Origin of the sequence: Brachybacterium sp. UMB0905 (genome assembly GCF_002871795.1) — a bacterium.
Lineage (GTDB): Bacteria > Actinomycetota > Actinomycetes > Actinomycetales > Dermabacteraceae > Brachybacterium.
In genome coordinates, this window is the sequence record NZ_PNHL01000002.1 from 1 (window position 1) to 101,891 (window position 101,891).

General features: G+C 70.4%; 88 protein-coding genes, 3 tRNA genes and 2 pseudogenes. 58 read left to right on the plus strand and 35 right to left on the minus strand.

All coding sequences use genetic code 11. The annotated features are described in order from the left end of the window. The first annotated feature begins 497 nt into the window (after positions 1-497). Together CJ197_RS01500 and CJ197_RS01505 are read left to right on the plus strand one after the other, a co-directional pair. Positions 498-758, plus strand: coding sequence for a hypothetical protein (locus tag CJ197_RS01500; RefSeq protein ID WP_102235015.1), 261 nt, complete (start codon positions 498-500; stop codon positions 756-758). Between the two features lie 76 nt (positions 759-834). After that, positions 835-1,104 carry a hypothetical protein gene (locus CJ197_RS01505; RefSeq protein WP_102235016.1) on the plus strand — a complete coding sequence of 90 codons (270 nt, stop codon included), beginning with the start codon at positions 835-837 and terminating at the stop codon, positions 1,102-1,104. Positions 1,105-1,218: 114 nt separating this feature from the next. Here the strand turns inward: CJ197_RS01505 and CJ197_RS01510 are convergent, their stop codons facing one another. Beyond that, positions 1,219-1,707, minus strand: a complete 489-nt coding sequence (locus tag CJ197_RS01510) for a YajQ family cyclic di-GMP-binding protein (protein ID WP_102235017.1) — start codon at positions 1,705-1,707, stop codon at positions 1,219-1,221. Between the two features lie 225 nt (positions 1,708-1,932). Between CJ197_RS01510 and CJ197_RS01515 the strand changes: the two genes are divergently transcribed. From CJ197_RS01515 to CJ197_RS01565, 11 genes are all read left to right on the plus strand, one after another. Then, positions 1,933-2,014 (plus strand) — tRNA-Tyr (locus CJ197_RS01515). Positions 2,015-2,098: 84 nt separating this feature from the next. After that, a tRNA-Thr gene (locus CJ197_RS01520) sits at positions 2,099-2,171 on the plus strand. Between the two features lie 53 nt (positions 2,172-2,224). Further along, positions 2,225-2,301: transfer RNA gene (locus CJ197_RS01525), tRNA-Met, on the plus strand. 98 nt (positions 2,302-2,399) lie between these two features. Beyond that, positions 2,400-2,570: a 50S ribosomal protein L33 gene (gene rpmG / locus CJ197_RS01530; protein ID WP_102235018.1), complete on the plus strand. Its 171-nt coding sequence runs from the start codon at positions 2,400-2,402 to the stop codon at positions 2,568-2,570. A gap of 190 nt (positions 2,571-2,760) precedes the next feature. Next, on the plus strand, positions 2,761-3,210 hold the full coding sequence (locus CJ197_RS01535) for a MaoC family dehydratase N-terminal domain-containing protein (RefSeq protein WP_102235019.1): 450 nt from the start codon (positions 2,761-2,763) through the stop codon (positions 3,208-3,210). A 59-nt stretch (positions 3,211-3,269) separates the two neighbouring features. After that, the gene (locus CJ197_RS01540; RefSeq protein WP_102235020.1) at positions 3,270-3,734 is read left to right on the plus strand and encodes a MaoC/PaaZ C-terminal domain-containing protein; all 465 of its coding nucleotides are present in this window, start codon (positions 3,270-3,272) and stop codon (positions 3,732-3,734) included. 5 nt (positions 3,735-3,739) lie between these two features. Then, positions 3,740-4,867 (plus strand): UDP-N-acetylmuramate dehydrogenase, encoded by a 1,128-nt coding sequence (locus tag CJ197_RS01545; RefSeq protein ID WP_102235021.1) that lies wholly within the window; start codon positions 3,740-3,742, stop codon positions 4,865-4,867. Between the two features lie 126 nt (positions 4,868-4,993). Then, positions 4,994-6,262, plus strand: coding sequence for a serine hydroxymethyltransferase (gene glyA, locus CJ197_RS01550; protein ID WP_102235022.1), 1,269 nt, complete (start codon positions 4,994-4,996; stop codon positions 6,260-6,262). Positions 6,263-6,438: 176 nt separating this feature from the next. After that, positions 6,439-7,338, plus strand: a complete 900-nt coding sequence (locus CJ197_RS01555) for a bifunctional methylenetetrahydrofolate dehydrogenase/methenyltetrahydrofolate cyclohydrolase (protein WP_102235023.1) — start codon at positions 6,439-6,441, stop codon at positions 7,336-7,338. Between the two features lie 116 nt (positions 7,339-7,454). Next, entirely contained in the window at positions 7,455-8,705 is a 1,251-nt protein-coding gene (locus CJ197_RS01560; protein WP_102235024.1) for a hypothetical protein, read from the plus strand. Positions 8,706-8,767: 62 nt separating this feature from the next. Further along, the gene (locus CJ197_RS01565; protein ID WP_102235025.1) at positions 8,768-9,589 is read left to right on the plus strand and encodes an exodeoxyribonuclease III; all 822 of its coding nucleotides are present in this window, start codon (positions 8,768-8,770) and stop codon (positions 9,587-9,589) included. 72 nt (positions 9,590-9,661) lie between these two features. On the opposite strand, the gene CJ197_RS01570 is transcribed toward CJ197_RS01565, so the two are convergent. From CJ197_RS01570 to sdhC, 4 genes are all read right to left on the minus strand, one after another. Next, positions 9,662-10,423 carry a succinate dehydrogenase iron-sulfur subunit gene (locus CJ197_RS01570; RefSeq protein WP_102235026.1) on the minus strand — a complete coding sequence of 254 codons (762 nt, stop codon included), beginning with the start codon at positions 10,421-10,423 and terminating at the stop codon, positions 9,662-9,664. After that, positions 10,423-12,198: a succinate dehydrogenase flavoprotein subunit gene (gene sdhA, locus CJ197_RS01575; RefSeq protein ID WP_102235027.1), complete on the minus strand. Its 1,776-nt coding sequence runs from the start codon at positions 12,196-12,198 to the stop codon at positions 10,423-10,425. The genes CJ197_RS01570 and sdhA overlap by 1 nt, the downstream gene beginning before the upstream one ends. Positions 12,199-12,274: 76 nt before the next feature. Further along, entirely contained in the window at positions 12,275-12,745 is a 471-nt protein-coding gene (gene sdhD / locus CJ197_RS01580) for a succinate dehydrogenase, hydrophobic membrane anchor protein (RefSeq protein WP_102235028.1), read from the minus strand. A 2-nt stretch (positions 12,746-12,747) separates the two neighbouring features. Next, the gene (sdhC, locus tag CJ197_RS01585) at positions 12,748-13,125 is read right to left on the minus strand and encodes a succinate dehydrogenase, cytochrome b556 subunit (protein WP_102235247.1); all 378 of its coding nucleotides are present in this window, start codon (positions 13,123-13,125) and stop codon (positions 12,748-12,750) included. A gap of 237 nt (positions 13,126-13,362) precedes the next feature. Here sdhC and CJ197_RS01590 point away from each other — a divergent pair, with 237 nt between their 5' ends. The 8 genes from CJ197_RS01590 (at position 13,363) to CJ197_RS01625 (ending at position 23,834) form a co-directional block, all read left to right on the plus strand. Continuing rightward, positions 13,363-14,616, plus strand: a complete 1,254-nt coding sequence (locus tag CJ197_RS01590; RefSeq protein WP_102235029.1) for a mannose-1-phosphate guanylyltransferase — start codon at positions 13,363-13,365, stop codon at positions 14,614-14,616. 142 nt (positions 14,617-14,758) lie between these two features. Then, entirely contained in the window at positions 14,759-15,952 is a 1,194-nt protein-coding gene (locus CJ197_RS01595; RefSeq protein WP_102235248.1) for a M20 family metallopeptidase, read from the plus strand. A gap of 239 nt (positions 15,953-16,191) precedes the next feature. Continuing rightward, positions 16,192-17,316 (plus strand): BMP family protein, encoded by a 1,125-nt coding sequence (locus CJ197_RS01600; protein ID WP_102235030.1) that lies wholly within the window; start codon positions 16,192-16,194, stop codon positions 17,314-17,316. A 103-nt stretch (positions 17,317-17,419) separates the two neighbouring features. After that, complete coding sequence (locus tag CJ197_RS01605) at positions 17,420-18,991, plus strand: ABC transporter ATP-binding protein (RefSeq protein ID WP_102235031.1); 1,572 nt, start codon at positions 17,420-17,422, stop codon at positions 18,989-18,991. Then, positions 18,988-20,529, plus strand: a complete 1,542-nt coding sequence (locus CJ197_RS01610; RefSeq protein WP_233190589.1) for an ABC transporter permease — start codon at positions 18,988-18,990, stop codon at positions 20,527-20,529. Before CJ197_RS01605 ends, CJ197_RS01610 begins: the two co-directional genes overlap by 4 nt. Beyond that, positions 20,526-21,863, plus strand: coding sequence for an ABC transporter permease (locus tag CJ197_RS01615; RefSeq protein ID WP_102235032.1), 1,338 nt, complete (start codon positions 20,526-20,528; stop codon positions 21,861-21,863). The genes CJ197_RS01610 and CJ197_RS01615 overlap by 4 nt, the downstream gene beginning before the upstream one ends. A gap of 55 nt (positions 21,864-21,918) precedes the next feature. Beyond that, entirely contained in the window at positions 21,919-22,377 is a 459-nt protein-coding gene (locus CJ197_RS01620) for a cytidine deaminase (protein WP_102235033.1), read from the plus strand. Positions 22,378-22,517: 140 nt separating this feature from the next. Beyond that, the gene (locus tag CJ197_RS01625) at positions 22,518-23,834 is read left to right on the plus strand and encodes a thymidine phosphorylase (protein ID WP_102235034.1); all 1,317 of its coding nucleotides are present in this window, start codon (positions 22,518-22,520) and stop codon (positions 23,832-23,834) included. A gap of 21 nt (positions 23,835-23,855) precedes the next feature. Here the strand turns inward: CJ197_RS01625 and CJ197_RS01630 are convergent, their stop codons facing one another. After that, positions 23,856-24,545 carry a uridine kinase gene (locus tag CJ197_RS01630; protein WP_199173849.1) on the minus strand — a complete coding sequence of 230 codons (690 nt, stop codon included), beginning with the start codon at positions 24,543-24,545 and terminating at the stop codon, positions 23,856-23,858. A 172-nt stretch (positions 24,546-24,717) separates the two neighbouring features. On the opposite strand from CJ197_RS01630, the gene deoC reads away from it, so the two are divergent. After that, positions 24,718-25,383: a deoxyribose-phosphate aldolase gene (gene deoC, locus CJ197_RS01635; protein WP_102235035.1), complete on the plus strand. Its 666-nt coding sequence runs from the start codon at positions 24,718-24,720 to the stop codon at positions 25,381-25,383. A gap of 97 nt (positions 25,384-25,480) precedes the next feature. Here deoC and CJ197_RS01640 read toward each other — a convergent pair whose 3' ends face one another. Beyond that, on the minus strand, positions 25,481-27,211 hold the full coding sequence (locus CJ197_RS01640) for a phospho-sugar mutase (RefSeq protein ID WP_102235036.1): 1,731 nt from the start codon (positions 27,209-27,211) through the stop codon (positions 25,481-25,483). Continuing rightward, entirely contained in the window at positions 27,208-28,077 is an 870-nt protein-coding gene (locus CJ197_RS01645) for a purine-nucleoside phosphorylase (protein WP_102235250.1), read from the minus strand. The genes CJ197_RS01640 and CJ197_RS01645 overlap by 4 nt, the downstream gene beginning before the upstream one ends. A gap of 83 nt (positions 28,078-28,160) precedes the next feature. Here CJ197_RS01645 and CJ197_RS01650 point away from each other — a divergent pair, with 83 nt between their 5' ends. Further along, positions 28,161-29,636 (plus strand): NAD(P)H-quinone dehydrogenase, encoded by a 1,476-nt coding sequence (locus CJ197_RS01650; RefSeq protein ID WP_102235037.1) that lies wholly within the window; start codon positions 28,161-28,163, stop codon positions 29,634-29,636. Between the two features lie 39 nt (positions 29,637-29,675). On the opposite strand, the gene CJ197_RS01655 is transcribed toward CJ197_RS01650, so the two are convergent. The 11 genes and pseudogenes from CJ197_RS01655 to CJ197_RS01695 form a co-directional block, all read right to left on the minus strand. Then, positions 29,676-31,454 carry a biotin carboxylase N-terminal domain-containing protein gene (locus CJ197_RS01655; RefSeq protein WP_102235038.1) on the minus strand — a complete coding sequence of 593 codons (1,779 nt, stop codon included), beginning with the start codon at positions 31,452-31,454 and terminating at the stop codon, positions 29,676-29,678. Positions 31,455-31,533: 79 nt separating this feature from the next. Next, positions 31,534-32,241, minus strand: a complete 708-nt coding sequence (locus tag CJ197_RS01660) for a nucleoside triphosphate pyrophosphatase (RefSeq protein WP_102235039.1) — start codon at positions 32,239-32,241, stop codon at positions 31,534-31,536. After that, positions 32,238-33,932 (minus strand): DUF885 domain-containing protein, encoded by a 1,695-nt coding sequence (locus CJ197_RS01665; protein WP_102235040.1) that lies wholly within the window; start codon positions 33,930-33,932, stop codon positions 32,238-32,240. The genes CJ197_RS01660 and CJ197_RS01665 overlap by 4 nt, the downstream gene beginning before the upstream one ends. A gap of 113 nt (positions 33,933-34,045) precedes the next feature. Further along, positions 34,046-34,486 (minus strand): ABC transporter permease, encoded by a 441-nt coding sequence (locus tag CJ197_RS15820; RefSeq protein ID WP_369801466.1) that lies wholly within the window; start codon positions 34,484-34,486, stop codon positions 34,046-34,048. Beyond that, a pseudogene (locus CJ197_RS15825) lies at positions 34,375-34,626 on the minus strand (hypothetical protein); the annotation flags it as partial. The pseudogene CJ197_RS15825 and the gene CJ197_RS15820, both read right to left, overlap by 112 nt. Next, positions 34,538-35,245 (minus strand): annotated as a pseudogene (locus CJ197_RS15830) (ABC transporter permease); the annotation flags it as partial. The pseudogenes CJ197_RS15830 and CJ197_RS15825, both read right to left, overlap by 89 nt. After that, the gene (locus tag CJ197_RS01675) at positions 35,242-35,931 is read right to left on the minus strand and encodes an ABC transporter ATP-binding protein (protein WP_102235042.1); all 690 of its coding nucleotides are present in this window, start codon (positions 35,929-35,931) and stop codon (positions 35,242-35,244) included. The pseudogene CJ197_RS15830 and the gene CJ197_RS01675, both read right to left, overlap by 4 nt. Beyond that, positions 35,928-37,154: an HlyD family efflux transporter periplasmic adaptor subunit gene (locus CJ197_RS01680; protein WP_158239341.1), complete on the minus strand. Its 1,227-nt coding sequence runs from the start codon at positions 37,152-37,154 to the stop codon at positions 35,928-35,930. Before CJ197_RS01680 ends, CJ197_RS01675 begins: the two co-directional genes overlap by 4 nt. A 25-nt stretch (positions 37,155-37,179) precedes the next feature. Continuing rightward, a complete protein-coding gene (locus tag CJ197_RS01685; RefSeq protein WP_102235044.1) occupies positions 37,180-37,953 on the minus strand; it encodes a hypothetical protein in 774 nt (257 codons plus the stop codon). A gap of 731 nt (positions 37,954-38,684) precedes the next feature. Then, positions 38,685-39,038, minus strand: a complete 354-nt coding sequence (locus CJ197_RS01690) for a hypothetical protein (protein ID WP_102235045.1) — start codon at positions 39,036-39,038, stop codon at positions 38,685-38,687. Beyond that, a complete protein-coding gene (locus tag CJ197_RS01695; protein ID WP_102235046.1) occupies positions 39,035-40,624 on the minus strand; it encodes an acyl-CoA carboxylase subunit beta in 1,590 nt (529 codons plus the stop codon). The genes CJ197_RS01690 and CJ197_RS01695 overlap by 4 nt, the downstream gene beginning before the upstream one ends. A 149-nt stretch (positions 40,625-40,773) precedes the next feature. Between CJ197_RS01695 and CJ197_RS01700 the strand changes: the two genes are divergently transcribed. From CJ197_RS01700 to CJ197_RS01765, 14 genes are all read left to right on the plus strand, one after another. Next, a complete protein-coding gene (locus tag CJ197_RS01700) occupies positions 40,774-41,829 on the plus strand; it encodes a biotin--[acetyl-CoA-carboxylase] ligase (protein ID WP_102235047.1) in 1,056 nt (351 codons plus the stop codon). Further along, positions 41,826-43,061, plus strand: a complete 1,236-nt coding sequence (locus CJ197_RS01705; RefSeq protein ID WP_233190590.1) for an adenylate/guanylate cyclase domain-containing protein — start codon at positions 41,826-41,828, stop codon at positions 43,059-43,061. Before CJ197_RS01700 ends, CJ197_RS01705 begins: the two co-directional genes overlap by 4 nt. Positions 43,062-43,103: 42 nt before the next feature. Next, entirely contained in the window at positions 43,104-43,802 is a 699-nt protein-coding gene (locus CJ197_RS01710) for a response regulator transcription factor (RefSeq protein WP_102235048.1), read from the plus strand. A 3-nt stretch (positions 43,803-43,805) separates the two neighbouring features. Then, positions 43,806-45,242, plus strand: a complete 1,437-nt coding sequence (locus tag CJ197_RS01715) for an ATP-binding protein (RefSeq protein WP_102235049.1) — start codon at positions 43,806-43,808, stop codon at positions 45,240-45,242. Between the two features lie 246 nt (positions 45,243-45,488). After that, positions 45,489-46,664 carry a 5-(carboxyamino)imidazole ribonucleotide synthase gene (locus CJ197_RS01720; protein ID WP_233190617.1) on the plus strand — a complete coding sequence of 392 codons (1,176 nt, stop codon included), beginning with the start codon at positions 45,489-45,491 and terminating at the stop codon, positions 46,662-46,664. Positions 46,665-46,670: 6 nt separating this feature from the next. Continuing rightward, a complete protein-coding gene (gene purE / locus CJ197_RS01725) occupies positions 46,671-47,213 on the plus strand; it encodes a 5-(carboxyamino)imidazole ribonucleotide mutase (RefSeq protein ID WP_102235051.1) in 543 nt (180 codons plus the stop codon). After that, positions 47,210-48,292 carry an acyltransferase gene (locus CJ197_RS01730; protein ID WP_102235052.1) on the plus strand — a complete coding sequence of 361 codons (1,083 nt, stop codon included), beginning with the start codon at positions 47,210-47,212 and terminating at the stop codon, positions 48,290-48,292. Before purE ends, CJ197_RS01730 begins: the two co-directional genes overlap by 4 nt. 96 nt (positions 48,293-48,388) lie before the next feature. Beyond that, positions 48,389-49,084 (plus strand): acyltransferase, encoded by a 696-nt coding sequence (locus CJ197_RS01735; RefSeq protein WP_102235053.1) that lies wholly within the window; start codon positions 48,389-48,391, stop codon positions 49,082-49,084. Next, entirely contained in the window at positions 49,081-50,190 is a 1,110-nt protein-coding gene (locus CJ197_RS01740) for a DegT/DnrJ/EryC1/StrS aminotransferase family protein (protein WP_102235054.1), read from the plus strand. The genes CJ197_RS01735 and CJ197_RS01740 overlap by 4 nt, the downstream gene beginning before the upstream one ends. Before the next feature lie 2 nt (positions 50,191-50,192). Next, on the plus strand, positions 50,193-51,215 hold the full coding sequence (locus tag CJ197_RS01745) for a Gfo/Idh/MocA family protein (protein WP_102235055.1): 1,023 nt from the start codon (positions 50,193-50,195) through the stop codon (positions 51,213-51,215). After that, complete coding sequence (locus tag CJ197_RS01750) at positions 51,208-52,683, plus strand: glycosyltransferase (RefSeq protein WP_102235056.1); 1,476 nt, start codon at positions 51,208-51,210, stop codon at positions 52,681-52,683. The genes CJ197_RS01745 and CJ197_RS01750 overlap by 8 nt, the downstream gene beginning before the upstream one ends. 34 nt (positions 52,684-52,717) lie before the next feature. After that, entirely contained in the window at positions 52,718-54,658 is a 1,941-nt protein-coding gene (locus tag CJ197_RS01755; RefSeq protein ID WP_102235057.1) for a DUF6541 family protein, read from the plus strand. 25 nt (positions 54,659-54,683) lie between these two features. After that, entirely contained in the window at positions 54,684-56,510 is a 1,827-nt protein-coding gene (locus CJ197_RS01760; RefSeq protein ID WP_102235058.1) for an ABC transporter ATP-binding protein, read from the plus strand. Continuing rightward, entirely contained in the window at positions 56,507-57,610 is a 1,104-nt protein-coding gene (locus CJ197_RS01765; RefSeq protein WP_102235059.1) for a glycosyltransferase, read from the plus strand. Before CJ197_RS01760 ends, CJ197_RS01765 begins: the two co-directional genes overlap by 4 nt. 58 nt (positions 57,611-57,668) lie before the next feature. Here the strand turns inward: CJ197_RS01765 and CJ197_RS15310 are convergent, their stop codons facing one another. Together CJ197_RS15310 and CJ197_RS01780 are read right to left on the minus strand one after the other, a co-directional pair. After that, the gene (locus CJ197_RS15310) at positions 57,669-59,975 is read right to left on the minus strand and encodes a glycosyltransferase (RefSeq protein WP_199173850.1); all 2,307 of its coding nucleotides are present in this window, start codon (positions 59,973-59,975) and stop codon (positions 57,669-57,671) included. Then, positions 59,972-61,348, minus strand: a complete 1,377-nt coding sequence (locus CJ197_RS01780) for a glycosyltransferase (protein ID WP_102235060.1) — start codon at positions 61,346-61,348, stop codon at positions 59,972-59,974. Before CJ197_RS01780 ends, CJ197_RS15310 begins: the two co-directional genes overlap by 4 nt. 146 nt (positions 61,349-61,494) lie before the next feature. On the opposite strand from CJ197_RS01780, the gene wecB reads away from it, so the two are divergent. Together wecB and CJ197_RS01790 are read left to right on the plus strand one after the other, a co-directional pair. Beyond that, positions 61,495-62,559, plus strand: a complete 1,065-nt coding sequence (gene wecB, locus CJ197_RS01785; protein ID WP_102235061.1) for a non-hydrolyzing UDP-N-acetylglucosamine 2-epimerase — start codon at positions 61,495-61,497, stop codon at positions 62,557-62,559. After that, positions 62,556-63,815, plus strand: coding sequence for a glycosyltransferase (locus CJ197_RS01790; protein WP_102235062.1), 1,260 nt, complete (start codon positions 62,556-62,558; stop codon positions 63,813-63,815). The genes wecB and CJ197_RS01790 overlap by 4 nt, the downstream gene beginning before the upstream one ends. On the opposite strand, the gene CJ197_RS01795 is transcribed toward CJ197_RS01790, so the two are convergent. The 4 genes from CJ197_RS01795 to CJ197_RS01810 are packed head-to-tail and all read right to left on the minus strand — an operon-like array spanning position 63,769 to position 68,551. Next, complete coding sequence (locus CJ197_RS01795) at positions 63,769-64,827, minus strand: acyltransferase (protein ID WP_102235063.1); 1,059 nt, start codon at positions 64,825-64,827, stop codon at positions 63,769-63,771. The genes CJ197_RS01790 and CJ197_RS01795 overlap by 47 nt on opposite strands. Next, complete coding sequence (locus CJ197_RS01800) at positions 64,817-66,733, minus strand: DUF6541 family protein (protein ID WP_102235064.1); 1,917 nt, start codon at positions 66,731-66,733, stop codon at positions 64,817-64,819. The genes CJ197_RS01795 and CJ197_RS01800 overlap by 11 nt, the downstream gene beginning before the upstream one ends. A gap of 4 nt (positions 66,734-66,737) precedes the next feature. Then, the gene (locus tag CJ197_RS01805; protein WP_233190591.1) at positions 66,738-67,211 is read right to left on the minus strand and encodes a DUF2304 domain-containing protein; all 474 of its coding nucleotides are present in this window, start codon (positions 67,209-67,211) and stop codon (positions 66,738-66,740) included. A gap of 14 nt (positions 67,212-67,225) precedes the next feature. Further along, positions 67,226-68,551 carry a nucleotide sugar dehydrogenase gene (locus tag CJ197_RS01810; RefSeq protein ID WP_102235065.1) on the minus strand — a complete coding sequence of 442 codons (1,326 nt, stop codon included), beginning with the start codon at positions 68,549-68,551 and terminating at the stop codon, positions 67,226-67,228. A gap of 128 nt (positions 68,552-68,679) precedes the next feature. Between CJ197_RS01810 and CJ197_RS01815 the strand changes: the two genes are divergently transcribed. Beyond that, positions 68,680-69,399: a glycosyltransferase family 2 protein gene (locus tag CJ197_RS01815; protein ID WP_233190592.1), complete on the plus strand. Its 720-nt coding sequence runs from the start codon at positions 68,680-68,682 to the stop codon at positions 69,397-69,399. Positions 69,400-69,516: 117 nt separating this feature from the next. Here the strand turns inward: CJ197_RS01815 and CJ197_RS01820 are convergent, their stop codons facing one another. Beyond that, entirely contained in the window at positions 69,517-70,752 is a 1,236-nt protein-coding gene (locus CJ197_RS01820; protein ID WP_233190593.1) for an LCP family protein, read from the minus strand. Between the two features lie 253 nt (positions 70,753-71,005). Between CJ197_RS01820 and CJ197_RS01825 the strand changes: the two genes are divergently transcribed. The 6 genes from CJ197_RS01825 (at position 71,006) to CJ197_RS01850 (ending at position 77,944) form a co-directional block, all read left to right on the plus strand. Then, positions 71,006-72,007, plus strand: coding sequence for a glycosyltransferase (locus tag CJ197_RS01825; RefSeq protein WP_102235068.1), 1,002 nt, complete (start codon positions 71,006-71,008; stop codon positions 72,005-72,007). Next, on the plus strand, positions 72,004-72,891 hold the full coding sequence (locus CJ197_RS01830) for a glycosyltransferase (RefSeq protein ID WP_233190594.1): 888 nt from the start codon (positions 72,004-72,006) through the stop codon (positions 72,889-72,891). The genes CJ197_RS01825 and CJ197_RS01830 overlap by 4 nt, the downstream gene beginning before the upstream one ends. Positions 72,892-73,002: 111 nt before the next feature. Further along, the gene (glf, locus tag CJ197_RS01835; protein ID WP_102235069.1) at positions 73,003-74,160 is read left to right on the plus strand and encodes a UDP-galactopyranose mutase; all 1,158 of its coding nucleotides are present in this window, start codon (positions 73,003-73,005) and stop codon (positions 74,158-74,160) included. 8 nt (positions 74,161-74,168) lie between these two features. After that, complete coding sequence (locus tag CJ197_RS01840; RefSeq protein WP_102235070.1) at positions 74,169-76,241, plus strand: glycosyltransferase; 2,073 nt, start codon at positions 74,169-74,171, stop codon at positions 76,239-76,241. Then, entirely contained in the window at positions 76,238-77,164 is a 927-nt protein-coding gene (locus CJ197_RS01845) for an ABC transporter permease (RefSeq protein WP_102235071.1), read from the plus strand. Before CJ197_RS01840 ends, CJ197_RS01845 begins: the two co-directional genes overlap by 4 nt. A 9-nt stretch (positions 77,165-77,173) precedes the next feature. Continuing rightward, positions 77,174-77,944 carry an ABC transporter ATP-binding protein gene (locus CJ197_RS01850; RefSeq protein ID WP_102235072.1) on the plus strand — a complete coding sequence of 257 codons (771 nt, stop codon included), beginning with the start codon at positions 77,174-77,176 and terminating at the stop codon, positions 77,942-77,944. Positions 77,945-78,034: 90 nt separating this feature from the next. Here the strand turns inward: CJ197_RS01850 and CJ197_RS01855 are convergent, their stop codons facing one another. Beyond that, on the minus strand, positions 78,035-78,727 hold the full coding sequence (locus CJ197_RS01855; protein ID WP_102235073.1) for a TIGR03089 family protein: 693 nt from the start codon (positions 78,725-78,727) through the stop codon (positions 78,035-78,037). Beyond that, a complete protein-coding gene (cofE, locus tag CJ197_RS01860; RefSeq protein WP_102235074.1) occupies positions 78,724-79,839 on the minus strand; it encodes a coenzyme F420-0:L-glutamate ligase in 1,116 nt (371 codons plus the stop codon). Before cofE ends, CJ197_RS01855 begins: the two co-directional genes overlap by 4 nt. A gap of 166 nt (positions 79,840-80,005) precedes the next feature. On the opposite strand from cofE, the gene CJ197_RS01865 reads away from it, so the two are divergent. From CJ197_RS01865 to CJ197_RS01875, 3 genes are read left to right on the plus strand one after another with little or no spacing between them, the layout of a single operon-like run. Further along, positions 80,006-80,302, plus strand: a complete 297-nt coding sequence (locus CJ197_RS01865; protein WP_102235075.1) for a WhiB family transcriptional regulator — start codon at positions 80,006-80,008, stop codon at positions 80,300-80,302. Positions 80,303-80,314: 12 nt separating this feature from the next. Beyond that, positions 80,315-83,674 (plus strand): glycosyltransferase family 2 protein, encoded by a 3,360-nt coding sequence (locus CJ197_RS01870; protein ID WP_102235255.1) that lies wholly within the window; start codon positions 80,315-80,317, stop codon positions 83,672-83,674. After that, positions 83,667-85,271, plus strand: coding sequence for a DUF5719 family protein (locus CJ197_RS01875; protein WP_102235076.1), 1,605 nt, complete (start codon positions 83,667-83,669; stop codon positions 85,269-85,271). The genes CJ197_RS01870 and CJ197_RS01875 overlap by 8 nt, the downstream gene beginning before the upstream one ends. Positions 85,272-85,328: 57 nt before the next feature. On the opposite strand, the gene CJ197_RS01880 is transcribed toward CJ197_RS01875, so the two are convergent. After that, the gene (locus CJ197_RS01880) at positions 85,329-85,784 is read right to left on the minus strand and encodes a metallopeptidase family protein (RefSeq protein WP_102235077.1); all 456 of its coding nucleotides are present in this window, start codon (positions 85,782-85,784) and stop codon (positions 85,329-85,331) included. Positions 85,785-85,863: 79 nt separating this feature from the next. Between CJ197_RS01880 and CJ197_RS01885 the strand changes: the two genes are divergently transcribed. Beyond that, entirely contained in the window at positions 85,864-86,205 is a 342-nt protein-coding gene (locus tag CJ197_RS01885) for a DUF3499 domain-containing protein (protein WP_255407864.1), read from the plus strand. Then, positions 86,198-87,913 (plus strand): phosphomannomutase/phosphoglucomutase, encoded by a 1,716-nt coding sequence (locus CJ197_RS01890; protein ID WP_102235079.1) that lies wholly within the window; start codon positions 86,198-86,200, stop codon positions 87,911-87,913. The genes CJ197_RS01885 and CJ197_RS01890 overlap by 8 nt, the downstream gene beginning before the upstream one ends. A 15-nt stretch (positions 87,914-87,928) precedes the next feature. Here the strand turns inward: CJ197_RS01890 and CJ197_RS01895 are convergent, their stop codons facing one another. Next, positions 87,929-88,774 (minus strand): RDD family protein, encoded by an 846-nt coding sequence (locus CJ197_RS01895; RefSeq protein WP_102235080.1) that lies wholly within the window; start codon positions 88,772-88,774, stop codon positions 87,929-87,931. A gap of 117 nt (positions 88,775-88,891) precedes the next feature. On the opposite strand from CJ197_RS01895, the gene CJ197_RS01900 reads away from it, so the two are divergent. Together CJ197_RS01900 and CJ197_RS01905 are read left to right on the plus strand one after the other, a co-directional pair. Beyond that, positions 88,892-89,887: a stage II sporulation protein M gene (locus CJ197_RS01900; protein WP_102235081.1), complete on the plus strand. Its 996-nt coding sequence runs from the start codon at positions 88,892-88,894 to the stop codon at positions 89,885-89,887. A 128-nt stretch (positions 89,888-90,015) separates the two neighbouring features. Beyond that, positions 90,016-90,312 (plus strand): hypothetical protein, encoded by a 297-nt coding sequence (locus CJ197_RS01905; protein ID WP_199173851.1) that lies wholly within the window; start codon positions 90,016-90,018, stop codon positions 90,310-90,312. Here the strand turns inward: CJ197_RS01905 and CJ197_RS01910 are convergent. From CJ197_RS01910 to CJ197_RS01930, 5 genes are read right to left on the minus strand one after another with little or no spacing between them, the layout of a single operon-like run. Next, positions 90,279-91,577 carry a DUF58 domain-containing protein gene (locus CJ197_RS01910; protein WP_102235256.1) on the minus strand — a complete coding sequence of 433 codons (1,299 nt, stop codon included), beginning with the start codon at positions 91,575-91,577 and terminating at the stop codon, positions 90,279-90,281. The genes CJ197_RS01905 and CJ197_RS01910 overlap by 34 nt on opposite strands. 57 nt (positions 91,578-91,634) lie before the next feature. Next, a complete protein-coding gene (locus tag CJ197_RS01915) occupies positions 91,635-92,657 on the minus strand; it encodes a MoxR family ATPase (RefSeq protein ID WP_102235082.1) in 1,023 nt (340 codons plus the stop codon). Then, positions 92,654-93,892, minus strand: a complete 1,239-nt coding sequence (locus CJ197_RS01920; protein WP_102235083.1) for a DUF4350 domain-containing protein — start codon at positions 93,890-93,892, stop codon at positions 92,654-92,656. Before CJ197_RS01920 ends, CJ197_RS01915 begins: the two co-directional genes overlap by 4 nt. Continuing rightward, on the minus strand, positions 93,889-94,572 hold the full coding sequence (locus CJ197_RS01925; protein WP_102235084.1) for a DUF4129 domain-containing protein: 684 nt from the start codon (positions 94,570-94,572) through the stop codon (positions 93,889-93,891). Before CJ197_RS01925 ends, CJ197_RS01920 begins: the two co-directional genes overlap by 4 nt. Beyond that, positions 94,569-95,762 (minus strand): glycerophosphodiester phosphodiesterase, encoded by a 1,194-nt coding sequence (locus tag CJ197_RS01930; RefSeq protein ID WP_102235085.1) that lies wholly within the window; start codon positions 95,760-95,762, stop codon positions 94,569-94,571. The genes CJ197_RS01925 and CJ197_RS01930 overlap by 4 nt, the downstream gene beginning before the upstream one ends. 207 nt (positions 95,763-95,969) lie before the next feature. Between CJ197_RS01930 and mtrA the strand changes: the two genes are divergently transcribed. The 5 genes from mtrA to hpf form a co-directional block, all read left to right on the plus strand. After that, positions 95,970-96,656, plus strand: a complete 687-nt coding sequence (gene mtrA / locus CJ197_RS01935) for an MtrAB system response regulator MtrA (protein WP_102235086.1) — start codon at positions 95,970-95,972, stop codon at positions 96,654-96,656. Between the two features lie 16 nt (positions 96,657-96,672). Further along, positions 96,673-98,388 carry an MtrAB system histidine kinase MtrB gene (gene mtrB / locus CJ197_RS01940; protein WP_233190597.1) on the plus strand — a complete coding sequence of 572 codons (1,716 nt, stop codon included), beginning with the start codon at positions 96,673-96,675 and terminating at the stop codon, positions 98,386-98,388. After that, positions 98,385-100,100 (plus strand): LpqB family beta-propeller domain-containing protein, encoded by a 1,716-nt coding sequence (locus CJ197_RS01945; RefSeq protein WP_102235087.1) that lies wholly within the window; start codon positions 98,385-98,387, stop codon positions 100,098-100,100. Before mtrB ends, CJ197_RS01945 begins: the two co-directional genes overlap by 4 nt. 109 nt (positions 100,101-100,209) lie before the next feature. Then, a complete protein-coding gene (locus CJ197_RS01950; protein ID WP_102235088.1) occupies positions 100,210-101,073 on the plus strand; it encodes a ComF family protein in 864 nt (287 codons plus the stop codon). 171 nt (positions 101,074-101,244) lie between these two features. Then, positions 101,245-101,891, plus strand: a 647-nt coding sequence (gene hpf / locus CJ197_RS01955; RefSeq protein ID WP_102235258.1) for a ribosome hibernation-promoting factor, HPF/YfiA family, incomplete at its 3' end; no start/stop codon positions are given.

Genomic DNA, 101,891 nt, shown 5'->3' on the forward strand with positions numbered 1-101,891 from the left:
AAGGCCCCATTCCCGGGATCCCGGGGATGGGGCCTTTCCGTATGGAACTCTCCGTGGGGAAGGTGTGGAACTCTCCGTGCGGAAGGGGGGCTCGGCGGCCGTTCAGGACCTGCAGCGGTGCATCGAGGTGCTCGCGCATCACGCGGGACTCTCAGGTGAGTGCGCATCGCGCGGGTCTCTCGGGTGCGCGCGTGCAGCACACCCGTCTCTCAGGGGATCGCGCGGCCCACATCAGACAGCCCAACTATCGGTGCTCGCAGACGGTGCTGAGACGACTCATCCACAGCCTCTATCTCGCTCATAGTGCCTCTGACCAGTATGTTCATGAAGAATTGGGGTTGGGGAGGGGGATGGGGAGTACTCCCCATCGCATTGTCGGCCGGTGCGTTCTAGGGTGAAGACATCACCTGGGGGACAGGGATCGCGGCCGGGAGGTCGCGGTGTCCGGTCCGGTGGGTGGACCGGATGGATCGATTGAGTGTTCTGAGGAGGACAGCATGAAGAAGGGCATGGTTCCGGAGGCCGTTGAGCAGATGGCTCAGCAGATCACGGAGGCTGCGGAGCAGGTGCAGCAGGCCTACACCCAGGCGGCGCAGCGTGTGGGTGAGTTCGACTGGACCGGTGAGGACCGCGACCGTTACGTGACGGAGTTCGAGAGCACTGTGGGTCAGGCTGTGCAGCAGGTTGTGCAGCAGGCCGGTGATTTCGCGGAGCGTGCGGGCAAGAACGCTGCGGAGCAGCGTGAGGCGTCGGCCTGATCGGGCTGGCTTTCATCCAGAGTTTTCTTTTCTTTCTTTTCTCAGGTTTTGCCCGCAGGGGCGGAAGGGGTAGGTCATGGCTTTCAAGGGTATGAATCCCGAAGAGGGACGCGAGGTCGCTCAGTTCATCATGGAGACCGGCCAGCAGATGCTCGAGCACATCGATGCGGCGACGCAGCTGGTGACGTCCGTGGAGTGGATCGGTCCGGACTACGATGCGTACGAGGGTGACTGGAACGGCTTCATCGGCGGTGCCGTGAGCCAGCTGATCGAGCTCATGGAGGCGAAGTCCAAGGAGCTGAACCAGCACGCCGAGGAGCAGGACACCACCTCGAACAACGGCTGACCATCGCGCCTCGCGCGCTATGGCGAAGGCCCCATTCCCGGGATCCCGGGGATGGGGCCTTTCCGTATGGAACTCTCCGTGGGGAAGGTGTGGAACTCTCCGTTCCGAGGAGCCTCAGCGGTAGTTGACGAATTGCAGCGCCACATCCAGGTCCTTGCCCTTGAGCAGCGCGATCACCGCCTGCAGGTGGTCACGGCTCTTCGAGGACACCCGCAGCTCATCCCCCTGGATAAGCGGCTTCACGCCCTTGGGGCCCTCATCGCGGATGATCTTCGCGATCTTCTTCGCGTCCTCCGAGGAGATCCCCTCCTTCAGCGCCGCAGACAGCCGCACCTCCTTGCCGGACTCCTTCGGCTCACCCACATCCAGCGACTTCAGGGAGATCCCGCGGCGGATCAGCTTGGACTGCAGAACATCCAGCACCGCCAGCACACGCTCCTCCGCATTCGCGGACATGAGGATCGCATCCCCGCTGAGCGTGACCGACGCACCGGTGTTGCGGAAGTCGTAACGCTGCGCCACCTCCTTGGCGGCCTGGTTGACGGCGTTGTCGACCTCCTGCCGGTCCAGCTTGCTGACGATGTCGAACGACGAATCGGCCATGCCCTGCTCCTTCCTCCCGGGGGTGCGTGAGGCGGCCCGGGCAGGCCGCTGCTCCCCATCTGCTGTGCTCCAGTGTCCCTGCTCCCCGGCCCCTGCGCACCCTGTGACGATCTTCATGGGCACTGAAGGCCCCCTGGGTTCGCGCCGCCGCCATGTCCCCGGTATGCTGGACCAGGTCCGCTTCCCGCGGCACCGTCCTCGCGGATGGGGCAGGGGAGCAGTCACGGCAGATTACCCGAGCGGCCAAAGGGAGCTGACTGTAAATCAGCTGGCATTGCCTACGGGGGTTCGAATCCCTCATCTGCCACGCAGTGGATCCCTGTGATCCGCCGCACGGGAACAGCCTCCCGAATTGCCTCCGGGCAGCTCGGCAAGTACTGTTCACCGGGTTGCCCTGATAGCTCAGTCGGCAGAGCATCTCCATGGTAAGGAGAAGGTCAAGGGTTCGATTCCCTTTCAGGGCTCTGATGGATGAGTGGCCCGATCTCGTTCGAGGTCGGGCCGCTTCATCGGTCAGGCCGGGGTAGCTCAGACGGTCAGAGCGCACGACTCATAATCGTGAGGTCGCGGGTTCGATCCCCGCCCTCGGTACCACGCCGGTCATCGACCGGAGTGCAGACAACCAGAACCCCCGAGCACGGGGACCTACGAGGTGCGCCGCCGGGCGTGCCACCCGGAGAAAGAGGCGAACCGTGGCGAGCAAGAGCTCTGACGTGCGTCCCAAGATCACCATGGCGTGCGTGGACTGCAAGTCCCGTAACTACATCACCAAGAAGAACCGTCGCAACACGCCGGACCGGCTGGAGCTGTCCAAGTTCTGCCCCACCTGCGGCAAGCAGACGGCGCACCGCGAGACCCGCTGACGGTCCGCACCAGCATCCCGAAGGCCATCCGGAACCGTCCGGATGGCCTTCGGCGTCTCCGCACGGCGCCGCGCTGGCCCCCTCTGCCCGCTTCGGCACAGACCCGCGCCTGCGCCGTATTCGCCGCCGGACCTGAGAAGATCGGCCGCAGCACCCCCGTCGGCCCCATACACCTGACCCGGGAGAATCCATGACCAGCACACCGGACCCCTCCTTCGCCGGCCGCACATACCCGCCCGGCCCCGCGCACGACATCTCCGCCGCGAAGATCGCCGAGTTCGCCCGCGCCACCAGCGCCCCCTCGCCCCTGCACACGGACCCCGCAGCAGCCCGCGAGGCGGGCTATGCGGACGTCATCTCTCCGCCCACCTTCCTGGTCTCCCTCGCCCAGGCCACCGAGGCGCAGTACATCCAGGACCCCGCGGCCGGCATCGACTTCACCCGCGTGGTGCACGGCGAGGAGGGCTTCACGCTGCATCGGCCCGTGGTCGCGGGGGACCGGCTGATCCCCACCCTCACCGTCGAGTCCGTGCGCGCTGCCGGCGGTCACGCCATGGTCACCACCCGCGTGGATATGGCCGACGAGGACGGTGCTGCGGTGGCGAGCGTGAAGAGCATGCTCGTCATCCGCGGCGAGTGACACGCCGCCACGCGACCGCAGCACCCCCGGCCATGCCCATCCCGGACCAAGGAGCTTTCGTGACCACCACCCCCGCCTCGCACTCTGGCGCGGACCTCGCCGCCCTCACCGTGGGCCAGGAGCTCGCGCGCACGCAGCACACCATCACCCGCGACACCCTCGTGCGCTACGCCGGCGCCTCCGGAGACTTCAACCCCATCCACTACAACGACACCGCCGCCCAGGACGCAGGCCTGCCCGGAGTGATCGCCCACGGCATGCTCACCATGGGCACCGCGATCAGCGGCCTGCTCGAGGTCATCGGCGATCCCAGCCTGGTCCGGTCCTACAGCACCCGCTTCACGAGCCCCATCGAGGTGCCCGCCACCGGCGCCGTGCGGCTGGAGGTCACCGCCGTGGTCGGCGCGATCGACGAGGATGCCCGCACCGCCCGCGTGGACATCACCGCCCAGGTGGATGGCACGAAGGTCCTGGGTCGGGCCCGTGCCGAGATCGCCCTGCACACAGTGGCAAAGACGGCATGAGCGGCGTGTCCCTCGCTGACCTCACCACCCTGCGGGTGGGCGGCCCCATCCGCGACCTGGTCCGCGCCCGCACCGCGGAGGACGTCATCGAAGCGGTCTCCGCCGCCGATGCCGCCGGGACCCCGCTGCTCGTCCTCGGCGGCGGCTCGAACCTGCTGGCCGCCGATGACCCCTTCGAGGGCACCGTCGTGCTGCTCGAGGACGCCGACCAAGTCCCGCAGCTGGATGCCACCTGCGAGGTGGGCGCCAGCGGAGAGCCCGACGGCATCGACGTGGATCCTGCCGAGCTCACCCCCCTGGATCCCACCTGCGGCGGGGCGATCGTCGAGCACTTCGCAGGCGTCACCTGGGATCGGGCGGTGCAGTACGCGATCGCCCGCGAGATGGTCGGCATCGAGGCGCTCTCCGGCATCCCCGGCACCGTCGGCGCCACCCCCATCCAGAACGTCGGCGCCTACGGCCAGGAGGTCGCCAGCACCATCACGCGCGTGCGCACCTGGGACCGCCACGAGCGCGCCGTGCGCACCATCTTCGCTGCCGACTGCGACTTCGCCTACCGCGACAGCCTCTTCAAGCGCACCCGGTACACGGGCGGCGCCCCCTCACCCACCGGCCGCTACGTCGTGCTGTCGGTGACCTTCCAGCACACCATCGGCTCTCTCAGCGCCCCCATCCGCTATCAGCAGCTCGCCGACGCCCTCGGCGTCCAGGTGGGCGAGCGCGCCCCCATGGCCGCGGTGCGCGAGGCCGTGCTGCGCATCCGTGCCAGCAAGGGCATGGTCCTGGACCCTGCCGACCACGACACCTGGAGCGCCGGCTCCTTCTTCACCAACCCCATCCTGAGCGCCGAGCAGGCCGCCGCGCTGCCTCAGCAGGCGCCGCGCTACCCCGCCGGGGACGATCGGGTGAAGACGAGCGCCGCGTGGCTCATCAGCCACTCCGGTGTCGAGCTCGGGCACGCCCTGGCGGAGCGCGCGGCGGTCTCCAGCAAGCACTCCCTGGCCCTAACCAACCGTGGAGGTGCGAGCGCCGCGGACATCGTCGAGCTGGCGCGTGACGTGCAGCACCGGGTGCAGCAGAGCTACGGCATCCACCTCGAGCCCGAGCCGGTGCGCTGGGGCGTGGACCTGTGAGCGCACGGCCCCACGGCGGCGTCGCGGGGGCCGGACGCGGATCTGAGCGGTCCGGGGCGCGCTGGCCTGCCCCGGCCTAAGATGACGGGACACCGCGAAGCAGCGACCCCCACCGCAGGAGGCCCCGTGAACATCCTCGACCAGTCCCTGGAGCACCTCGATCCGGAGATCGCGCAGGTCCTTGACCGCGAGCTGGCGCGCCAGCAGCGCACCCTCGAGATGATCGCCAGCGAGAACTTCGTCCCGCGCGCCGTGCTGCAGGCCCAGGGCTCCGTGCTCACCAACAAGTACGCCGAGGGCTACCCCGGTAAGCGCTACTACGGCGGGTGTGAAGAGGTCGACGTCGCGGAGAACCTGGCGATCCAGCGCGCCAAGGACCTGTTCGGTGCGGAGCACGCGAACGTTCAGCCCCACTCTGGCGCCACCGCCAACGCCGCGGTGATGCACGCCCTGGCCCGCCCCGGGGACAAGCTCATGGGCCTCTCGCTCGCCCACGGTGGCCACCTCACCCACGGCATGAAGATCAACTTCTCCGGCCGCCTCTACGACATCGTCGCCTACGAGACCGAGCCCGGCACCGGCCTGATCGACATGGACAAGGTGCGCGACCTCGCCCTGGCGGAGAAGCCGCAGGTGATCTGCGCCGGCTGGTCCGCGTACACCCGCCAACTCGACTTCGCCGCCTTCCGCGCGATCGCCGATGAGGTGGGCGCGAAGCTCTGGGTGGACATGGCGCACTTCGCCGGTCTCGTCGCCGCAGACCTGCACCCCAGCCCCATCCCGCACGCCGACGTCGTCTCCACCACGATCCACAAGACCATCGGTGGCCCCCGCTCGGGGATGATCCTGTCCACCGCCGAGTGGGCCAAGAAGATCGACTCCGCCGTGTTCCCCGGCCAGCAGGGCGGACCCCTCATGCACGTCATCGCGGCGAAGGCCGTGGCGCTCGGCATCGCCGCGACCGACGAGTTCCGCGACCGGCAGGCCCGCACCCTGGAGGGCGCTCGCCTCCTCGCCGAGCGCCTGGGCCGCGAGGACGCCGTCGGCAGCGGCATCAAGGTCATCTCCGGCGGCACCGACGTGCACCTGGTGCTCGTGGACCTGGTGGACAGCGAACTCGATGGCCAGCAGGCAGAGGACCGCCTGCACGAGGTGGGCATCACCGTCAACCGCAACGCCGTGCCCAACGATCCGCGTCCCCCGCGGGTCACCTCGGGCCTGCGCATCGGCACCCCGGCCCTGGCCACGCGAGGCTTCGGCGCTGAGGAGTTCACCGAGGTGGCCGACATCATCGCGCTCGCGCTGACCGACGGCGCAGACCTCACTACCCTGCGCCGCCGCGCCGAGGAGCTCTCCCGCCGCGTCCCGCTGTACACGAACCTCGCCCAGTACTGAGAGGGCGGCGGCCCCGCGCCTGCACGGCGCGGGGCCGTGCCGTGCTCATCTGGCCTGCCTCGATCATCGGCGCTCTTCACCCCCTCGACGCCGAGCACCTGGGCCGGCCGCCGGACCACTGCAGTGCCCTGTCACTGACTCCACTGACCCGTCACCGACTCCATGGAGGAGACCCCATGACCGCACAGATCCTGGATGGAAAGGCCACCGCGAAGGCCATCAAGAACGAGCTCGCCGAGCGGGTCACCGCCCTGGTGGAGGCTGGGCATCGACGCCCGGGCCTGGCGACCGTGCTGGTGGGGGAGGACCCGGGATCGGCGGCGTATGTCCGCGGCAAGCATCGTGACAGCGCCCAGATCGGCCTGGAGTCCATCCAGGAGCACCTGCCGGAGAACACCACGCAGGAGCAGCTCGAGCAGGTCATCGACAAGCTCAACGCGGACCCGGCCTGCACCGGGTACATCGTCCAGCTGCCGCTGCCCAAGCACATCGACACCGACGCGATCCTCGAGCGCATCGACCCGGCCAAGGACGCCGACGGCCTGCACCCCATGAACCTCGGGCGTCTGGTCCTGAACGCGAACCGGCCCATCGAGACCCCGCTGCCGTGCACCCCGCGCGCCGTGATCGAGCTGATGAGCCGCCACGGCCTGGACCTGAAGGGCAAGGACGTCGTGGTGGTGGGGCGCGGCGTGACCGTCGGCCGCTCCATCGGCGCGCTCATGACCCGCCGCGAGCACAACGCCACCGTGACCCTCACCCACACCGGCACCACGGACCTGCCCGTGCATCTGCGCCGCGCCGACGTCATCGTCGCCGCCGCAGGCGTGGCCCACCTGGTGCGGCCCGAGGATGTCAAGCCCGGCGCGATCGTCCTGGACGTGGGCGTCTCCCGCCAGGAGGACCCCGAGACCGGCAAGGCCAAGCTCGTGGGCGATGTGGACCCGGGCGTGGCCGAGGTGGCCTCCTGGATCTCCCCGAACCCCGGCGGTGTGGGCCCCATGACCCGCGCCCTGCTGGTGCAGAACGTCGTGGAGATGGCCGAGCACGCGGCGGGGATCCACGCCGCGGACTGACCTCGTCCGGACGCTCACGGGGCGCCATGGGGAGCTCTCCCCATGGCGCCCCGCTGTGGTGCGACCTACCGTTAGGTCGGCAGGTGTGGATTGACGGAAATGGGAAGAGAACGGGGATGGCTGGCGCATTCTGGGGGATGGTCACAAACGAGGCCGAGGCGCATGTCGCAACGATCGGGCAGCGCGCCCGAGAGCTGGAGCGGATCGCCCTGCAGCTCGCCGACGCGGTGGGCAGTGCACACTGGGAGGGTCCCGATGCGCAGGACTTTCGGGACCGTGCCCAGCAGGTGGATGCCGATCTCGCCCGGGCGGTCGAAGACCTCGTCGGCCGCGGTCGGCAGCTCGAAGAACACATCGATGAGCAGGAGCAGGCGTCGGACCCGCTCGGCTACTTCGCTGAGCAGATATTCGACATGTTCGGCTTCGGCGGTCCGGACCCTCTGCAGTCCCTGAGCACCCTGGGTGCACCGGAGAGCCCGTATGACATCGATGGTGATGACATCGCTCCGATCGGCGAGGACCGCATCAGTCGGCCTGATAACGCGGTGGATCCCGAAACTCCCGCCGATCTCATGACGAATCTGCAGCAGAGTGCGAACGCGAGCACCGAGGACGCTCAGAACATCCGAATCCAGCAGGTCGTGGGGCCCGATGGGAAGAGCACCTACGTGGTCTATGTGCCGGGATCCTACGGGCCGGAGTTCTCGAGAGTGGCCCCCGGAACGCCGGACCGTGGAGCGAACCCCTTCGACTGGAATCAGAATTACGGAGCGATCAACGGCCAGTCCACGGACTCCTCGCGAGCGGTCGCCGCCGCGATGGAGGCCGCAGGTGTGCCGCACGGATCCGACGTCGTGTTCGTCGCCCATTCGCAGGGTGGCGCGGTCGCGAACAATCTCGCGGGGGACCCCTCGTTCAATGCGCCGAACCGCTACAACGTCACCGATGTGATCTCCGTGGGCGCACCGGTGGATGGCAGCGGGCCGCTGGACGGCACCACCGCGATGAACTTCAACCACCAGACCGCTATGGATGAACACGGCAACGTCTTCCTGGGCGACCCCGTGCCCGAGACGGATGGGCTGCGCGCTGTTGATCCGATCATCCCGAAGGGGTACCAGGAGTCCCAGGAGCGTTACGAGATCGGACTTGATGCCTCCAGACCAGGCGGCAATTTCGGTATGGACAACCACAATATCGATCGCTACTCCGAGTCGATCACGCGCGAGGTCGCCGAGAATCCGCACGGCAGGACTGCGGAGTACTTCCAGTCCGACCGCATGCAGGACATCCTGGGACCTGACGCGCACGTGGTCGACTCAGTGGACGTCCGCGTCAGCCGTGAGGACGGTACGTACGAGGAGTGAGCGGTCCTGCGGTGGCGAGGTCACCAGTCGTCCACGCAGCGTTCCCTGCGATAATCAAGGCCATGACCTTCACTCTCGCGACCGTCAATGTCAATGGCCTGCGGGCCGCCGCACGCAAGGGGATGGGGGAGTGGCTCGCCTCGACCGCCGCGGATGTCATCACCCTCCAGGAGGTGCGTGCCCCCGAGGAGCTGCTCGCGGACCTCATGGGCGAGGAGTGGACCATCGTCGGTGAGGCCTCGCAGCTCAAGGGGCGCGCAGGCGTGGCGATCGCGGCCCGCACCGCCCTGGAGCGGATCGACCTCGAGGGGGTGCGCCGCGGCCTCCCCGGACTCACGGCGGATTCCCACACCGGCCGCTGGCTCGAGGCCGATCTCGAGGATCCGCTGGGCGATGGCACCGACCTGACCGTCATCTCCTGCTACATGCACTCGGGCAACACCGAGAAGCCGCAGACCATGACCGACAAATACGAATTCCTCGACGTCATGCTCGAGCGCCTCGCGCAGCTGCGGGCCGATGGCCGCCACGTCGCGCTCACCGGGGACATCAACATCGCCCACACCGAATGGGACATCAAGAACTGGAAGGGCAACCTGAAGTCCGCGGGCTTCCTGCCCGAGGAGCGGGCCTACCTGGACCGCCTGACCACTGAGCTGGACTGGGTGGATGTGCACCGCACCGTGCACGGCGACGGCCCGGGCCCGTACACCTGGTGGTCGCAGCGCGGCAAGGCCTTCGACAATGACGCCGGCTGGCGCATCGACTACCAGCTGACCACCCCGCAGCTGGCCGCACGCGCCACCGCCGCGCAGGTGGACCGCGCCCCGAGCTACGACACCCGCTGGTCCGACCATGCACCGCTGGTGATCACCTACGCCTGAGAAGCAGCACATGCACGGAAGCGCCCGGCCTCCCTGCGGAGACCGGGCGCTTCGGCGTCAAGAGGACGCGGCTCAGATGCGGCCGCGGATCACCGCCTGCTTCACCTCGGCGATCGCCTTGGTCACCTCGATGCCGCGCGGGCACGCCTCGGAGCAGTTGAAGGTGGTGCGGCAGCGCCACACACCCTCCTTGGAGTTCAGGATCTCCAGACGCTGCTCACCGGCGTCGTCACGCGAGTCAAAGATGAAGCGATGGGCGTTCACGATCGCGGCGGGCCCGAAGTACTGCCCGTCGGTCCAGAACACCGGGCACGAGGAGGTGCAGGCCGCGCACAGGATGCACTTGGTGGTGTCATCGAAGCGCTCCCGCTGCTCCGCGGACTGCAGACGCTCGCGGCTGGGCTCCTGACCGCTGGCCACCAAGAACGGCATCACCTCGCGGTAGGAGTCGAAGAACGGCTCCATATCCACGATGAGGTCCTTCTCCACCGGCAGGCCCTTGATCGGCTCGATGGTGATGGGCTTCTTGAGATCCAGGTCCTTCAGCAGGGTCTTGCAGGCCAGACGGTTGCGGCCGTTGATCCGCATCGCGTCCGAACCGCAGATCCCGTGCGCGCAGGAGCGGCGGAAGCTCAGCGAGCCATCCAGATGCCACTTGACCTCGTGCAGCGCATCGAGCACCCGGTCGGTGCCGTGCATGGTGACGGTGAAGTCCTCCCAGCGCGAGCCCTGGGAGTCCTCGGGGTTGAACCGTGCGATGCGCAGGGTCACCTCGAAGGAGGGAACCTGCTCCGCAGCGGAGTCGGCCTGGGGCTTCTCGGCGACAGCAGTCATCAGAAGGTGCGCTCCTTCGGCTCGTAACGGGTGATCACCACGGGCTTGGTGCCCAGACGGATCGGGGTGCCCTCGTCACCCTCCTCATCCGGCAGGGTCTTGTACGCCATGGTGTGCGCGAGGAAGTTCACGTCATCACGCGCCGTGTAGTCCTCACGGAAGTGACCGCCGCGGGACTCGCGACGGTTCAGCGCGCCCAGCGCCACGATCTGCGCCAGATCCAGCAGGAAGCCCAGCTCCACGGCCTCCATGAGGTCCAGGTTGTAGCGCTTGCCCTTGTCCTGGATCGCGACCGAGGCGTACCGCTCCTTGAGGGTGACGATGTCCGCCAGAGCCTTGCGGCAGGTCTCATCGGTGCGGAACACCTGGACGTTCGCGTCCATGGTCTCCTGCAGGTCACGGCGGATATCGGCGATGCGGTCATCGGTCGCGGGCCGGTCGCGCAGGCGCTCCAGCAGCTCCACGGTGGGGGTCTCCACGCCCTCCGGCAGGTCCGCCAGCGAAACCTCCGCGGCGTGCGCCGCCGCGGCGATGCCCGCACGGCGACCGAACACGTTGATGTCCAGCAGCGAGTTGGTGCCCAGGCGGTTGCCGCCGTGCACCGACACGCAGGCCGTCTCCCCGGCGGCGTACAGGCCGGGGATCGAATCGGTCGCATTGCGCAGCACCTCGCCGCGCACGGTGGTGGGGATGCCACCCATCGCGTAGTGCGCGGTGGGGTAGACCGGGATCGGCTCCGTGTACGGCTCCACGCCCAGGTAGGTGCGGGCGAACTCGGTGATGTCCGGGAGCTTCGCGTCGATGTGCGCGGGCTCCAGGTGCGTCAGGTCCAGGTACACGTAGTCCTTGTTCGGGCCGGCGCCGCGGCCCTCACGCACCTCATTGGCCATCGCCCGGGCCACCACGTCGCGCGGGGCGAGGTCCTTCAGGGTGGGGGCGTAGCGCTCCATGAAGCGCTCCATATCGACGTTGCGCAGGATGCCGCCCTCGCCGCGCGCCGCCTCCGAGAGCAGGATGCCCAGGCCCGCCAGGCCCGTCGGATGGAACTGGAAGAACTCCATATCCTCCAGCGGCACGCCGCGGCGGAACACCATCGCGGGGCCGTCACCGGTGAGGGTGTGGGCGTTCGAGGTGGTCTTGAACATCTTGCCGAAACCGCCGGAGGCGAACACCACGGACTTCGCGCGGAACACGTGGATCTCACCGGTGGCCAGCTCGTAGGTGACCACGCCCGCGGCGCGCACGTCCCGGTCGGTGCGTGGATCGCCGGTCAGCAGCACGTCCAGCACGTAGAACTCGTTGAAGAACTCCACGTCCTGCTTCACGCAGTTCTGGAACAGGGTCTGCAGGATCATGTGGCCGGTACGGTCCGCGGCGTAGCAGGCGCGACGCACCGGCGCCTCACCGTGCTCACGGGTGTGCCCGCCGAAGCGCCGCTGGTCGATACGGCCTTCCGGGGTGCGGTTGAAGGGCAGGCCCATCTTCTCCAGGTCCAGGACCGCGTCGATGGCCTCCTTGGCCATGACCTCCGCGGCGTCCTGGTCCACCAGGTAGTCACCGCCCTTGACGGTGTCGTAGGTGTGCCACTCCCAGTTGTCCTCCTCGACGTTGGCGAGGGCCGCGCACATGCCGCCCTGGGCTGCGCCGGTGTGGGAGCGAGTGGGGTAGAGCTTGGTGATGACCGCGGTGCGGGCGCGCTGGGAGGATTCCAGGGCAGCGCGCATCCCGGCGCCGCCGGCGCCGACGATCACCACGTCGTAGGTATGGGTCTGCATGTCGAGTGACTGCTCCGTTTCAGGATGGACCGGGAAGAGAGGATCAGGTGCTGCCCAGAAAGCCGTGCAGAGGCGCTCAGCCTTCGCAGATGCTGGGCAGCAGGCTCGGGTCGGCGCCGACGGGGCACGGGGAGAAGGTGAAGATCACCAGGGTGCCCAGGACGATCGTGACGATCGTGGCGAAGTACAGCAGCGCCTTGAGCACCAGGCGCAGACGATCGCCGCGCGCGTAGTCGTTGATGATCGTGCGCACGCCGTTGCCGCCGTGGATCAGGCCCAGCCACAGCATCAGCAGGTCCCAGACCTGCCAGAAGGGGGAGGTCCACTTGCCGGCCACGAAGGCGAAGTCGATGCCCTTGACGCCTTCGCCCAGCCACAGGTTCACGAACAGGTGGCCGAACACGAGGATCACCAGCAGCACGCCGGAGGCGCGCATGAAGATCCACGACAGCATCTCGGTGTTGATCCCGCGCTGACCGGTGCGGCGGTAGCGCGTGGTGGGATCCGGCAGGGAGGGGGAGGCGGTCTGCGAGGTCGCGGAAGTCATCGTCACGCTCCGAACATGTGCATCAGGTGGCGGGGGACGAAGCCGAGCATCAGCACGACCCATCCGATGACCACGGCCCAGAACAGGCCGCGCTGGTGCTTGGTGCCCTGGGACCAGAAGTCCACCAGGATCACGCGCAGGCCGTTGAGGGCGTGGAAGACGACCGCGCCCACCAGGCCGATCTCGCCCAGGCCGAACACCCACAGCTTGTAGTGGCCGATGACCTCGTTGTAGGCCTCAGGGGAGACGCGCACAAGAGCGGTGTCCAGGACGTGCACAAGCAGGAACAGGAAGATGAGCATTCCCGAAATGCGGTGCGCGACCCAGGACCACATGCCCTCGCGTCCGCGATAGAGCGTTCCGGTGTGGGCTGATGCCACGGAGATCCTCCGATGATGAGTCGGGATGGGGGCGGGAGCGGCGATGGTCCGCACCTCGTGGCGGGCGGGCCCGAAGGGGGGCATCCGCTTCACGACACGGCGACATCATCATCGCCCCCGACAGGGGCCTTGCCAGCGTAGCACCAGGCAGGGGCGCACTCGGGACACGCAGCACGTGTCTTGGCCGACGGGGGCCGATGCCCCGGCACCACGGCGGGCGACGGATATGCTGGGACGATGGTCCCCGCCCCGTTCGTGCCCATCATCCCCGCCGGCGGCTCCGGCACTCGACTATGGCCCCTCTCACGCCGTACGCATCCCAAGTTCCTGCTGGACCTGACGGGATCGGGGCGTTCTCTGCTGCAGCAGACCCTGGACCGCCTGGCGCCGCTGGCCGATGCGCCACCGCTCGTGGTCACCGGCATCGCCCACGCCGATGCGGTCCGCACCCAGCTCGCGGAGGCCAGCCACAGCAGCGCCCGCGTGGTCGCCGAGCCCTCGCCACGCAACTCCATGCCCGCGATCGCACTGGCCGCTGCGCTCGTGGAGCGAGAGTTTCCCGACGCTGTGATCGGCTCGTTCGCCGCCGACCACCTCATCGAGGACGTCGATGCCCTCGCCGCCGCCGTCACCGCCGCCCGAGCTGCCGCGGAGGAGGGCCAGTTGGTCACGCTCGGCATTCGGCCCACTGGCCCCTCCACCGCCTTCGGGTACATCGAGATGGCCGGTGACTCGGGGAACGTGCAGGGGGAGGAGATGCAGGGGGATGAGCTAGGGGCCAGCGCGGCGCAGAGCCCAGCTGATACCCCGAATGCCACGATGCGACCGGGCGGCGGTGCGGGCCCCGTGGTGCTGCCGGTCACCCGCTTCGTCGAGAAGCCCGACCGTGCACGCGCCCAGGCCTTCCTGGACACCGGGCGCTTCCTGTGGAATGCGGGCATGTTCGTCGTGCGCGCCACCGTGCTGCTGGATGAGCTCTCCGCACAGATCCCGCCGCTCGCCCACGGGGCCCGCGAGCTCGCCGCTGCCCACGGCACCGAGGCCTGGACCGAGCGCCTCGAGCAGATCTGGCCCACCCTCACCGCGATCGCGATCGACTACGCCCTGGCCGAACCGCTCGCCGCCGCTGGCCGAGTCTCCGTGGTCCCCGCGGACCTGGGCTGGGATGACGTCGGCGACTTCGCGGCGCTCGCTCGCCAGCTGCGCGCAGGAACCGGGACGCAGGGCTCCACGCAGCGGACGGACACCGGGGTGCAGACCGGGGATGCGCACAGCGATGTCCACGTGCTGGGAAATGCCGTGGTCGATGCGGTCTCCTCACGCGCCACGGTGTACGGTTCCCCGGATCGTCCCCTGGCCCTGGTGGGCCTGGAGGGCATCAGCATCGTCGACACCGAGGACGCCCTGCTGGTGCTCGCCGACGACCGGGCCCAGGAGCTGGCTGCCCTCGTCGCGCGCCTCGAGGAGCGGGGACGTGGCCACCTGCGCTGATGACGGCGCGGCGGTCACCGCCGTGACGGTGCACGGCCAGCGGGTGCCGTCAGAGGGCCCCGATGCCGCGAGAACAGGAAGCACCGCAGTGGAGACCGTGGAACAGGTACCGAGTGTGAAGCCCGACGGAGCGCAGCAGGCCATGCTGGGCCCGGAGGGGCTGATCGCCCGCACCATCGCCGAGCAGCGCGAGCACCTCATCGACCTGCGCCGCCACCTGCACCGCCACCCCGAGCTGTCTCACCAGGAGCACGCCACCACGGACTTCATCGTCGAGCAGCTGCACCTGCTCGGCCTCACCCCGCGTCGCATGCGCTCCACCGGGCTGACGTGCGATATCGAAGGCCAAGACCCCACGCTGCCCAAGCTTGCGCTGCGCGCGGACATGGACGCGCTCGGCATCCCCGAGCTGACCACCGTGCCCTACCGCTCTGAGGTGGAGGGCGTCTCCCACTCCTGCGGGCATGACGTCCACATGAGCGCCGTGCTCGGGGCGGCCATCGCCCTGGTCCGCGCCGCAGACGCCGGGGCGCTGCGACGCGGGGTGCGGCTGATCTTCCAGCCCGCGGAGGAGATGCACCCCTGCGGTGCGCTGGACCTCATCGGCCAGAACGTCCTGGACGGCGTGGATTCGATTCTCGCCCTGCACTGCGACCCCGGCGTGGATGTCGGCCACATCGGCCTCAAATCCGGGCCCATCACCTCCGCCACCGACCCGGTGCGCATCCAGGTGCGCGGCGCCGGCGGCCACACCTCCCGCCCCCACCTCACGCAGGATCTCGTCTACGCGGTCGGCTCGATTGCCACCCAGCTGCCGGCCGCGCTGTCACGCCGCATGGACCCGCGCTCGGGCGTGAACCTCACCTGGGGCAGCATCCACGCCGGCAGTGCCTTCAACGCCATCCCCTCCCAGGGGGTGCTCGACGGCACGCTGCGCTGCCTGGACCACGACGCCTGGGACCAGGCTGAGGAGCTGCTCGAGAGCGTGCTGGCGGACCTCGTGCGCCCCTGGGGCGTGGAAGCCCGTGTCAGCCACGACCGCGGGGTGCCGCCGGTGTCCAACGACGCCGCCAGCGTCGAGGTGCTCTCCGAAGCGGTCCGCGACGTACTGGGACGCGGGAACCTCGACCCAGCCGCCCAGTCCCTCGGCGGCGAGGATTTCGCTTGGTACCTCGAGAAGGTGCCCGGAGCTCTTGCACGGCTGGGCACCCGCACCCCTGGGGGACGCACCTATGACCTCCATATGGGGGACCTCATGATCGACGAGCGTGCGATCGGGATCGGGGCGATGGTGCTTGCGAGCGGCTGCATTCGCCGGGACCTGCCCGCCGCCTGATCCACGAGCCATCTCGAGTCCTCAGCGGCTCAGCACCCGGCGCCGCCATGGTTCGACCGGCGTTCACGGCCACGTCACGTCCGCGTCGATTTCATAACGGTTACGGCGCCGGGGCCGAGGGTCCGAGCAGGTTCTGCTGCGCCTCGCTATGGTTCCTCACGCACAGCGACAGCGCAGTCGCTGCCGAACCCCCCCGATGGCGGCGGTCCCGGCCCCGCAGACGACCAGAAGGAAACCCCATGAAGAGCATCACTCGCGGTCTCGCCCTCGTCGGCGCGGGCCTCCTCACCCTCGCCGCCTGCGGCACCCCGCCCGAGGAGGGCGGCTCGGCCGGCGGTGGCGGCGGCAGCGACGCCGGCGGCGCCGGCAGCGACTACAAGGCCTGCATGGTCTCCGATGCCGGCGGCTGGGACGACAAGTCCTTCAACGAGTCCTCCTACAACGGCCTCATGTCCGCGAAGGAGAAGCTCAAGATCGACTCCCAGACGGCGGAGTCCACCACCAACTCCGACTTCGCCCCCAACATCAACAACATGGTCAACGAAGGCTGTGACCTCGTGATCACGGTCGGTTTCCTGCTGGCCACCGACACCGGCAACGCCGCGACCGCCAACACTGACGTCGACTTCGCGATCGTGGACTCCACCGCGCAGGACGCCGATGGCAACCCCATCGAGCTCGACAACGTCAAGCCCCTCGAGTTCGACACCGCCCAGGCCGCGTTCCTGGCCGGCTACCTCGCCGCGGGCATGACCGAAACCGGCACCGTGGCCACCTACGGCGGCGTGAACATCCCGACCGTCACCATCTTCATGGACGGCTACGTCGACGGCGTCAAGCACTACAACGAGGTGCACGACGAAGACGTGAAGGTCCTGGGCTGGAACAAGGAGACCAAGGACGGCTCCTTTGCCGGCACCTTCGAGGACGTCTCCAAGGGCAAGGCGCTCTCCGACGAGTTCTACAGCCAGGGCGCGGACATCATCATGCCCGTGGCCGGTCCCGTGGGCTCCGGCACCCTCGCCTCCGCCAAGGAGGGCGATGGCCGCTACGTGATCTGGGTGGACGCCGATGGCTACGAGACCAACTCCTCCGATGAGGAGGCGCAGAAGCTCATCATCACCTCGGTGATGAAGGAGATGGCCGTGGGCGTCGAGGACGTCATCACCTCCGGCGTGGAGGGCAACTACAGTGCCGAGCCGTACGTGGGCACCCTCGAAAACGGCGGCGTGGGCCTGGCCCCGTACCACGAGTTCGAGGACGACGTCCCCGCGGAGCTCGCCCAGGAGGTCGAGGATCTCAAGCAGCAGATCATCGACGGCGAGGTCACGGTCGAGTCCGACGCCTCCCCCCAGAAGGGCTGATATCTGACGCATACGCGGTCCCCGCCCCTGAGGCGGGGGCCGCGTATCGTATCCCCGCACCGGTCGGCACTGGGCCCGGCCGCTCCCGACGGAAGCGAGTGCTGTGAAGCTCGAACTGCGCGGCATCACGAAGACCTTCGGCTCCTTCGTGGCCAACGACGCGATCGATCTCGTCATCGAACCCGGTGAGATCCACTCCCTGCTGGGCGAGAACGGCGCCGGCAAGTCCACCCTCATGAACGTGCTGTACGGGCTGTACCGCCCCGACGGCGGACAGATCGTCATCGACGGGAAGCCGGTCACCTTCTCTGATCCCGGAGAGGCGATGGCCGCGGGCATCGGCATGGTCCACCAGCACTTCATGCTCGTGCCGGTGTTCACCGTCGCCGAGAACATGATCCTCGGGCATGAGCCCACTAGCGGCGGTCTGCTGGACCTCGCCGCTGCCCGCGCCCTGGTGCGCGAGACCTCCGCCCGCTTCGGCTTCGACCTTGACCCCGATGCGCTGGTCGAGGACCTGCCGGTGGGTGCCCAGCAGCGCGTGGAGATCATCAAGGCCCTGAGCCGTCGGGCCGAAGTGCTCGTGCTCGATGAGCCCACCGCTGTGCTCACCCCGCACGAGACCGATGAGCTGATGGACATCATGCGCCAGCTGCGCGACGAGGGCACCTCGATCGTGTTCATCACCCACAAGCTGCGCGAGGTCAAAGCTGTCTCCGACCGGATCACGGTGATCCGCCGCGGCAAGGTCGTCGCCCAGGCGGACCCCAGCGCTGATCAGGCGGAGCTCGCGAGCCTCATGGTGGGCCGCCAGGTCTCCCTCTCGCAGGACAAGGCGGCGGCCGATCCGGGGGAGGTCGCCCTCGAGGTGACGGATCTGCGCGTGACCGATGCGGCTGGCAACCGCACTCTGGACGGTGTCTCCTTCGACGTGCGCCACGGTGAGGTGCTCGCCATCGCCGGGGTGCAGGGCAATGGGCAGACCGAGCTGACCGAGGCGCTGCTGGGCCTGCAGGACGACGTGCACGGCTCCGCCCGCCTGGAGGGCACCGAGCTGGTGGGCCGCAGCACCAAGCAGGTGCTGGACCTGGGGGTGGGTTTCGTCCCCGAGGACCGTACCCACGACGCTCTGATCGCCGATTTCTCCGTAGCCGAGAATCTCGTGCTGGACCAGCATGACCGACCCCCCTTCGGCAGCCGCATGGCGATGAAGCTGAAGGAGATCGCCCGCAATGCGGAGCGCCTGATCCCCGAGTTCGATATCCGCACCGGCGACTCCACCGCCGCGGTGTCCACCCTCTCCGGTGGCAACCAGCAGAAGGTCGTCATGGCCCGGGCCCTGAACCGCGACCTATCCCTGCTGCTGGCCTCCCAGCCCACCCGCGGTGTGGACGTCGGCTCCATCGAATTCCTGCACGGCCGGATCATCGCCGAACGGGACAAGGGCACCCCCGTGATCATCGTGTCCACCGAGCTGGATGAGGTGGTCCAGCTCGCCGACCGCATCGCCGTGATGTACCGCGGCAGCATCCTCGGGATCGTCCCCGGGGACGAGGACCGCGATGTGCTGGGCCTGATGATGGCCGGATACACCGCCGACGCGGCCCGCGAGGCCGTGGCCTCCGGGGTGCGCACCACCGACTCGCAGCTCGCCGACGAAGGAGACCTCGTATGAGCACCGTCGCGGCCACCACCGCCGCAGGCAGCGCGCCCGGCGTCGGCTCCGGCGGCGCCGACGGCCCGCCGCCGCCCGAGCACACGGCCGAGACCTCACTGGCCCGCACCCTGCAGCGGATTGCCCGCAGCGATCTGCTGGTCGTGGTGATGAGCTTCGTGTTCGCCTTCCTCATCGGCTCGGTGCTGATCGTCATCGCCAATGAGCAGGTGCGCCAGTCCCTCACGTACTTCTTCGCCCGCCCCGGGGACACCCTGACTGCCATCTGGGAGGCGGTGACCGGCGCCTACGGTGCCCTGCTGCGCGGTGCCCTGTTCGACAACCGGGCCTTTACCCGCACCGCCGAATCCGTGCGCGAGGCCGGCGGCAGCGGTATGTATGTGCTGTTGCCGGCGCTCGGTGCGGGACTGCGTCCGCTGACCGAAACCCTGACCGTCGCCACCCCGCTGATCATCGCCGCCGCCGGTATGGCCGTGAGCTTCCGGGCGGGACTGTTCAACATCGGCGGCACCGGCCAGCTGATCGCCGGAACCATGGCCGCGGCCTTCGTGGGCTTCGCCCTGCCGCTGCCGACGGGGGTTCATCTGCTGGCCGCGCTGATCGCCGGCGTGGTGGCCGGTGGCGTGTGGGGCGGAATCGCCGGTTTCCTCAAGGCCCGCTTCGGCGCCAACGAGGTCATCAGCACCATCATGCTGAACTGGATCGCCACCTACCTGCTGTTCTTCTCGCTCAAGACCGAGCTGTTCACCGGCGCCAGCTCCGGCCAGCCCACCTCCTTCGCGGTGCGCGAGACCGCGCTGCTGCCCAAGCTGCTGGGCGACGGCTTCCGGCTCCACGCCGGCCTGCTGGTAGTCGCGATCGCCGTCGCACTGCTGTGGTGGCTCATGAGCCGCTCCACCCTGGGCTTTCACTTCCGCGCCGTCGGCTCCAACCCGCGAGCCGCGCAGGTGGCCGGCATCTCGCCCACCCGCACCGCCTTCCTCGTCCTCGCCGTCGCGGGGGCCCTCGTGGGCCTCGCCGGGGCAGTGCATGTGCTGGGCACGGAGCGACGCCTGACCGAGGGCATCGCCGGAAACATCGGCTTCGACGCCATCACCGTGGCACTGCTGGGCCGCTCCGGCCCCATCGGCATCGTGCTGGCCGGTCTGCTGTTCGCCGGGCTGTCCACGGGTGGCCGGCTGATGGAGACCAGCCAGGGCGTGCCCCTGGATCTGGTGCAGGTGATCCAGGTGCTCGTGGTGCTGTTCATCGCCGCCCCACCGCTCGTGCGCACCCTGATCGGCCTGCGCCGCGTCGACAATCCGCAGGCGGGAGGGCGCGGACGGCGTCGCCGCGGGGACGAGCCCGCGGCCGCGACGAACGCCGCGGGCGGCTCCGTCGCCATCACCTCCGACGAGACCGACGACACGACCGCGGACGATGACACCGCCCGGGAACATGGCCCGTCGCACCGAGCCGACCCACCGGGTGACCCGGACCCCGCAGACCCGTGCAGCCCGTCCGACCCCGTCGATCCGCAGCAGGAGGAGGGCCGATGAGCGCCGCACCTGTGATCGTCACCGATGACTCCACCGTCACCCGGCGCAAGGAGGACACCCGCCCCGGCAGCTGGTGGCGCATGCCGACCGTACTGACCGTCATGGCGCTGCTGGCACTCGTGTTCTTCGGCCTGCGCGGCATCCCCGGCGCGGACTCCGTGTACGTCCTGGCGCGCGAGGGTGACCTGAACCCGCTGGGCATCATCCCCGAGCGGGTGCAGCTGCCCTCGATGCCCGGCGCCACGATCCTCGCGATCATCGCCCTGCTGGCCGCGGGCGGCGTGTGGTTCCTGCACGCCACCCGGCCCCGTCCCGGCGGGAAGCTCCGTACCAGCCTCATCGCTCTGTTCGCCGTGGCCTGGGTGCTGTCCTTCATGACCTGGGTGATCTCCGAGCGGACTCTCGACGTGACCACCCTGCTGCAGGGCACCATCGTGCTGGCCGTCCCCTTGGCCTTCGGATCCCTGTCCGGGGTGCTGTCCGAGCGGGCCGGGGTCATCAACATCGCGATCGAGGGCCAGCTGCTGTTCGGGGCCTTCGGCGCGGCGCTGGTCGCCTCCCTCACCGGCAGCGTGTGGGTCGGCCTTCTCGCCGCGCCCCTGGTCGCCCTGTTCATGGGTGCGCTGCTGGCACTGTTCGCCGTCGGTTACCAGGTCCAGCAGATCATCGTCGGCGTGGTCCTGAACGTCTTCGCGATCGGCCTGACGTCGTTCTTCTTCGGCACCGTGATGACGCAGGATCCGGGCACCTACAACCGGCCGATGCGCCTGCCCACCCTGCGGATCCCCGTGCTCGCGGACATCCCCGTCATCGGCCGTGTCCTGTTCGAGCAGAACGTCCTGGTGTATCTCATGTGGATCATCGTCGCGGTGCTGACCATCGCGCTGTTCCGCACCCGCTGGGGCCTGCGCGTCCGCGCCGTCGGCGAGCATCCGCGGGCCGCGGACACCGTCGGCATCGCCGTGAACCCCACCCGCTGGAAGAACGTCCTGCTGGGCTCCGCTGTGGCCGGGCTGGGCGGGGCGACCCTGACCATCGGCACCGGCGTGGCCTTCGGTGAGGAGATGTCCGCCGGCAAGGGCTACATCGCGCTCGCCGCCATGATCCTGGGCCGCTACCACCCCATCGGGGCGCTGCTGGCCGCGCTGACCTTCGCCTTCGCCGACTCGCTGCAGCTGCGGCTGGGCACCATGGTCTCCCAGGAGGGCGGCGTGGCGATCCCCGGTGACTTCCTGCTCATGCTCCCGTACGTGGTGGCGCTGTTCGCCGTGGCGGGCGTGGTGGGCCGCGTGCGGGTGCCCGCCGCCGACGGCATCCCTTACACCAAGCAGTGACCCCCGCGGCGCGGATCGAGCCCGCGCCGCGCCCTTCCCGTGGGAGCATCTGGATATGAGCACACCCCTGCCGCCCGACCTCGGTGAGGACTACGACCCCACGGAGGAGCCTGAGTTCATGGTCCTCGTGCAGCTCGCACGGGAGATCGCGGTGATGGCGCACGCCCCCTACTCGCGCTTCCACGTGGGCGCCGCGGGACTGACCGAGAGCGGGCAGGTGGTGCGCGGCTGCAACGTGGAGAACGCCGGGTTCGGCGTCACCCTGTGCGCCGAGTGCGGGATGATCTCCGAGCTCATCGCGAGCGGCGGCGGCCGCCTGCTGCGCGCCGTGTGCGTGGGCGGCCGGGAGGACCTTGAGCCCTGGGAGCGCCCCGTGGTGATGCCCTGCGGTCGCTGCCGCCAGCTGCTGTCCGAACATGCCGCCGATGACTTCACGCTCCTCACCCCGGAAGGCCCGCAGCCGATGAGCGCTGTGCTGCCGCAGGCCTTCGGCCCTGACGACCTCGCCCGCTGACGGCGTACGCTGCGCAGACCCGCTGCGACGGCCAAGGTCGACGCCCCGTGTGCACGCCGGGCCGTCTGTCGCGTTCCAGCCCAATCCAGCCCGTTCCGGCCCAATCCGGCCCGATCTGACCTCGTCACTGGAAGGACCCCATGACTGACACCACCCCCGCCCCGGAGACCGTCGAACCGCACGATGCCGTGGACGTCATCCACGCCAAGCGCGATGGACGGGCGTTGAGCGATGAGCAGATCGACTGGGTGGTCGACGCCTACACCCGCGGCGTGGTTGCCGAGCAGCAGATGGCGGCGCTGGCCATGGCGATCTTCCTCAACGGCATGGAGCGCCGCGAGATCGCCCGCTGGACCGCGGCGATGATCGCCAGTGGCGAGCGCATGGACTTCGGCTCCCTCGCCAAGCCCACCACCGATAAGCACTCCACCGGCGGGGTGGGGGACAAGATCACCCTGCCGCTTGCGCCGCTCGTGGCGAGCTTCGGCGTGGCCGTCCCGCAGCTGTCCGGGCGGGGCCTCGGCCACACCGGCGGCACCCTCGACAAGCTCGAGGCCATCCCCGGCTGGCGCGCGGATCTCTCCAATCCTGAGCTGATGCAGCAGCTGGACGAGGTGGGAGCGGTGATCTGCGCGGCCGGCTCCGGCCTCGCCCCCGCCGACAAGAAGCTCTACGCCCTGCGGGACATCACCGGCACCGTCGAGGCGATCCCGCTGATCGCCTCCTCGATCATGTCCAAGAAGATCGCCGAGGGCACCGCCGCCCTCACCCTGGACGTCAAGACCGGGGCCGGTGCCTTCATGAAGGACGAGCAGGATGCCCGGCAGCTGGCCCGCACCATGGTGGATCTGGGCACCGACGCGGGGGTGCGCACCGTCGCGCTGCTGACGGATATGAGCGCGCCGCTGGGCCGCACCGCCGGCAACGCCCTCGAGGTCCGTGAGTCCCTCGAGGTCCTGGCCGGTGGAGGCCCGGCCGACGTGGTCGAGCTGACCTGCGCCCTGGCCCGCGAGATGCTCGAGGCCGCCGGGGTTCAGGACGCCGACGTGGAGGCCGCGCTCGCCGATGGCCGCGCGATGGACACCTGGCGCGCCATGATCACTGCGCAGGGCGGGGACGTGGATGCCCCGCTGCCGACGGCCCAGCATGTCGAGGAGCTGCGCGCGCGCGAGGACGGCGTGGTCACCGGCCTGGACGCCATGGGCGTGGGGGTCGCCGCTTGGAGGCTCGGCGCCGGGCGCTCCCGCCCCGGGGAGGCTGTGCAGGCCGCCGCCGGCGTGGAGATCGTGAAGCACCTGGGCGAGGAGGTGCGCGCCGGTGAGGTCCTCGCGCGCCTGCACACGGATACGCCCGGACGCATGGAACGCTCCCTCGCCGCGCTCGAGGGCTCCTGGACCCTCGCCCCGCGCGGCACCGCGATGCCCGAGCGACGCATCGTCCTGGATCGCATCGCCTGAGCACCGACCGGCCGACGGGGCTCAGCCCCGTCGGCTACGTCCGATGCTCCCCACCTGCCCCCGGTGCGCCGCCGGGGCGGTGAGCTGGTGTACCCGCCCGTCGGCGGCGGCGATGAGCGCGAGGCGGCGCAGCTCTCGCACCGCCCGATGCAGCCCCAGCGGCCGCAGGCCCGCCCTGACCCAGGCGCGCATATCCGCCCGCTGATCGCCCAGCAGCCCCCAGCCGCGGCGCAGTAGCACCGGCACCGGTTTGCGGGACTGCCGCAGATCTCGCACCAGGCGCATCGCGAAGACGAGCGGACCGGGGCGGTCCAGCACGATCCCATCGGCCAGCAGCCCCGCGGCGGCGAGCGGCCGGATCAGTTCCGCGGCGAAGATCCCTTCGGCGATCACCAGCGGCGCATCCCCGATGTCCAGCCGTGTCTGCCCGGTGCGGGCGGAGAGGGAGATTGAATAGGTGGGGACGGTGACGCGGCCACGGCGGCACAGGGTTTCGAGGGCCGTCAGCGCCGCCTGCGCATCCCAGGAGGCCGGATCATCCCAGTCGGCGATGCCGAAGCGGCGGGGGAGCGCCGGGTCATCACCCTCGCGGTAGAAGTCATCCAGCGCGAGCGCCGGCAGGCCCGAGCGGCGCGTCACTTCACCCTTCCCACTGCCCGACGGGCCGGCCAGCAGCACAACCCGGCGGGCCGGGGGATTCGGGGTGGTCATGGGGGATCAGTCTAGTGTCGACGCGGCGGGTGACGTTCCGTGGCCCGGCCGCGGGCAGACTGCGCACCGCCCCCGACGTGACCGCTGCGATCTGGTGTGAGCGTCAAGGCTGTGTGAGCGTCAAAGTGGTGTGAGCTGGCGGAGCGCCTCCGGGGGTGGGAAGATCAGGCCTATGACATCTCTGGATCGCGCGCAGCTTGCCGCCCTCATCGACCACACCCTGCTCAAGCCCGAATCCACCGCGGAGGACGTCACCGCTCTCCTGCGCGAGGCGGAGGAGCTGGGCACCTACTCGGTGTGCGTCTCACCCTCGATGCTGCCGGTGCAGACCACCGTGAAGGTCGCCACCGTGTGCGGCTTCCCCTCCGGGCAGCATGCCTCGCAGATCAAGGCCGCTGAGGCACAGGATTCTGTGGCCAAGGGCGCTGACGAAGTGGACATGGTCATCAACGTCGGCCTCGCCGTGGCCGGGGACTTCGACGCCGTTGAGGCGGATATCCGCGCGGTGCGCGAGGCCGCCCCGGCCCCGGTGGTGCTGAAGGTCATCATCGAATCCGCGGCGCTCACCGATGAGCAGATCGTGGGCTCGTGCCGGGCCGCGGAGGCCGCGGGTGCTGACTTCGTGAAGACCTCGACCGGTTTCCACCCGGCTGGCGGTGCCTCCGAGCACGCGGTGCGTCTGATGCGCGAGACCGTCGGCGACCGCCTGGGGGTGAAGGCCTCCGGCGGAATCCGCACCCGCGAGGCCGCGGAGGCGATGGTGGCGGCCGGTGCGAACCGGCTGGGGCTCTCCTCCTCGCGGGCGGTCCTCGAGGGGGGCACCGGCAGCGGGTACTGAGCCCCGCACCGCCTGTGCGAGACAGCCCGACGGGCCCGCCCCGGGGGATCCTGCCCCCGGTACGGGCCCGTCGTCCTTTCCTCTGGGACCGTTCGCCTCAGCCCTGCCCGAGCGCGATGCGCAGCTCGTCCTTCAGCGCCGCCAGGCGCTCATCGGCCCGCGCCCGCAGCGCCGTGAGCTCCGCCTCTGCCGCCTCCGCGGGGACGGGCGTGACCAGCTCGAGATAGCACTTGAGCTTGGGCTCTGTCCCGGAGGGCCGCACCACCACACGGGTGTCCTCGGCGCTGCGCAGCAGCATCCCCTCGGTGGGTGGCAGGCCCGTGCTCTCCACCGATCCCGCGGAGAGGTCCTGCACCTCGGTGACCTCACTGCCCAGCAGCTGCTGTGGTGGGGCGGAGCGCAGCGTCGCCATCATCTGTCCGATCAGTGACAGGTCCTCCACCCGGATCGACAGCTGCGCGGTGGAGTGCAGGCCATCGCGGCGCGCCAGCTCATCCAAGCGCCCCACCAGCGTGGTGCCCTCCGCCTTCACCGCCGCCGCCATCTCCGCGACCATCAGCCCCGCCGAGAGCCCATCCTTGTCCCGCACCACCTCAGGCAGCACGCAGTAGCCGATCGCCTCCTCATACCCGAACACGATGCCGGGGGCACGGGCGATCCACTTGAACCCGGTCAGCGTCGTGGTTGCCTCGGCTCCCGCAGCATGCGCCACCTGATCCAGCCAGCGGCTGGAGACCACCGAGCGGGCGAGCGTGCCGGTGAGGCCCCGCGTGCGCGTGAGGTGATCGCCCAGCAGCACTCCCAGCTCATCACCGGTGAGCATGCGCCAGTCGCCCAGGTGCGGGTCCAGCACCGCAGCGGCGCAGCGGTCCGCGTCAGGATCGTTGGCGATCACCACATCGGCCTCGAGTGTGCGGGCGAGCTCAAGGGCAAGGTCGATCGCCCCGGGCTCCTCCGGGTTCGGGAACGCGACGGTGGGGAAGTCCGGGTCCGGATCGGCCTGCTTCGCCACCGGATGCACCTCGGGGAACCCCGCTCGGTGCAGGGCCGCCAGCGCCGTCTCGGTGCCCACCCCGTGCATTGCCGTATGCACGATCCGCACATCCTTCGGCGCTGCCGGGTCCACGAGCGCGCAGATCCGCTCGAGGTAGTGCTCGCGCAGCTGCTCGCCCAGCAGCTCCCAGCCGTCCTCCGCCGCGGGAATCTCCCGGGCGGGGCCCGCCGCGTCGATGCGCGCGGCGATCTGCGCATCCGCGGGCGGGACGATCTGCACGCCCTGTCCCTCGGGCGTCGCGGCCCGGCCACCGAGGTAGACCTTGTAGCCGTTGTCCGCGGGCGGGTTGTGGCTCGCGGTGACCACCACGCCCGCATCGGCCTCCAGATGCCGCACCGCGAACGCCACCAGCGGGGTGGGGCAGAACCGCTCCATGAGCAGCACCTGGCAGCCGGCCGCCGTCATGATCGCGGCTGATGCTCGGGCGAACTGCTCCGAATGATGCCGGGCATCGAAGCCGATCACCACGCGCGGCGCCTCGAGCCCCAGATCACCCGTGAGGTGGTCTGCGAGCCCCTTCGCGGCGCGAGAGACCACGGCGAGGTTCATACGGTTCGGGCCCGGAGCCATACGACCGCGCAGCCCCGCAGTGCCGAAGGTGAGATCACCGGTGAACGCATCGGACAGCTCCGCCCGAGCTTCGGCGTGCCCGGAATCCGCGCGGGAAAGCAACTCGGTCGCAGCGGCCCGGTCAGCGGGGGAGGGGTCCGCGGCGATCCACGCCTCGATGCGCTCACGCAGCGCCGGATCGAAAGACAGCTCCGGGGTGCTCATGCCTGCTCCTCCTCGTGCTTCAGGGACGTCGGGGTCTGGTCTGCTGCGGCGCCGGTGAGGCGCTGCACCGTCTGGGCGAGCAGGCGCGAGATCCGCGGGGCCGCGGCCCGGCCTGCCTCGAGGACCTCCTGGTGGGAGAGCGCCTCCCCACTGATGCCCGCCGCATGGTTGGTGACCAGCGAGATCCCCAGCACATCCAGTCCTGCCTCGCGGGCTGCGATCGCCTCGAGCGCCGTGGACATGCCCACCAGATCCCCACCGATCACCTTCGCCATCTGCACCTCCGCAGGCGTTTCGTAGGCCGGTCCGGAGAACTGCACGTACACGCCCTCGGCAAGCTCGGGATCGACCTCCCGGGCGATCTCACGCAGCGCCGGAGTGTACACGTCGGTGAGATCCACGAAGTTCGCGCCCACCAGCGGTGTCGCCCCGGTGAGGTTGATGTGGTCGCGGATCAGCACCGGGGTGCCGGGCCCCCACGCGGGGTTCACCCCGCCGCAGCCGTTGGTGAGCACCAGTGTGCGGGCACCGGTTGCGGCCGCGGTGCGCACCCCATGGACGACGGCATCCACGCCCGCGCCCTCATAGAAATGGGTGCGGGCGCCGAGCACGAGGGCCCGTGCCCCCGAACCCTCCACGCGCACCGAGCGCAGAGTGCCCACATGCCCGGCCACCGCCGGAGGACGGAAGCCGGGAATAGTCGTCGCATCGGCCTGCCAGACGGTCTCGCCCAGCAGATCCGCCGCCCCCGCCCAGCCGGAGCCGAGCACGAGCGCGACATCATGCGCAGGGGTGCCGCTGGCCTCGGCGATCGCGGCGGCGGCATCGCGCGCGAGCTGGTACGGATCTGGTGTGGTCGCAGTCATGGACGCACGGTAGCGCACCACCAGGGGCCCTGCTCGGGCAGATCCTCCCGCCGCGCGCCCCCGGCCCGTCGGGCTTTGCCACAATGGGGGCCGTGGAAGACCCCAGCATCGCCCTGCCCTCCGATCCGCGCCGCCTCGACGACCTCGGTGACCAGCCCCGGGTGGTGATCATCGGCGGTGGCCCCGGCGGCTACGAAGCAGCCCTGACCGCCGCCCGCCACGGCGCCGACGTGCTGCTCATCGAAGAGCGCGGCCTGGGCGGCGCCGCTGTCCTCACCGACGTCGTGCCGTCCAAGACCCTCATCGCGACCGCCGAAGTGCTCGACCAGGTCTCCACCTCCGAGGACCTCGGGATCCGTGACGCCGATGACCTCTCGCACCCCACCGCCCAGTCCCTCACCGTGGACCTCGCTGCCGTGAACGCCCGGGTGCGCGAGCTCGCCGCCGCCCAGTCCGCGGACATCCACCGCTCCCTCGACGAGGCCGGGGTGCAGGTGATCGACGGGCGAGGGCGCCTGCTGGGACCCGATGAGGTCGAGGTGCTCGATGCGGCGGGTCAGCAGATCGCTCGCTGCCGCGCCGAGGTGGTGCTGCTGGCCGTCGGCGCCCGGCCCCGCGAACTGGAGACCGCCGCGTGCGACGGTGAGCGGATCCTGAACTGGACTCAGCTGTATGGCCTGCCGACTCTGCCCGAGCATCTCATCGTCGTCGGCTCCGGCGTGACCGGCGCCGAGTTCGCGAGCGCCTACCGTGCCCTCGGCAGCGAGGTCACCCTCGTCTCCTCCCGCGACCAGGTGCTGCCGGGCACCGATGCGGACGCCGCCGAGGTGCTCGAGAACGCCTTCACCCGCCGCGGCGTGACGGTGCGCTCCCGCTCCCGCGCCGCGGCGGCCCGTCGGACCGAGGACGGTGTGGTGGTCACCCTGACGGACGGCACCGAGATCGTCGGCTCCCATGCGCTGATGGCCCTTGGCGGTATCCCGCGCACCGTGGACCTGGGACTGGAGGCCGCCGGGGTCCGCGTGAAGGACTCCGGGCACATCGACACCGACCGGGTCTCGCGCACCTCCGTGCGCGGGATCTACGCCGCGGGAGACTGCACCGGCGTGTACCCCCTGGCATCGGTCGCCGCGATGCAGGGGCGGATCGCGATGCACCACGCCCTGGGGGATGCGGTCTCCCCGCTGATCGCCGCGCAGGTGTCCTCCGCGATCTTCACCAGCCCCGAGATCGCCGTGGTGGGTGTGAGCGAGGAGGATGTCCGCTCCGGTGCGGCGCAGGGGGAGGTGATGGTGCTGGGCCTGGAGACGAACCCGCGCGCCAAGATGCAGGGCATGCGCGAGGGTTTCGTGAAGCTCATCGTCCGCCCTGGGTCCCACACCGTGATCGGCGCGGTGGTGGTTGCCGCGCGGGCCAGCGAGCTGATCCTGCCCTACGCCCTGGCCGTCACGCACCGGCTGACGGCCGAACAGGTCGCCGGGACCCTCACCGTCTACCCGTCTATCACCGGGTCCCTCGCGGAGGTGGCGCGCCGCCAGGCCCTCACCCTCGAGGACTGAATGCCCGCGCTGTGAGCGCTCGCTGCGCGGACTGACGGCTCAGTCTTCGATGCTGCAGAGGACAGCGCCGGCGGAGATGGTCGCGCCCACCTCGGCGTTCAGGCCCGTGACCACGCCGGAGCGATGCGCGGTGATGGGCTGCTCCATCTTCATCGCCTCGAGCACCACCAGCAGATCGCCGTCGGAGACGCTCTGCCCCTCCTGCGCCACGACCTTCACGATCGTGCCCTGCATGGGGGTGGTGACGGTGTTGCCGCTGGCCGCACCCTCCGCCGCAGCCCGATGCTGACGCTTGCGACGCTGGCGCACCGCAGCCTGCGGGGCCCGCAGGGAGGCCGGCAGCGAGATCTCCACGCGCCGACCATCCACCTCGACCACCACGGACTCGCGATCCTCCGGCTCCTCCGGCTGCGCGGGCAGCGGGGAGGCCGGTAGATCGCCGTCGAATTCGGTTTCGATCCAGCGGGTGTGCACGGTGAAGCGCTCTGCGGGATCTGCGGGTGCGAACGCCGGGTCATCCACCACCGCCTGATGGAACGGCAGCACCGTGGGCAGCCCGTCGACGCGGAACTCCGTGAGCGCCCGACGGGAGCGCTCAAGTGCCTCCTGCCGGGTGGCGCCGGTGACGATGAGCTTGGCGAGCATGGAATCGAAGGCCCCGGAGACCTCATCCCCGGCCCGCACGCCCGTCTCGATCCGCACTCCCGGACCGGAGGGGACGTCGAAGCGGGTGATCCGCCCCGGGGAGGGCATGAAGTCACGGCCCGGATCCTCGCCGTTGATGCGGAACTCGATCGAATGCCCCCGCACCGGCGGGTCCACCGCGCTGATCTCTTCGCCGGCGGCGATGCGCAGCTGCTCGCGCACCAGGTCCACGCCCGCGACCTCCTCGGTCACCGGATGCTCCACCTGCAGGCGCGTGTTCACCTCGAGGAAGGAGATGGTGCCGTCGGTGCCGATGAGGAACTCGCAGGTCCCGGCGCCGACATACCCGGCTTCGCGCAGGATCGCCTTGGAGCTCGAGACCAGCTGTGCCTCCTGCGCGGCGGTGAGGAACGGCGCCGGCGCCTCCTCCACGAGCTTCTGATGACGGCGCTGCAGGGAGCAGTCTCGGGTGGAGACCACCTGAACGTTGCCGTGCTGATCGGCCAGGCACTGGGTCTCCACATGCCGGGGCGCATCCAGGTAGCGCTCCACGAAGCACTCGCCGCGCCCGAAGGCGGCGGTGGCCTCACGCACCGCGGAGTCGAACAGCTCGCGCACCTCACCCTCATCGCGCGCGACCTTGAGCCCGCGTCCGCCGCCACCGAAGGCCGCCTTGATCGCGATCGGCAGCCCGTGCTCGCGGGCGAAGGCCACGACCTCGTCGCTGTTCTTCACCGGATCCTTGGTGCCCGCGACCAGGGGCGCCCCGGCCTTCTGCGCGATGTGCCGCGCGGAGACCTTGTCACCCAGCTTCTCGATGGCCTCCGGCGGTGGGCCGATCCATGTCAGTCCCGCATCGATCACCGCCTGCGCGAAATCTGCCCGCTCGGCGAGGAACCCGTAGCCGGGGTGGACCGCATCGGCCCCGGACCGGTGGGCGATGTCCAGGATCTTGTCCACCACGAGATAGGAGCTCGCCGCCGTGGTGCCGCCCAGGGCGTAGGCATCATCGGCGATCGTGGTGTGCAAGGCGTCGCGATCCGGATCGGCGTACACCGCCACCGAGCGCAGCCCCGCGTCCCGGCAGGCCCGGGCCACGCGCACCGCGATCTCGCCACGGTTGGCGATGAGCACCGTGCGCAGCGGGCGGGGCTTCGAGGAACGAGGGGGCATCGGGAGAGGTCCTTCCGTCGGTCAGCAGAGGCCGAGTCTAGTACCGAGCCCGGCGCAGGGCGGGCATCAGGGGGCCGTATCAGGGGGCCGATGTGTCTGCGTGTGCCCACAGCTCGTGGATTCCCACGCCGATCTGGGCCAGCAGGCCGCGCAGCAGCGGCAGGGACAGGCCCACCACGGCATGCGGGTCCCCGTCGATCCGTTCGATGAACGGCCCGGCCTGCCCGTCGATCATGAACCCGCCGGCCACGCCGAGCGGCTCACCGGTGGCGACGTAGGCGTCGATCTCCGCGTCGCTGAGGTCTGCGAAGATCACCTCGCAGCTCGCGGTCGCCCCGAGCGTCGCTCCGGTGCCGCCGAGCTCCTCATCGCGGTCATCGACGATCCAGTGCCCGGAGTGCAGCACCCCGGTGCGGCCGCGCATGGCCCGCCACCCCTCGGCGGCCCGCTCCGGCGTGTGCGGCTTGCCGAGCGCCTGCCCGTCGAGCTCGAGCATTGAGTCTCCGCCGAGGACCACGTACCCGCCCTCACTGAGTGCGGTCGCAGCGAGCGCCTTCTCCCGGGCCAGCAGCAGCACCTCGTCCGCGACGCTGAGCTGCTGCCCATCGGACGCCGCCTGCGCGCGAGCGGCCTGAAGGATCGTCTCCTCCTCGAGGTCCACCGGCAGCACCGCATGTTCGATGCGGGCCCCCGTCAGGGTGGCGCGGCGGCCGGCGCTCGCCGAGGCGAGCAGCAGCAGCGGATCCGTGCCCAGGCCGATCACCGGGACTGCGCTGGCGCCGCTCATTTCAGCGCCTCCTGCAGCACATCGAGCGGCAGGCTGCCGAGCTCCAGGGCGCGACGGTGAAAGTCCTTGGCGTCCTCGCCCCGCTCGGCGCTCGCGGCCCGCAGCTGCTCCCACATGCGCTGGCCGATCTTGTAGGACGGCGCCTGCCCAGGCCAGCCCAGGTAGCGGTGCAGCTCGAAGCGCTGCTCCGCCTCCGTCACACCCCAGTGGGCGCTCATGAACTCCCAGGCCCGCTCGTAGGTCCAGGCCTCGCCCGCCTCGGAGCCCGCCAGGTGCTCGGGCATCGGCAGCTGGCAGTGCAGGCCGATGTCCAGCACCACGCGGCCGGCCCGCAGGCGCTGCGCATCGAGCATGCCCAGGCGGTCGCCGTCGTCGGCCAGGTATCCCAGCTGGTCCATGAGGCGTTCCGCGTACAGCCCCCAGCCCTCTCCGTGGCCGGAGATCCAGCACATCAGCGCCCGCCAGCGGTTGAGGTTCGCGGCCTGCAGCGTCTGGGTGCCCACCTGCAGGTGATGGCCCGGCACGCCCTCGTGGTAGACGGTCGTGGTCTCCAACCAGGTGCGGAACTCGGTGGTGCCCTCGGGGACGTCCCACCACATGCGGCCCGGGCGGGTGAGGTCCTCGCTAGGGCCGGTGTAGTAGATGCCGCCCGAGCCGGTGCGGGCGATCATGCATTCCAGGTGCGTGAGCGGTTCGGGGATGTCGAAGTGGGTGCCCGCGAGCTCGGCGATCGCCCGGTCCGAGAGGTCCTGCATCCAGGCCTGCAGTGCATCGGTGCCGTGCAGGATCCGGGCGGGATCGGCATCCAGCGCCTGCTTCGCCGCGGCGACCGAGGTGCCGCCGTCGTTCCCGGCCGCGGCGTTGATGCGGGAGGCGACCTCCTCCTGCTCGGCGACCACCCGCCGCAGCTCCTCGATGCCCCAGGCGTAGGTCTCCTCGATGTCGATCTCGGTGCCCAGGAAGGTGCGCGAGTGGAGCGGGTAGGCGTCACGGCCGATGGCATCGGGCTCGGGCGCCTTGTCGATCAGGCCCTCGAGCGCATCGGCGAGCTCGCGGTAGCCCTGCGCCGCGGTCTGCGCGGCGGTGGTCACGTGCTGCTTCTGGGCGTCGCTGCCCTTCGCCTCGGTGGCGAAGCGCTCGAAGAACCCGCCGGGCGCCGCATAGGAGCGGCACTGCTCGGCGCCGAGGCGCAGCTGACGCTGTGCGGCGATGACCCCGTGCTTGGCGGCCTCGTGCAGGGACTCGACCCAGGAGCTGAGCGAGCGCGGCAGCGCACTCATGCGCGCGGCGATCACCTCCCAGTCCTCCGTGGTGTCGGTGGGCATCTGGTCCAGCACATCGCGGGACTGGATCACACAGGCGAGGTTGTTGACCTGCGCGATGTCCAGGTGCTGCTCGGCCCGCTCGATCTCGAGCCCCAGCCGTTCGGTGAGCGCGGCGCGGGTGACCGCATCGGCCGCATCCTCATCGGGCACCTCGGCGATCGCGGTGAGCATCTCGCGGGCAGCATCGGTCTGCGCGGCGACAGCAGCGGGGGAGTAGTCGGTGACCTCATGGTCATGGCCGGGCACCCCCAGGGAGGTGGCGAGGAACGGGTCCCGGCGGACGCTGTCCTCGACGTACTGATCGGCAAGACGATCCAGGGCGGTGGCTGCCCGCGCGGCGGGTGCGGAATGAGGGGTGCTCGACATGGCCGTGAGTCTAGTGGCGGGTCATGCCGAAAGAGGCGAGGAAACCCAGCCTCCACTCTCTCCAGGGTTCACACGGTTCTCCGGGTGGCGAAGCTCTCCAGGCGGTGCAGCCGCTATTGCCGGAGCGCTTGGGCGGGGTCTATACGGCTGGCGCGTATCGCTGGGACAGTGCCTGCACAGCCGGCGATGAGCATTGCGGAGATCGGCGCGAACAGGAGGAGCTTGAGATCGATGACTGGAACCCAGTGTTGAACAGCGCAGACGATCAGGATCGTGATGATGGCGAGGATGGCGCCGATCAATCCGCCGCCGAGTCCGATATAGGCGCTTTCTGCGATGAACTGGGCGCCGATCTGGGAGCGGCGAGCGCCCAGTGAGCGGCGCAGTCCGATTTCTCCGGTGCGTGTTATGACGTTGCCGGTGGCTTGGGCGGCGACGACGATCATGCCGACGAGGGCTGCGAGAGCACTGGCGCCCCAGCCGAGGCGGACGATGAGGGAGTCGACATCTCCGCGCAGACCGGACCCCGTTCCGATGGTGGAGACCTCGAGCATGCCCGGGTGATACGGGTCCAGGGCCAGGGGCAGGGAGTCGGCGACGGCGGAGGCTGCCCCGTGATCGGCCGCGACGATGAGCGAGACCGGAGACATCGCCGCCAGTGACGTGAGTGGGGCGTTGATCGGGACGAGGATCCCTGCGGTGAGCGCTTCCATACGGGGACTGGCCTCGATGACGCCAATGATCGTCACCGCGTCGCTGCCGATGAACAGGGTGCGACTGCCGAACTCTTCGGGGCGCAGACCGATCTCATCGGCCAGCGCGCGACCGATGACAGCCACCGGAAAGGCGGGGTCTACACCGACAAGAGAACGGCCGCTGACGTCCGCGTCGACGGTGCGGAGAAGATCCGGGTCGGAGGCGAACACGGGGACCCTGTGACCGAGAGCAGATCCGGGAACGCTGGAGGTGGAGACGGGGATTCCGGCTGCGGAGGCATCGATGTACCGCGATGCGCCGCGCACGCCCTCAAGGGCCGCGGCACGGGCGGCATGCTCCTCGGTGAAGGCGCGGTCCGTGCCGCTGATGTCGGGCTGAGCTATGGCGTGCACCGTGGAGGCGGCGTAGGCGTCGAAGTTGTCGGAGACCTGGAAACGCACTGTGCTCACCAGTGAGTTGACGGTGATTACCAGCGTCACGGCCAGGGCGAGGGCGATGGCAGCCACAGCGCTTCGTGTCGGTTCTCCTCGGACGGCGGAGAACGCTTCGGCGAAAGCCGGGTGAGGCTGGCGCGGCGTCGATGCTGTTCTAGTCATGCGGCCTTCGCGGTGATGCTTCGTCCGTCGATGATCTCGATGATGCGGTCCGCTCGCTCAGCGACAGCGGGATCGTGGGTGACGATGACGTGGGAGGAGTCAGCGGTGCGCAGGGAGTCCAGGAGGTCCAGGATCTGGGTGCTGCGGGCGCTGTCGAGGTTCCCGGTAGGTTCATCGGCCAGCAACAGTCTGGGGCGATGCACGACGGCGCGAGCGATCGCCACGCGCTGGGCTTCACCTCCCGACAGGGCGCTGCAGCGCGCATCGCGTCGATCATCGAGCCCGACAGCGCTCACGGCAGCCCGGACGCGATCCGGGGTGATCTCCCGACTCGGGGTGGTGTAGCGTAGCCCGAGCGCGACGTTCTGCATGACCGTGCGGTACGGGATCAGATGGAACGACTGGAAGATGAAGCCGAGCTCTCGACCACGCAGACGGGAGAGCTCTGCTTCTCCCAGCCCGCTGATGTCACGGCCATCAAGTAGAACCCGGCCCCGCGTCGGTGTGTCAAGGAGCCCCAGCATGTTCAAGGCTGTGGACTTGCCTGCGCCACTGGGTCCGATCAGGGCCACCCTCTCCCCGGCATGTACGCACAGGTCCAGCCCACGAAGAGCCTCCACGGGAGGCGGGCCAGGGAACGAGCGGTGAACGTCCTCGAGCGCGATCACCGGTACTGCACCAGTCACGATTCGCCGTCCCCGCCGGGATCTTGCCCCTCAGGTCCGCTGCCCTCTCCCGTCTGGGAGACAATCACCTCCGTGCCCTCCGCGGGGGCCGTGCTCTCCTCGAGCACCGCAGCACCGTCGATGACCTCAACAACAGTGACCGCGTGCCGCTCGGGAGTCGTCTCGTCGCCGATGCCCTCCCTAGGAGCTAGCAGCACGTAGGCGGCATCTGTGGAATCGCTGCGGACAGCACTGATCGGCACGAAGAGCACAGGGCCATCGGAGGAGGCGGTGACAACCGCAGCTCGAGCGTCGGTCCCCACGGACTCTGCAGGCAACGGTGCGTCGGGCGTGATCGTGATCGTGGACAGGTCGGGGTTGTCGGGATCAGGCTCTACCCCGCTGACCGTGCCGGTGAGCTCTTCGTCGTGATCACCGACCGTGAACGTTACGGCTTGATGAGGGGTCACGTCTGCTGCCTGGACTGTCGCGATCGACGCACTGAGCACCAGGGTGCCATCGGCCACAGTGAACAGCGTCGAGGTCTCATCCAGGGAATCGCCGACCTTGCTGCTCACATCGACGACTGCTGCCGGCAGATCACCGAGCACCACAAACAGCCCGCGGGGGATCACCAGTCCCGACTCGCCATCGCCAGCCCCTGTCTCGTCGTAATCGCCGACCCGGGCGGTGGATTGAAGGAGGTCGGTGGAGTATCCGCGGTCTGTCAGCAGACGTTCCAGGGCCCGCTGGGTTGATGGAGTAATCTCTTCGCCCATCTGTTCCGGGGCGTAGCCCGCGGCCTTGAGTCCCTTATGCAGCTGGTCGACGTCTTCCCCCCTGTCGCCCATGGTGAGATCGCGATAGAACGGGAACGCTCCAGGCAACGCGAACACCGGCTGTCCCGAAACCTCTGCCAGGAACATGCCCGGCTGGACGCTTTGACCACGCTTGATGCCCATCTTTACGAGCACGGCCGCAGCATCGTCAGGAGGAAGTGCAGGATGGACCGCCACGGTCCCGGAGTTCTGAACGGCCCCCGCTAGGGTCACCACCTGCTGGCGCTCGTCTCGCTGCACTGGGGCTGTCATCATCGGTGGTTGCAGGGGCGACGCGGCCGCTGCACGCTGCTCAGGAGTCATCATCTGCGAGCGAAGAACCGTATACCCCAGTCCCAGTCCCAACACGATCCCGATGATGAGGACAAGTGCGAGCGCTACCACGCGGCGACGCGGCTCGAACACTCCCCGTCCAGCTTCCGCGGCGTGGTCAGTCCTCGATCGCATCGGCAATGACCGCCAGATCCTCGTGGTGCTGTTCGATGAACTCGGCACGGTCATCAGCGACCAACTCCGCTTGGGCCTTTGTCAGCGGAGCCAGGCAATTCGCAAAGATTTCCCCACCTTCGAGGTTCTTTTCATCGGGCATCACATCTTCCCCGCCATACTGATGTGGCCACCAGTCCAGGAAATCGTAAACTGACGGGGGAGTGCCCGCGTCGGCGCTCCCGCCTGGAAATCCTGTCTTATCGGATAGGCATGCCTCGAATGTCGCAAACTCGTCGGGCAGGCGGGATACGTCAGCGTTCAACTCGACCTTCATCGTCCACTCCGAGTGGAGGGACTCGGACAGAGAAACTGCCTTGTGCCTCTGCCTCTTTGTGACGCTGAAATAGCACTCTAGGGTAGCGTCATTCGCCGACAGTTCAGTATCCGGAATACCATCTATCGTCCCCACGGGCCGGACTCCGCCCCTCCGGTAGCGATCGGGATCCGGAAAGGCGAACTCATTCATCTCCTCATAATAGGCGACGTAGTCGGCTGCCTTCGGGATCGCATCTGCTCGCCCCACATCCTCCAGGCACCCCTCAATCTCAGGCATGACCGTTGCCCGCAGCTGCTCCCGCAGCCACACCGGATCCGCGTAAGCTCCCTCGCCCGGGGCTGTGACCACCGCGTTCACGACGCGGGTGTCAACTTCACCCCTCGCTGAGCTGGCGCCACTGCAGCCCGCCAGAAGGACGGCGGGAAGAGTGATCGCCATCGCGGCAACCCGAACTTGTCGCACAGCAGATCCTTCCAGCAGTAGAGACTGCGCGCGCCCGACTCGGCGCGCTGTCACACGCGAAGATCAAATTTGGTGTTGACATCCGAGTTCATGCGAAACTTGGATCCGGGGGCCAGGTTCTTAATCGCCACCCACTGGGCCTGAGAGAATCCGAAGGTATGCTTCTTTGATCCCATGGTGGAGTTTCGCCACGTGCCTCCGGAGTGGTACTGTCCCCAGCTTGTGACATAGGGTGTGAGGGTGGGGAAGTAGACGCGATTTACGTTAACGTCGAGGCAGTCTGAACCGCTTGGCTTTGTTCGAGTTTCTCTAGTCTTCACACTGTTCATTGAAACGCAATTCGCGGCGGAGCTGGGCGGTGCGGTAGAAATGTCAGACACGCCAATTATTCCAAGCGTGACAAGACCGATGGCCAGAATTCTTGCAACCCGAGTTCTCGTTGGAGCCACGACTCCCCCTCTAATGCTTTGACTTTCGAGCAGCTTCTATGGTGCCCGTCTCAGCAGGAGAATAACGGACTTTGCGAGGTTCCGCGCCGGACCGGTGGACTGTTATGAACTCGTTACCCACCGTTGGCAGGCGCGCCGGAAGGCGGGGGTAGCGGCGGCCCGGGGCGACTCCAGGAAAGCGGTGCACGGTCCTCATCGGCGACAACGGGTCGATCCGCCGATCACCAGGTCGATCCGCGGCGAGGCGGCCGACCGCCCTCAGCGGTCCCCGAACTGCCACGCGGTGGGAGTGGCCTGGGCGCGCAGGCCGTGCGCGCGGGGGTAGCACTGCGCGGGATCGTTCCAGGTCCCGGCGCCGGCTCCGCGGCCCTCGACCAGTGCGCGCTCCTCGGCCTCCAGTCGGCTGGTGACGCTCATGGCGGAGACCACTACGGCGATCGCCGCCAGCTCATCATCGGCCAGGTGCCCCTGCACCAGGCGGACATCGGAGGGAGAGATCGGGGCGGACGGCACCCCATCGGCCGACGACACCCCGGCCGCGACTGCGGCCCCATCGGCTCCGCTCGTGTCGCCCGGGGCTGCGGGGTTCCCACCCTGCGCTGCCGTGCTCACAGCGGGATGTTCCCGTGCTTCTTGGTGGGCTGGGAGTCGCGCTTGGTGCGCAGGGCCCGCAGCGCCTTCGCGATCTGCACCCGGGTCTCGGCCGGGCGGATCACCGCGTCGATCCAGCCGCGCTCGGCCGCCGTGTACGGGGTGGCGAACTGCTCCTCGTACTCCGCTTCGAAGCGCGCCCGCTCAGCGGCGACATCCCCGCCCTCCTCAGCGACTTTCCGCAGATCCGAGCGGTGCAGGATGTTCACCGCGCCCTGTGAACCCATCACCGCGATCTGCGCGGTGGGCCAGGCGAGGTTCACATCCGCCCCCAGCTCCTTGGATCCCATGACGATGTACGCGCCGCCGTAGGCCTTCCTCGTGATCACGGTGATCAGGGGGACGGTGGCCTCCGCGTAGGCATACAGCAGCTTCGCGCCGCGGCGAATGATCCCGCCGTACTCCTGGCCGGTGCCGGGCAGGAACCCGGGCACGTCCACAAAGGTCAGCACCGGGATGTTGTTGGCATCGCACAGCCGCACGAAACGGGCGGCCTTCTCCGAGGCATCGATGTCCAGCGTGCCGGCCAGATGGGAGGGCTGGTTGGCGATGATGCCCACGCTGTTGCCCTCGACGCGGCCGAAGCCCACCAGGACATTGCGCGCGAACATCGGCTGGACCTCGAGGAACTCCTCCTCATCCAGCACTGTGCGCAGCACTGTGAGCATGTCGTAGGGCTGATTGGGGGAGTCCGGCACGAGCGCATCCAGCGCCAGATCCGCCGCGGTCGGATTCTCCTCCAGCCGCGTGGGGAAGCTCGGGGCGGGGCTGAGGGTGTTCGAGGGCAGGTAGCTCAGCAGGTCTTTGACGTATTCGATGGCCTCAGCCTCATCGGGGGCCATGTAGTGGGCCACGCCCGAACGGGTGGAGTGGGTGCGCGCCCCGCCGAGCTCCTCGAAGCCCACATCCTCCCCGGTGACGGTGCGGATCACATCGGGCCCGGTGATGAACATATGGGAGGTCTTCTCGACCATCACGATGATGTCGGTCAGCGCCGGGGAGTACACGGCACCGCCCGCCGCTGGCCCCATGATCAGCGAGATCTGCGGGATCACACCGGAGGCGCGGGTATTGCGCCGGAAGATCCCGGCGAACATCGCCAGCGACGCCACACCCTCCTGGATGCGGGCGCCGCCGCCGTCGAGGATCCCGATGATCGGCACCCCGGTCTTCAGCGCGAGATCCTGGATCTTCTGGATCTTGCGACCGTGGGCCTCGCCGAGCGAGCCGCCGAACACCGTGAAGTCCTGGGAGTACACGCACACCTGACGGCCGTCGATGGTGCCGTAGCCGGTGACGATGCCGTCGCCATCGGGCCGCTTGCGGTCGATCCCGAAGCTGCGAGCCTGATGGCGCACGAACCGGTCGGTCTCCACGAAGGAGCCTTCATCCAGCAGATCGGTGATGCGCTCGCGGGCGGTCTTCTTGCCGCGCGCATGCTGCTTCTGAACCGCCACCGAATCCGCGGCGGACACCGCCTGCGCATCCCGCTCGCGCAGATCCTCGAGGCGCTGGGCGGTAGAGAGGGGCTGCGGGGCGTCGGTCACGGAGCCTCCTGGCGTGCGCCGAAGAGCACGCGGGTCTCGGGGGTGTGGAACATCGGGATACTACGCTACGGGCCGGTCCGGGGCCTGCCACCAGCGCCGTGACCATCAGCAAGTTGACGAGGACGCACACCGCACAGGAGGGATACGCCATGCAGCACCCGGATGGGCCAGATCGCGTGCATGGCCCACTTCGCGCGGACGGCCCGGATCGCGCGGGCGGTCCGGATCGCGCTGCCCTGCGCGCTCACGTGCCGACGATGGTGCGCAGCGATGCGGTGCCCTCCACCCAGGACATCGCGGCGGCGCTGCTCGAGCAGGGGCAGCAGCCGCCCTTCGCGGTGACCGCCGTGGAGCAGACCGCCGGGCGCGGCCGACTGCAGCGCCCCTTCCGCAGCCCGCGCGGCAGCTCGCTGGCCCTCACCCTCGCCTGCCGCACCACACTTTCTCCTGCCACCCGATCCTGGCTGCCGCTGCTGGTGGGCGTCGCCGCCCATGCGGCACTGATCGCCGAGCTGCCCGCCCTCACCGGGCGCGTAGGCCTGAAATGGCCGAACGACCTGCACACCGCCGAGGGAGGCAAGCTCGGCGGCATTCTCGTGGAGGGCCGCGGGGAGGACCTGGTGCTGATGGGCATCGGGGTGAACCTGCGCGGCCCGATCCTGGATTCCGATGGGTTCCCGCTGCCGGGAGCGGCCTGGCTGCTGGGCTCCGGCGGGATGCTGGCCGCCGACGAGGTCACTGCGGGACGGGAGCTCACTGCGGGACTGGAGCCCGCGGCCGGACAAGAGCCCGCGGCCGATGGAAAACCCGAGGTCGCCCTGGAGCTCGCGCAGCTGCGGCGGCGCCTCGAGGAGACGATCGCCGGGGCGATCGTGGAGAGTCTGTGCAGGCTCGAGGCAGCCGACGGGGATGCGGAGGCCTGTGGTCTCGCAGAGCGCTACACTATGATCTGCCTCACAGTGGGGCGGTCTGTTCGGATCGACCCGCTAGGCACCGCGACCGCTGCGGCCCACCACGGCGCCCCGAGCCCCCTGCACGGGATCGCCCGCGGAGTGGACCGCATCGGTCGTCTGCTGGTCGAGGGCGAGGACGGCGTCACCGCCGTTGCGCTGGGCGACATACAGCACCTGCGGGCGCTCCCGCCCCCAGGCACCATCAGCGACCACCCTCACCCATCGCATCATCAGGAGGACCACGGGACGTGACCGGCGGCATGCATGACCTCGAGCCTGCTCGGGCGGCGGAGACCTCGCCGCCCGAGGAGCCGCGCCCGTCCGGGGAGCCGCGCCTGTCTGAGGAGCCGCGCCTGCCTGAAGCTGTCATCCCCACCCGCACCCAGGAGCTGCCGGACCTCTCCCAGACCGATGCGTCCGATGCCGACCTGGGCGACGCGCAGATCCTCGAGATGAATCGGCGCTTCGCCGAGGTGCGTCGCAGCGTCGGCGCGCTCGAGAAAGTGCTGCTGCAGGGCCCACGCCTGTTCTCTCGCCACGACCTCGCCGAGCAGCGGGACATTCCCCCGCGCCTGACCTCTGTGTACTGGCGTTCCCTGGGCTTCACTCCGGTGGACGAGGACACCGTAGTGTTCACCGAAGAGGACTCCTACGCGATCGGGGATCTCGCCGAGATCGTCCAGGACGGTCGGCTGTCCGAGCGCGGCTTCGAATCGATCACCCGGGGACTGGGCTTCCATATGGGTCGCCTGGCCATGTGGATCACCGAGGCTCTCGTGGATGAAGCCAAGTCGCGCGGCGACATGGACGACGGTGAAGCCCGCCAGCGCATGCTCGAGGAGATCCCGGACCTGCTGGACGTCCTCGAGTCGCAGGTCATGTTCGCCTTCCGCCGTCAGTTGGCCGCCTACACCGCGCGTGCCGGCAGCGAGGCTCTGCACCGCGACACCGATGAGCTGTTCCCCCTCCAGCGTGCCGTGGGCTTCGCTGACCTCGTGCAGTTCACGCGCCTGGCCCAGGATCTGCCGGGAGCGGAGCTAGCGGACATGGTGGGCCGGTTCGAGTCGATCTGCCGCGACATCATCTCCGTGGGCGGAGGGCGCGTGGTCAAGACCGTCGGCGATGAGGTGATGTTCCTGGCCGACACCCCTGAGGACGGTGCGCAGATCGCTGTCAGCCTCTCCGAGACCATCACCGACACGCCGAATCTGCCGCCGGTGCGGGTGGGCCTGGCCTGGGGGTCGATGTTCTCGCGCTACGGCGACGTGTTCGGCCCCACCGTCAACCTCGCCGCCCGCATGGAATCGGTGGCCCGGCCCGGCACCGTGGCGGTGGACCGTGAGACCGCGCAGGCCGTGGAGAAAGCCCTGCCGGGCGGCTTCCTGGTCGACGACGGGGAAGACGTGGACCTGCACGGCATCGGCGAGGTGCATGTGGCCGCCCTGCGCCGCGGCAGTTGGGCTCCGCTGGACCTCGGTCTGTGAGGGTCCCCGTCCCGGCGGGCCCGGATGTCTAGGATGGGCCCCGTGACACGCTTACTGCTCGTCGAGGACGACTCGGCCATCGCTGAACCGCTCTCCCGTGCTCTGGACCGCGAGGGGTACACGGTCACCCGCGCGTCCCGCGGTATGGACGCCCTGGCCATCGCCGCCGGAGCCGACCCCGTGGACATGGTGATCTTGGACCTGGGGCTGCCGGACCTGGATGGCCTGGAGGTCGCGCGCCGCCTGCGCAAGGGCGGTCTGGAGGCCCCGATCCTGATCCTCACCGCCCGGGCCGACGAGGTCGATGCCGTGGTGGGCCTGGACGCGGGGGCCGATGACTACGTCACCAAGCCCTTCCGCCTGGGCGAGCTGCAGGCCCGCATCCGCGCCCTGCTGCGCCGCGCCCAGGCCGCCGAAGAATCTGCCGGTGACTCCTTCGACGTCAACGGCGTGAACCTGGACGTCGCAGCGCGCCGTGCTTACGCCGACGGCGAGGAGCTGGCGCTGTCGGCCAAGGAATATGACCTGCTCACCGTCCTGGTGCGCGAGGCCGGCAGCGTCGTGACCCGCGATGACCTCATGCGCGAGGTGTGGGGCGCCGAATGGTGGGGCTCCACCAAGACGCTGGACATGCACATCTCGTGGCTGCGCCGCAAGCTGGGCGACGATGCCACCAACCCCCGGCGCATCACCACGGTGAGGGGAGTGGGCTTCCGCTTCGAGACCGGCGCGGAGAGCTGACGCGTGCGGCAGCGCGTGCTGCAGGCCACGATCATCACGGTGCTGCTGGCCGTCCTGCTGCTGGGCATTCCCCTGGGCTACTCGTGGCTGGGTCTGACCCGGCAGAACCTCGCCTCGCAGGCCAACACCATCCTGGACGAGGTGCGTGTGGACACCGAGGTGCGGCTCAAGGACGGCGGAGAGCTGGACGACGAGCTCCTGCAGCGCCGGGTCGATGAGCAGGCGGATCTGCACATCTCCATCATCGTGGTCTATGACGGGCAGACCTACTCCGCGGGCGAGCCGCCGCGTGAGGGCGGGCTGAACCGGCGCACCAACGGCGCGATGGGTCAGGCCATCACGGTGCACGTGCCCGAATCCGATGTCCGCGCCCACACGGCCGGCGCATGGGTGCTGATCATCGTCGCCGGCCTCTCAGCCCTGTCGATCGGTGTGTCGGTCGCGCTGTGGCAGGCCCAGCGGATCTCGATGCCGCTGGCCCGCCTGTCCCGCCGCGCCGAGGCGATGGGCGCCGGGCGCTCCCGCGGCCCCTGGCAGCCCTCCGGGATTGCGGAGATCGACGAGGTCGCCGAGCAGCTGGCGAACTCCGGTGCACAGCTGAACGAGCGGTTGGAGGCCGAGAGTCGCCTGGCCTCCGATGCCTCCCACCAGCTGCGCACCCCGCTGACGGCACTGTCGATGCGTTTGGACGAGATCCTGGCCACGAGCTCTGAGGAATGGGTGCGCGATGAGGCGCGGATCTCCCTGGAGCAGATCGATCGCCTCACCGAAGTGGTCCACGACCTCATCAACGCCCCCCGCTCCTCCCAGCGCCGCACACCCGGGGTGGTGGAGCTGCGCACCATCCTCACCCAGCAGAGCGAGGAGTGGTCCCCGGCCTATCGTCGGGCCGGTCGTGAGCTGCATATCCAGGTGCCGCGCAGCGCCGCGGTCTGGGGCTCCACCGGTCCGCTCACGCAGGTGATCGCCACCCTGATCGAGAACGCCCTGGTCCACGGCGGCGGCCGCACGTCGGTGAAGGTGCGCCGCAATGAGCACTCCACCGTGGTGGAGGTCACCGATGAGGGCGGCGGCATCGACCCCGAGCTCGGGCAGCGCGTGTTCGAACGCTCCGTCTCCGGGCCGCAGTCCTCCGGCACCGGCGTGGGCCTCGCGCTCGCGCGGACCCTGGTGGAGGACGACGGCGGGCGGCTCGAGCTGCTCACCGACACCCCCGCAACCTTCGGCGTCTTCCTCATCTCCGCCCCCGGGGAGGCGGACGACGGCTCCGATGCGACCGATGGGGCGAGACGGCCTGCCCGGCCGGGCCGCCGCAGCAGGCTGCCCCGGGGCCGCCGCGCAGACCGTATCCCCAGAGGTGAGCAGCCCGGCAACGCGGATGACTTCGAATCCCTCCCGCAGGGCTCGGTGGTGCGCCGCCGCTCCCGTCTGCGCCCCTGAACCTCCCCGGCGCCGCGCAGTATCTGCTCGGACGCCGCGGCGGCCACGCGGCCCAGACCACGAGCGGCCCAGGACGCGAGCAGCTCAGGACCCGAACAGCTCAGTACACTGGCCGCCGTGCCGCACACCCCGCCCCACCCCACCAGTCCTGTCCGCACCACCAGCCCTGACAGCACGAACGTCACCGCGTCGGAGCGACCCGCTGCCCGCCGTCTGGGCGTCGTGGGAGCCGGTCAGCTCGCCCGCATGATGCTCGGCCCCGCGACCGAACTCGACCTCGAGCTCGTGGTCCTCGCCACCGCCGAAACCGAGAGCGCTGCCCGAGTGGCGGCGCAGGTGCAGATCGGACGGCATGACGATGAGCAGGCGGTCGCTGCGCTCGCCGAGCAGGTGGAGGTGCTGACCTTCGACCACGAGCACGTGCCGCCCGCGCATCTGGAGCGCATCGAGGCCTCCGGCGCAGCGGCGGTGCGGCCCGGTCCTGCCGCTCTCGTCCACGCGCAGGACAAGCTGCTGATGCGCGAGCGCCTAACGGCACTGGGCCATCCCTGCCCCCGCTGGTGGCGGATCCGCAAGGAGCAGGACCTCGAGTCTGCGCTCGCCGAGGCCGGCGGACGACTGATCGTGAAGACCCCGCGCGGCGGCTACGACGGGCACGGCGTGCGCGTGGTCACCGGAGCGCAGCAGATCGCCGACTGGAGCCAGCTGCACTCCGAGCTGCTGGCCGAAGAGCTCGTGCCCTTCACCCGGGAGCTGTCCGTCCAGGTGGCCCGTCGGCCCCGCGGCGAGATCGCCACCTACCCCGTCGTGCAATCCGTGCAGCAGGACGGGGTGTGCTACGAGGTGGTGGCACCCGCCCCTGGGCTCGATGCGGCCGCGCAGCAGCGCATCCAGCAGCTCGCCGCCGCGATCGCCGCGGACCTCGAGGTCACCGGAATGCTCGCCGTCGAACTGTTCGAGACCGCTACGGGGCAGGTGCTCGTCAACGAGCTCGCCATGCGCCCCCACAACACCGGGCACTGGTCCATGGACGGGGCGGTGACCGGGCAGTTCGAACAGCATCTGCGGGCGGTGGCGGATCTGCCGCTGGGCTCGACCGCGCCGCTCGCCACCGTGACGGTGATGGTGAATCTCCTGGGCGGCCGCGCCGAGGACCTCGCCCCCGGCGCGGCGGCGGCGCTCGCCGCGGACCCGGAGCTGAAGCTCCACCTGTACGGCAAGGGGGTGCGTCCGGGCCGGAAGCTCGGTCATGTCACCCTCACCGGCGAGGACGCCGACGAGCTGCTCGAACGCGCCCACCGCGCCGAGCGTCTGATCATCGACGGGCCGGACTCTGTCCCGCACCCGGGCGCGGTCCAGCAGCCCGATCCCGATGAGCGCCCTGCCCCCACCCAGCACCCTGACCACCCGGAAGGCGCGTGAGATGCCATGAGCACCCGAACCGACCAGCCCCTGCCCGGCACCGATGAGACGCCCCTGGTGGGCATCGTCATGGGCTCCGATTCCGACTACCCGACCATGCGCGCCGCCGAAGAGGCGCTGGCCGAGTTCGCAATCCCCTGTAGCGTGGAGGTCATTTCCGCTCACCGCATGCCCGAGGACATGGTGGCCTGGGGGCGCGGCGCCGCCGAACGCGGGCTGCGCGTGGTGATCGCCGGCGCCGGCGGCGCCGCCCACCTACCGGGCATGCTCGCCTCCCTCACCGCACTGCCCGTGATCGGGGTGCCGGTGCCGCTGAAGCACCTCGACGGGATGGACTCGCTGCTGTCGATCGTGCAGATGCCCGCGGGGGTGCCGGTCGCCACCGTCTCGATCGGCGGGGCGCGCAACGCCGGGCTGCTGGCCGCGCGGATCCTCGGCGCCGGGGACGATGAGCGCGCCGCCGCGCTGCGCACACGCATGGCGCAGTTCCAGGACGAGCTGCGCGACCTCGCGATCGCCAAGGGGGAGCGGCTGCGAGAGCAGCGGTGAACCAGCAGCAGGGTCCTGCCCGGGCAGAGGGCCGGATCGCCTGGCTGGACCTCGGCCGCGGGATCTCGATCCTGCTGGTCGTGCTCTACCACGTGGCCGTCGGCTCCGGCACGGCCCTCTGGGCACTGCCCGAGGGGCCCGTCGCGCGGATCTGGCGCGAGGCGAACCTCGCCCTCGTGCCGCTGCGGATGCCACTGTTCTTCCTCATCGCCGGGCTGCTCGCGGCCCGGGCGGTGCGCCGCCCGCTGCGGGCGGTGCTGCGCCCCCGGCTGCTCGATCTGCTGTGGCCCTACTTGCTGTGGAGCCTGCTGTTCTGGGCCACCGGATGGCTGCGCTACGCTCCGGGCGAGCCGCTGGGATTCCTGCGTCAGGAGATCCTGGGCCTGCTGCAGCTGGCCTCCCCGTACTGGTTCATCGGCGTGCTGCCGATCTTCTTCCTCTTGGGCCGCTGGGGGCAGGGACGCCCCCGACTGCTGCTGAGCGTGGCCCTGCTGTTCCATCTGCTCGCCCCCGCCGGGCAGCAGCTGCTGCGGGAGGCCGGGCACAGCGACCTCGCCTACGGCATCTTCCAGCTGACGGACAACGCCCTGTGGTACCTGCTGGGGCTCGTGCTGCACCGGCAGATCCGGGCCCTCGCGGAGGGAACACGGCGCCGAGCGGCCCTGCTCGGCGGCACGGGGCTCGTCGGGCTGTTCGTCCTGCTGGCCCTGCTGCTCGTGCTGCCTGGGAAGGTGCCCGCCTGGCCGGTGGTGCGGGGCATCGAGCTGGCCGCGTCGCTGGCGGGTCTGACCGCCGCGGTGCTGCTGCTGCCCCTGCTGGCCCGCTCCCGGGGCCTGCGTGCGTTCGGCGCGCTGCTGGGGCGGCGCACCCTGGTCATCTATCTCGTCCACCCGATCGTGCTGAACCTGGTGGTGCTGCTGTGGCGGCAGGGTGGTCTTGCCGCACAGCTGGCGCACCCGCTGGTAGATCTGCTGCTGGTGCCGACGGTGTCGGCCGTGGCGATCATCACTGCCCTGGGAGTGGAGGCGATGGTGCAGCGCACCGGCCCACGCTGGCTGCTGCAGGCGCCGGGCATCTAAGACGTCTGAGACCCAGGTGGGGAGATCCGGTGCATGCTCCGCGGCGAGGCCCGGTGTCCTCTCGTCCGTCCAGTGCTGCGCGGTAAGGTCCGGGGTATGGAATCCAGTGCAGATCGCGCCGGGGTGCGCATCGTGGAATCAGCGGATGTCGCCGATGACGCCCGGATCGGCAGCGGCAGCTCCATCTGGCACCTGGCCCAGGTCCGAGAGGGAGCCCAACTGGGCACCGACTGCGTGATCGGACGCGGCGCGTACATCGGCACCGGGGTGCAGATGGGCAACGCCTGCAAGGTCCAGAACTACGCCCTCGTCTATGAGCCCGCGCAGATGGCCGACGGGGTGTTCGTCGGCCCCGCCGCGGTGTTCACCAACGACCATTTCCCGCGCGCCGCCAACCCCGACCTCACCGCGAAGTCCGCGAGCGACTGGGAGAGCGTCGGTGTCACCTGCGAGACCGGCGCCTCGATCGGGGCGCGCGCCGTGTGCGTGGCGCCCGTGACCATCGGCGCCTGGGCGATGGTGGCCGCCGGCGCCACCGTCGTGAAGGACGTCCCGCCCCACGCCCTCGTGGCCGGGGTGCCGGCGAAGCGGATCGGCTGGGTGGGCCGCTCCGGCGAGAAACTGGTCCACGCCTCTGACGGCACCGATTCCTGGGTGTGCCCTGCCACCGGCGAGTGGTACATCCCCGATGACTCCACCGGCGGGCTCCTGCTCGCCTCCTCACCCCTGGCCGACGCGCCCCGCCCGGCCTCCCTGACCGATCCCGACGAACAGGACGGCGAGAACGCATGAGCACCGATCAGTCTTTCATCCCGCCGGCGAAGCCGATCATCGGCCAGCAGGAGCGCGACGCGGTGGACCGCGTCCTCGCCTCCGGCATGGTCGCGCAGGGCCCGGAGGTCGCGGCCTTCGAGCAGGAGTTCGCGGACGTGCTGGTGGGCGGCCGCGAGTGCGTGGCAGTGAACTCCGGCACCTCCGGGCAGCATCTGGGCATGCTCGCCCTCGGGCTGAAGCCCGGCGAGGAGGTCATCGTCCCGTCCTTCACCTTCGCCGCGACCGCGAACTCCGTCGCCGTCGTCGGTGCCACCCCGGTCTTCGTGGATGTGGACCGCGAGACGTTCTGTATGGACCCCGCCGCCGTGCGCGCCGCGATCACTGAGCGGACCGTCGGGATCCAGCCGGTGCACCTGTACGGCCACCCCGCCGCGATTGATGAGATCATGCAGATCGCCCGTGAGCACGAGCTGTGGGTGCTCGAGGACGCTGCCCAGGCGCACGGCGCCACCTGGCACGGCACCACCGTGGGTGCCTTCGGCGACGCCGCGATGTTCTCCCTGTACCCCACCAAGAACATGACCTCCGGCGAGGGTGGAATGGTGGCCTGCGCCGATGCGGACACCGCGCGCATGGTGCGCCTGCTGCGCAACCAGGGCATGGAGAAGCAGTACGCCAATGAGGTGGCCGGCTTCAACAACCGCATGACGGACATCCACGCCGCGATCGGCCGGGTGCAGCTGACCAAGGTCCTGGACTGGACCCGTACCCGCCAGGAGAACGCCGCGTTCCTCGATGAGAATCTCGAGGGCGTGGTCACTCCGGTGGTCCGCGAGGGTGCCACCCACGTCTACCACCAGTACACGATCCGTGTGCAGGGAGCCAGCGCCGCCGAGCGCGATGCCTTCGCCACCGCTCTGCGCGAGGAGCACAAGGTGGGCTGCGGCGTGTACTACCCCACGCCCGTGCACCGCCTGGACACCTTCGGGCAGGAGCTGGAGCTGCCGGTCACCGAGATGCTCGCCCGCGAGGTGCTCTCCCTCCCGGTCCACCCGAGCCTGAGCGCCGAAGACCTCGAGCGCATCGTCGCCGCCGTGAACACCGTCGCGAAGGCAGGAGCCTGATCATGAGCCAGAAGAAGACCCTGCGCGCCGGACTGATCGGCCTGGGCATGATGGGCCGCCACCACGCCCGGAACCTCCGCGCCCTGGACGGCGTGGACCTGGTGGCCGTGGCGGATGCGCACGGTGACCCGCACGGGGCCGCTGCCGGCATGGAGGTGCTGCCCGATGTCGACGCCCTGATCGCGGCGGGCATCGACTACGCGGTCGTGGCTGTGCCCACCCAGTTCCACCGCGATGTGGCGATCGCCCTGGCTGACGCTGGGATCCACACGCTGGTGGAGAAGCCGCTGGCCTTCGATATCGCCGAGGCCGAAGAGATCACCGCCGCCTTCGAGAAGGCGGGCCTGGTGGGCGCGGTGGGCTACATCGAGCGCTACAACCCTGCGCTGCAGGAGATGCGCAAGCGCATCGCCGGCGGTCAGCTGGGGGAGATCTACCAGATCGCCACCCGCCGCCAGGGCGGCTTCCCCGCCCGTATCGCCGACGTCGGCGTGGTCAAGGACCTCGCGACCCACGACCTGGACCTCACCGCCTGGGTCGCGCAGTCCTCCTTCGCCTCCGTCGCCGCGACCACCACGCGTCGCTCCGGCCGCGAGGACGAGGACATGGTCTCGATCGCCGGAGAGCTCGCCGACGGCACCATCACCGGGCACCTGGTCAACTGGCTCTCCCCGTTCAAGGAGCGCGTCACCATCGTCACCGGCGAGAAGGGCGCCCTGGTGGGCGACACCCTCAACGCGGACCTCACCTTCCACGCCAACGGCGAGAACCCCACGAACCTGTGGGAGTCCATGGCCTCCTTCCGCGGCGTGAGCGAAGGCGATTCGGTGCGCTACGCCCTGCAGCGCACGGAGCCGCTGGCCACCGAGCACCAGGCATTCCGCGATGCCGTGCTGGGCGTGGACACCACCAACATCGTCACCATGCGCGAAGGCCTGGGCACGGTGCGCGCCATCGAAGCGGTGCTCGTCTCGGCGCGCGAGGGCCGCGTGGTCGCCCCGGAGGGGATCACCGCTCGTGCGTGAGCGTCGTCGCGCTGCCCGGCGGGCGATCCCCCTGATCGCAAGGGGGCTGCGGCATCTGCCGGGCCGCGTCGGCGGCATGGGCACCTACTTCGCCGCCCAGGAGGATCTCGCCCGTCACGGCGCGCAATCCTCCTGGCGTGAGGCGGTGGAGCGCCTGCTGCGCCTGTCCGACCGCGACCATGCGCGCGGCCGGATCTCCTCAGCGCTGACCTGGTTCGACAAAGCGCTGCGCATCACCTACGACGGGGCGCTCCACCAGGCCGGGCAGTCCCCCCTGGCGGCTGATCCCGAGCCGGTTCTGCGCCCGCTGCGCAGCGCGAGCATCGGCACGCTGCTGATCGACGGGACCATCGACCCTGCTGTGCGCCCCACCGCCCCGCCGCCCCGGGACCGGGCGCCGGGAGAGCCGCTGCGTCTGCTCGTCCTCGCCCAGGCGAACTGGACGTTCATCCACCCCGTGATCGAGGCGCTGCGCGCCCGCGGCGGGATCGAGATCCGCGAGATCGACGTCGACGAGCTCGCCGCCCCCGGCATGCCGGACCGCGATCACCTGCTGCGCGCACGCTATGACGCGATCACCCGCGGGGCGCTCCTGCCCACCCCGCCCGAGCTCGCCGCGGCGTTCGACTGGGCCGATACGGTCCTCGTGGAGTGGGCGCACCATGTGCTGACCTGGGTGACCCTGCTGGATCGCGCCCCGCGCCTGCTCACCGCACGGATGCACCGCTTCGAAGTGTTCACCCCCTTCGCTCTGCTGCATGACTATCCGCGGATCGACCGGCTGCTGCACGTCTCCCCGCCCGTGCGGAGGATGCTCGACGCCATCGCGCCGCAGGCCTCCGCGGTCCCTGCCAGCCAGGTGGGGAACCTGCTGCAGCACGGCCTGGGCCCCGAACCTGCCGGTGAGCGGGACCCCGCGCTGCTGGTGCAGGTGGGGTGGCTGCGCCCGGTCAAGGACGTGATGTTCACCCTGGACGTGCTCTCGGCCCTCCGGGAGCACGACCCCGCCTTCCAGCTGCGCCTGATCGGTCCGCAGCTGCCGGATGATCCCGCGGACGACACCCCGTACCAGCAGCAGGTCCGACGGCGCCTGGCCGACTTCCCGCCCGCGGCGATCCAGGTGCTGGGTCCGCGCCAGGACGTCCCCGCGCTGCTGGCCACCTCCGGGATCGTGCTGTCCTCATCCCGGCACGAAGGCACCCATGAAGCGGTCATGGAAGGCCTGGCTGCGGGCTGTCCGGCCGTCGTGCGCGACTGGCCTGACACTGTGCCCTATGGCGGAGCCCGCACCATTTACAGCGATGAGTGGGTGGTCCCCGATGCGGCTGCAGCCGTGCAGCGGATCCTCGCGCTGCAGGATGAGCAGACCTACGCCCGGGCCGCGCAGGCCGCACGCGCCTTCGCCCTCCAGCACCGCGATCCCGAGCAGGTGATCGACGGGTACACCCGCGCTCTCTTCCCGCGGTGATATCTGTGACCGCCCATCCGGACGGACGATACCGATGACCGCCCTGCTGCCGGTGCTGCTCGCCTGGGCTCTGCTCACCGGGCCCGGACTGCTGCTGCTGCTGGCCGCCGGTGCACGGGTGCCGGTGCGCTGGGGGTGGGCGCCGCCGCTGACGGTCCTGGCAGCGGTGCTGCTGGCCGCCGTGCTGCACCTGCTCGCCATCCCCTGGACTCCGCTGAGCACCGGGGTGGGGCTGGTGCTGCTCCTGGCCGCGGTGCGCGCACTGCGCGAGGTGCTGCACCGCCGCACAGACCGCTGCAGCGTCGCCGCCCCGCGGGAGAGCATCGCCCAGCCGGCCCTGCGCATGCAGGCTGAGCTGCTCGTGAGCGGCACGTGCGCGCTCGCGGGGATCGCAACAGCGGCGTCGGCCATGCGGTGGATGGGCGGGATCGACACCCTCAACGGCAGCTACGACTCCTTCTTCCACCTCTCCGCGATCGCGGAGATCCGGCATCGGAGGGATGCGACCCTCACCTCGGCGCTGACCGGGCTGTACGGCGAGCCCACCTTCTACCCCGTCGTCGTGGACGCCCTGTCGGCCCTGCTGCCGCTGGACACCATCCCCGCCGCCAATGCGATGGCGCTGGCGATGCTCGCCGCACAGCCCGCTGCTCTCGCCGCTCTCGTGGCGACCTGCGTGGTCTCCACCCGCCGCCGACCGTGGCTTGCGGTTCTCGCCGCGCTCACCGCCCCGATCTTCCTCAGCGTCCCGGCGATGGCGCTCGTGATGGGCCTGTGGCCCGTGGTGCTCGGAGCTCTCTGCCTGCCCCCAGCGCTCGCTGCTGTCGTGCTGCTCATGGAGGGGCGGCTCGGGGTGCACCCGGTGCCCGGAGCCCTCGGGGTGGGGGCGGTGCTGCTGGGCACGGCTCTGGCCCATCCCACGATCATGTTCTCCGTCGCGGTGTTCGCCGGGCTCATCGTGCTGGTGCATGGAGCTGCGCGCCTGCGGGCCGGGCAGCGGCGCCGGGGCGGCATCCAGGTGGGGCTCGCGCTCGCGGCGGCCCTGCTGTTCGTGATCGGCTCGCGGATCCTGCTGGAGGGGATGGACCTCACGCGGCCCAGCTCGGATCCGCTGCTGAGCGTGCTGTGGCGGGTCCTCGTGGACACCCCGCGGGTCCCCGTGCTCGAGGCACCGCTGTGGCCGGTCGCGGTGCTGTGGGTGCTCGCCGTCGTCGGGGCCGTCGCGGCCCTGCGCCGCCGCGAGACCATCGGGACCACGGCGGTGCTGGGCGTGGTCGTGACGATCGTGCTGGCGGTGGCCACGCAGATCTCCGCACCGCTCGCCGAAGCTCTCGTGAACCCCTGGTACGGGGCCCGCGAGCGGATCGCCCCGCTGATGACGGCCCTGCTCGTGGTGCTCATGGCCCGGGGACTTGCCGCGCTCGATGCCCGGACGCTGCGCTGGGCGCAGCTGCCGCTGGCCCCCGTCGCCGCCGGGGCGCTGGTCCTCACGAGCGTGTTCGCCGTCGCCGTGCCGCAACGGCTGCCGCTGACCGGGTCCCTGGCGTACACCGCCTACGGGCTGCAACTCTCCCCCTACGTCACGCCACGGGAACGGGCGTTCATTGAGCGCACCGCGGCGCAGCTGCCCGATGACGCGGTGGTGCTCGGCGACCCCCGCGACGGCACCCCCCTGTACTGGTCCGTCGGCGGAGTTGAGACGGTCTTTCCCATCATGGGCAGCCCGCAGACGCGCGATGGCGCCCTGATCGCCAAGTACTTCAGCCGCCTGGATGATCGACGCCAGGTGTGCGATGCCCTCGCACGGGTGAGCCCCACCCACCTGTACCGTGACACCTCGGAGTTCAGCGGCCGGCTGATCAGCCCCGCCTCCGCCCCCACCTGGGTGGGGCTGTACGGCATCCCGCCGAAAGATCTGCGCCTGGTGGAGCAGGATGGTCCCTACGCCCTGTACGAGGTGACGCTGCCGTGCTGACCCGATCCGTCGAAGGAGGAGCCGCGTGAAAGAGACGATCCGCATCGTGCTGCGGACCCTGTCCGTGCTGCCCGCGCGCTCGCGGCGCTTCCTGTGGAGCTTCGGGGTCGTCATGAGCCTGCTGGCCCTGCTGGACGTGGTGGCGCTCGGGGCGATCGCGATCGTGATCCCGGGGCTCATGGCCCCCTCCCAGGCGGTGACCGTGCCGCTGCTGGGATGGCAGCTGAAGACCTTCGAGGAGATGATGATCCTGGTCGGCGCGTTCGTCGCGCTGATCATGATCAAGAGCGGGCTGAACCTGCTGACCATCCGCATCGCCACCCAGCGATTCGCCCAGCACGAGGTCGCGATCGGACAGCGCCTGTTCCGCGCCTACATGTCCTCCTCCTGGGTGGACCGCACCTCCCGCTCCACGCAGGAGATCATCCGCATGGTCGACTCCGGGGTCGCCGCGGTGGTGGCCAATGTGCTCATGCCCTCGATGACGGTGCTCGCCGAATTCGCAACCATCACGGTGATCAGCATCGGACTGATCATCATGGACTGGCGGATCGCCCTGGCCACGTTCGTGTACCTGGGGTTGATCGCGCTGATCCTCTCGCGCGTGGTCACCCCGCGGGCGGTCACCAACGGCGCCGTCAACCGGGACAACTCCCTGGCGGTGGTGCGCCTGCTGGGGGAGGTGATCGCCGCGCTCAAGGAGCTGACGCTCAAGGGCAATGAGGCGCAGGTCGCGGAGATCGTCGCGGACCGCCGGGCCGCCGCCGCGACCACCCGCGCCTACGCCCAGTACTACAACCAGATGCCGCGCTTCGTGCTGGACGCCGGAATGGTCGGTGGCTTCGTCGTGGTCGGTGGCGTCGGCTACCTCACCGGGCTGCCGAACGATGGCCCGACCTCCGCGATGACGTCGGTGGCCCTGTTCGCCGTCGCCGGATTCCGCCTCGTCCCCTCGCTGACCCGCTTCCAGTCCACCCAGAACCGGATCCTCACCAACGCCGCCTTCGCCGACTCCATCATCGACGACATCGACTTCGCGCAAGAAGCCGTCGCGCGCACCGAAGAACCGGACAGCGCGACCCTCCCGCCGGGGCTGCATGACATCGAGCTGCAGAACGTCACCTTCACCTACCCGGCCCGCGAGGAGCCCGCCGTCCGCGACGTCTCCCTGCGCATCCCCGCCGGCAGCTCCGTGGCCGTCGTCGGCACCTCCGGCGCCGGCAAATCCACGCTCGTGGATCTGCTGCTGGGCCTGCTCACCCCCAGCAGCGGCTGCATCCTGCTGGGCGGCATCGACATGACCACGGTGCTGCGCCAGTGGCGCGCCTCCGTGGGCTACGTCCCGCAGGAGGTGGCGCTGTTCGACGTCAGTGTGGGGGAGAACGTGGCGCTGACCTGGGACCCTGCAGAGGTCGAGCCCGTACGGGTGCGGCGTGCCCTAAGCCGCGCACAGATGCTCGAGGTGATCGAATCCCGACCCGATGGCCTCGCCGGACGGCTGGGGGAGCGCGGCACCACCCTCTCGGGCGGGCAGCGCCAGCGCATCGGGATCGCCCGCGGCCTGTACACCGATCCGAAGGTCCTGGTGATGGACGAGGCCACGAGCGCCTTGGACACCAAGACCGAAGCCGCGGTCACCGGGTCGATCCGTGAGCTCGGCGGCGAGGTCACCACCATCACGATCGCTCACCGCCTGGCCACCATCCAGCACTGCGACATCGTGTTCTATATGGCCGACGGCCAGGTCGTCGCCGCCGGCACCTTCGACGAGGTGGTCGCCGAGGTCCCGGCCTTCGCCGAGCAGGCCGCGCTCGCCGGGCTCACCGGACGCGCCGAGCAGGAGACGCCATGACCCGCCCCACCATGTTGTTCCACGCCCCCTACCCGATCCACGGCCGAGCTACCGGCTCCGGGGTGCGCCCCGCCAAGATGCGCCAGGCCTTCACCGACGCCGGCTATGACGTCATCGAGATCGCCGGCCACGGGGCGGAGCGCGCCCGCGCCCTGCGCGAGCTGCGGTGGAAGCTGTACCGGGGCCTCCGCCTGGACTTCGCCTACGGCGAGAACTCCACGATGCCGACGCTGCTGACCGAGCCGCACCATCTGCCCACCCACCCGGCCGTGGACCTCAGCCTGCTGCGCCTGCTGCACCGCCACCGCGTGCCCACCGGCATGTTCTACCGCGATGTGTACTGGCGTTTCCCCGCCTATGTGCAGGACGTCGGCCGCCTGATCGCCACCGGCACCACCACCCTCTACCACGCGGAACTGCTGGCGATGCGTCGCTGGCTGAACCGCATCTACCTGCCCTCGCAGAAGATGGCGCCGATGGTGCCGTGGATCCGCCCTGAGCAGACCGCCCCGCTGCCACCCGGTGCCGCCGTGCACGACAGCCGACGGGAGGCCGTTGGCGAGCTGACCGCGCTGTACGTCGGCAATGTCTCCGAGTACTACCGCATGCACGAGCTGTTCCGGGCGGTGGACGCCACCGCGGGGGTGCGCCTGATCTTCTGCACCCCACCCGAATCCTGGGACGCCGTGCGCGAGCAGTACCCGCTGGGCAGCAGCGGCCGTATCGAGGTGGTCCATGCCCGTGGCGAGGAGCTGCTGCCCCTGTTCGCCCGCGCCCACCTCACCCTGCTGACCGTGGAGCCGGCCCGCTACCGCGACTTCGCCGCCCCGGTGAAGCTGTTCGAGTACATCGGCCACGGTAAACCCGTGCTCGCCACCACCGGGACGCACGCCGGAGATCTGGTATCCGAGCTCGGTGCCGGAGCGCAGGTGCCCTACAGCAGCGAGCGCATCGCCGCGGCACTGGCCGCCCTGCGCGATGACCGCACGGAGCTGACGGCTCTGACCGATCGCGTCGAAGCGGTGCGCCATGAGCACACCTGGAGCGCCCGGGCACGCACCGTCGCCGCGGATCTCGCGGCGCTCGATACGCGCGGCTGACTGAGCGCGGCTGACGACGCGCGACTGACTCCGCGCGACGGAGCACCGGGCTCGAGATTCAGGGGCGTTGCGAGGCCGCCGGCTGCTCGGACTGCTGCGCGCGGGCGACGAGGGTGGCGATCGCCCGGATCCATCCGTCGCTCTGCTGCTCGGCGGACAGCTCCCCGGCGTGCGCATCGCTCGCCGCCTTCGCTGCCCGCACCGCCTGGGTATCCAGTTCCCGCAGCGTGCGGGCCAGATCCTGGGCGGTGAAACCGTCTGTCACCGCGCCCAGCTGCCCGCCGTGCACCAGGTCCCGCATCTCCGGGGTGGGGGAGACCACGAGCGCCAGACGCGCCTGCACGAAGTCGAACACCTTGTTCGGCAGGGCGTTGGCGAGGTTGAAGGTGGTGGGCGGGCACACGAACACGCCGACGTCGTAGCTGTTCAGCACCGCGTGCAGATCCGCGTACGGCACCGCATCCAGGACCCGTACCCGCCCCTCAGGCAGTGCCTGGGCCATGTGGCGCAGCTGCTGCACATAACCGGGATCGCTCGGCACGAGATACATGTCCAGCGTCGCCTCGATCGCCGGATCCGCCATCGCCTCGATCATGAGGTCCAGACGCCGCGAGGGCATCGCCCCGCCGGAATGGACGATCCGCAGCGGCTGCTGCACCGCGGTGGGGCGCAGATCCTGGTATGGGGCGGCATTGGTGACCACCTCGGCCCGGATCCCGAACTCGCGCGCATACTCCCGCGCCAGCCCCTGCCCGACGGTTGTCACCGAATCGGCGCGGGTGACATGGGTGCGGCAGATCCAGCGCAGATACGGGGCGACGAACAGCCGCCAGCCCAGACGGTCTTCCTTCTGCCGCGGCGCGTACTCGTGCAGATCCGCATGCACTCCGCCGCGCGGCCGCAGCGCGAGAGCCAGCGGCACGGTGTCGACATCATCGGCGAGCACCACATCGGTGCACGGCAGCTCCTGCGCCCGAACCCATGCCACGACCTCCTGTTCCCAGTAGGCGCGGTGATACCGGCGAGTGAGCACAAGGGACTTGTCCAGCCGCCACTGCTTGAGCTCATCCGGGATCCGCAGATGCTGCGCGGAGCCCTCGGGCGGGGGGCCATAACCGCAGGTCATCACGGTGTGCTGGGCGGCGAGCAGCCGCACCTGCTTCAGCACCCGGGCATCTCGGGAGATGTCGGAGAAGGACAGCACGAGCACCGTGCCGCGCGGATCATCCGCGCCCTGCGCGGGGCGCGGTGATGTGCGCGGCAGGGACCGATCTGCGGCGAGGGCTGCGCGATGCACCCGGGCATAGCCAGCCCCGACCACCGGTGCGGAGAACGCATCCCCTATCGTGTCCGCGATCGCCTGGGCAGACAGGTCCCGGGTGCGTTCATCCACCGCCCGGATCGCGGCGGCGTAGGCCCGAGCATCCTGCTGCGCGACGAGCTGCCCGACCTCCTCACGCGTGTACTCGCCCTGCCCACCCGTTGCACCGAGCACCACGGGTCGGCCCGCCACGATGGCCTCCGCGGCGGAGACGAAGAAGTTGTCCGCCCGCGTCGGCCCGAAGAACAGATCCGCACGGCCCAGCGCATCCTGCACCTCGGCGGCATCCACCGCCCCGCGCAGCAGCACGCGCTCGGCGACCCCGAGCTCGCGGGCCCGCTGCGCCGTGGCCTCCTGCAGGGGGCCAGCGCCCAGCCACTCCAGATGCGCATCGATGTCCTCGTCCACCAGATGGGCCAGCGTTTCGACCGCCAGCAGCGGATCCTTGCGCGGAATCAGACCGCCGGTGGAGACCAGGCGCAGCGTCCCATCGGCCCGGTCCCGCCGCGGCATGACCGGCACCGGATCCACGATGCAGGGCACCACATCGGTGGGGCGCTGCCCGCGCACCGCGCGGATGGGGCGGGCCAGGAACTCGCACACCGCGGTCACCCGGTCCGGCAGGGCCAGCAGACGGCTCAGCACCGGCAGACCCAGTCGGGCGGCCGTCGGCAGCGTTGCCGGGGTGGTCACCGCCGACCAGTGCTCGGTGTGCACCCACGGCACGCGGGGGCGCCGCAGCGCAAACGGCAGCAGCGCGGAGAACGCCATCGAATGCACCAGATCAGCGCCGCGCAGTGCCCGCGGCAGCGCCCTGCTCGCCCGCAGGATCTGATCTGGGCGGCGCGGATCCATCGGGATGCGCAGCACCTCCAGGCCCTCGTGGACCAGGCGCCGGGAGCCGTCATCATCCGCCGGAGGCACCAGATGCACCACCCGCACGCGCGCGGTGCGGGCGATCGCCCGGGCATCGCGCACCACGAACGAGCCGCGTGCGGGCGCGACAGCGGTGGGGAACCAGGTGGTGACGATCGTGACCTTCATCGGCCGCTCGCCGCCCGCACCTCGGCCAGCACCCGGCGGTACATCGCGCGCATACCGCGGATCTCCTGCTCCCAGGTCAGTGTCGGGGCGGCAGCCCGGGCCGCCCGCCGATACCGCTCGGGGGCCTCGAGGATCTCCCGCAGCGCATGCGCGAGGTCCTCCGTGCTCGAACCCTGGAACACCTCCCCGACCTCCAGCTGCTCGACCACCGCACGCATATCCGGCAGATCCGCCGCGGCGATCGGCAGCCCCGCCCGGATGGACTCGAACAGCTTGTTGGGCAGCGCATAGCGGTAGGACAGGCAGATCGGGCGCACATGCACCACCGCCACATCACCATCGGCCAGGGCATGGGCCACCTCATCGGGCGCCACCGCCCCCACCAGGTGCACCCGCTCCGAGACCCCGTGCTCGGCGGCCAGCTCCTCCACCTCGGCCAGGGCAGCGGCCTCCCCGTAGCCCAGCAGCACGAAATGCACATCCGCGCTCAGATGGGGCAGCGCCGCGATGGTCTCCTCGATGCCGCGAGCGGTGGTGATGCGCCCGCCATAGGCGATGACCTTGTCCGTGGCAGACAGGCCCGCCCGCTCTCGCAGCACCCCGGTGGCCCGGTCCGGCGGCCCATCGGCCAGCGGGACGTTCCGCACCAGGGTGGGCATCTGATCCAGGTTGTAGGTGGTGCGCAGCCAATGCGCGATCGACGGGGAGACGGTGATCACCCCATCGGCCTGCCGGATCCCGATCGACTCCACGATGGCCTCCACCAGCGGGGCCAGCAGACGGTCGGAGCGGACATTGCGGTGGCGCCACAGCTCATGGGAGTCGTAGATGATCCCCACCGGGCGGCGCGAGAGCGCGCGGATCGCCATGGCGGGCACCAGGGTGTTCGCGTCATTCGCGTGCACCGCATCAGGGCTGAGGCGCAGCCCGGCGCGCGTGGCGTTGACCCAATAGGTGCCCAGGGCCAGGGTGCGGAAAGCCCGCTCGCCCATGCCGCGCAGCAGCCGCAGCCCCTGCAGGCGCGCGCGATCCAGCCGGGGACGCGGGCGGGCGCGATGGTCGATGCCGCCCTTGGCGTCGGTGTCATCGCCGGCGCCCGTGCCATGGCTGATCAGCCCCCGCCACAGCGGTGCCAGCTGCGGCAGCAGACGTTCACTCGTGAACTCGGGCACCCGCTCGAGCTGCAGCCCCTCCCGCAGCGGGATGAGCTCCGCCATGCGGCCCAGCTCCCGTCGCTCGACTGCGATGATCCGCACCTCATAGCCCTCATCGCGCAGGGAACCGGACTCTTTGAGAACCCGGGAGTCGTTCGCGCAGTCGTTGTAGACGAGGACGGCGATGCGAGCGGCCGACCCGGTGGGCGAAGACGTCATGCAAGGTCCCCTCTGGGTGCGCCCGGTCCGTGAGCGGCGCAGTGCCGGACGGGACCGACCGTTGGCTATCGTGGTGCGTGATCACTGTACCTGGGGGCGGCGCCGTCCACGCGGCGCCGCCGACCTGTGAGGGAGGACCCCGCCCCATGAAGATCCTGTCCGTGGTGGGGGCTCGCCCCCAGTTCGTCAAGCTCGCGGCGATCGCCGATGCGGCCGCCCAGCGTGACGATGTCGAACACATCATCGTGCACACCGGCCAGCACTACGACGCGGCGATGAGCGACGTGTTCTTCGCGGATCTGCGGATCCCGGCCCCGGATGTCAACCTCCAGATCGGCTCCGGCACCCACGGCCGCCAGACCGGTGCGATGCTGGCCGGAATGGACGAGGTCCTCGAGGAGCATCGGCCCGACTGGACCCTCGTGTACGGCGACACCAACTCCACCCTGGCCGGCACCCTCTCCGCGGTGAAGATGCACCTGAAGGTCGCGCACCTCGAAGCGGGACTGCGCTCCTTCAACCGCCGTATGCCCGAAGAGCACAACCGCGTGCTCACCGACCATGCCGCCGATCTGCTGCTGGCCCCCACCGAGGTGGCTCGTGATCACCTCGCCGCCGAGGGCCTGGCCGAGCGCACCATCGTCACCGGCGACGTCATGACCGACGTGTGCCTGCGGGTGGCGGAATCCGTCCAGGACACCACCCCGACCCTGCCCGAGGGCATCGACCCCACGGCCGATTACGCCGTGGCGACCATCCATCGGGCCGACAACACCGACGACCCTGAGCGTCTGCGCAGCATCGTCGAGGCGCTGCAGGCCCTCGACCTGCCGCTGGCGCTGTTCGCACACCCGCGCCTGGTGGCACGCGCCGAAGCTGCCGGCATCCCGCTGGCAGGAGGCGCGGTCCATGTGGGGAACCCGGTGGCCTATCCGGAGCTCATCGGCGCTGTGCAGCGGGCCCGCGCGGTGGTCACCGACTCCGGGGGCCTGCAGAAGGAGGCCTACCTGCTGGGCACTCCCTGTTCGACCGTGCGCACCGAGACCGAGTGGGTGGAGACCCTCGAGGACGGCTGGAACCGCCTGGTCCCTGACCCGGCTGAGCTGACCGACGCCGTGCAGCGACCGCGGCCCACCGGCGAGCGGCCCCCGTACTACGGCGACGGCACCGCCTCGCTGCGCAGCATCGACGCGCTGCGCGAGCGCGCGTGAGACGGGACCGGGCCGCGCGGCGCTCACGCCCTACGCGTCGGCGCCGCACCGGCCGGGCGCCGCACGTGGTGCTCGCCAGTCGTGTCTATGCCCCCGAACCGGTGGCGGCGGCCTTCCGCCTGGAGGCGCTCGTGGATGCCCTCGAACGGGGTGGCGCCGACGTGACCGTGCTGACCTCCATCGCCCCCGGGACCGCGCGGGGGCGCTCTGGGGACCGCCGCATCTCGCGCTGGCCGGTGCGCCGTGATGCACAGGGCCAGGTGCGCGGCTACCTGTCCTACTTGAGCTTCGATGTACCGCTCGCGCTGCGCCTGCTGCGCCAGCGCCCGTTGGACGCCCTCGTGCTGGAGCCGCCGCCCACCACGGGGCTGGTGGGGATGATCGCCGCTGCGCTGCGACGGGTGCCCTTCACGTTCTACGCCGCCGATGTCTGGGCCGATGCCACCGAGTCCGTCGCCGGGGTGCCGCGGATCGTCCGTGCCCTGGTGCGCGGGGCGGAGACCACCGTGTGGCGTCGCGCCGCCCACGTGCTCACCATCTCCCCGGGCGTGCAGCACCGCGTGGAGCAGCTCATCGGCCCGCGCGAGAGCCTCACGATGGTGGGCAACGGCATCGACACCACGACCTTCACCCCGGACGGCCCCGACGCCGCAGAGGCGGGGCCGTACTTCGTCTACGCGGGGACGGTCTCCGAATGGCAGGGGGCCGATATTTTCCTTGACGCCTTCGCCACGGTGCAGGCCCGCCACCCCGCGGCCCGGCTGCTGTTCTTCTCCGAGGGATCGGGGCGCCAGGCCCTGGCCCGACGGGTGCGCGAGCAGGGCCTGACCGGCGTGGAGCTGCGGGAGAAGATTCCGCCGCGCGAGGTCGCCGCCCAGCTGCGCGGCGCGGTCGCGGGACTGTCCTCGATCACCCCGGGCCAGGGCTATGAGTTCGCGCTGCCCACCAAGATCTACGCCGCCACCGCCACCGGCACCCCGGTGATCCACGCGGGGGACGGGGCCGCCCATGAGCGGATCCGCGACCACCAGCTGGGCTGGGCGGTGCCCCATGACGCCGAGGCCGTGGCCGCCGCGATGCTGCAGGCTCTCGCCGGAGAGGGGACACCGTCCGGCGAGCATCTGCGCGCCTGGACGGTGGAGCACGCCTCCCTGGCGGGCTGCGCGGACCGGGCCGCGCAGGCGATCCTCGCGGACCTCCCGAGCTCTCCTACAGCAGCGCCCGCACCCCCGGGATCTGCTTCCCCAGCAGCGTGAGCGCGAAGGACCCCACCGCCACCAGCACGACCAGCGCCAGCACCGCGAGCGCCGAATCCTCGGGGAAGCCGACCCCGCGCAGACCCACCAGCACCACGAAATGCAGCAGGAACACCCCGAAGGTCGCATCCCCGGCTCGCCGCAGCACCGACTCCGTGCGCTCACTGACCTCCCATTCCCGCCCACAGGACAGCACCCCGATCACCAGCGTCAGCGACAGCGCCATCACGAAGGGTGACAGGTAGGTGGGCAGCAGCGCCACCCCGGCGCCGCTCGAGGTGACCGGGCTGAGATACGCCCAGACCGTCGCCGCCGTCAGCAGCGGCAGGCCCACGGACAGCAGCAGCCCAGCGGTCCGTCGCGGTACCGGCGCCGCCCAGGCCGCGCGGCCCAGCACGTAGTACCCGATGTACGGCAGGAAGTACGTGAAGGTGCCCAGCTGCAGCGGTGTCACAGGACGCTCCAGCAGCGCCTCGCTGAGCGGCGGCAGCGCCGCGATGAGCAACGTCCACACCGAGGCCACCGCGCCGACGGTCCAGGCCCGCCGCCCCGATGAGCTGACATAGGCCGCCAGCACCGGAGTGATCACCGTCAGCCCCAGGATCAGCGGGAGGAAGTACAGGTGGGGGTAGGAGTCGGCGAGCACCAGCTCCCGGCCCACATGGGCGGGATCGGCGCTCTGTCCAGCGATGACGATCTGCATGATGCCCGCATAGAACATAGTCCACACGATGGTGGCGGGCAGCAGGCGGCGCAGTCGCCGATCCAGGAACGGGCCCGAGCCGTGCCGCATCGCCACGGGGGAGAGATTCAGCGCTCCGGAGAGCATGACGAAGGCCGGAACCGCGGTGGCCAGCAGCGCCCGCAGCACGGTGAGGGCCACCGGCCCATCGGGGACGTGATCGGCGATCACATGGACCACCACCACGCCGATGACAGCCAGCACCCGGATCACATCCAGGATCGGCGCATACGTCCGGGCGCGGGCAGCGCCCGCGTCCTCAGTCGGCATCGCAGTCCACCTCGATCATCCGGGAGTGCTCGGTCTCGAACAGCACCCGGCCCAGCTCTGGACCGGCCAGATTCACAGAATCGGACGTGCGATGGTGGGCGTAGGGCAGGCGCTCCTGGTATACGTACCGGATGCCGTGGTCCTGCAGCAGCTGGCAGGAGGCGGGGTTGTACGCAGCGTCCTCGGTGGCGTAGATCAGCTCTCGATCCAGATCCGAGTACGCCATCCCCGCCACCGGCAGCCGCACGTCCTGGCCGTACAGCGCGTACAGATGCGCCGCCCCGGAGAAGGGGCTCGCCAGCACCGTCGCCGCAGAGTCCATCTGCGGCACATGCTCCTCGAACAGGGCCCGTTCATCGGGCTGCAGGAACCGCCCGCGTCCGGGATAGTGCGCCGCGAGGTTCTTAGCGGCGTTGTCATCCCGTGCCGGAATGGAGCCGAGCGCGAGCAGCGCCGCGGCGAGCACGAGGCCGATGGTGAGCGGTCGCAGCGCCCGCGGCGGGCCCTGCGGGGTGCGCTCGGGCAGCAGGCGGGACCACACCTGGAGGCCGGGCACCACGAGCACGCAGGACAGCATCGCCAGCGGCATCGACACCCGATCCTGCCCGCGGTAGTAGATCGCCGAGAGGTTCAGCGGCGAGTCCAGGGCCGCATCGAGGTAGATCACCGCGATGACCAGCCACGCGATCCCAACCCAGCGCAGAGGGGCCGTGCGCAGGCAGCGGATCAGACCCGGCCACCACAGCGCCGCGAGGACCACCCCGAGCGTCATCGGCCACACCGTCAGCAGGCCGAGCCCCACCTCCATGAACGCCCGCCACAGGGGGATCCGCAGTCCGCCGTCGAAGCCGGTGACATGCGCTCCGAGCGGGGAGAAGACCACTGCGAGCACGGCGAGGGCGGCGAGCAGAGGAACCGCAGCCAGCAGCGGCGTGGTGCGCAGATGCGGCAGCGCGGTCACCGCGGTGAGCACCACGAGCAGGATCAGGGCGGTCACGGCCACATTGGGATGCAGCAGTCCCAGTCCCAGACCGGCGGCGCCCACCACCAGACCGGCGGCCACCGCCGAGCGCCAGCGGGGCCGGGGCAGCAGGGCCCCCCACAGGGCAGCGGCGGCCGCGAGCGAGCCGGGCAGCGCCGCGAACGCCGAGAGGTTCGGGATCGGCGAGAGATGGATCCACAGGTTCCACGGCGTGGCGGGAATCAGCAGGGCCGCGAGCGCGGCCCCGAACGGGGCCCAGCTGACCTGCGGCAGCACCGTGCGGGCCAGCAGCGCGATCCCGAGCGCCCAGGGCACGATGGCGAGCGCCAGCACGGTGCCGTTCAGCACGACGGGGGTGCTGCCCCAGGGCACGATGCCGGCCAGAGCGTGGAAGGCCGCTGGATAGAACGTGGGCTCGAGCGCTGAGTTCGAGATCGCCCCCAGGTGCAGGCTCGAGGCGTCTGAGGTCTCGCGCACCCGTTGCAGGGCTGAGAGGTGGTAGAGCGTGTCCCAGCGCTCCAGCACGGCATCGGGTCGGGCCGCCTGCCGTGCGATCGGCGCCAGCGCGATGGCCGCAGCCCCCACCAGCCACAGCGGTGCCCAGTGCAGCGCTGCGCCTGACGAGGTGGGGGAGTGCGGAAGGAGCGGCCCGTCGAGCACGGTGGTCGGCAGCCGCAGCCCGAACCGGGCCAGGCCCCATCCCAGGAGGGCGAGGAGGGTCGATGCCGCGAGATACGTCGGCAGGCCCCAGCGGACGCCGAGCAGCGCGGCGAGGATCGCACCGATCCCCGCGATGGCGCCCGCAATCGCGGGGGCGAGTGCGAGGGCGAGCAGCCTCGACCCGCCCAGCAGGCGCACCCCGACGTATCCGGGGACGTACACCGCGGCGAGGACCAGCAGGATCGTCAGCAGCAGGAACAGCACGGGGTCAGGTGCCTCGCGGTCCGCCGTGCTCGCGCAGCGCCTCGGCCCGATACTCGGTCGCGGGACGCGCCTCATCCAGCGCGAGCCGCCGGGCGAGATAGGTGGTGCGCTTCTCCTCGTTCTTCGCGCGCGCCTCCTGCACGGCGATCACCCCCAGCAGCACCACGACGGTGGCGTACAGCAGCAGGTCCGCGCCACGGCCCACGCCCACGAAGTTCGCCACCTGCGTGAGGATGGTCGGGAAGATGACCGTGAACACCGCGAAGATCGCGAAGCAGATGATCAGTAGGCGCCGCACCGCCAGCTGTTTCGCCCCGCGCTTCATGAACAGCCAGGCGGTGATCACCAGGATGCCCAGGATCAGCAACATCTGGATGATGAAGGAACGGTTCGCGAAGGCGCGCTGTCCCATCCCGTCGGCCAGAAGGATGCCGCCGTCGCCCGTCCCCGCAGGGAGGTGGGCGACGGCAGTGAGCACGGAATCGAGCATGATCAGGCGTTGGAGGCGGCCTGGTGGGTGGAGGCGGAGCCGTCACCGAGCACCAGGCGGGGGGTTCCCTGCCATTTCTTCGCCGTCGTGATGTTGCGGCCATCGATGAGCAGCTTCACGCCCGGCACATCCGCGGCGCTCAGCTCGGCGTACTCGGGGTGGTCGGTCTGGACGATCACGAGGTCCGCCGCATCACCGGTGTGCCAGGGCGCCCAGCCGAAGCCCTCGAGCTCCGCGTCGTCGTACATGGTGTCGTGCACCGCGACCGTCGCGCCCCGCGCCCGCAGCGCCTCGACCACGGGGAACACGCCGGAGAACGCGGTCTCCTTCACCCCGGTGCGGTAGGAGGCGCCGAGCACCACGGCCGTCATCCCCTCGAGGGAGCCCAGCAGGGATGCCGCCCGCTCCACCAGGCGCTCCGGGACCGAGGCGTTCAGCTGCCGGGCGGTGCGCACGGTGTTCGCGTCGGGATCGGTGGACAGGTACAGCCGCGGGTACACGGGGATGCAGTGTCCGCCCACCGCGATGCCGGGACGGTGGATGTGGGAGAACGGCTGGGAGTTCGAGGCCTCGATCACCTTGTACACGTCGATGCCGTGATCCTGGGCGAACAGCGCGAACTCGTTCGCCAGGCCGATGTTCACATCCCGGTACGTGGTCTCGGCGAGCTTCGCCAGCTCGCTGGCCTCGGGAGAACCCAGATCCCACACGCCGTTGGGGCGCGGCAGATCCTCCCGCTCATCGAAGGTCAGCGCGGACTCGTAGAACTCGCGGGCGCGGCGCGCCCCCTCCTCGCTGATCGCCCCGATCAGCTTGGGGTAGCGGCGCAGGTCCTGGAACACGCGTCCGGTCAGCACCCGCTCCGGGGAGAACACGGCGAAGAAGTCCTTGGACTCGGTCAGCCCGGAGATCTTCTCGATCATCGGCACGAAACGACCGCGCAGGGTGCCCACCGGCAGGGTGGTCTCGTAGGAGATGAGGGTGCCGGGGGTGAGGTGCTCGGCCAGGGACTCGGTGGCGGAGTCCATCCACGCGAAGTCCGGCTCCCACGTCTCGTCGTTCACGAACAGCGGCACCACGATCACGATGGCGTCCGCGCCCGGGATCGCCTCGGCGTACTCGGTGGTGGCTTTCAGCTTCCCAGCCGGGACCAGTTCGGAGAGCTTCTCCTGCAGATGCGCCTCGCCCGGGAACGGCTCGGTGGCCTGGTTGATCAGCTCCACCTGGCGGGGGTTGACATCCACCCCGATGACCTCATGCCCGGCGTCGGCGAACTGCACCGCCAGGGGCAGTCCGATCTTCCCCAGCGCGACAACTGCGACCTTCACGTTCAGTCCTCCTCCGTGGGCACCCACGTGCCGATATTCGTCGATGACCACAGCTGCGGCCCACCGTGACAGGGTACCCTCAACGGCCGATGGGATCTTCTCGCCCGCCCAGCCCGGAAGGAGGGCCCGTGAGCTCATCCGACGCCGCTGCTGCGCTGCAGATCCCCGACCCCGCCCCCGGAGTCGAGAGCACGTGGTTCGTCGTCCCGCTGTTCAACGAGGGACAGGTCGTCGGCGACGTCATCCGTTCGCTGCGCGAGACCTATCCGCTGGTCGTCTGCGTGGACGACGGGAGCGTGGACGACTCCGCTCGGATCGCCGCCGACGCGGGTGCCGCCGTGGTCCGTCACCCCTACAACATGGGGCAGGGTGCGGCGCTGAAGACCGGCATCGACTACGCCCTGCGCGACCCGGCGATGCGGCAGGTGGTGACCTTCGACTCCGACGGGCAGCATCAGGTGGCCGATGCGGCCGCGATGATCGCCAAGCGCGAGGAGCTGGGCGTGGATCTCGTGCTGGGCTCGCGTTTCCTGGACTCCCGCACCAAGCCCGGGCTGCTCAAGCGCATCGTGCTGCGCGGCGCCGTGTGGTACACGAATCTGACCAGCGGGGTGAAGCTCACCGACGCCCACAACGGGCTGCGGGTGCTCGGCCGCGAGGCATGCGAGAAGATCACCATTGAGCAGAACCGCATGTCGCACGCCTCAGAGATCGTCGAGGAGATCGGGCGGCATAAGCTCAGCGTCGCCGAGCATCCGGTGCACATCCTGTACACCGACTACTCGCGTTCCAAAGGCCAGTCCGTGCTGAACGCGGTGAACATCGTCATCGACATGTTCTTCCGCTGAGCTGAGCCAGGTTTTTCCGCTGAGCCAGGTTCTTCCGCTGAGCCGTCCAGCGGTGCGCGGGCTCCGACGGGAACCCCGCCGGGCGCGCCGCGCAGCGGTGCGGGCGCCCGGTCCGACTCAGCCGTCGGTCGGCTCGGGCTCCGCCGTCCCCTCGGCCACGGCCTCGAAGAACGCTGCGGCCTCCTGCTCATCGACCTTCACCGCCACCCCAGAGTGCTTCGTCTGGTACTGGGGATCGGCGATGGGCAGCGTCACCGGTTCGGCACCCATGGCACGCCGCGCCGTGAGCGCCATGCGACCGACATCGACGATGCCGGTGCCCTCGGAGGTGGTCAGCGCCCCGGACCCGGCTCCCGCCAGACGCACCTGGGTGATCGGGTTCAGCAGCACCGACGGGGATGTCACCCGGTCCATGAATGCGCTGACGAACTGCTGCTGGCGCTGCTGGCGCCCGAGGTCCGCGGCGGGATCGAAGTAGCGCGCGCGCACGAAGGCGAGGGCCTGCTCGCCGCCGACGTCATGGCAGCCCTTGGTCATCTCGAGCCCGGACTTCTCATCGCTCACGTCCTGATCGATGCACAGGTTCACGTGCCCCACCGCATCCACCAGCTGCTGCACGCCGTCGAAGCCGATCTCCACATAGTGATCGATCGTCAGCCCCGTGAAGCCTTCGACCGTCTGCACCAGCAACGGTGCGCCACCGAACGCGTAGGCGGCGTTCAGCTTGTATCCGCCATACCCGGGGATGTCCACGAGGGTGTCCCGCGGCAGCGAGATGAGATAGCTGCGGCCGTTGCGCGCCTTATGCAGCAGCATGATCGTGTCGGTGCGGGCCCCCTCGGTCCCATCGGGACCCACCGCGGCATCCCGCTGGTCCGAACCGGCGATCAGGTACGTGGTGCCGGGGGTATTCGCCGCGCCGGAGAGGGCATCGACGTGCTCGATGCGCGAATTCGCCCACAGCGTGAGGCCGCCCGCCCATCCCACGAGGACCACCAGCACGAGCACCAGCAGCGTCGCCCCCAGACGCAGCGCGCGCGGCGGGCGGCGCCGCCCCCGGGACGGCCGGCAATATGGGGCAGGGGAGCGCTGCGGCGGCGGGACCGGATCGACGGGGGCGCCGTACGGCTGCTGCGTGGGCGGCGGCACCGACCCGCCCGAATGCGGGGTGGGGTCATATCCCGCCTGCTGCTGGCGCGGCAGCGGACGGGTGGGCTGCTCTCCCGGGCGGGAAAGGGGGCGGGCCGACCGCGGCGGCACCGGCCGCGCGCTGCCGCCGGCCCGGGCACGGCTGCCCGCCGGACGGCGCGGCCCGCCGGGACGCGGGGAGCGCGGCGGCTGCTGTTCGCTCACGATCTGGCTCATCCTTCCGGGCCGGGGAAGGCCCGCAGGGAGCGGGCCCGGAGCCCGGACGAAGGGGCCGGGCGCCCGTCAGCGTAACCGTCCCCGTGGCCGACACGCCGTCCACCACAGCCCGTGCCGCCCGGCCTCCCGGGAACCTCCGCGGGACCTTCACAGCCCTGGCGAGCCCCGGTGCGGCCTACCCGGTGGGTCTTCGTAGACTTGGAGGGCCGCAGCGGCGGCATCGACCCACCCAGGAGGCGCCGTGACCGAGCCCGCACCCGTGCCGGAGACCCCCGCATCCGCAGCCCATCCCGATCTCTCGGCCGCGCGCGTGGTCGCCGTGGTGGTCACCTACAACCGTGAGCAGCTGCTGCAGGAATGCCTGGACGGGCTGCTCGCGCAGCATCGCGCCCCCGATGCGGTGGTGATCATCGACAATGCCTCGACCGACCGCAGCGGCGAGGTCGCCGATCAGCACGAGATCGACGCCGATGTGGTGCACCTGCGCCGCAATGTGGGCGGCGCCGGTGGTTTCGCGGCGGGCATCGCCCGGGCCCTGGTGCGGCACGAGGCGGACTGGGTGTGGGTGATGGACGACGACACGGTGCCGCGGCCCGAGGCACTCAGCGCCCTGCTCGACGCCCTCGGGGCCTCCCCGGTGCGCCTGAGCGTGCTGAGCTCCCGCGCGGTGTGGACCGACGGACGCGACCACCCCATGAACACGCAGCGCCAGCGTCTGAACGCGAGCGCGCAGGAGAAGCGCGATGCGGCCCGCGCGGGTGGCACGGCGATCCGCACCGCGAGCTACGTCTCCGCCCTGCTGAATGCGCAGGATGTGCGCCGCCTGGGGCTGCCGTACGCGGATTACTTCCTGTGGTCCGATGACTTCGAGCACACCGGGCGCCTGCTGCGCCACGGCCGCGGCCTGCGTGTGCCCGCCTCCGTCGTGGAGCATCGCACCGTCGCCTTCGCGAGCGCACAGTCGAATCCGGGCAGCCGTTTCTACTTCGATGTGCGCAATCGGATCTGGGCGCTCGCCCGCACCGATTCCTTCACCCTGCTGGAGCGGATCCTGTACGGCGGCCGCACCGCCCTGGGCTGGGTGGGCCTGCTGCTGCGGCATCGCACGGACCTGCTCGGTGTGGGCCTGCGCGGGCTGCTGGCGGCGCTGCGGCGCGGCCCGCGTCCCTCCGCCCGCGTGCTCGAGGCCGATGGGGAGGCCGCCGCGGACATCCGGGCCATCGAGCGGGCGGCCGGGCGGTGACCGCCCCCGCCCCCGCGCCGTTCGCGGTGCTGATGCCGCTGTGGGCGAAGGAGTGTCCGGACCGTCTGCGCGCGGCCCTCGCCTCGGCCACCATCGAGCAGCAGCTGACTCCGGATCTTCTGGTCCTGACCGTGGACGGTCCGCTGCCCACCGAGCTCGAGGAGATCGTGGAGCAGGTTGAGGCGGGGGATTACGGGCCGGCCCGGGTGCTGCGCCACCCCCGGCATCGCGGCGTGGCCGCCGCCCTGCAGGACGGGCTGCGCGAGTGCCCCTTCGACCTGGTGGCCCGGGCCGATGCCGATGACCTGTGCCGGCCCGAGCGCTTCGCCCTGCAGATCCCGCGCATGCACGCTGAGGGCTTGGACCTGCTCGGCGGGGCGATGCGCGAGTTCAGCGACCGCATCCCGCCGGGCCAGGGCCCGCTGCGAGAGCGTCCGCTCACGCATGAGGACATCGTCCGCTACCTGCCTCGCCACAGCCCGTTCCACCACCCCACGATGGTGCTGCGCCGCTCGACGGTGCTGGCCGTCGGCGGCTACCGCGACCTGGTGCTGCTGGAGGACTACTGGCTGTGGGAGCGGATGCTGCTGGGCGGGGCGCAGATGGCGAACCTGCCGGACGTGCTCGTGGACTACCGCGTGGATGAGGACCTCTTCGCCCGCCGCGGGGGAGCGCGCCTGCTGGGCAGTGACCTGCGCCTGCAGCTGATCATGCTGCGCGACCGGGTGGTGACGCCGCTGGGCTTCGCGCGCAATGTCGCCGAGCGGACCGTCTACCGCTGTGCCCCGGGGTGGGTGCGTCGGATCGTCTACCGCACCTTCGTCGAACGGGATTCTCGGCGCGCAGCAGAGCGGGATGCGACGATGTCGGCAGGTGATGCATGAGCACTGCCACACGCCCCGGCGCGCCGACCGCCCTGTGCCGAGGGCCCGCCCGGCTCGGTTACTGTGAACGAGTTCCCGGTGGAACCTCGCCCGTCTCGAAAGGACTCCCTCGTGTCGACTCCTGATCTCCTCATCGTCGGCTCCGGCCTGTTCGGCCTGACCATCGCCGAGCGTGCGGTCGCTGAGCACGGCGTCTCGGTGACGATCATCGACCGCCGTGACCACATCGGGGGCAATGCGTACTCCGCCGCCGACGACGTGACCGGCATCGAGGTGCATCGCTACGGCGCCCACCTGTTCCACACCTCCAATGAGCGGGTATGGGAGTACGTGAACCGCTTCACCGAGTTCACCGGCTACCGGCACCACGTGTACACCACTCACAACGGGATCGTGTACCCCATGCCGATCAACCTCGGCACCATCAACCAGTTCTTCAACGCCGCCTACACCCCCGATGAGGCCCGCGCCCTGGTGGCCGAGCAGGCCGGGGAGTTCGCCGGCAAGGACCCGGAGAACCTCAACGACAAGGGCATCTCGCTCATCGGCCGCCCGCTGTACGAGGCGTTCATCAAGAACTACACGGGCAAGCAGTGGCAGACCGATCCCAAGGATCTGCCAGCCTCGATCATCTCCCGTCTGCCGGTGCGCTACACGTACAACAACCGGTACTTCAACGACACCTATGAGGGCCTGCCGAAGGATGGCTACACCGCCTGGCTGGAGCGGATGGCGGACCACCCGAATATCGAGGTGAAGCTGTCCACCGACTACTTCGACACCTCCCAGCCGCTGCACCGCGACGCCGTGCGCGGGCAGATCCCGGTGGTGTACACCGGCCCGGTGGATCAGTACTTCGACTACTCCCAGGGCCGCCTGGGCTGGCGCACGATCGACCTGGAGACCGAGCACCTGGAGATCGGTGACTTCCAGGGCACCTCGGTCATGAACTACGCCGACGCCGAGGTGCCGTACACCCGCATCATCGAGCCGCGCCACTTCCACCCCGAGCGCGACTACACCAAGGACGCGACCGTCATCCAGCGCGAGTACTCCCGCTTTGCCGAGCCCGGTGACGAGGTGTACTACCCGATCAATACCGCCGAGGACCGCGCAGGCCTGCTGAAGTACCGCGAGCTGGCCGAGGCCGAGCCGCGCACCCTGTTCGGCGGGCGCCTGGGCACCTACCAGTACCTGGACATGCACATGGCCATCGGCTCCGCCCTGTCCATGGCCGACAACAAGCTGCCCGCCCTGCTGGGCCGCTGAGGAGCACCATGACCCACAGCACTGCCACCGAGACGACCGCCGACGACACCGCACGCCGGGTGGTCCAGCGGCTGATCCTCCCGCTCGAGGTCACGCCGGACATCATTCCGCTGTACATCGAGTCCGAGGCCGCGCGGACCGGCCGCACCGACACCGCGGCCGGCGTGGGCGCTGTCGCGGCTGTCCGTGAGAGCACCGCTGACGCCCGCGGCGCAGCGCCGGTCACCCAGGTGGATCCCGATGAGCTGAGCGAGCGGCACAGCGTGGTGGTGCCGGAGCGGTCGATGCGCAGCTTCGGCACCTACTTCAACGCCTTTCCCGCGAGCTATTGGCGGCGCTGGACCCCGGTCCGCTCCGTGCGTCTGACGGTCACCACCGCCGGGCCCGGTCAGCTGATCGTCTACCGCTCCAACGCGCGCGGCAGCATCCAGCGCCACGACGCCGTCCCGCTGAGGAACGGCAGCGCCCCGGAGACCACCGTGCTGGACCTGCCGCTGGATGCCTTCGGTGATGGCGGCTGGTACTGGTTCGACCTGTACTCCGGGCACTCCGAGGTCACCCTGATCGGTGCCGACTGGTCCCTCGAGGCTGCGGCAGCACGTACCGAGGGCACGGTGTCCCTCGCGATGACCACGATGAACAAGGTGTCCTACGCCCTGGACAACGTCGAGCAGATCTCGAAGGACGCGCGCCTGCGCGAGATCCTCGATGTGATGTACGTAGTGGACCAGGGCAGTGACCGCCTCTCGGATCACCCCGAGCGCCTCGATGAGCTGCAGGCCGCCATGGGCGATCAGCTCGAGGTCATCGAGCAGGGCAACATCGGCGGCTCCGGCGGTTTCTCCCGCGGCATGTACGAGGCCTCCACGAACGGCCGCAGCACCTACGTGGTGAACCTCGATGACGACATCGTCATCGAACCCGAGTCGCTCAGCCGTCTCGTGGCCTTCGCCGACTACGCGACCGTGCCCACACTCGTGGGTGCGCATATGTTCGACCTCAACAACCGCTCAGTGCTGCACGCCTACGGCGAGATCGTCAACCCCTGGCGGTTCCTGTGGATGCTCCCCTCCGAGGAGCACGAGTACGGCCATGACCTCGCGGCGGAGCCCCTGCGATCCACCCCGTGGCTGCACCGCCGCGTGGATGTGGACTTCCACGGCTGGTGGACCTGCCTGATCCCCACCGAGGTGGTACGGGAGATCGGGCTGAGCCTTCCGGTGTTCATCAAGTGGGATGACTCCGAGTACGGTCTGCGCGCGAAGGCCGCGGGGTACCCGACAGTCTCACTGCCCGGCGCGGGTGTGTGGCACATCAGCTGGCAGGACAAGGACGACGGCGTGGGCTGGCAGTCCTACTTCCATGAGCGCAACCGGGCGATCGCGGCGCTGCTGCACTCCCCGTACGAGCGCGGTGGACGGCTGATCAAGGAATCCCAGTTCCTGGACATCAAGCACATCATCTCCATGCAGTACTCCACGGTCGCCAACCGGGCCCTGGCCCTGCGGGACCTGCTACGCGGACCGGAGACCCTGCACGCCGAGATCGGCACCAAGCTGCCGCAGATCAAGCAGGTCCTGGCCCAACACGGAGACTCCGAGGCCAAGCCGGACGTGGACGACTACCCGGCGGTGAAGGTGACCAAGCCGCCGCGGAAGGGACGGCCCTTCACGGAGCCGCGCCGTGAGCTGCTGCCGATCTGGGCCGCGAAGACCCTGGTCAAGCAGGTCATCCTGGAGCCCAAAGAAAGCTCCCAGGAGCACCCGCAGGCTCTCGTGGCGCATCAGGACGCGAAGTGGTGGCGCCTGGCCCATCTGGACTCCGCCCTGGTCTCCAACGCCGAGGGGACGAAGGTGTCGTGGTACCGCCGCAGCCCGCGGCAGGTGCGCGGCATGATCGCCCAGGCTGTGAAGGACCACGCGGAGCTGCTGCGGCGCTGGCCCGAGCTGCGCGCACGCTACCGGGACGCCGCCGAGGAGCTCACGTCCTTCGCGGCGTGGGAGAAGACCTTCGCTGCGAATCCCGCGCCGGTGCGCGAGAGTGAGCAGAAGCGATCTGGCACGGGGAACACCACGGCGTGAACGAGGGCAGGACCCCGCGCGCGGCGCAGGTTCCCACCCGGGCCGAGCAGGCGGAGGGCTGGCGCGCCCCGGGAGAGGACGCCGGGTGGCTGAACCCGATCTACGAACGGTTCCTGCTGCGCCTGCTGGTGCGCAAGGAGCTGCGCGTGCGCTATCGCGGCAGCGCACTCGGCATGGTGTGGAGCTATGTCAAGCCCGCAGTGCAGTTCATGGTCTTCTACATCGCGCTGGGCATCTTCCTGCAGCTGTCCAAGAACACACCCGCGTATGCGGTGTACCTGTTCAGCGGCATCGTCGTGATCAACCTCTTCGGTGAGGTGTTCGGCAACGCCACTCGCTCCATCACCGGCAACGCGCCGCTCGTGGCGAAGATCTACCTGCCCAGCCAGCTGTTCCCCTGGGCCAGCATGTTCGTGGCGCTGGTGCACTTCGTGCCGCAGCTGCTCGTGCTCGTGGTCGGCGCGCTGCTGTTCGGTTGGCTGCCGTCTCTCACCGCGGTCGTCGCCTTCGTGCTGGGAATGGTGATCCTGCTGGTGTTCACGATGGGGCTCGGCATGCTGACGGCGGCGCTGAACGCTGCTTTCCGCGATGTGGAGAACTTCGTGGACCTCGTCGTCATGGTGGCCACATGGCTCTCCCCGGTGCTGTACCGGGTGTCGATGGTCGAGGAGGCCATCGGTGGAACGATCTGGTGGTGGCTGTATCAGCTGAACCCGTTGACCATTGTCGTGGAGCTGTTCCACGTCGCGTTCTGGCGCTACGGCCCCGGCGTGGTGGAGGCCGCAGCGGTGGACCCCTCGCTGACCGCGCCGGGAGAGCCCTTCGGCCTGTGGTGGGCCGGGCTGCTGATCGCGATCGGGACCTTCGTGATCGGCACCATCGTGTTCGAGCGGTCCAAGTGCCGCTTCGCCCAGGAACTGTGAGGAGACGCGATGAGCCCTGACATCGAGGCGGTTCCCGAATCCGCCGCCGTCCCCACCGAACGCGAGATGGTGCGCATCGAGAACGTCACCAAGCAGTTCTCGCTGCGCCATGACCATTCCCTCAAGGAGCTGGTCTTCTCCGCGCTGCAGCGCAAGAAGCTGGCTGACACGTTCCTCGCACTGGACGATGTGTCCCTCACCGTGTATGCGGGGGAGACGGTGGGGCTGATCGGCTTCAACGGTTCGGGCAAGTCCACGCTGCTGAAGACCATCTCCGGGGTGCTGTACCCGGATCGCGGCCGCGTGCTGCTGCGCGGGAAGGTGGCCGGGCTGATCGAGGTCGGAGCGGGCTTCCACCCAGACCTCTCGGGGCGCGAGAACGTGTATCTCAACGGCGCGATCCTGGGGATGAGCGAGCAGCAGATCGATGAGCGCTTCGATCAGATCGTCGCCTTCAGCGAGATCGAGGAGTTCATCGACACTGACGTGAAGTACTACAGCTCCGGCATGTTCCTGCGTCTGGCGTTCTCCGTGGCGGTCCACACCGATCCGGACATCTTCCTGGTGGATGAGATCCTCTCGGTGGGCGATGAGCCGTTCCAGCGCAAGTGCCTGGAGCGGATCCGTCAGCTGCAGGAAATGGGCCGCACCATGGTGGTGGTCTCCCATGAGCTGGAGATGCTCGAGAAGCTGTGCACCCGCATCGTCGTGCTCGCCAAGGGCCGCACCATCTTCGACGGGGATCCCGCCGAGGCTGTTGCGACTCTGCGCGCGCAGTGAACGTCGCGACCCTGCGCGCACAGTGAGCCCGACGGTCCTGCACACCCGGTGACGTCCGCAGCGGGACGGCGAGGCTGCGGGCGGACCTGATCAGGCGTGGCCGGTGGCGCCCTCGTCGCGGGCCTGCGCTGCGCTGACCTGATCCGCCGGGCAGATGATCCCGCCCCCGGCAAGCCATGCCCCGAGCACCGGGGTGATCACGTCCAGACCGTCACCGGGCACCAGCAGGCGCGGAATCCCATCACCGGGGGCCGACGGGGCCGGACCGGACCAGGCCGGCAGCGGCACGGAGAGCTGATCAGGGTGCGCGCGGACCTCCTGCACCCAGTCATGCACGAGGGGCGGCAGCGCGCTGTCGAAGCGTGGGGCGAGCGACCGGGCCTCGAGAGCGAGCACCTCATCGGCCGCATCGGCGAGCTCATCCTGTGGGACATCGGTCACGAGGACGGCCGGGGCATCCACGCCACCGCTCGGCTCCGGGGCGGCGCCATCCTGCGCGGGCTCTCGGAGGGTGACGTCGGCGCCGAGTGACCAGGCGGCGATCGCGAGCACCAGGCGCTTCCAGTGCGGCGGCAGGTCGATCAGCACCGCAGCCCCGGGGGCCAGGGCGATCTCATCGGCCAGGTGCCCGATCGCCTTGATGATCCAGTTGGCGAGCACATGCCCGGACAGCTCCACCCGGGCGGCCTCCCCGTACCAGGCCAGCACCGGCTGGGGGCCCTGGGCCTGCAGGGCGTCCAGCAGAGCGTGCGCAGTGCGGGTGGGGTCGGCGGGCGCGGTCATCGGTTCTCCTCCGGGATGGGATCGAGAAGGTGGACGGGGATCTCGGGCAGGGGCTGGCCCAGCGACTCCGCGCCGAGCGCCGTGCGGATCCGTTCGACCATCACGGCTGCGGCGGCCAGAGCGCGGCGGGACTCATCGGCGGGCTGCACCTCGATCCCGGTGATCTCCCCGCGATGGGTGAGGGAGCGGACATGGGCACCCAGCGGGCTCGTGCCCTGGCGCGGCAGAGCCGCCACCGCGAGCGCCCGCCCGATCCGCTCCGTGGCCGGTTCGGGGGACATGCGGGCTACGGGTTCGTCCTGCTCGGCGATCCCGAGAGCCTGCCACACCGATTCGAGACTGGGGCGGCGGAACCAGTCATCCTCCCCGGTGCGGGAGAGCTCGCGGGCCGGGACGTCCGCTGCCGTGGCACCGGGGACGCCGCGGACCAGCGCCGCGGGGATCGCGTCGGCCTTGCCCTTGACCAGGTCCGCGGCCGCCGCCAGTTCATCGGCCAGATTGCGCACCGTGACCTTGAGGTCGCGGCCATCGGCATCGCGCCCGCCGCGCAGATCTTCGAGCGCCGCCACCCCGGCGGCACCGAGCGCGAAGTCCGTCACGCCCATGCGCCAGATCCGGGAGGAGGTGTCCGTCAGCAGCACCCCGATCGGCACCCCGAGGACGGCGGTGAGCCCCTCGTGCAGCTCCCGTGCGCAGGCATCGGGGTCCTCCGGCAGCAGCAGCGGGCCCGCCGGGGCGTTCGAGGAATCCACGCCCGCGGCGGCCATCACCGGCCCGGAGGGGATCTGCACCACGGAGGTGACCTGGCGGGTGTGCAGGCGCCGCGCCACCACCCGCACGGCTGCCGCCCGGATCGCCTCCTCCCGCTGCTCGGGGGCCACCCGCAGATCCTGGGCCTTGGAGATGATCTTCGTGGACACGCACAGCACATCGCCCGCGCGCGGCGCGAGCGGAGCGAGAGCACCGGCAAGCAGCGCCACGAGATCATCACCGGCACCGACCTCCGGCACCCCGGTGACAGGCAGCACCTGCACTGCCGCGGGCGAGGCGGAGGCGCGGCTCGAGGCTGCGCCCGCGCCGTGCGGGGTGCCGGACGGGATGGGGCCGGTCATGTGAATCTCCCGGGTGACAGGTGTGATGAGGCCCCGCGGTGCAAGGCGACGCGCCGATACCGCTTGACGGACCAGGACTACACCGGTGTAGTTTAGGCCGTGCACAGCCCCGAGCGGCCGTGCTGCAGCATCCCAGGGCGCGTACCAGGAGGAAGGAGTGGCGGTCATGGACGAGAACCGGTTCGAGGACGCCCGAGCAGAGCTGACCCTGCTCGATCTCACGATCCAGGATTCCGAGGACGCCGAGCTGTCCTGGCATGAACGGGCGCTGTGCGCCCAGACGGACCCGGAGGCATTCTTCCCCGAGAAGGGCGGCTCCACCCGCGAGGCCAAGAAGGTCTGCGTCTCGTGCGAGGTGCGCCAGGAATGCCTCGAGTACGCGCTCGAGAACGATGAGCGCTTCGGCATCTGGGGCGGCCTGTCCGAGCGCGAGCGCCGCAAGCTCAAGCGCCGAGCTGTCTGACGCCTTCCCTTGGTGCACGAACGCCACGTCACCGCGATCGTCCTGCTGGACGGGACGAGCACGCACGCATCCGCCACCGCACTTCTCGACGCCCTCGCGGCGCAGACTCAGCTGCCGCAGCGGATCGCCATGGTGGTCCCCGAGCCGCAGCGCGAACAGCTGAGCGGTCTTCTCGACGATGCTGCAGATCGCGGTCTGCTCGACTCCCTGATCCCCATCTCCTCTGCCGTGAGCCGCTCCGGTGCGGTGCGTGAGGTCCTCGCCAGCCTGCGCTCCGAGGCGGACGCAGCGCCCTCCGGCAGTGTTGCGGCTGCCGAGCCTGCGGTCGCCGCGGCCCAGGGCTCCCGGGGCGGTCGCCGCGCCCGCGATGTGAACATCGATCAGGTGGAGCGCGCCCGCACCCAGCAGGCCGAAGATCTCGCCCGCGTGCCCGAGCGGCTGCGCGAGAACCGGCCGCGCACCGGACGGCGGGCCGCCACCACGAGTGATGAGACCTGGCTGTGGTTCCTCCAGGACGGTTCCCCGCCGGAGCCCGATGCCCTCGAGCAGCAGCTGCGGATCGTCGCCGTCTCCCCGAACACCGCTGTCGTCGGCGCCAAGCGGGTGCGTCCGCTGTCCGAGGAGGAGCCCGCCGGGAGCACCGGTCGCACCGAGGCTGCGCGGGCCCTGGTCGACGTCGGACTGACGCTGACGCGATCGGGCGGCATCGTCACCGGCATCGACCCCGGGGAGATCGACCAGGGCCAGTCCGACTGGCGCCAGGATGTCCTCGCCGTGCCGCTGCCGGGCATGCTCGTGCGCGAGAACACCCTGCGGGACGTCGGCCCCCTTGACCCGGACCTGCCCCCGCCGTGGGCGGAGATCGACCTATGCCGGCGCATCTGGCGTTCCGGGGAGCGCGTGGCGGTGCAGTCCGCCGCTCGCGTCCAGCACCGGATGCCGACCAGGCCACGTCTGGAGCGCCTGCGCGAGCAGCGCATGGGGCAGATCCTGCTGCTGCTCAAGCATCGGCCCCCGCTGTACTCCCTGCTAACCCTGCTTCTGCTGCCGCTGCTGACGCTCGTGCGCATCGGTGGCGCCCTCGCCGCGGTCGCCCCCCGGCTCGCGCTCATGGAGCTCAGCGCCTGGGGGGCGGCGATGTCCCGTGCTGGGCGGGTGATGCGCCGCGGCCGCCAGGACGCCCGACGTGCCCGCGTGCCGCAGGCACGCCTGGCGCCGCTGTATCTGCCCCGCGGTGAGGACATGCGCCGCTGGGCGGAGGAGACCTGGACCGGACTGGTCGCCGATGATGACCGACAGCGCCGCATCCGCCGCACTACGTGGGGGATCGCGGGCACCCGCCATGGGATCGACGATGCTGACTACGGCCGTCACATCGCGTGGACGGCGGTCGTGGCCCTCAGCGCGACAGCGCTCGCCATGGTGGCGCTGCGCGGACTGTTCGGCCGCGGAGAGCTCACCGGACCAGCCCTGCGCCGCATCCCCGAGACCTGGGGCACCCGCTGGGAGGCGGCCTGGGCCAGCTGGATCCCCGGCGGTCTGGGGGAGCGCGGACCGGCCGATGCCCTGGTGCGACTGCTCGGCCACCTGCCGCTAACCGGCTCCCTCACCCTCGAAGCACTCGTGTTCACGGCGATCCCGCTCAGCGCGCTGCTGGCCTGGTGGGCGGCCGGAGCGATCACCCGCGCGGTCGGGGCACGTCTGGTCCTGGCCGTGGCCTGGGCGCTCGCCCCGCCGCTGCTGTCCGCCCTGATGCTCGGCGCCTGGCCGCTGCTGCTGGTGCACCTGCTGCTGCCGCTGCTGGCCCTCGCGGTGGGTCGGGCCGTGGGACTGCCGCATAAGGTCTCCCAGGCCAGCGTGTCCGCCGCCGCAGCGGGGGGCCTGGTGCTGCTGGTGATCGGCGCGGTCCAGCCGGTGCTCGTGCTCATCGTCGCGCTCGCCCTGGGGCTCGTCGCGATCGCGGTGCCCGGTCGTCGTCGCCGCCTGCTGTGGGTGCTACTGCCCTCCCTCGCTCTGCACGCGCCGTATGTGCCGCTGTGGGTGGGGCATCCCGAATTGTTGCTGGCTGTCGCCGGGGTGCCGCCTTCCGCGGCCACCCCCACCCTGCTGGACCTGCTGGCGCTGTGGCCGGTGCCCTCCCCGCTGCCGGGTGCGCTCGCGGGCCCCGTCGGCCCTACCGCTTCGCTGGTCCTCGCGCTGGTGCCGCTGGCGCCCGTGGCCCTCGCTGCTCTCGGCGCCCCGCTGCTGGCCGGTGCCGCCGGGCGCATGGGTCGCTTCAGCCTGCTCGCGGCCGCGATGGTGGTTCTCGCCGTGCTGCTGGCCCAGCGCACACCGGTGGCGGTCGGGGACGGACAGCTGGTCACCGCGCCGCTGCACGGCCTGCTGAGCGTTCTGCTGCTCGCGCTTGCCCTCGGGGCCGGAGCGACGTTCGATGCCCTCGCCCGCCGGGAGCAGAGCGATTCTCGCAGCCGCCGGATCACCACGAGTGCGCTCGGCGCGATGGTCGCCGCGGTGTGCGTGGTGAGCGTGGCCGGGTGGACGATGCTGCTGCCCGCGCAGCTGCAGATCCAGCGCAGCGAGCAGGGGGAGGTTCCGGCCGCCGCCGCGGATCAGGGGCGTTCCGATGCCCGCAGCCGCGTGCTCGTGCTGGACCAGCGCCCGGACGGCAGCGTCGAGGCGGATCTTGTGGTCCATGGCGGGGACAGCGTCATCCAGCACGCCACGGTCGCGGATCTGCGGACGGCGAATGCTGCGCGCGCCGGGCAGGGCGTCGATGACGATGCCGCCTCAGCAGCGCTGCGCGAGGCGGTCGGAGCGATGCTCGCCGGTGGAGGCTCCGCTGTGCCCGATGCCGAGGAGCAGCCCGTCGCCGAGCATCTGGCGATCTCCTACGTGATCGTCCCCGGCGATCCCCAGGAGCAGGCTGAGCTCTCGCGCACGCTCGATGCATCCCCGCTGCTGGAGAAGGTGACCGACGGCGCCCGGGGCGGGATGTGGCGCCTGATCGGCGCACAGCCCCGCGCCGAGGTCATCGGCCCGGACGAGGAGTCGATCGCGCTGGCGAGCGGCGTGGTGGATGCTCGCGGGGACGTTCCCGCTGTGGACGTCGAGCGCACCGTGCTGCTGTCCGAGCGGTTCGATGGGCAGTGGCGGGCGAGCGTGGACGGGCGTGAGCTCGCGCCGCTCGAGGTGGACGGCTGGGCTCAGGGCTTCACGCTGCCTGCCGGGGTGGGTGGTGAGGTCGTGATCCAGCGCGAACAGCCCGCGCTGCTGGCATGGCAGATCCTGCTGTACAGCGTGACAGCTCTGACCGCGCTGATCGCCATCCCCTGGCGCGTCCGCCCCCGCACCGTGGAGGAGATGTATGGCTGATCGTTCCCGCCCCGGCGCCGCGCCGCACGGCGTGCTGCGTCCCGCGCTCGCGGTCGCGAGTCTGGTTCCGCTGGCTGTCGCGGGCACCGCTCTGGCGCTCAGCGAGCCGCATGAGCCGGTCCCGGTCCAGCATCAGGAGGTCACCGCGCAGGAAGGCGCCCGAACCGCCGTGTGCCCCGGGGCACTGCAGCTGCCGGAGGACCTCGCCGAGCGCACCTCCGATGACGACCTCGGCCTGGTGCCCCCTGCTGAGGCTGTGGCCGTGCGCACGATCTCCCTCGAACCGGCATCCTCGCTGCTGTTCGGCAGTGTGAACCCCTCGACCACGCTGCAGGAGGACGACGGGTCCGTTCGCCACCCCACGATCTGGACCCTCGACGCCGACGGGGAGGTGCTGGGCGATGATGCGGAAGCCACCGACCTGGGGCTTGCCGCGCAGCGACAGGAGAAGGTGACGGGTCCCTCGCGGGTGGTCACCGCTGCGTCGCAGGGCGGCCGCCCCGTCGCCGACTCCGTGCAATCCGTGATCACCCCCTCCGGGGATTACCGCTCGCTGGTGGTGACGCGCTGCAGCGAAGCGACCACGTCGGCCGGATTCCTGGGGGTCTCCACCCAGCGGGGTGACAGCTCCGAGCTGGTGCTGCGCAATGACACCGACCGGCCCGCGACCGCCTCCGTGCAGCTGTGGACCGCCGAGGGCCCGGCGAAGATGGAGGGCCGCAGCCAGGTGGTGGTCCCCGCCCACAGCCAGGAGCGTGTGCTGCTGGGGTCCGTGGTGGCCGATGAACCGGCGCTCGGCGTGCGCGTCGACGTCGTCGGTTCACCGCTGGCGATGAGCGTGCAGGCCACCGAGCGCGACGGCCTCACCCCGGGCGGTGCCGAGATTCTCACGCCCCTGCCCGATCCCGCCAGCGACCTCGTGATCCCGGGCGTGGATGTGGCCGAAGCTGAGCCGACCGTGGTGATCGCGAACCCCAGCGGTGAGGCCACCACCGCCACCATTACGGTACTGGGCCCCGATGGCCCGATCGAGGACGCCACCGTCGAGGATCTTCCCCTCGCCCCCGGCAGCGTCATCACCCGCCCCCTGCCCGACCTGGATGAGGGCACTTACGCCGTGGCCATCAGCGCTGCGGACCCGGTGCAAGCAGTCGCCCGCGCCGAGCGCACCGGGAAGGATCTGCCCGGCGACACCCTCGGCAAGCCCGTGGACTTCACCCTCACCTCTCCTGCCCCCGCGCTGGTCAGCCACGGCATCACCGCCCTGCCCGCGACAACGGGCCCCGGGGCGCTGTCGCTTGCGGCCACGGAGGAGGCAGTCGCGACGGTGATCCCGCTCGGGGCCGATGGCGGCGCCGGGAAACCGATCGAGGTGGAGCTCGACGCCGGGCGCACCGCCACTCTGCCCGCCGCGCGCCTGGGCGTCGACGGCAAGCCCGCGGCCGGGATCAGCGTGGTCCCCGATGTGCCGGGCGCGGTGCATGCGAGCTGGGTCCAGCGCGCGGAGGACTCCGACGACGGTGTGCTGCTGTCCACGCTGCCGGTGGTGCCGGCGCGCGGTGGTACCGATGCCGTCACCGTGCGGCTGTCCGAGTGAGAACCGTGCACCGACCGGAGTGAGCACTGCGCCGCGGACCCTCGGCGGCACGCGAGCTCACTCGCCCCAGGCGCTAGGATCCACGTCCTCGGGCCGCAGCCCCAGGAGGGATGCGATCTGCTCGGAGAGCACCTGACGCACGAGCGTTTCGAGCTCCTCCTCACTGCTGCAGCGGGTCTGCACCGGCCGCCGATGGATGATCACTCGCGGGGGGTGCTCGCGCGTGGGCGGCACCGCCCGGCCCAGCACGACGGTGCGCTCTTCCCACGGCGCCGGATCCGCTGGCGGCACCTCCTCGACGAGGATCCGCAGATGCTCCAGCCGACGCGGGAAGCGCCCGGTGAGCTCTGCCCCGATATCGGCGACGAGGTCGTCGAAGCGTTCGCGGCGGGTGCGGAACCCGGGCAGATGCGGGGGGATCAGATCGAAGCGTCGGCCCCGGCCATGGCGGTCACGCCGTCGCACCGACCGGGTGGAGGCGGCGGAATCCTGCGGGCGGGGCGCGAGGTTCATGCCCGGCACTCTAGCCCCCGTGCCCGAGGAGGGCGTGCCCTGCCTGATCCGTGCCTGCGGCCTGCGTACACTGCTGGACGTGCCTGCTCGTGAATGTTCCCGGACCGCCTGCTCCCATCCCGCGGTGAGCACCCTGACCTTCGTGTACCAGGACTCCACGGCCGTGCTGGGACCGCTGTCCCGGGTCAGCGAGCCGGGCGCCTACGACCTGTGCCGTGAGCACGCCGAACGCCTCACCCCACCGCGCGGCTGGGATCTGCTGCGGGTTCCGGGGGAGGGGAGAGGCGATGACCTCGTGGCGCTGTCCGACGCCGTCCATCGGCCCGCCGCTGAGGCACCGCCGAGCTCCGCCGCCGCGCGGCCCACTGTGAGCTCCAGGGGCGGGCGTCACCTCCAGGTGGTCAGGAGCCCTCATGAGTGAACGCACCAGCGCGGACCTGTCCGCGATCGTCAAGACCTCCGATATTCGGGGCGAGGCGGGAGTGACGCTCACCGTGGAGGTGGCGCGTGCTCTTGGGGCCGCCTTTGCAGACCTGCTGGATGCCCCCGAGATTGTGGTTGCCCATGACATGCGTGTGAGCTCCCCGCAGCTCGCGGACGCGGTGATCGACGGGGCGGTGCGGCGCGGCGCCGTGGTGGCCGATGCGGGACTGGCCTCGACCGACCAGCTGTACTGCGCCTCCGGCCTGCACCAGGCCGCCGGGGTGATGATCACCGCGAGCCACAATCCCGCCGCGGACAACGGGATGAAGTTCTGCCGCGCCGGTGCCCGGCCGATCGGCCGCGATGACGGCCTGGCCGAGATCCGCCGCCGCGCCGAGGAGCATCTGGCCGCGGGGGAGATCCCTGCGCGCGGGCAGGGCCGCGCCGAGCAGATCGAGACCCTCGCCGATTACACCGCGATGCTGCACCGCCTGGCCCCGCTGCCGCCCGGCCGGGATCTGCACGTGATCGTCGATGCCGGCAATGCGATGGCGGGCCTGACCGCCCCGGCTGTGCTCGGGGACCTGCTCGGGATCACGCTGGAGATCCTGCACGGTGAGCTCGACGGCAGCTTCCCGCACCACGCCCCGGACCCGATGCGCCCGGAGAACCTCGCCGATCTGCAGCAGGCCGTGACCGCCCGGCAGGCGGATCTGGGGCTCGCCTTCGACGGCGACGCCGACCGCTGCGTGGTCCTCGATGAGACCGGCGCCGCGGTGCCGCCATCGGCCGTGACCGCCCTGATCGCGCAGCGGGAGATCGCCCGCGCCCGCGCCGCGGGGGAGGAGCAGCCGACGGTGCTGGCGAACCTCGTCTCCTCCCGGCATGTCGCGGAGGCGATCACCGCCGCGGGCGGGCGTCACGTGAGCACCCCCGTCGGCCATTCCCTCATCAAGGCCCTCATGGCGCAGCATGACGCCGTGTTCGGCGGTGAGCACTCCGCCCACTACTACTTCCGCGACTTCTTCCGTGCGGACTCCGGGATGCTCGCCGCGTTGCATGTCATCGCGGCGCTGCGCGAGAGCGACGGCCCTGCCTCCCAGCTCGTGGCGCGCCACAGCCCCTATGCGATCAGCGGCGAGATCAACTCTCGCCACCCCGCCCCGGCCGCGGCCCGCGCACGGGTGCGCGCGTGGGCGGAGGGCCTGCCGGGAGCAGCGGTCCAGGAGCGCGACGGTCTGATCATCACCCACTGGGACGAGGCCGCGCCCCCTGCCGAGCAGTGGTGGCTCACCCTGCGCTCCTCCACCACCGAACCGCTGCTGCGGCTGAACGTCGAAGCCCGGGAGGCAGCCACGATGGAGCAGATCCGCGACACGGTGCAGAGCCTCATCGCTCAGCCGGGGTCGGAGGGGGATACAGAGCCGGAGCCGCGGGGGGAGCGAGAGCAGGCGACGGAGCACGAGCAGCCGGTGGGTGTCCTTTCGCAGACCGCTGAGGCAGCCACCGACGTGGAGCTGCCCGCCGGAGCGAGTGGGGCCGATGTACCGCGCTGGGTGCGCACCGCCCTGCGCTGCCCGGACTGCGGTGGACATCTGCGTGATGTGCCCGCCGCCCTGCAATGCGCGCACTGTCGGCGCGTGCACCCCGTCGAGGACGGTATCCCCGTGCTCATCGCCGGCCGCACGTCCGCGCCCGGGCAGTGAGACACCGCGAGGATCTCAGCGGGCGAAGGGCACGGCGCGCACTTCGGCGCTGAGCTCGTCTTGGCGGGCACGGGCCCGCTGCAGCCGAGCCTCATCGCGGCGCGAGCGTTCGGACAGCACCGCCCGCAGGAACGTTTCGGGATCGGTGCCGGGCGGGGGAGCGGGCGCCACATGCGGCAGCGTCCGCTGCAGCAGCTCCCGCGACAGCTGATGGCGCGACGCCGGGTTCATCTGCTCCGCACGCGGCAGGAATCCGCGGATGTCCTGCAGCAGCGTCAGCGGCAGGCGCCCCACATCGGCGCCGGTGGCCCAGGTGTGCAGCTGCTCTGGCATCTCGGGACGCTGCGGCACCAGGTCGCGCATCCGTTCCTGGATCACCATCGTCCCGGCCAGCAGGTCCCCCACCCGCCGGGAGCGGCGGTCCAGCAGCGAACAGGTCACGGCGAGCGCACCGCTGGTGGACCAGATTTCGAACATCGCCATCACGGCGCGCAGCAGGCTCTGCCGCGCATGCACCGGGCCGCCGTCATCGCGCACCACGCGCGTCCCCATCACCAGGCGACCCACGGAGCGGCCGCGCAGCAGCAGCTCGCTGAGCAACGGATACCCGACGAACACGAGGACGGAGATCAGCACCAGCGCGGCCGCGATATAGCCCTGGTCGATCTCGAGCCGAGACGCCACCCAGACCAGCCCGATCACCGCCCCGAAGAACAGCAGCAGCTGGAGCACGCCATCGATGATCGCGGAGATCATCCGGACGGGGAACGGTGCCGGGCGCAGGTCCAGCAGAACCGCATCGCCCGTGATCAGCCCTTCGCGCGGCGGCGCGGCGGCGTCGGTGGCTCCCATCGTGGTCATGGCCCCATCCTGTCAGGCACAGCGCGCGCAGGGCACTTCCGACGGTCGGCTTCAGGCGGCCTGGCCTCCGACTTTCGTCGGCCGTGGGGAAGGACGGGCGACTCCTAGTCTGGGGGCGTGGACACCGACGCCTTCATCGCCGTGAACCGGCCGCAGTGGGAGCGGCTGCAGGAGCTCGTGCGCAGCCGCTATCTGGACGCTGCGGGAATCGACGAGCTCATCGCCCTCTATCAGGAGACCTCCACGCACCTGTCCACGGTCCGCTCCACCAACCCGGATCCGGCGCTCATCGCACGGCTGTCGCTGCTGGTGCACCGGGCGCGGCTGCGGATCACCGGGGCGCAGGTGCCGCTGTGGCGGAACCTGCGGCGATTCTTCTGGGAGGACCTGCCGGCGGCCCTGTATACCGCCCGCTGGTCCACCGCGCTCGCGGCGACGATCTTTCTGCTCAGCACCGTCATCTCCGGCCTGTACTTCGGGCTGGACTCCACGGCGCGCGATCTCGTGGTGCCCGAGGAGGCACAGCGCCATCTGGCCCAGCGCGAATTCGTCGCCTACTACTTCGCCGATGACGCCACCGGGTTCGCCGCGGAGGTGTGGACGAACAACGCGTGGATCGCGGTGCAGGCCGTCGTCTTCGGAGTGACGGGATTCTGGCCGGTGGTGATGTTGCTGCAGAACGGCCTGAACATCGGGCTCTCAGCCGGGGTGATGGGCGCCTACGGGGGGCTCGGTACGTTCTTCGTGTTCATCCTCCCGCACGGGCTGCTGGAGATGACGGCGGTGATCGTCGGCGCCGGGGCCGGCCTGCGCACCTTCTGGGCGTGGGTGCGGCCGGGACCGCTGCCGCGCCTGTGGTCGCTGTCTCAGGCGGCGCGCGCCCTGGTCACCGTCGCGATCGGGCTGGTGCCGGTGCTGCTGCTGGCCGGCGTGATCGAGGCGTTCGTGACCCCGAGCGGTCTTCCGCCCGCAGTGCGCATCGGCATCGGAGTGCTGGTGTGGGCGCTGTTCCTGCTGTTCATGCTGGGCCGCGGCCGGCAGGTGCACCGCGCGGGCATCACCGGAGACCTGACCGAGGAACAGGTGGGCTCCACCGTCGCGACCGCCGCCTGAGCCGCGCTCGGACCCCTCGCTCCGCTCTTGCCTCACGTTTCCCGCTGCGTCACCGCACCGCCTCCCTGGAAGAGTTCGAGCAGCTCCCGGCAGCGGATCTGGTGCTGTCCTGCGCGGCGCTGCCGTTCGTGCAACGCAGTGCCTTCGAGCGTCTGTGGAGAACCGTGCTGGGCTGCCTGCGGCCCGGGGGAGTGCTGGCCGTGGACCTGTTCGGAGACCGCGACGACTGGGCAGGGCGGACGGATGGGACGTACCTGTCCCGCTCGCAGGTCGACGAGCTCGTCACCGGCCTCGAGGTGCTGGAGCTGGTGGAGGAGGAGCGGGACGGCCGCGCCTTCTCCGGCCCCAAGCACTGGCACACCTACCAGATCATCGCCCGCACGCAGTCAGCTCAGAGCCGCCCGGCCGCCTTGAGCGCGAGATAGGCGTCGGCGAGAGCCTGCGGGGCGCGCTCCGGCGGAGCATCCACCACATGCGCGCCCGCCCGTTCCAGGGCAGCGGCGACGCCGGCGCTCTCCTGTCGGGCCTGCTCAGCAGCAGCAGCGATGTACAGCGCTTCGACGTCCTCGCGCCCGGCGGCCAGCTCCCCGAGTGCCGGATCGGACACGGAGGCGACGACGAGCGGATGGTCCTTCGCCAGCCGCGCGGCAACCGGCAGCAGCCCGGTGTGCACCACCGCGGGATCCACCGGCGTGATGAGGACGACGAGCGAGCCCCGTCGGGTGCGGTCGGTGATCGTCGAGGCGGCCCGCTCCCAATCGGTCTCCACCAGCGCCGGATACACCCCCGCGGTCGCCGAGACCATGTCATGCAGCACCGTGGTGCGGCTGGACCCCACCACGGACAGGTGGGGGATGCGGTCCACGCACACCAGGTCTACCCGATCCCCGGCCTGCCCCGCGAGAGCGGTGAGCAGCAGCGCGGCATCGAACGCCGCGTCCAGACGGGTGGAATCGCCCAGCCGTCCCGCCGCCGTACGGGAGGTGTCCACGACGATCAGCACATGCCGGTCCCGTTCGGGCCGCCAGGTGCGCACCACCACGGAGCGGCGCCGCGCAGTGGCTCGCCAATCGATCGAACGCACATCATCGCCGTCCACGAAATCGCGCAGGGAGTCGAACTCGGTGCCCTGCCCGCGCTGGTGGATGGCGGACAGACCCTCGATCTCCCGCAGCCGCTGCACCCGCGAGGGCAGGTGCCTGCGCGCCCCGAAGGGGTGCAGGGCCAGCAGCCGCCCGGGCGTGTCCACGGCGGCGGTGCGGCGGGCGAGCCCCAGCGGACCCACCGAGGCGACCAGCAGGGTGCGGGAGCTGTGCTCGCCCCGCCGGGTAGGCGTGAAGACCTGCTCGATACCGCGCCGCTCCCGGGAGGGAACAGTGAGGGTGCTGCGCTGCTCGGCGAGTCCAGCGGTCGGGTTCCAGGCATCGCGGATCTCCAGCCGGGCCGCCCGCGCCGTGGGGTTGGTGACCAGCAGACGTCCGGTCACGGTGCCGCCCAGACGCACCTGCGCCGGCAGACGCCGCTGGACCTGCATGCGCCGCGGCTCCGGGGCGGCGAAGGCATCGGCCAGCAGCACCAGCGCCCACAGCGCCGCGAGCAGCAGCACGACCCACCAGCGCGGCCACAGCACCACCACCGGCAGGGCGAGCAGCCCCGCCAGCGCGGCGCGCGGCGTGAGGGACACGCGCAGCGAGATCGGCGTGCGCATTCTGCTCTCCTTCCGGGACTGTCCGTGGGGCACGGCGGATCAGCGGGGGACGGGCACGGACGCGAGAGTGGCGGCGAGCACCGACTCCACCTGGGTGCCCTCAAGCTCCGCCTCCGTGGTCAGGCGGACTCGATGCGACAGGGTGGCCGGCGCCATCACCTTGACGTCATCGGGGGTGATGAAGTCCCGGCCCGAGAGGTACGCCCACGCGCGCGACGTGCGCAGCAGCGCGATCGCCCCGCGCGGGGACACGCCGAGGGTCAGCGAGGGCGAGCGGCGGGTGGCACGGCAGATGTCGACGATGTACTGCACGACAGGATCCTCCGCCGCCACGGCGGCGACGTCCTGCTGCGCGCGGTGCAGGGAGGGGACGTCCACGACGGTCCGCAATCCGGTGGCCTGCAGATCGGAGGTGTCGAAGCCATCTGCGTGACGGCGCAGTACATCGATCTCCACCTCCCGCTCGGGCAGCGGCATGACGGCCTTGAGCAGGAAGCGGTCCAGCTGCGCCTCCGGCAGCGTGTAGGTTCCGTCGAACTCGATGGGGTTCTGGGTGGCGATCACCAGGAACGGATCCGGCAGCGGGCGGCTGGCCCCGTCGACCGTCACCTGGCGCTCCTCCATCGCCTCGAGCAGGGCCGACTGCGTCTTGGGCGGGGTGCGGTTGATCTCGTCGGCCAGCAGCAGGTTGGTGAACACCGGGCCCTCGCGGAAGACGAGGTCGCTGGTGGTGTTGTCGTACACGAGGGAGCCGGTGATATCGCCGGGCATCATGTCAGGGGTGAACTGGACGCGGCGCATCCGCACATCGAGCGCCGCGGCGAGGGAGCGCACCAGCAGCGTCTTGGCGACCCCCGGCACGCCCTCGAGCAGCACGTGCCCGCGGCACAGCAGCGCGACGACGAGGCTGGTCACCGCGGCATCCTGGCCGACGACGGCCTTGTGCACCTCGGTGCTGAGCCCCTGCAGCTGGGTGCGGGTGTCGGCGTCCATGGGGGCGGTCGCGGTGGCGTCCGGGCGCGGGGGGATCTGGGGCGCGGGGCCCGCCTGGTTCTCGGTCATCGGTCGGTCTCCTCCAGCAGTCGGTCAAGGTCGGCGGCCAGGGCCAGCAGGGCCTGGTCGCTGGTCACGGGGGTGGGGCCCAGCAGCCTGCGCAGCTGCTCGGGCGTGGATGAGGTGTGCGGGGCCAGCGCCGCCAACAGAGCGTCCAGGCCCGAGCTGCGGCGCAGCCCCAGACGCTCAGCCAGGCGCACCGCACAGGCGGAGCGCAGGGCTTGGGCGGCGGCATCGCGGGCATCGGCCCGGTGCAGCAGACGAGCGCGGCCCAGGACGAGTTCCTGGGGCCGAACCGTCACCGGCAGCGGTTCGACCACCACGGGGCCGAAGCGCCGCCCCAGCGCCAGCAGCGCCACGGCGGCCACCAGCAGCCCCCACAGCGTTACCGGGCCCGCCCAGCGCGGCAGATGGTCCAGCAGAGTGGGGGTGGTGCTGGAGAGCGGATCGCTCGCCGAGGGCAGATACCAGGTGAGCTCACCGCTCTCGCCGAGCGTATTCAGAGCCAGCGCCGCATTGTCCGCATCGCGCACCCCCTCATTGGTGAGCAGATCGGCGCTGCCCAGCACGACGATGTCGCCGGAGACAGCCACGAGCGCACCATTGCCGGAGTGGAAGCAGGATGAGGCATCGCCGCTGGTGCGGTACAGGATCGCGGAGTCGGTGAGGCCCTCGGTGCCATGCACCGCCAGGCTCCGGGCCCGGAAATCCGCGTTTCCGCACTGGCCCCCGGCGGGCACCACGGTCTTCGTGTGCAGGGCGCCGGAGGGGAACACATCGGGGGTCAGATAGCTGAGGGTCACCAGATCAGGTGCGATCAGCACGAGTCGGGCGTCTGACTCCTGCTGCGCCGCGTCCAGCAGCTCGAGCTGCTCGTGGCTGAGTCCAGAGGGATTGGTGATCACCACGGTGCGTCCCTCGCGGAGCGCTGCAGCGGCATCCTCCATGCGCCGCTGAACCTCGACATCGGTGCCGAGGTCGTCGAGCACCTCCGCCACGGCCTTGCCGCCCTGGGGGGTGGGAGAGCCGGGCTCGAGCAAGCCGTCCTGGTAGAAGCCGCGCATCAGCATGATGCCCAGGGCTGCCACGAGCGCGAGGACCACAAGAGGCACGAGCCAGGGCCGACGCCGCTCAGCGGACCCGCCCGGCGCGGCGCCGTGCGGGCTCCTGGCGTCGGACGGTGCCGGGGCAGTGGCCTGCCCGGTCGCGCGGGTCGGCGCGGAATCCACCGTCGGCGCGCTCATGACGGCTCTCCCGCGCCGACCAGGCTCTGCTCGGCACTGTCGGCGCTTGCATCGAGCGCTTCCAGATCCGGGGCGGTCTCGGCGATGTACTCGGCCAGCAGCAGCAGGTCCTCGGCCTGCTTCGCGCTCGTGCTGCGCAGGGAGTAGGCGGCGGTGTCGAAGGCATTGGCCCCCAGCGTGAGGCGACTGCGCAGCTGCGGGAAGGCGGTGGCGGCGCGCACTGCCGCCTCATGTGCCGTCATGCCGGCTGTGACATCCAGCAGCGTGCGCTCTTCGAGGTCTCGCACCAGGGCGCGCAGTGCGATGACGGTCGCATCATCGTGCCGCCCCTCGGCCAGGGCGCGGCGCGCGCGCTCGCGCAGTTCATCGCCGCTGAGAGAACGTTCGGCATCCAGCTCGACCGGAGCGCTCAGCTGGCGGGTGCGGCGCAGCCGACCGGTGCGGCGCAGCACCAGCACCGCCGCGACGATCAGCAGCAGCAGAATCAGTACCGCCAGGCCGCCCTGAGCGGTCGAGGAGCCATCGATCGTGTCCAGCAGCTGGTGCAGCCAGGCCTCGAGCCGCCCCAGCAACCACGGCAGGAAGCCCTGCCCGGAGGAGTACTCGCCCTTGGAGAGCTCCTCGAGGATCTTCTCGCGCGCCGGATCGGGATCGATCGGCGGGCCCCCGGCCCGGTTCATCGGGCCACCCCGTCGGGGTCGGAGGTTCCGTGCCAGGTCTGGCGGGACTCGCGCTGCAGCTGTACGTCCCAGGCCTCATGGCGCATGCGGATATCGGCGTACAGCGCCACGTAGGCGGCCGAGATGAACGGGGCGACCAGGAGCCCTCCGACGTACGCGCCCAGCATCGACAGAAGCGTCATCACCGCGATCCCGAGGACGAAGGCTTCGAAGCCGCTGAGCAGCAGGATGGCCATGTAGAGCACGAAGGCGATGGTTCCGAACACGCTGCTGATCACGTGCGAGGCGATCGTGGCGAGGACGAACACCAGCAGTGCGATGCCCAGGATCCGCCACTGACGCTTCCCCGCGCTCAGCTGCAGCGAGCGGCGCAGCGCGCCGAACATCCCGAGGTCCTCGATCACGAGCGCCGGAATCGCCAGCACGGTGCGCATCCAGATGTAGAGCATGCCCAGCAGACCCAGGCCCACCGCCCCCAGTGCGAGTACCACCCACCAGATGCTGAACGAGGCATCCAGCAGCAGCGGCACCATCGCGACCCCCACCGCGAGGACCAGCACGAGCAGGCTCACCAGGGAGATCAGCAGGCTCATCCCCACGGCGGCCAGTCCCTTGCGGCGCATCGTCTGCCACATCTGTGCGGCCGCGAAGGGGCGGCCCACCGCCGCGTCCATCGTCACCCGGGTCAGCGCCACCGTCACCAGCGCCGCCGCCACCAGGGTGAGCAGTCCGCTGACGACGCTGCTGATGATGGTGGACACCCCGCCCATCAGGGGATCGCCCACGTAGTCCCCGGTGGGATCATCGAGCATCACCTGTATCTCACCGATCATCGGCACCAGGCTCATTCCGGAGGCCAGGGTGCTCAGCAGCGTCGCGATCGCGTACACGATCGCCGCCACCCCCAGCACCGCCCGCGGGTTCACCCGGTAGATCCGCAGCGCTGCCCCGAGGATCTCACCGAGGTTCAGGGGGCGCAGCGGAAACAGATGGTCGGTTCGCACGAGCTCGCGGCGAGGCCCGCCCGAGGGGCCGGGAGCACCGGGAGCAGTCCCGGTCGGTGCTGGCCCCGCGGAGCCACCCGCACCGGGAGCATCCCAGGCCGCAGGCTCCGTACCGGGGGCGGTCGGGCCCGGCGCGGACCCGGCGGCGGGGTCGCTCTGACCGGGGGCGGTCCACGGGCTGCTCATGCGTCCTCCTGCGGTGTTCCGGGGTGGTGGGGTTCCGGGGTGGGGCCGGTGCAGCTGACCTTACGCAGGTGACCATGGCCAACCGATCCGACGATGGTCGAGGACCGTGCATCTTCCGCAGGACCCTCCACCGCGCCCGGGACGCGCCGCACGGCGGAGGGGACCTGCTTCCAGGGCCGATGGAGGAGGCGGTGGCATGATGAGTTCATGACGACGCCTTCACAGATCCTCGTGGTCGACGACGATCAGGCGATCGCCGAGATGGTCGGGATCGTCCTGCGCGGCAAGGGCTTCGAGGTCGCAACTTCGCCCGATGGTGCCTCCGCTCTGGAGGCCTTTCCCCGCGTGCGCCCTGATGTGGTGCTGCTGGACCTGATGCTGCCCGGCATGGACGGCATCGAGGTGTGCCGCCGCCTGCGCCGCGAGTCCGGGGTGCCGATCATCATGCTGACCGCCCGCACCGACACCGCCGATGTGGTCGAGGGGCTCGAGGCCGGGGCCGATGACTACCTCACCAAGCCCTTCGAGCCCGAGGAGCTGGTGGCCCGGATCAAGGCGCGGGTGCGCCGCGCGGAGGCGCCCACCACGGAGAAGCTCACCATCGGCGACCTCACGATCGATGTGGACGGGCATGAGGTGCGGCGGGGCGACCAGCTGATCGCCCTGACCCCGCTGGAGTTCGACCTGCTCACCCAGCTGGCCCGCAAGCCCTGGCAGGTTTTCACCCGCGATGTGTTGCTGCGCGATGTGTGGGGCTACCGCCACAGCGCGGACACTCGTCTGGTGAACGTCCACGTCCAGCGTCTGCGCTCCAAGATCGAGCACGACCCCGAGAATCCCTCGATCGTGGTGACCGTCCGCGGTGTGGGCTACCGGGCCGGGAGCGGGTCCTGAGCCGCCCCCGGACGCCGTGACCGCCCCGCATACGGATCCCGAGCGGCCGCTGGACGTCCTGCGCGACGGCGCGGTCCAGCTTGTGGATCCGCGCAGCTGGCCGCTGGCGGTGCGGGTCGTGGTGGTCACGATCCTGCTGTCGATTCTCGCGCTGCTGACCGTCGGCGCCTATCTGTCCTCCGTGATCGCCGACGGGCTCTATGAGCAGCGCCGCGACCGGGTGCTTGAGGAGAGCGTGGAGGTGCGCGCCGAGCTGGTGGAGACCCTCACGCAGGTATCCGCCGGCACGAGCACCCAGCAGCAGGATGCGGTCAACGCCTTCGTGCAGGCCACCGGGGGGCAGGCCGGCGGTGATCGACGGGAGGTCGCGCTGATCCCCGTGGAGACCACCGGCACGGTCTTCCCGGTCTCCTCCTCGGACCGCACCCTGTTCGATGCCGTGGATCCCGAGTTCTCCTCCACTGTCGCGACGGATCCGGATGCGATCTCCTGGCGGTCCATCGGGCGGCAGAACAATGACGGTGGGGTGGATCCGGCGCTGCTGGTCGGCACCCGCGTGATCGTGCCGGGCTCTGGCTCCTACGACCTGTATCTCGTGTATTCGATGCAGGAGGAGCAGCAGACGCTCGCCTTCGTGCAGCGGGTGATCCTGGGCGGCGGCGCGGTGCTGCTGGGGCTGATCGTCGGCATCGCGGTGGTGGTCGCGCGGCTTGTGACAACACCGTTGAAGCGCGCCGCTCTGGCAGCGGAAAAGCTGGCCGACGGTGATCTGACCAGCCGCATGGAGGTCGCCGGGGCCGATGAGCTGGCCCGCGTGGGGGAGTCCTTCAACGACATGGCCGCGAGCCTCGAGCAGAAGGTCGTGGACCTCACCGAGCTCTCCCGCCTCCAGCAGCGCTTCGTCGCCGATGTGTCCCATGAGCTGCGCACGCCCCTGACGACGATCCGCATGGCCTCCGCCGTGCTGGATTCCCGCCGCGAGGAGCTGCCGACGGATCTGCAGCGCACCGCCGAGCTGCTGGCCGCGCAGGTGCAGCGCTTCGAGGTGCTGCTGGCGGACTTGTTGGAGATCTCTCGCTTCGACGCCGGTGCGGCAGCGCTCGAAGCCCACCGTGAAGACTTCGACGCCCTGGTGACACGGGCGCTCGAGAACGCTGAACCGCTCGCCGAAGCCCGCGGCTGCACCCTGGATGTCCACCTCGCCGGGGAGGGCATGGATGCCGTGGTGGACGGACGACGGGTGGACCGGGTGCTGCGAAACCTGCTGACCAATGCGATCGAGCACGGTGCCGGTCAGCCCGTGCTCGTGCAGACCGCTGCCGATGAGGATGCCGTGGCCGTCGTGGTGCAGGACTGGGGGCACGGGATCTCCCCGGAGAACGCGCGGCGCGTGTTCGACCGCTTCTGGCGCGCAGACCCTTCCCGCGCCCGCACCCTGGGCGGCACCGGACTGGGGCTGTCGATCTCCGTGGAGGACACGCACCTGCACGGCGGCTGGCTGCAGGCCTGGGGTCGGGAGGGCGAAGGGGCGGTGTTCCGCCTGACCCTGCCGCGCCGTCCGGGCAGCGAGCTGACCCGCTCGCCGCTGCGCCTGGAGCGCTCCTTCGACCGTGCCACCGCGGGTGGGCGGATGTCCGCTACCCCCACTGGTGAGCTGGAGATCGGCCCCGATGTGCTGCCGGACCTCAGCGATGAGACCACCGTCCCCGACCGGACCGGAGGTGCACGATGAGCCTCGGACCCCGCCCCGATCGCCGCCTTCTGCTGCGCACCGCGTCAGTGGGCCTGGTGGCCGGTGCCGCTGCTGCGTGCGCCCGGATCCCCACCGAATCGCAGACCTCGAGCCGCCCGCTGGCCCTGCAGGAGCAGCCCGGCGCCCCGTATGTGCGGGCCCTGCCGCCCGCGGATGATGCCACCCCCGCCGAGGTCGTCGCCGGATTCGTCCAAGCCGGGGTGGGCAGCGAGGATGACTTTGCGGTCGCGCGCGCCTACCTCACCGACCAGGCGCAGGCGGCCTGGAACCCCGGTGCCGGTATCACCGTGTACTCCGGCAGTGAGGAGACGCGGGTCCAGGACGACGGTGACGGTGCCTTCTCCCTTGTGCTGCGCGTGACCGCGCTGATCGACGAGCGGGGCGTGCGCAGCCTCCTGCCCGCCCCCGCCACGCGGGAGATCGCGGTGCAGGTGGTGGAGCAGGATGGCCAGCATCGGCTGGACGAGGTGCCCGATGGCATCTTCCTGTCCGAGGCCGCGTTCGAGACGCTCTACGCCTCCGCCCGGCTGTACTTCCTCGATGCCCGCCGCCGCCACCTGGTCCCGGACCTGCGCTGGTTCGCGCTGCGGCAGATCGCCGCTGACGTGCTGCGGGGCCTGGCCGACGGGCCCTCGCCGACGCTCGCCGACGCCGTCATCAACCAGATCCCCTCGAGCACGTCGATGGGCGCTGCGGCGATCAGCACCGGCGCCGATGGCACCGTGCAGGTCGCCGTGCCACCGGCGATCACGAGCCTGTCCACCGTCTCCCGCTACCAGGCGCTCAGCCAGATCGAGGCGTCGCTGCGGTCCGTGCGCACCCTGTCCGGGGTGCGCCTGGTCCAGGAGGAGACTGAGCTTATGCTGGAGGAAGAACACCGGATGGAGCGTGCCCTGCCCGGGCATCGCCCGATCGCCGCGGGGGAGCGGGGGATCATCTCGCTGTCCTCACCCAGCGGGGACGCACCGCCGACGCAGCTGGTCCCCGCCTTGGCCGAGACCGCGGTGGCTGATCCGATCATCGCTCAGGACGGCGTGCTCGCCGCGGCCCTCGAACCGCAGCGGGCCGTGGTCCTCATCGCCTCGACGGATGACTCCATCGAGGTGCGGGAGGCCGCCACGGGAGATGCCTTCGTCCCGCCCAGCATCGACGATGCCGGGTGGGTGTGGACGGCGACGGTCTCCAACGCCGGTGCGCTGCTGGCGCTGTCGGGTCGGGCCTCCGAGGAGGACGCGAAGGTGGATGCCACGTGGCTGCACGGGCGCAGCGTGACGTGCCTGGCGCTCGCCGCGGATGCCACGCGCATGCTGGTGCTCTCGAGCGATGACGGTCAGGCGCGGCTGGATGTGTGCGCCGTGGTGCGCAACGCCGACGGCGTCCCCACCTCCCTGGGAGAGCCGACACCGATCCACACCGAGCTGACGGACCTCAGCTGGGCCGGGTGGTATGACGAGCTGGCCGTGCTGGTGCTGGGAACCGACGCGACCAGCGGGACCCAGCGCGCCCTGGTGGTCGATCTGGTCACCGGTGCCGATCCGCTGCCAGCCTTGCCCGATGGGGTGCGCCGCGTCGCCGGATCGGTCATCGCCGAGACCGCCTGGGTGGGCATTCGCGGTGATCAGCTGCTACGCAGCGATGGGGAGAACTGGAGCGCGGTCGACATCACCGGACGCGATCCGGCGTTCTACTGAACATCGGGCGCCCTGCTGAGCTGCCCTCCAACGTCCTCCACACCCCGGTGTCATCCACAATCCTCACTCGCGGCTGGCGCTGCGCTGCTGCAGCGGCTGAGCTGGGTGCATGACACCGATCCCGCCGGTCCCGGACACTCCTGCACACCGCGGCAGCGCCGTGAGAGCCCGTTCCCGCCTTGTGCGACGGGGCGCGCGGGTGCGCGAGGTGATCGCGCAGACCTGCGCGCTGGTCGCCGTGCGCGAATGCCCCTGCGGCGCGGAGGACACCTGGCTGTGCCCGAGCTGTCGTGCCCTGCTCGCCCAGTCGCCGCGCCGGGTGGAGTCCGGCTGTGATGCCCTCCAGCTGCTCAGCGCTGCTCGGGTGCGCGATCAGCCCGTCCCCAGGGGTGTGCTGCCGGCCGGTGTGGATCACGCCCCGCTGCTGCCCGTGCTCGCCCTCGGCGAGTACGGCGGAGATCTCCAAGCCCTCGTCCTGGCCTGGAAGAACGGTGGCCTGCTGCATCTGACTGCACCGATCGCCGCCGGTCTTGCCCCCGCCGTCACGCAGCTCGCCGCGGCCGCAGGGGAGGAGCGCCCGGCCCTGGTGCCGGTGCCGTCGCGGCCCGCGGCCCGGCTCCGCCGCGGTGAGGACCACACGGGCGAGCTCGCCCGGCAGCTGCAGCGCCACGGCGCGGGGCGCGCCCTGCTGCTGCCATCCCGCCCCAGCAGCACCCAGCACGGGCAGGGCTCCCGGGGCCGACGCTCCCGTCGGATCCTGCTCACCCCGGGGGCCCGGCGACGCCTGGAGCGTGAGCAGCCGCGGGTGGTGCTGCTCGATGATGTCGTCACCACGGGCTCCACGCTGCGTGCCATGTATGACGCTGTCACCGAGGCCGGCGCCGAGGTGATCGGGGCCGTCGTCGTGGCCGCTTCCCGCCTGCCCACCCGGCAGCACGGACCGCTGGCCGCGGTCAGTGCGCCTACCGGATGAGACGGCGCCGCCGCGGGACGGAAGTCGCACGATCTGCACCGGGACATGGCATGCTGGTGTCATCCGCCACAGAGGTCGGAGACCCCTTCTATGAGGAGGTGCGAAAACCAGCCCATGAGCCACCGCGGCCGGGCTCCGAGCGGCCGCACCAGCATCAAGGAGGATCCACCCATGGAGATCAATGTCGTCGGACGCCACATGGACGTCCCGGACCGATTCCGCCGCCATCTCGAGGACAAGCTCGACAAGGTCACCCAGTTCGCCCCGGAGGCGCTGCGCGTGGACGTCGAGATCTCCCAGGAGAAGAACCCTCGGCAGGCCGAGCTCAGTGACCGCGTGGAGCTCACCGTCCACGACCGCGGCACGGTGATCCGCTCCGAGGCCCGCGCGGATGATCTCTACGGAGCCCTCGATGTCGCCTACGGCAAACTGCTGGAGCGCCTGCGCCGCGCCCGCGATCGCCGCAAGGACCACCGTCGGGGCCGGAACCGCGCGCACCAGGCCACCGGTGCCTCGCTGCGCACCATGACCGCCGACCAGGAGCTCCCCGAAGCGCTGCGCCAGGACCCACCGGCACCGCCGCAGACCGACAGCACGGCCGAGGAACCGGCCGAGCAGGATCTCGCCGAGACCGGCAGCCCGGTGGTGATCCGCGAGAAGAAGCATCCCGCCACCCCCATGACCGTGGACGATGCGCTCTACCAGATGGAGCTCGTGGGGCACGACTTCTTCCTGTTCATCGACGAGAAGAGCGGAAACCCCAAGGTGGTCTACCGCCGCAAGGGCTGGAACTACGGCGTGATCGAGCTGGAGAACGA

Excerpts from the sequence above, each read along its gene's own strand:
- CJ197_RS01610 (WP_233190589.1), top strand. The coding sequence starts at position 18,988 with ATGAGCACCGTCGCGGCCACCACCGCCGCAGGCAGCGCGCCCGGCGTC.
- CJ197_RS01890 (WP_102235079.1), top strand. The coding sequence starts at position 86,198 with ATGAGTGAACGCACCAGCGCGGACCTGTCCGCGATCGTCAAGACCTCC.
- CJ197_RS01745 (WP_102235055.1), top strand. The coding sequence starts at position 50,193 with ATGAGCCAGAAGAAGACCCTGCGCGCCGGACTGATCGGCCTGGGCATG.
- CJ197_RS01535 (WP_102235019.1), top strand. The coding sequence starts at position 2,761 with ATGACCAGCACACCGGACCCCTCCTTCGCCGGCCGCACATACCCGCCC.
- CJ197_RS01740 (WP_102235054.1), top strand. The coding sequence starts at position 49,081 with ATGAGCACCGATCAGTCTTTCATCCCGCCGGCGAAGCCGATCATCGGC.
- CJ197_RS01505 (WP_102235016.1), top strand. The coding sequence starts at position 835 with ATGGCTTTCAAGGGTATGAATCCCGAAGAGGGACGCGAGGTCGCTCAG.
- CJ197_RS01915 (WP_102235082.1), bottom strand. The coding sequence starts at position 92,657 with ATGACCGAGAACCAGGCGGGCCCCGCGCCCCAGATCCCCCCGCGCCCG.
- CJ197_RS01560 (WP_102235024.1), top strand. The coding sequence starts at position 7,455 with ATGGCTGGCGCATTCTGGGGGATGGTCACAAACGAGGCCGAGGCGCAT.
- CJ197_RS01615 (WP_102235032.1), top strand. The coding sequence starts at position 20,526 with ATGAGCGCCGCACCTGTGATCGTCACCGATGACTCCACCGTCACCCGG.
- CJ197_RS01665 (WP_102235040.1), bottom strand. The coding sequence starts at position 33,932 with ATGTCGAGCACCCCTCATTCCGCACCCGCCGCGCGGGCAGCCACCGCC.
- CJ197_RS01650 (WP_102235037.1), top strand. The coding sequence starts at position 28,161 with ATGGGGGCCGTGGAAGACCCCAGCATCGCCCTGCCCTCCGATCCGCGC.
- cofE (WP_102235074.1), bottom strand. The coding sequence starts at position 79,839 with ATGACCGGCCCCATCCCGTCCGGCACCCCGCACGGCGCGGGCGCAGCC.
- CJ197_RS01625 (WP_102235034.1), top strand. The coding sequence starts at position 22,518 with ATGACTGACACCACCCCCGCCCCGGAGACCGTCGAACCGCACGATGCC.
- CJ197_RS01780 (WP_102235060.1), bottom strand. The coding sequence starts at position 61,348 with ATGACGTCTTCGCCCACCGGGTCGGCCGCTCGCATCGCCGTCCTCGTC.
- CJ197_RS01720 (WP_233190617.1), top strand. The coding sequence starts at position 45,489 with ATGATGCTCGGCCCCGCGACCGAACTCGACCTCGAGCTCGTGGTCCTC.
- CJ197_RS01500 (WP_102235015.1), top strand. The coding sequence starts at position 498 with ATGAAGAAGGGCATGGTTCCGGAGGCCGTTGAGCAGATGGCTCAGCAG.
- CJ197_RS01950 (WP_102235088.1), top strand. The coding sequence starts at position 100,210 with ATGACACCGATCCCGCCGGTCCCGGACACTCCTGCACACCGCGGCAGC.
- sdhD (WP_102235028.1), bottom strand. The coding sequence starts at position 12,745 with ATGACTTCCGCGACCTCGCAGACCGCCTCCCCCTCCCTGCCGGATCCC.
- CJ197_RS01640 (WP_102235036.1), bottom strand. The coding sequence starts at position 27,211 with ATGAGCACCCCGGAGCTGTCTTTCGATCCGGCGCTGCGTGAGCGCATC.
- CJ197_RS01700 (WP_102235047.1), top strand. The coding sequence starts at position 40,774 with ATGCAGCACCCGGATGGGCCAGATCGCGTGCATGGCCCACTTCGCGCG.
- CJ197_RS01795 (WP_102235063.1), bottom strand. The coding sequence starts at position 64,827 with ATGCCGACTGAGGACGCGGGCGCTGCCCGCGCCCGGACGTATGCGCCG.
- CJ197_RS01630 (WP_199173849.1), bottom strand. The coding sequence starts at position 24,545 with ATGACCACCCCGAATCCCCCGGCCCGCCGGGTTGTGCTGCTGGCCGGC.
- CJ197_RS01590 (WP_102235029.1), top strand. The coding sequence starts at position 13,363 with ATGGTCCCCGCCCCGTTCGTGCCCATCATCCCCGCCGGCGGCTCCGGC.
- CJ197_RS15820 (WP_369801466.1), bottom strand. The coding sequence starts at position 34,486 with ATGCTCGAGGTCTCCACCATCGGAACGGGGTCCGGTCTGCGCGGAGAT.
- CJ197_RS01895 (WP_102235080.1), bottom strand. The coding sequence starts at position 88,774 with ATGACCACGATGGGAGCCACCGACGCCGCCGCGCCGCCGCGCGAAGGG.
- CJ197_RS01765 (WP_102235059.1), top strand. The coding sequence starts at position 56,507 with ATGACCCGCCCCACCATGTTGTTCCACGCCCCCTACCCGATCCACGGC.
- CJ197_RS15310 (WP_199173850.1), bottom strand. The coding sequence starts at position 59,975 with ATGAAGGTCACGATCGTCACCACCTGGTTCCCCACCGCTGTCGCGCCC.
- CJ197_RS01840 (WP_102235070.1), top strand. The coding sequence starts at position 74,169 with ATGACCCACAGCACTGCCACCGAGACGACCGCCGACGACACCGCACGC.
- CJ197_RS01880 (WP_102235077.1), bottom strand. The coding sequence starts at position 85,784 with ATGAACCTCGCGCCCCGCCCGCAGGATTCCGCCGCCTCCACCCGGTCG.
- CJ197_RS01875 (WP_102235076.1), top strand. The coding sequence starts at position 83,667 with ATGGCTGATCGTTCCCGCCCCGGCGCCGCGCCGCACGGCGTGCTGCGT.
- CJ197_RS01930 (WP_102235085.1), bottom strand. The coding sequence starts at position 95,762 with ATGAGCAGCCCGTGGACCGCCCCCGGTCAGAGCGACCCCGCCGCCGGG.
- CJ197_RS01555 (WP_102235023.1), top strand. The coding sequence starts at position 6,439 with ATGACCGCACAGATCCTGGATGGAAAGGCCACCGCGAAGGCCATCAAG.
- sdhA (WP_102235027.1), bottom strand. The coding sequence starts at position 12,198 with ATGCAGACCCATACCTACGACGTGGTGATCGTCGGCGCCGGCGGCGCC.
- CJ197_RS01570 (WP_102235026.1), bottom strand. The coding sequence starts at position 10,423 with ATGACTGCTGTCGCCGAGAAGCCCCAGGCCGACTCCGCTGCGGAGCAG.
- deoC (WP_102235035.1), top strand. The coding sequence starts at position 24,718 with ATGACATCTCTGGATCGCGCGCAGCTTGCCGCCCTCATCGACCACACC.
- CJ197_RS01595 (WP_102235248.1), top strand. The coding sequence starts at position 14,759 with ATGCTGGGCCCGGAGGGGCTGATCGCCCGCACCATCGCCGAGCAGCGC.
- CJ197_RS01685 (WP_102235044.1), bottom strand. The coding sequence starts at position 37,953 with ATGGCGATCACTCTTCCCGCCGTCCTTCTGGCGGGCTGCAGTGGCGCC.
- CJ197_RS01660 (WP_102235039.1), bottom strand. The coding sequence starts at position 32,241 with ATGAGCGGCGCCAGCGCAGTCCCGGTGATCGGCCTGGGCACGGATCCG.
- CJ197_RS01565 (WP_102235025.1), top strand. The coding sequence starts at position 8,768 with ATGACCTTCACTCTCGCGACCGTCAATGTCAATGGCCTGCGGGCCGCC.
- CJ197_RS01945 (WP_102235087.1), top strand. The coding sequence starts at position 98,385 with ATGAGCCTCGGACCCCGCCCCGATCGCCGCCTTCTGCTGCGCACCGCG.
- CJ197_RS01510 (WP_102235017.1), bottom strand. The coding sequence starts at position 1,707 with ATGGCCGATTCGTCGTTCGACATCGTCAGCAAGCTGGACCGGCAGGAG.
- wecB (WP_102235061.1), top strand. The coding sequence starts at position 61,495 with ATGAAGATCCTGTCCGTGGTGGGGGCTCGCCCCCAGTTCGTCAAGCTC.
- CJ197_RS01865 (WP_102235075.1), top strand. The coding sequence starts at position 80,006 with ATGGACGAGAACCGGTTCGAGGACGCCCGAGCAGAGCTGACCCTGCTC.
- CJ197_RS01645 (WP_102235250.1), bottom strand. The coding sequence starts at position 28,077 with ATGACTGCGACCACACCAGATCCGTACCAGCTCGCGCGCGATGCCGCC.
- CJ197_RS01735 (WP_102235053.1), top strand. The coding sequence starts at position 48,389 with ATGGAATCCAGTGCAGATCGCGCCGGGGTGCGCATCGTGGAATCAGCG.
- CJ197_RS01620 (WP_102235033.1), top strand. The coding sequence starts at position 21,919 with ATGAGCACACCCCTGCCGCCCGACCTCGGTGAGGACTACGACCCCACG.
- purE (WP_102235051.1), top strand. The coding sequence starts at position 46,671 with ATGAGCACCCGAACCGACCAGCCCCTGCCCGGCACCGATGAGACGCCC.
- CJ197_RS01655 (WP_102235038.1), bottom strand. The coding sequence starts at position 31,454 with ATGCCCCCTCGTTCCTCGAAGCCCCGCCCGCTGCGCACGGTGCTCATC.
- CJ197_RS01755 (WP_102235057.1), top strand. The coding sequence starts at position 52,718 with ATGACCGCCCTGCTGCCGGTGCTGCTCGCCTGGGCTCTGCTCACCGGG.
- CJ197_RS01920 (WP_102235083.1), bottom strand. The coding sequence starts at position 93,892 with ATGAGCGCGCCGACGGTGGATTCCGCGCCGACCCGCGCGACCGGGCAG.
- CJ197_RS01600 (WP_102235030.1), top strand. The coding sequence starts at position 16,192 with ATGAAGAGCATCACTCGCGGTCTCGCCCTCGTCGGCGCGGGCCTCCTC.
- CJ197_RS01925 (WP_102235084.1), bottom strand. The coding sequence starts at position 94,572 with ATGAACCGGGCCGGGGGCCCGCCGATCGATCCCGATCCGGCGCGCGAG.
- CJ197_RS01855 (WP_102235073.1), bottom strand. The coding sequence starts at position 78,727 with ATGACCGCGCCCGCCGACCCCACCCGCACTGCGCACGCTCTGCTGGAC.
- CJ197_RS01850 (WP_102235072.1), top strand. The coding sequence starts at position 77,174 with ATGAGCCCTGACATCGAGGCGGTTCCCGAATCCGCCGCCGTCCCCACC.
- mtrA (WP_102235086.1), top strand. The coding sequence starts at position 95,970 with ATGACGACGCCTTCACAGATCCTCGTGGTCGACGACGATCAGGCGATC.